Origin of the sequence: Salinisphaera sp. S4-8, assembly GCF_040361235.1 — a bacterium.
Taxonomy (GTDB): domain Bacteria; phylum Pseudomonadota; class Gammaproteobacteria; order Nevskiales; family Salinisphaeraceae; genus Salinisphaera.
This window is the reverse complement of sequence record NZ_APNF01000005.1, coordinates 230687-346029: the sequence shown is the minus strand read 5'-3', so window position 1 is coordinate 346029 and position 115343 is coordinate 230687. Positions and strand designations below refer to the sequence as shown.

The window sequence follows — 115343 nt, the reverse complement described above, 5'->3', positions numbered from 1 at the left end:
GCTGCCCGTCTGGGCCTGGAATGTGTGGTGTTCATGGGCAGCGAGGACATGCGCCGCCAGGCCACCAACGTCTATCGCATGCGGTTGCTGGGCGCGGAAGTCCGGCCCGTCGAGTCGGGCTCCAAAACGCTCAAGGACGCCATGAACGACGCCCTGCGCGACTGGGTGGCGCATGTCGACGATACCTTCTACATCATCGGCACGGTCGCCGGCCCGCACCCGTATCCCGCGATGGTGCGCGATTTCCAGGCCGTGATCGGGCGCGAGTCGCGTCGCCAGATGCTCGAACGCGTCGGCCGGCTGCCGGATGCGCTGGTCGCCTGTGTCGGCGGCGGTTCCAATGCCATCGGTATGTTCTATCCGTTTCTCGACGACGAACAGGTCGAGATCTACGGTGTGGAAGCCGGTGGCGACGGCATCAGCAGCGGGCGGCATGCCGCGCCGCTGTCGGCAGGGCGCTCGGGCGTGCTGCATGGCAATCGCACCTACCTGATGCAGGACGATAACGGCCAGATCAGCGGGACCCATTCGATTTCGGCAGGTCTGGATTACCCCGGTGTCGGCCCGGAACATTCCTGGCTCAAGGATATCGGGCGTGCGCATTATGTCGACATCACCGATTCCGACGCGCTCGACGCCTTTCATGAATGTACCCGTATCGAGGGCATCATGCCGGCGCTGGAATCCGCCCATGCCGTGGCCTATGCCAAGAAGCTGGCTGCGACCATGCGCGACGATCAGATCGTGCTCGTGAACATGTCCGGGCGCGGCGACAAGGATATGGCCAGTGTGGCCGAGGCCGCCGGAGAAACGCTATGAGCCGTCTGGCCAGCCGCCTGAACGACCTGCGCGAGCAGGGCCGAACCGCGCTGATCCCCTATGTGACCGCAGGCGATCCGGCCCCGGACGCCACCGTGGGCTTCATGCATGCGTTGGTCGAGGCCGGCGCTGACGTGCTCGAGGTCGGGGTACCGTTTTCCGACCCCATGGCCGACGGGCCGGTCATCCAGGGCGCCTGCGAGCGCGCGCTGGCGGCGGGCACCAGCCTGTCCGGCGTGCTCGAGATGGTGACCGAATTTCGCGAGCGCGACACCGAAACGCCGATCGTGCTCATGGGCTATCTCAACCCCGTCGATCGCCTGGGTCTGGAGGCCTTCGCCCAGCGGGCCAGTCAGGCCGGGGTGGACGGCGTGCTCATCGTCGACATGACCGCCGAAGAGGCGCCGGATGTCGTGCCTACGCTGGACGCGGCCGGGCTCGATGCCGTGTGTCTCATCGCGCCGACCACGGGCGAGGCACGGATCGAAAAGATCTGTGCCAATGTGGGCGGTTTCATCTACTACGTGTCGTTCAAGGGCGTGACCGGTTCGGCCAGCCTGGATGTCTCCTCGCTGGCGACGAGTATCGAGCGTATTCGTGCAAAAACCGAGCTGCCGGTCGCGGTCGGCTTCGGTGTGAGTACGCCGCAAAACGCTGCCGATGTGTCGCAGGTGGCCGATGCCGTGGTCGTGGGCAGCGCGCTGGTGCGCCAGATCGCCGAACACGGCGCCGATCGTGATGCCACGCAGCGCGCGTTACGCGATACGCTGTCGGCCATGCGTCGAGCGATCGACGAACAGGACACAACCCAAAAGGAGGCACGCCGCGCATGAGCTGGCTGGAAAAACTCATGCCGTCGCAGATGCGCAACGACTCGGCGGCAAAGAAAAGCACGGTGCCGGAGGGGCTCTGGACCAAATGCAGCAACTGTGGCGCGGTGCTTTACAGCGCCGAGATGGAGCGCTCGTTGCAGGTATGCCCGAAGTGCAACGCCCATCAGCGTCTGCGCGCGCGCAAACGCCTCGATCTGTTTCTGGATGCCGACAATCGCGAGGAATTGGCGCTCGGTATCGAGCCGCGCGACCCGCTCAAGTTTCGCGACAGCCGCAAATATCGTGAACGTCTGACCCAGGCACAGAAGGACTCCGGCGAACGCGAGGCCGCGCTGGTCATGGCCGGCAGCCTCAAACAGATGCCGGTGGTCGCAGGCGCACTGGATTTCGGGTTCATGGGCGGTTCGATGGGCAGTGTCGTGGGCGAGGCCTTCGTGCGCGGTGTGCACGCGGCCATCGATCGCAACTGTCCGTTCATCTTCTTTTCCGCCAGCGGCGGGGCGCGCATGCAGGAAGGGTTGTTCTCGCTGCTACAGATGGGCAAGACCAGTACCGCGCTGACCCGCCTGGCCGACCGCGGTCTGCCGTTCGTATCCGTGTTGACCCATCCGACCATGGGCGGCGTGGCGGCAAGCTATGCCATGCTCGGCGATATCAACGTGGCCGAACCCGAAGCACTGATCGGCTTTGCCGGCCCGCGCGTGATCGAGCAGACCGTGAAGCAGACCCTGCCCGAAGGTTTCCAGCGCAGTGAATTCCTGCTCGAGCACGGCGCGATCGACATGATCGTCGAACGCCGGCATCTGCGCGATCGTATTCACAAGGTGGTGTCGGTGTTCATGCACCAGGACGCGGCGTCCGAACAGGCTGCCGATGTAACGTGAGCACGGCCGCGCCGGTACAAGGCAGCGTCGACGACTGGCTGGCATGGCAACTCACCTTGCATGCCAGCGAAATGGAACTGGGTTTGGCCCGGGTGGCCGAGGTCGCCCAACGCCTCGGCGTGCCGGGCGGGCACGCCAAGCGCGTGACCGTGGCCGGCACCAACGGCAAGGGCAGTTGTGCGGCACTCATCGAACGCCTGCTGGCCGATGGCGCGCGCGTGGGCACCTACACCTCGCCGCATCTGTGGCGCTACAACGAGCGCTTTCGTATCGAGGGCGAAGCCGTGTCCGATCGCGCGCTGCTCGATGCATTCCAGGCGGTCGAAGCCGCGCGGGGCGACACCTCGTTGACGTTTTTCGAATACGGCACGCTCGCTGCGCTGTGGCTGTTCGACGAGGCGGCCGTGGATTACGCGGTACTCGAAGTCGGCCTGGGCGGGCGTCTGGATGCGGTGAACATCGTTGATGGCGATATCGCGCTGATCACCAATATCGGCCTCGATCATGTCGACTGGCTGGGCGACGACCGCGAGAGCATCGGCTACGAAAAAGCCGGTGTGATGCGTGCCAGGCGCCCGGTGATCTGTTGCGATCGCCAGCCGCCTGCATCGCTGTCCCAGCATGCTGCACGGGTTGGCGCCGTACTCGAATGCATCGGCCATGAGTTCGATATTCAGGCCGATAGCCAGGGCTGGGTTTTCAGCCGCGGCGCGCATACGCGCAGGTTGACCGGCATGGCGGGTGTGCTGGCCGATAATCTCGCCGGCGCGCTGGCCACGGTCGATGCGCTGACTGCCCGGCTGCCCGAGCCTGCGGCGATCGAGGCCGCCTGTCGTGCCCAGGCCGGGCTGCCCGGCCGACGCGAACGCGTCGACGACACGGTATCGATGATCTACGATGTCGGCCACAATGCCGAGGCCGTGGCCGTGCTCGCCGAAGAGCTGCGCGGCGCGCCGTCGGCCGGGCGTACCCATATCGTTCTGGGCATGCTGGCCGATAAACCGGTGGAAACCGTCGCCGCACACCTTGAAAAGGTGGCGGATCGATTCTATTTCGCAGGCCTGGACAGTTTGGGAAGTCGCGGGCTGGCCGCCGATGATCTGGCGCGCCGCGTCGGCATCGAAGGCGATCGCTTCGATTCGCCGGCCGCTGCTTTGGCGGCGGCGCGTGATGCCAGCGAGGCCGGCGATCGAATCGTCGTGTGTGGTTCCTTTCTTACCGTGGCGCACGCCCGGAGGCCAATGCCGTCATGAAGGATGTGATGAAAAAACGAGTGGTTGGAGCCACGGTTCTGGTGATTCTGGGCATCGCGCTGCCCTTGTTGCTGGCGCGTTGCATGCAGGGCGGCGGCGATGGCGATACCGACGCCATGCGCGTCTACGAAGTCGCACCGGACGGCCAGGCCAAGCCAGCCAGCGCCGAGGGCGACGCCACGCCTGCGCAGGTTGACGCGAAAACCAACAGCGGTGGGCCTGACGAGCCACAGCGACCGGCCCCGACGGCGGCCAGCGAACAGGCTGCGCCGGATATGCCGGAGGCGGTATCGCCGGCGAGTGTCGGCGAATCGCGCCCGTCAGCGGCCAGCGAAGCCGAACCCGAACCCGCGGCCGCCGAGGAGCCTTCCGAGCCGGCTGGCGCGACCGCCGAGGCGGCGGCACCGGCGGCACCGGCATCTTCGAGCGGCTCGCTGCGCCAGAAGGCATCGTTTTCCGGCGGCTATGTGGTTCAGGTCGCCAGCTTTCGCGACGAAGCCAGCGCCGAGAAGGTGGCCCGTGAACTCAACAGCGAATTCAAGGCCTTCTATCGCGCGGGCGATGTCAACGGCACCACGTATTACCGGGTACGTGTCGGGCCGTTCGAAAACGAAGCGGCGGCCAACGCGGCAGCCGCCCAGCTCAAGCGGGCTGGCCGGGCGACGCTGGTCCGGCGCGCGGAATGACCATGACCGGCCGGATACGCCCGCCATTTGCTAGACTAGGCGTATCCGGCCGGCGCGAACGGGTGCAATGATCTGGGTCGACATCGCCATTCTGGCCGTGGTCGCGCTTTCCGCGATCATCGGTTTCTTTCGCGGGTTCCTGCGCGAAGCGATCGGGCTGGCGACCTGGCTTCTGGCGTTCTATCTGGCGTTTACGTTCGTGCGCCACGGCGCGGCGGTGCTCAGCCCATGGATCGACACCCAGCCGGTGCGGCTGGCGGTATCGTTTGCGGTCATCTTTATTGTCGTATTGCTACTGGGCGCCATCATCAATTTTGTCTTGCACCGGCTGGTGAACCAGACCGGATTTGCCGGTACCGATCGGGTACTTGGCGCCGGCTTCGGTGCATTGCGGGGCATCGCGGTATTGGTTGTACTCGTCATGCTCGCCGGCGCGCTGACGGCGCTGCCGCGCGATGCGTGGTGGCAGCAGTCGGTGTTCTTGCCCCATCTGGAAAAAGCCGCGCTGTGGGCGCGTGATTTTCTGCCGCAGGATCTGGGCGGCGCGATTACCTATCCCGGGCCGGCAGCGCCGGCTGAAGATTCTCCATCCTCTATCTGAACTGGTCTGGCTATGTGCGGCATCGTAGGCATCGTTTCCCATACCCCCGTCAATCAAGAGCTGTATGACGCGCTCACGGTGCTCCAGCACCGCGGGCAGGATGCGGCAGGCATCGTCACCACCAGCGGCGGACGACTGTTTCTGCGCAAGGACAACGGACTGGTGCGCGACGTCTTTCGCACCGACCACATGCTGCGCCTGCAGGGCAACGCCGGGGTGGGGCATGTGCGCTATCCCACGGCCGGGGTGGATACCAGCGCCGAGGCGCAGCCGTTCTATGTGAACACGCCCTACGGCATCTGTCTGTCGCACAACGGCAACCTCACCAATGCAGACCAGCTCAAGGAAGAGCTGTATCGCTCGGACCGGCGGCATCTGAATACCGATTCCGATTCCGAGATCCTGCTCAACGTCTTCGCGCATGAGCTCATGCGCAGCGAGCGGCTGCAGCTGGCGCCGTCGGATATCTTCGAGGCAGTCACCGCGTTGCATCGCCGTTGCAGTGGCGGTTATGCCGCGACCGCACTGATTACCGGCTACGGGCTGATCGGCTTTCGCGATCCGCACGGTATTCGTCCGGTGGTCTACGGCAAGCGCGAAACCGAAGCCGGCACCGATTACATGATCGCCTCCGAATCGGTGGCGCTCGATGCGCTGGGCTACGAGCTGATCGACGATATCAACCCGGGCGAATGCGTAGTCATCACCCTCGACGGCGAGATTCACGTACAGCAGTGTGCGGACAACCCCAGCTATGCGCCGTGCATTTTCGAATATGTCTATCTGTCGCGCCCGGACTCGGTGATCGACGATGTCTATGTCTACAAGGCGCGCCTGCGCATGGGCACTTATCTGGCCGAAAAGATTCAGCGCGAATGGCCCGACCACGATATCGACGTGGTCATTCCCATTCCCTCCACCAGCCGCACCGCCGCGGTGGAGCTGGCCAGCCAGCTGGACGTGAAATACCGCGAGGGCTTCATCAAGAATCGTTATATCGGGCGTACGTTCATCATGCCCGGCCAGCAGCAACGGGCGAAATCGGTACGCCAGAAGCTCAACCCCATCGATCTGGAATTCGCCGACAAGAACGTGCTGCTCGTGGACGATTCGATCGTGCGTGGTACTACGTCGCGCCAGATCATCGAAATGGCCCGCGAGGCCGGCGCGCGCAAGGTCTATTTCGCCTCTGCTGCGCCGCCGGTACGCTATCCCAACGTCTACGGCATCGATATGCCCAGTGCCACCGAGCTGGTCGCCCATGGCCATAGCGAAGAAGAGATCGCCAAGGTCATCGGTGCCGACAAGCTCATCTATCAGGATATGGACGATCTGGTGCGCTCGGTGAATGCCGGCAATCCCGATCTGGCCCGCTTCGACGATTCCGTATTCACCGGCGAATACGTGACCGCCGATATCAGTGCCAAATATCTCGAACAGCTGGAGCTGTTTCGTGCCGACGCCGCCCGCGAGGATCGGCGTACCAAGGACAACGCCGTACTCGAACTGCATAACGACGGGTGACGCCGACGCTGGGCAGCATGACGGTTGATCGTGCTGCCCGGTGCTTGCATAATGCAATCGCGCCGATTTGTAACAGCTTGCGGGCGCCCTAAGGCCTGCCAACATTTACGCGTATCGCCGCGTTGCTGCGCAAAATTCGGTCAAGCAAGGCAAGAGGAGCGAAATTGGGTTTGACCCAATGAGCGACGAGCAACGCCGCTTGGCGGGATTTTGAGCGCAACCCTGCGGGCCGTCGGCGATTTTCAGCATTCCGGCGTTGCAGTTCGCTCATGTAGCCACGCTACACGACGCGCACTGCGCCTTGGTCTGCAGAAAATCGCCGGCGGCGCGGCGGATTCGCGTAACTGTTGGCAGGCCTGAAATTCCGCTAAACGGTCGAGGGACGGCAAGCCTGCATCGCAATCGCGAGTGCAGGTTTTTTTATGCCCGAGACCCATTGCCTGGAGATTCTTATGACCGACGAATTCGACGACAGCTGGGGCACGGCCACGCGCGGCGTGCGCGCCGGCACCCATCGCAGCCCCGAAGGCGAACACAGCAACGCGATCTACATGACGTCGAGTTTCGTGTTCGAAACCGCCGAGGAGTGTGCGGCGCGTTTTGCCGGCGAGGCGCCGGGCAATATCTACTCGCGTTTCACCAATCCGACCGTGGATGCCTTCTCGAAGCGCCTGGCCGCGATGGAGGGCGGCGAGTGCTGCGTGGCCACCGCCTCCGGCATGTCGGCGATTCTGGCGACCTGCCTGGCGACACTTGAAGCCGGCGATCATATCGTGGCTGCACATACGTTGTTCGGTTCCACCATCGGCCTGTTCAACAACTATCTGTCCCGCTTCGGCATTACCACCAGCTTTGTCGCGCCCGAGGATGTGGCGGCCTGGAAAGCCGCGATCACGCCGGCCACGCGTATGCTGTTCGTGGAAACGCCGTCCAACCCGTTGACCGAAATCGTGGATATGGCGGCGCTGGCCGAGATCGCCAACGACAACGACGCCCTGCTGGTGGTCGACAACTGTTTCTGTACGCCGGCGTTGCAACGGCCGCTGGATTTCGGCGCCCATGTGGTCACCCACTCGGCCACGAAGTTTCTCGATGGTCAGGGCCGCGCGCTCGGCGGCGCGGTCGTCGGTGATGCCGATATCGTGGGCGACAAGGTCTTTCGCTTTTTGCGCACGGCGGGGCCGACAATGAGCCCCTTCAACGCCTGGTTGTTCTACAAGGCGTTGGAAACACTGGAAGTGCGGATGCAGGCGCATTGCCGTTCCGCCCAGCGGGTGGCGGAATGGCTGGATGCGCAGCCGGGCGTCGAGCATGTCTATTATCCGGGCCTGAAATCGCATGCCCAGCATGAACTGGCCGCGCGCCAGCAGCCAGGCGGCTTCGGCAGCGTGCTGTCGCTGCGCCTGGCGGGCGGCCGCGAGGCCGCATTCGCGCTGATCAACGCCACGAAAATGCTCTCGATTACCGCCAATCTGGGCGATACCCGAACCACCATCGTGCATCCGGCCAGTACCACCCATGCCCGTATTTCCGCTGAGGATCGTGCCCGCGCGGGGATTACCGAAGGCGTGATCCGGATTTCCGTCGGCCTGGAAAACGTCGAAGACATCATCGCCGATCTCGCACGCGGCCTGGGCTGATCGTGCACATCGACGACGTCTACGACGCGTTGATGACGCGCGATCCGGCGGCCAAGTGCGTGGCGGCTCGTGCATTGCACGCCGCCGATAGTTCGGCGCTGGCCAAGGCGGGCGGCACGCCCGAGCCGGTGGTCGTGCCCGGGCGGCCGGACGTGCCCGCACTGGTCCATCCGGCCAAGCTTGCCAAGCGCGGGCTGGGCAAGCCGGCCGGGCGCGCGGCACTTATTCATGCCATCGCCCATATCGAGTTCAATGCGATCAATCTCGGCCTGGATGCGGCCTATCGTTTTCGCGGCATGCCGGCAGCGTTCTATGCCGACTGGCTGAGTCTGGCGGCCGACGAATCACGCCATTTCGAAATGCTCAATAACCGCCTGGCCGATTACGGCTACACCTACGGCGATTTCGATGCGCATAACGGATTATGGGAAATGGCGGTCAAGACCGCCCATGACGTGATGATCCGCATGGCACTGGTGCCACGCGTGCTGGAAGCCCGCGGGCTGGATGTCACCCCGGGCATGATCGAAAAGCTCCGTCAGGCCGGCGATGCCGAGACCGTGGCCATTCTGGAAGTGATTCTCGAAGAAGAAGTGCCGCATGTGGAAATCGGCACCCGCTGGTTTCGCTATTGTGCCGAGCCGCGCGGGCTCGACCCAGACAGCACCTTCACCCAGCTACTGGACGACTACATGAACGGCGGCCCGCCGGGGCCGTACAACTTTCCGGCCCGGCGCAAGGCGAAATTTTCGGAAAACGAGCTCGACTGGCTCGCCCGCCGCCACAGCTGATATCCAGCTCAGCGGTTGATGCGATAGGCGATACGGCGCAGCAGCACGCGCGGCGTGACCTTTCCGCCCCAGACCATGAGCTTGTTGCGCATGCCGGGAATGACGATCGTGTCGTTTTGATGCTTGACACCAAACGCGGCGACGTCGCGGCTGGTCATGGTGCCCATCTTGAACAGCTTGGCCTTGCTGGCTTCCGCGCGCTCGGCAAATTCGGATTCGGTCGGCCCCGGACACAGGGCGCTGACGGACACGCGGCCACGTAATTCCTCGGCCAGACTTTCCGAAAACGACAGCACGAACGCCTTGCTGGCGTAATAGACCGCCATGTTCGGCCCGGCCTGAAAAGCGGCGACCGAGGCAACATTGATGATGAACGGCTGCTGGGCGCGTTCGAGCACCGGCAGCAGGCGGTGGGTGAGGTCTACCAGGGCGGTCACATTTACCTGAATCATCGCCAGCTGTTTTTCGCGCGGTCGCTTGGCGAAGGCGCCGCTGTCGCCAAAGCCGGCATTGTTGACCAGTCCACGCAAAGCCCAGTCGCGCTCGACGATGGTATCGGCCAGTTCGGCCACGCCGTTCGGATCGCCCAGATCGGCACTGATTACCTCGACGGTGCGCCCGTGTTGTTCTCGCAGCTCGCCGGCCAGTTTTTCCAGTCGCTCCGTGCGCCGGGCGGTAAGAATCAGGTCGTGGCCGTTCTCGGCATATTCACGCGCGATGCTTTCGCCGATGCCGGAACTGGCGCCGGTGATCAGGGTGTAGTTACTCATGCGGAAGACTAATTGTGAAATGCGATAATTTCAGATTATCACGGCTGATCAAATCCGCGCAGTGTTGTCGCTACCACGAGGCCACATCCAGGTATTGGAGGGTTCGCTGATCGGCGACGAGGACCTGGGCACGGTCCGGGCGCCAGTCGGGGAGCACGATACGCTCACAGGCATGACCGGCGATCTCGAAGTGGTGGGTGTCCGGCCGGTGGGTATGGCCGTGGATGAGGCGCGTCACATCGTGCGTTTGCATGGCCCGGCATACCGCCTCGGCATTGACGTCCATGATCGCGGCAGGCTTGCGTGTCTTGCCGCGCATGCTGCGCTTGCGTGCGCGTCGGGCGATACGCCGGCGCAGCCACAGCGGGATTTTCATCATCCGTGCGCGCCAGCGCGGGTCGGTATAGCGGGCACGAAATGCCTGGTGGGCGGTATCGTCGGTACAGAAGATATCGCCATGCGAGAGCAGGGTGGGGATGCCGCACAGCTCGACCACGACCGGGTCGTCGAGAATCTGCATATGACTGGCGGCAACGAACGCCTCGCCTACAGCGAAATCGCGGTTGCCGCGCATGAAATACAACGGCACCCCTGTTCGTGCAAGCGCGGCGAAGCGATCAATCACGCCGGCGTGCACCGGCAGAGAGCCATCGTCGCCGACCCATACATCGAACAGGTCGCCCAATACGTAGACGGCCTCGGCCGCGCGGGCCGGGCCGTCCAGATAGCGCATCAGGCGCTCGGCGTTGGGGTCGTCGTCGCCGGTCAGATGGACATCGGCGAGCAGATGAACCGCCACCCCGAGGCTAGTTGTCGACGACCTCGGCCGTCTCGATCACGACCTGATCCTGCGGCGCATCCTGGCGGAACGGGCCGGCCGAGCCGGTGGGCGTGGCTGCGATCTTGTCGACTACATCCATGCCGTCGGTGACCTTGCCGAATACCGCATAACCGGCATTGCCGCGGCTCGGGTTGAGCGGGGCGTTGTCGGTGAGGTTGACGAAGAACTGCGAGGTGGCCGAGTTCGGGTCGCTCGTGCGGGCCATGGACAGGGTGCCGCGGTCGTTCTTCAGGCCGTTATCGGCTTCGTTGACGATCGGGTCGCGGGTCTTTTTCTGGCGATAGTCTTCGGTGAAGCCACCGCCCTGAATCACGAAGCCCGGAATCACGCGATGAAAGATCGTGCCGTCGTAGAAGCCGTCGCGTACGTACTGCAGGAAATTGGCGGCCGATTTCGGGGCCTGGTCTTCGAAAACCTCGATGGTGATATCGCCGAGATTGGTATGCATGACAACCATGGAATCATCCTTGCTGGCGTCGCCGGCGGCGAACGCGAGGGGCGCGCATAGCGCGAGGGAAACAAATACGGTAACGAGCAAAGTGCGTACTGACTTCATCAGGCAACGGCCTCGGTTGGTTCGACGCGTGCGAGTGCCGCGTCGAGTACGTTCAGGTCGGCATCCTTTTTATGACCCTGCTCGGAAAGCACGCGTCGCCAGGCCCGACCGCCCGGCTGGCCATGATACAGACCGAGCATGTGCCGGGTAATATCCTTGAGCGCGCCGCCCGCGGCCAGATGATCGGCGATATAGCCGCGCATGCCGGCCACGATCTCGCCGCGACTCGGCACGCTGGTATCGGCATCGAAGAAACGCCGGTCGACATCGGCCATGAAGTACGGATTCTTGTAGGCCTCGCGGCCGATCATCACGCCGTCGACGTGTTCGAGCTGATCCGCGGCTGTATCCAGATCGACGATGCCGCCGTTGATGCTCATCGCTAGATTTGGGAAATCCTGCTTGAGCGCATGAACCCGTGCGTAGTTCAACGGCGGAACCTCGCGGTTTTCCTTGGGGCTCAGACCCGACAGCCAGGCCTTGCGCGCATGCACGATCAGCGCGTCGGCACCGGCCGCGGCCACCGCGCCGGTAAAGGCATGCAGGAATGCATAGCTGTCCTGGTTATCGATGCCGATACGGGTCTTGACCGTCACCGGGATCGAAACGTGCGCTTTCATGGCGGCCACGCAATCGGCCACGCGCTGCGGATCGCCCATCAGACAGGCGCCGAAGGTGCCGTTCTGGACCCGATCCGACGGACAGCCCACATTGATATTGACCTCGTCGTAGCCATGCGCTTCGGCCATCGCCGCACATTCGGCCATCGCCGTGGCCTCGCTGCCGCCCAGCTGCAAGGCGATCGGATGCTCGTCGGCGTGATAGGCCAGAAACCGCTCGCGATCGCCGTGGATCAGGGCGCCGGTGGTCACCATTTCCGTATAGAGCAGGGCACGCCGGCTGATCTGGCGCATGAAATAGCGCTGCTCGCGCGTGGTCCACGCCATCATCGGCGCGACGCTGATACGCGCGCCGGGGGTGCGCTTGTCTGGCGGCGAGAGTGTATCGCCGTCTGTGCTGATTTGCGTGTGTACTCGCGTCATCGGCACATATTTTACGCGCTTTGCCCCGAGGGTTGGCGTTCGTTGGTCGCGGTCCGAGAAATACGCGTGGCCTCGAGCACGCTCGACAGGTATTCAGGGCGTCGGATCACTCAATAGGCGCGCACGCGCTTGATGCGTTCGCAGGATTCGCACTGCCAGCGTTGCGGGCGGTTGAATAACCGCTGTACCTGGTTGCGACGAATACGAAAGCAGCTGTAGGTGCCGCAATGCGGGCAATGGTTCACGCTTTTCATCAACGAACATCCGGCTGATTTACGGGTGTGTTCGAAATTAATGAAGCGAACCGGCGTACGCATGATCAATATTGTGTAAGCACCAGCGACCTCGAGGAATCTATGGCGCAGTGCGCGTCATTCACCTTGCGTGTTGCCTTGGGCGTCGGCGTGGCGCGGCAAACCGAGACCGAACTCGCGCACGGGCGTGATCGCCGTCACAATGCGCGCCATTGAGGCTTTCTTACCGCTGGATTGGCAGGAGCGTTCATGTACGCCTTCGCTCGTAGTGCGTTGTTCGCGCTCGAACCGGAAACCGCCCACGACGTGACCCTGCGTACGCTGGCGCATAGCGCCGCGATCGCGCGTCGGGTGTATGGACGCAAGGTCGCGCATGTGCCGGTCGATCTCATGGGCCTGCAATTACCCAACCCGATCGGCCTGGCCGCGGGCCTGGACAAGGACGGTCGTTGTATCGACGGTCTGGCCGCGCTCGGATTCGGTTTCGTCGAAGTGGGTACGGTCACGCCCGAGCCGCAGGCCGGCAACGCCCGGCCGCGCCTGTTTCGTCTGCCGGCACAGCGGGCGCTGCTCAATCGCATGGGCTTCAACAATGACGGCGTGGCGGCGCTGGTCGAACGCGCGAAGCGGCGGCGCGGCACGACCGCGCTGGGAATCAATATCGGCAAGAATGCGACGACGCCGGCCGAACGCGCGGTTGACGATTATCTGAAAGCGCTCGACGGCGTGTACGCGATCGCCGACTACATCACGATCAATATCTCGTCGCCGAATACCAAAGGGCTGCGGGACATGCAGTCCCGCGACAGCCTGGACGGGCTACTGGCCGCGGTACGCGAGGCGCGCGATCACCGCGCCGAAGCCGATGGCCGCTATGTGCCGCTGGCGGTCAAGATCGCTCCGGATCTCGATGCCGCGCAGCTCGATGCCATCGCCGAGCGGTTGCTCTATCACCGCATCGACGGGGTGATCGCGACCAATACCACCATCGCCCGTGACGGCGTGGATCTGCGCTGGACGAACGAGGCCGGCGGTTTGAGCGGCGTGCCGCTACGTGCGCGTTCGACCGCCATGATCGCTGCCTTGCATGAACGGCTGGGCTCGGCGATACCGATTATCGGTGTGGGCGGCATCCAGAGCGCACGCGATGCGCGCGACAAACTCGAAGCCGGCGCCACCGCGCTGCAGTGCTATACCGGACTCATTTATCAGGGGCCGCGTCTGATTGCCGACTGTGCCCGTGCGGCCGCGCTGGTCCAGGCCGGCCAGCGCGCACGCACGCTCAAGAATGTGGTGACACGCGACCGAGCGCGCGTTTCAGCTGGGCGTTGAAGACTTCGCCGATGAAGTCGATGGATTCGGCCAGACGATGGCCGTCGGCCACGACATGCAACGCCGCACGGCGCGCCCGGGCGAAGTTGTAGCCGGATGCCAGCGGCACGATATCGTCGTCCCAGCCGTGCACGACGATGGTATCGGCCGGGCAGTGCGCCGGGTCGCCCGGATAGGCGTCGAGATAGAGCGCCGGCGCCATGAGCAACAGCGCGTTGGGCGCGAGTGCTTCGCAGGCCATCGCCGAGACATAGCCGCCCATGCTGGAGCCGACCAGTACCAGTGGCTGGCCGCTCGGTGCGTGTTCGATCAGACGGCGTACGCGTGCGAGCGGGTCCATGAGGGCGCTATAGTCGAGGCTTTCCACGGCGAAGCCGCGTGCCTGGGCGATAGTGGCCAGATGCTGGATCTTGCTGCCCCAGGGGCCGCTTTCCTTGCCGTGGGCGAAGACAACGCGGGGTTCGGTCATGACAACTCTTGCGTGGACGTTGATTGGCGCGCGCGCGTACTATGCCACGGTGCACGGTCTCATCGTGCGCTGACTGACTTTTCGATGCCGGGGACCGACACTGAAACTCCTGTCTTTCATCAACTGGGTGGCACTGGGTATCGGCGCGCTGATGACGCTGCTCTATGCCGTGGTCTGTCTGATGATGTGGCCGTACCCACAGCTGGTGGCCGATGCCGGTGGCGGTTTCGATCAGGTCGTGCAGATCACGCTGGTCACGGCAGGCTTCACCGCCGCGGCGGGCATTTCCACCTGGTTGGTACAAAAACGCCATCCCGCGCTGTGGCTGGGCCAGGGCGTGCTGCTCGCGGCGCTCACCGGCGTGATCGTTTTTGCGCTGGCCCAGCGTTGAGATGACCCAGGCGTGGCGCATGCGCGCACAGCCGCGCTGGCAGGCGGCCGCGCTCATTCCGCTCGCTGTCGGGCTGGGTTGGCTGGCCTTCGGGTGGGCCCATGGGCTGGTTGTCGCGATACTGGCCACCTGTGCCGGTGTGCCACTGCTTGGCTGTGCCACCGCTATCGCCTTATGGCCGGGCGATCGTCAGATCACCCAGTATCTGGCGGTGAGCGCGATTGCGAGCGGCTTGCTCGCCGTACTGCTATGGCCCTGGCTTGGGCTTTTCGTGGGTGGCGGGCTGATCGTGGGCGCGATCGCTTGTTTTCTGGCGGCCGGTTGGGTTGCCACCCGTGAGGCGGCACGGCCGCTGGCGGTTCCCGAACCGCCCCTGTCGCTGGCGGTATGTCGCAAGGTCGCGACCGATGATGCGCTGCTGGGCGTGTTTGTCGCCGGCGCGCGTATTCCGCGCGGCGAGGTGGTCAAACGCGATTGCAACGAGCTGCGGGCGCTCAGCACGCTCGCGGAGCAGGGCTATTGGCACAACGGCGGCAAAGACTGGCACCGAGCGCCGGGCGCGCCGCGCGATTTTCGCCTGGTACCGGCCAGCGCGCAGGGCTTTCGTTTCCAGTGGCTGAATTTCGATAGCGATTTCGAGGCCGATCCAGCCTTGCCCGGCGCGGCGCGCTGGCAGGCGCACCGGCCCAACCAGCGCATGGCTGCACGTATCTTTCGTCACGAAGGCGCGCCGCGGCCGTGGCTGATTTGTATCCATGGCTATCGCATGGGCGTCGACGCGCTCGATCTATCGTTGTTTCGGGCCAAACGGCTGCATTTGAAGTTTGGCATGAATGTGGCGATGCCGATTCTGCCGTTGCACGGTGCGCGCCGGATCGCGCGGGTGACGGGCGGGCATTTTCTGGACGGGCCGATGGCCGATCTGGTGCATGCCCAGGCCCAGGGGCTCTGGGATCTGCGCCGGCTCAAGGCCTGGATCCAAACCCAGCAGCCGGGCCAGTCGATCGGCGCGCTGGGTTATAGCCTGGGCGGTTACCATGCCGCTTTGCTGGCAGCTTTCGAAGCCGATCTGGCCTGTGTGATCGCAGGTATTCCGCTCACCGATATTCCCGCCGCGCTGTGGGCGCATATGCCGACCCTGCATCTACGCTATCTCGAAGCCCAGGGGCTGTCCCAGCCTCGTCTGAGCGAGTTGATGGCCCCGGTGTCGCCGTTGCATCTGGCCCCCGTTGTGCCCCGAGAACGGCGCTATATCTTTGCCGCGACCGCCGATCGTCTGGTCGATCCGGATCAGCCACTGCGCTTGTGGCATCACTGGGACGAGCCGGCGATGCACTGGTATCACGGCTCGCACCTGTCGGTTCGCCGCGAGGCCGAACTGCTGCCGTTTGTCGAAGATGCGCTGGCGCAACACGAGCTGATCGTGAACCCGGGCAAGCGCTGATCGATTCATGCGCCGATCGTGTGTGAGGCAAACCCAGCGCTGGCTCTGAGCGAGGTCGGCGCGCGCCTGCTTGCCATACGCAACCGGGGATTTCAGTGCCGGATGATGTCTGTACACGATGCCAGCGTGCGTGCGGAGTAAGCGATCTTTCGCTGTCTTGAGCCACTGCGCGCGACAAGACACGGTTGTGACAGGCGCGCTCGCGCGCGAGAATGCCGCGCACTGCTTGTTTTGTCGGTCATGGAAGGGGAATACAGGTGAACAACGTCGTTATCTCGGCCTCCGGGCTCTACACGCCGCCGGAGTCGGTTTCCAACGAGGAACTGGTCACCGCCTTCAACGCCTACGTCGAGAACTACAACCGCGATAACGCGCGCGCGATCGAAAACGGTGAACTGGAGGCGCTGTCGCCGTCGAATGCGGATTTCATCTACAAGGCGTCCGGCATCAAGAGTCGCTACGTGGTGGAAAAGAGCGGCATCATCGACCCCGAGGTCATGCATCCGTGGATTCGCACCCGCGGTAACGACGAGCCCTCGCTACAATGCGAGATGGCCATGGCCGCGATCGAACCCTGCCTCGAAAAGGCCGGCAAGCGCGCCGAGGATATCGACGCGGTGATCGTGGCCTGTTCCAATCTGCCGCGGCCGTACCCGGCGCTGGCGGTCGAGGTGCAGAAATATCTCGGCGGCGGGCGCTTTGGTTTCGATATCAACGTGGCCTGCGCGTCGGCGGCGTTCGGTATCCAGACCGCGGCCGACATGATCAAGTCCGGCAGTGCGCGCACGGTGCTGATGGTCAACCCGGAAATCTGTTCCGCGCATCTGAATTTTCGCGATCGCGACAGTCACTTCATCTTCGGCGATGTGTGCACCGCCGCGCTCATCGAGCACGGCGACGATGTGGCCGACGGGCAGGGCTTCGACGTGCTCGGCACCAAGCTCAAGACCGAGTTCTCCAACAACATCCGTAACAACTTCGGCTTTCTCAATCGCACCGAGGAAACGGCGCGTTCGGATGCAGATCGGTTGTTCGTGCAGAACGGCCGGCGCGTGTTCAAGGACGTGGCGCCGATGGTCGCGCAGATGATCGGCGAGCATGTCGACGAGCTGGAACTCGAGGCCGCCGATATCAAGCGGCTGTGGCTGCATCAGGCCAACATCAACATGAACACGCTCATCTGCAAACGCGTGCTCGGCCGGGATGCCACGGAAGCGGAAATGCCGTCGGTGCTGGCCGAATACGGCAACACCAGTTCGGCCTCGCCGGTCATCGTGTTCCACAAGTTCTCGGACGATATGGTCGCCGGCGACGTGGGCGTGTTGTGCGGCTTCGGTGCGGGTTATTCGGCGGGTAGCGTGGTGACACGCAAGCGTTGAGACATCGCACGCCGCGCGCGTGAGCGTTGAAGACAGCGGACCACGTCTGCTGTCTTTTACCGGACCAACAATTCGATTGGACAGGCTGTTATGACGGGCCAGACACAGCGCAAGTATCGCGCCGACTACCAGCCGCCGGGCTATCTGATCGACCATGTCGATATCGCGTTCGGCCTGGAGGCGGACCATACCCACGTACGGGCGACCCACCAGCTGCGGCGCAACCCGCAGGCGAGTGCGACCGGGCCGCTGGTGCTCGATGGCCGGGATATGGCGCTCGAACAGCTCGCGATCGACGGTCGTGAGCTGCACGCCTCGCAATACCGTGTAGACGACACGACGCTCACGATCTTCGATCCGCCCGATCAGTTCGAACTGCTGATCGAGAACACGATCCACCCCGAAAACAATCTTTCGCTGGAAGGGCTGTACCGCTCCGGCGATATTCTGTGTACCCAGTGCGAGGCCAACGGCTTTTCGCGGATCACCTATTTCCCGGACCGCCCCGACGTGATGGCGCGCTACACCACGCGTATCGTGGCCTGGCCCGAGGCGTTTCCGGTGTTGCTGGCCAACGGCAATTGCGTGGAATCCGGGCCGATGCCCTGCGGCCACCACTATGCGGTGTTCGAGGACCCGTTCCCGAAACCCTGTTATCTGTTCGCCATGGTCGCCGGCAATCTGGGCATGATCCGCGATACCTATACCACGGCCTCCGGACGTACGGTCGATCTTCGGCTCTACACCGAGCATGGCAACGAGGATCAGTGCCACCACGCCATGGCCTCGCTCAAGCAGGCCATGGCCTGGGATGAAGACACCTACGGCCTGGAATACGATCTCGACAGCTATGTCACGGTCGCCGTGGGCAGCTTCAACATGGGCGCGATGGAGAACAAGGGCCTGAACGTATTCAATACGGCCTGTATCTTCGCCCGGGCCGATACCGCCACGGATAGCGATTTTGCGCTGGTGCGCGATGTGGTCGCCCACGAGTACTTCCACAACTACACCGGCAACCGCGTGACCTGTCGCGATTGGTTCCAGCTGTCGTTGAAGGAAGGGCTGACCGTCTATCGCGAGCATCAGTTCGCCATCGATCAGGGTTCGCCCGGCGTGACCCGGATTCGCCAGGTGCGCGCCATGCGCGAAATCCAGTTCCCCGAGGACGCCAGCCCGCGTGCGCATCCGGTGCGCCCGGAATCCTATGTGGAAATGAACAATTTCTACACCATCACCGTCTATGAAAAAGGCGGCGAGGTGATCCGCATGATCGCCCAGATGGCCGGGCGCGAGGCCTTCATCGCGGCCGTGCGCCACTATCTGGACAAGCACGACGGCCAGGCCGTGACCATCGAGGAGTTCGTCATCGCGATGGAAGAATCGACCGGCCTGGACCTGGCCCAGTTCCGGCACTGGTATGCCCAGGCCGGCACGCCGCGTGTGCGGGTGGCCACCGAATTCGCGGATGGACGCCTTCAGCTGACGCTGTCGCAGCACACCCCGGCCACGCCCGGCCAGGCCGACAAACCCCTGTTCGACATCCCGGTGGAGATCGCACTGTTCGATGCCAACGGTGCGCCGGTGGGCGCGCCGCAGGTGTTGCGTCTGACCCAGGCCGAACAACACTGGACGTACGATGGCTTCGAGGCCGAACCCACGGTATCCGCGCTGCGCGGCTTCACGGCACCCGTACGCCTGGAGTACGAACAAAGCGATACCGCGCTGGCCCGGCTGATGGCCCACGACAGTGACCCCGTGTGTCGCTGGGACGCGGCCCAGGCGTTGTACCTGAAAACACTGATCGCCGATGTCGAGGCGCGACGCGCGGGCAGCGCGCCGGTCGCGGCGCCCGAGCTGTTGTTCGATGCAATCGCCACGTTGCTCGACAACCCGCCGGACGATCGCGAACTGCTCGCGGAAATGCTCACGCTGCCCAGCGAAGCCATGCTCGGCGAACAGTTCGATACGATCGATATCTTCGCCGTCGATGCCGCGCGGCGCGCGCTCAAACAGGCGATCGCGCGCCGTTTTGATGCCCGCTTCGCGGCACTCTCCGATGCCCATGCGCCCAGGCAAGCCTACGTATTCGATGTGGCCGAGGCGGGGCGGCGACGCGTGTTCGCGCTCGCACTCGACTATCTGGCAGCGATCGAGGCCGACGGCATCGCCGCACGCGCGGCCAGCGTTTACGAATGCGCCGACAACATGACCGACCGCATGGCGGCACTCGACGCGCTGCGCGATATGGATGTGCCCGAACGCGAACGGGTGCTCGCCGATTTCGCCGAGCGCTGGGCCGATTACCCGCTGGTCATGGACAAGTGGCTGCGCCTGCAGGCCAGCACGCGCCGCGACGACAGCGTCGAGCACGTGCGCGAACTGCTCGGCGATAGCCGTTTCGACTTCACCAACCCCAACCGTATCCGTGCGCTGCTGGGTGGGTTCGTGCGCGCCAATCGGGTGGGGTTTCATCGCGCCGATGGCGAAGGTTATCGCCTGGTCGCCGACGAAATCCTGCGTCTGGATCCGCTCAATCCGCAGTTGGCGGCGGCCCTGGCGTCCATGCTCACCGACTGGGCACGCCATGTGCCGGCCCAGGCCGACGGCATGCGCAGCGCGCTCGAGCGTATCGCGGCCGCGCAACTATCCGACAATACGCGCGAAATCGTGACCGTCGGGCTCGAGCGCCGCGATAGCACGGACTGAGGCCGCGGGTGCCCGCTGCCAAATAACTGTCATGTTGCTGTAATATCGAGTGCCTAGCGTTACGGCGTCATAGTCCCCATGAGACCCCACGTAATGCAGCACAAGCATGTTCTGATCGTCGAGGACGAAGCGCCGATTCGCGACATGATCCGATTCGCCCTCGAACGGGCGGATTTTGCCGTCAGTGAAGCCGAGGATGCCCAGAGTGCGCGTCTGGCGATGGCCGAGCGGCGCCCGGATCTGGTGTTGCTCGACTGGATGTTGCCCGGCGTGTCGGGGGCGGAATTCGCGCGCGAGCTGCGCCGCGACGAACTCACCGCCCAGTTACCGGTGATCATGGTCACCGCGCGTGTGGATGCCGACGACCGCGTACGCGGGCTCAATCTCGGCGCGGACGACTACATCACCAAACCGTTTTCGTCCTCCGAACTGGTTGCGCGCGTGCGCGCGGTGCTGCGTCGCAGTTTGCCGGGCGGCGAGGACGAAACCCTCGAACTCGACGGGCTGGTGCTCGATGCGGCCAGCCAGCGGGTCGCCGCTGGCGATTCGCCGGTCAAGCTGGGGCCCACGGAATACCGGCTGCTGCGGTTTTTCATGAGCAACCCGGAGCGCGTGTACTCGCGCGAGCAGATGCTCGATCGTGTCTGGGGACAGAATGTGTTCGTCGAAGAGCGCACTGTGGATGTCCATATCCGGCGTCTGCGCAAGGCGTTGGCGCCGTATGGCTTCGACCATTTCATTCAGACGGTACGCGGCAGCGGCTATCGTTTTTCCAGCAAGGGTGTGTAGGGCCGCGTCCATGGCGTGGCCGGCGGACTCATGAGTATGCCCACGCTTGGTGTGGCGCGCGTATGGCGGCGCGAACTGTTGCTCATCGGGGCGTGGCTCGCTCTGTGCGTATTGCTCGGGCTGTTTACCGGCTATGTGCTCGTGGCCGTGTTGCTGGGTGTGTGCGCCTATCTGGGCATGCACCTGGCCTATGCCTACCAGTTGCATCGATGGCTGGCCTCGGACCGCATCGAGCCATCCGACGGCATCGGTGTCTGGCAGGAAATCTATACCGAGCTGTATCGGCTCAAGCAGCGTAATCGCAAACGCAAGAAACGGCTCAAGAGCATCGTCCACGAATTCCAGGCCTCGACCGCGGCGCTGCCGGATGGGGCCGTGGTGCTCGATTCGCAGGGGCGTATCGTCTGGTTCAATGAAGCCGCGGGCGCGCTCATGGCACTGCGCAGTCCGCAGGATCTGGGGCAGCGTCTGGCCAATCTGTTGCGCCACCCGCGGGTGTCCAGTCATCTGATCAAAGCCGAAGGGGTGGGCGAACTGGAAGTACCGTCGCCCGTCAACGAAGCGGACACATTACTGTTGCGCCTGATTCCCTACGGCAACAATCAACGCCTGCTGATTGCCCGCGATATCAGCGAACAGAAGCGTCTCGAGCATACCCGGCGCGACTTCGTGGCCAATGCCTCGCACGAACTGCGCACGCCGCTTACGGTGCTGCGCGGCTATCTGGAGATGATGGAAGAGGAAGCCGCCAGCGACGGCCCGCTCAAGGGCTGGCAGGCACCGATCCGGGAGATGGGCGAGCAGTCGCGGCGCATGAATCGCATCATCGAAAGCCTGCTCAAGCTCGCGCGCCTGGAAAGCGAAGGTTTGCAACAACGCCAGGAACGTATCGATATCCCCGCCATGCTGCAGTCGCTGGTCGACGATATCCGGCGTGCGAATGCCACAACGCACGAAATCGTCATGGATATCGAGCCGGGGCTGGGGCTCTACGGGCGACCGGGCGAACTGGAAAGCGTGTTTTCCAATCTGTTGTCCAACGCGGTGCGCTATACCACCGGCGACGAAGGCAAGATCACCGTGCGCTGGTGGCGCGAAGAGGACGCTGCCTGTTTTTCGGTCACCGACAATGGCCCCGGTATCGAACCCCAGCACCTGCCACGCCTGACCGAGCGTTTCTATCGGGTCGATGCCGGGCGACAGGCGAGCACGGGCGGCACCGGTCTGGGCCTGGCCATCGTCAAGCACTGTCTCGAGCATCACGAGGCCGAACTGAATATCGACAGCGAACCCGGCCACGGTTCGACTTTTACCTGTCGTTTCCCGGCCCAGCGTGCGCTCGACCGTCAGGCGGCCTGAGTCCGTCATCGAGCGCTTCGACCGGCGTCGAACCGGTCTGACCGATGCGACGTCCCGGTGGCCGTTTCTGCCTTTAATCGACGATCGCCAGGGCGGCCGGCACGGCCGGGCCGCGGCGTGCTTACGTGGCGGCCCGGCGGCGCGTTTGCATGCGTGCGGCGTTGTCACTGGACCGTCACAAAGTCGTTATCTGGCTGTCATACGCCTTAGGTAGTTTCTCCCGCGGCTGCACAAGCCGAGACACAATCCAGGGAGACCTACTGATGAACCGTTTTCAACTGCGCGCCATGGGCGTGCTCGCCGGCGCGGCCGTGACCGCCATGCCCATGCTCGCTTCGGCTGGCATCACCCTTTACGAAGAAGGCAACAAGTCGCTGGAGATCGGCGGCCGTCTGCAACCGCAGTACCGTCTGGTCGACGGTGACAATGGCGACGCCGAGGGCAGCGATTCGGGCGACGACTTCTTTCTGCGTCGTATGCGCTTCTATATCGAAGGCACGCTGACCGAGAACATCTACGGCATCTGGCAAGTGGATTTCGGCGACACCTCGGACGATCCGGAAGTCAAGGACGCCTTCATCAATTATTCCGGCCTGCCGATGGGCAACATCACGGTGGGTAACGCGAACGTGCCGTTTTCGCGTGAACTGCTGACCTCCTCCAAGCGCCAGCAATTCGTCGAGCGCACGGTCGTGGGCGATCACAACTACGGTGTGCCGGATCGTCAGATGGGCGTGACCTACAACCTCGACGACAACGACATGGTTCAGGGCTCGCTGGGCATCTACCAGGCCGGTATCGACCCCAGCTTCTCCAAGGTCGACTTTGAGTCGCGCGTGAGTTCCGATGCCGAGTACTTCGGCAACATGGTCGCTGGTCGCGTCGATTTCACCCCGCTGGGTAAATTCAAGATGGCCCAGGGCGCCTTCGGTGAAGAGACCAAGTTCGGCATGGGCCTGAACGCCTTCAGCTGGAACAACGACGACGACATCAGCGACAGCGATATCCAGAACCAGTACGACACCGTCAACGGTTACGGCGTGGACGCGGGCTTCCGTTCGGGCTATTTCTCGGCGGATGCGGCGGTGCAGTACTTCGATGCCGATACCATCGATGGCGCGGCGACCTCTACAGGTCTGGTCGACGAGAATGGCGATGCCAAGTTCTCGACCTATCTGGTCAAGGCCGGCTACATGATCGTGCCGAGCAAGCTGGAATTCGTGGCCGGTTTCTCCGCGCTCGACCCGGACGACGGCTTCTATGCCGGCGGCGAGAAGTACGACGACATGGACAAGCGTTACTCGACCGGTCTGAACTACTTCTTCAACAAGCACGACGCCAAGATCCAGCTGACCTATGAAATCGGTCGGGACGTGCTCTACACCAACGATGCCAACGGCCAGGTCCAGGCACCGTCGAACATCGGTGGCGATCAGAACACGCTGTTCCTGCAGTTCCAGCAGGTTCTGTAACAACTCCCCTGAAAAACAAGAAGCGGATTGCTCCCTTTGATTATGACCCCGGCTCGTCCGGGGTCTTTTTTTTGCGAAAGATAGACATGAAACATTTAACGATATGCCTCGCCGCGGGGCTCGCCGTCGCCGGGCTGAGCGGTTGTACCGGTGACGATAATTCGTCGGTCGAAACCACCCAGGACGACCCGGCAACGACACTCTCGGTAACCCAGGTGGGGCGCTATCAGGTGCAGGCCAGCGCCGGCGAGTCGTTCCTCGACGATATATTCGACGAAGGCGCCGCCGAGATCGTGACCTACGATGCGACGAGCCAACGTCTGTACGTGGTCAACTCGAACGCGAAAACGGTCGACGTGCTGGCCATCGACAGCAGCGGCAGCCTCATGCGCATGGGCCAGATCGATGCCACCGCTGAAGGCGACTCGGCCAATAGCGTGGCGGTATACGAGGGCACGGTGGCCGTGGCCATCGAAGCCGACGATACGCAGGCGCCCGGCAAGGTGGTGTTCTACTCCGGCACCGGGCTGGAAAAGCTCGGCGAGGCCACGGTCGGGGCGTTGCCGGATATGGTCACCTTCACTCCCGATGGCAGCCGCGTACTGGTGGCCAATGAGGGCGAACCCGACGACGACTACGAAAACGACCCGGAAGGCTCGATCAGCGTGGTCGATGTAACAGGCGGCTTCAATGCGCCGACCGTAACGACCCTGGGTTTCGAGGTGTTCAACGACCAGGCCGATGCGCTGCGCGCGAAGGGCGTGCGTATTTTCGGCCCGAACGCGACCGCCGCACAGGATTTCGAGCCCGAATATATCGCCGTGGCGGCCGACGGTCAGCATGCCTATGCCAGCCTGCAGGAAAACAACGCCATCGCGGTAATCGATCTGGCAGCGATGCAGATCACCGATGTATTACCGCTGGGCTACAAGGACCACAGCGTGGCCGGGCAGGGTATCGACCCGAGCAACGAGGATGGCCTGAACATCCGCACCGTGCCGGTCATGGGCATGTATCAGCCGGATACGATCGCAGCCTTCGAGGACGGCGGCACCACCTACCTGCTGACCGCCAACGAGGGCGACTCGCGCGATTATGACGGCTTCAGCGAAGAGGCCGACGTGAAGGATCTGTCGCTGGACCCCGACGCCTTTGCGAACGCGGCTGCGCTGCAGGAAGACGCCCAGCTGGGCGATCTCAAGGTCACGACGACCCTGGGCCGTACTGGCGAAACCGATGGCGAGGGTGAGCCGATCTACGACGCGCTCTACGCCTTTGGCGCGCGCTCGTTTTCGATCCGACGCGCGGATACCGCCGAACTGGTCTACGACTCCGGCGATGACTTCGAGCGTATTACCGGCGAGCGTTACGGTGACGAGTTCAACAATGACAATAACGAAAACGACGGCGATTCGCGCTCGGACAACAAGGGGCCGGAACCCGAAGCCATCGCCTACGGCGTGATCGACGGTCGGCGTTATGCGTTCATTGGTCTGGAGCGCATGGGCGGTTTCTTCGTCTACGACATCACCGATGTCGATGCCCCCGAATATGTCAGCTATACCAACGCGCGCGATGTCAGCGTCGATATGGACACCGAAAACGGCGCGTTGATGGCTGGTGATCTGGGCCCGGAAAGCATCGTGTTCATCGATGCCGAGCAAAGTCCGGTACCCGGGGTGCCGCTGTTGGCGGTCGGCAACGAGGTCAGCGGCTCGACCACCCTCTATCGACTCGACCTGAAATAGCCGCCATGACAGGGTTTGGCCGCGGATGTCACAAATCTGTCATCAATCGGCAATACCCTGTTCAAAGTCGGCTCCCACACTCACCGCAGGTCAGAAGGGCTGGCCTGACATTTTCATCCGGGAGACATTGATGAAACTTCGTTTGCAACACACGCTGGGCGTGGCGGGCATCGCCGCGGGCCTGCTCGCTGCGGTCGGTACCGCGCAGGCCGCCGAACAGATTCGTATCGTGGGTTCGTCCACGGTGTATCCGTTCTCGTCGTACGTCGCCGAGGAGCTGGGCGCGACCACCGACATCCGTACGCCGGTCGTCGAATCCACCGGTTCCGGTGGTGGCATGAAGCTGTTCTGTGCCGGTGTCGGTGACGATACGCCGGACATCACCAACGCCTCGCGCCGCATGAAGCCGTCCGAATTAGAGATGTGCCAGAAAAACGGTGTCAAGGACATCACCGAAAACGTGGTCGGCTTTGACGGCATCGTGTTCGCACAGAGCAAGTCGGACGACGCAATCGATCTGACCCGCGAGCAGATCACGCTGGCGGTCGCTGCCAAGGTGCCGAAAGACGGCAAGCTGGTCGACAACCCGTACAACAAGTGGAGCGATATCGATTCGTCGCTGCCGGATCGTGAAATCCTGATCTACGGCCCGCCGACCTCCTCGGGCACGCGTGACGCCTTCGAAGAGCTGGTTATGGAGCACGGCTCCGAAAACATCGACGGCTATGACGAGGCCTACACGACGATCCGTCAGGACGGCAAATACGTGCCCTCCGGCGAGAACGACAACCTGATCGTGCAGAAGCTGGCCCAGAACAAGGACGCCTTCGGCATTTTCGGTTTCTCCTATCTGGAAGAAAACCGCGACAAGATCCAGGGCGCCAAGATCGACGGCGTCGAGCCCGAGCGTGATCTGATCTCGTCGGGCGAATACCCGGTGTCGCGTTCGCTGTTCTTCTACACCAAGAACGCGCACCTGGATAAGGTCAAGGGCATGGAAGACTATGTCGACCTGTTCCTGTCCGACCAGATGGTCAGCGACCGTGGCTATCTCAAGAACCTCGGCCTGATTCCGCTGCCGGAAGATCGTCTGAAGAAAGAGCGTAGCGAATGGGAATCCCGTGCCAAGCTCAAGGCATCGGATCTCAAGGGCTAACAGCTCGACCGTACCGGCGCCGGCCGCCGCCGCTTGGCGGCGCGCTGGCGCCATCTTGATTATGATGGCGACCCGCCGCATTCGCATTTCAGCCTAGGAAACGCGTTTTGGAAACCAGCCAGATCCTGCTCATCTTCTTTGGCGGTCTCGTGCCCATGGCCGCAGTGGCGTTTGCCCTCGGTCGGCGCAAGGCGCTGTTGTCGGATGCCGCCGGCAGCCGCATGCATTCGCTGCCGGCGCAGTACGGCGTGTATGTGGCGACCTGGATGGCGCTGCCTGCGTTGGCCATCGGTGTGGTTGCCGCCGGCGCCGCATTGCTGGGCGTACGCGTACCGTCGGCGCCGTTCGTGTTGTCGTTCGCGCTGTTTGGCGCCGCCATTGGTCTGGCGTTGGCGCTGCGCAAGGTCGAACCCTCGCTGCGCGCCCGCAACGCGATCGAAAAATTCGTCTACTGGACGCTGTTCGCGGCGTCGCTGGTGTCGATTCTCACCACGTTCGGCATCATCATTTCGATTCTGTTCGAGGCGCTGAAGTTCTTCAGTCAGGTCAGCGTCTGGGATTTCGTGACCGGTACCAACTGGTCGCCCGTGGCCACATTCCGCCCGGGCCAGGAAGCTGCCAACTCGCAATTCGGTTCGGTGCCGCTGTTCGCCGGCACGTTCATGATCACTCTGATCGCCATGTCGGTGGCGATTCCGGTCGGCCTGCTGGCGGCGATCTACATGTCCGAATACGCCAGCTACCGGGTGCGTACGCTGGCCAAGCCGCTGCTGGAAATCCTGGCCGGCATCCCGACCGTGGTGTATGGCTTTTTCGCCGCGATCACGGTCAGCCCGCTGGTGGTGGAGGTAGCCAATTTCTTCGGTTTGCACGCCTCCTATACCAACGCGCTCGCGCCGGGGCTGGTCATGGGCATCATGATCATTCCCTTTATTTCGTCGTTGTCCGACGACGTGATCAATTCCATCCCCAACAGCCTGCGTGAAGGCGCCTATGCGCTGGGCGCAACCAAGTCGGAAACGATCAAGCAGATCATTCTGCCGGCGGCGTTTCCCGGGATCATGGCGGCCTCGCTGCTGGGTATCTCGCGGGCCCTGGGCGAAACCATGATCGTGGTCATGGCCGCCGGTCTGCGACCGAACCTGACCTGGAACCCGCTCGAGGACATGACCACCGTGACCGTGCGTATCGTCGATGCGCTCACCGGTGATCAGGCCTTCGACAGCCCGGAAACCCTGGCCGCCTTCGCGCTTGGTCTGGTGCTGTTCGTGGTCACCCTCACGCTGAATCTGGTTTCGATCATCATCATTCGCAAGTTCCGCCAGTCCTACGAATAGCGCTGCAAGGGCATTCGATTATGAGTCAAGGCATTACGCTGACGCCGTCGCGTCAGCTCAAGAAACGGTATCGGGCAGAGAAACGCTTCAAGGCCTATTGCATCGGCGCGCTGGTGCTGGCGATGGCGTTTCTCGTGTTGTTTTTCTCGGACATGATCCGCCAAGGGTATTCGGCCTTCGTACAGACCGAAATCAAGGCCGAGGTCACCTACAACGAGGATACGGTCAAGTTCACCAACGAGTCCGTGCCCGAAGAGATCGCGCCGCTGGTTTCGCGGGCGTTCTTTCGCAGCATTCCGCGGCAGGTGGACGCCGATCCGTCGTTGATGGGGACCACCCAGACGCGCTGGCTGACCGCGACCGCGCACGTGGATCAGTTTCGCAAAGGCTATAGCGATCGGCTCGATCCCGATCTGAAGTCGACGCTGGAACGGCTCGAATCCGAGGGCCGTGTGGCCTACGGCTTCAACTCCGGGCTGTTCTTCTCGGGTGATTCCAAGATCCCGTCCAATGCCGGTCTGTGGTCGGCGTTTGTGGGCTCGTTCTATGTGATGCTCGTCGTGCTCATCGTGAGCTTTCCCATTGGCGTGGCCACCGCGATCTATCTGGAAGAGTTTGCCCCGGACAATCGCTTCACCCAGGCCATCGAGATCAATATCAACAATCTCGCGGCGGTGCCCTCGATTCTGTTCGGTCTGCTGGGTCTGGCGATCTTCATCAACTTCTTCGGCGTGCCGCGCTCGTCGGCCCTGGCCGGTGGTCTGACCTTGTCGCTGATGACGCTGCCGGTGATCATCATCAGTACCCGTGCCGCGCTCAAGGCGGTGCCACAGAATATCCGTCAGGGCGCGCAGGCGGTGGGCGCGTCGCGCTGGCAGGCCATACGCGATCACGTGCTGCCGCTATCGCTGCCGGGCATTCTCACCGGCACGATCATTGGCATCGCGCAGGCGATGGGCGAAACCGCGCCGCTGCTGCTGATCGGCATGATCGCCTATATCCCGGATGCGCCAACGAGCATGACCGAGGCCGCCACCGTGTTGCCCGCGCAGATCTATACCTGGTCGGGCATGCCGGAAGGGGCCTATGTGAGCCTGACCGCGGCCGGCATTCTGGTGCTGTTGTCGCTTCTGATTACGCTCAATGCGAGTGCGGTGATTCTGCGTAATCGCTTCGAGCGCCGCTGGTAGTCGGCGCGCGTCGATCTAACGGGTTGAAACATTTTCCATTTTATCGGGCGGAGACTTAGGATGCGTACACGAGATTTGACCGGCGACAGTACCCAGGTGGTGCAAGTGCCGACCACGGAGCGCCCGCAGGTGAAGCAGAAGACAAAAATGAAGATCAACGACCTGGCCGTCTGGTACGGCGAAAAACAGGCGTTGCACGGCGTGTCGATGGAAGTGGCCGAAAACGAGGTCACCGCATTGATCGGGCCCTCCGGCTGCGGCAAGTCGACGTTTCTGCGCTGCTTGAACCGCATGAACGACCTGATCCCGGACGTACGCATCGAGGGCGAGGTCGAGTTCGAGAACCAGAACATCTACGCACCGGAAGTCGATGTGGTGGAACTGCGTTCGCATATCGGCATGGTCTTTCAAAAGCCCAATCCGTTCCCGAAGAGCATCTACGACAACATCGCCTATGCGCCGAAGATCCTCGGCCAGGTGCGCAAGCGCACCGATATGGAGGATCTGGTCGAGCATTCGCTCAAGCGCGCCGGCCTGTGGGAAGAGGTCAAGGACCGTCTCGACATGCCGGGACTGTCGTTGTCGGGTGGTCAGCAACAGCGCCTGTGTATTGCGCGTGCGATCGCGGTCAGCCCGTCGGTTCTGCTTATGGACGAACCCTGTTCGGCGCTCGACCCGGTTGCCACGGCCACGGTCGAACAGCTCATCGACGAGCTCAAGGAGAACTACACCATCGTCATCGTCACCCATAACCTGCAACAGGCAGCACGTGTGGCGGGCTATACGGCGTTCTTCCATCTGGGCAATATCGTTGAATACGCCGATACCGACTCGCTGTTCACGCATCCGCGCGAGAAGAAGACCGAGGACTACATCACCGGCCGCTACGGCTGAACGCGGCGTACGGTCAGGAGAACGCTATGGATAAGGTCGGGCTGGAAAAACACACCTCGAAACAATTCGATGCCGATCTCGAGGATGTGCGTGAACTCGTCCTCTCGATGGGCGGGCTGGTCGAGCAGCAGATTGCCGACGCCGTGCGCGCCCTGATTTCGGGCGAGGGCACACTGGGCGAGGATGTCGTTCAGGGCGATACCGAAGTCAACCGCATGGAAGTCGAGATCGACGAGGAATGCACCCGGATACTCGCGCGGCGCGCGCCCCAGGCGGGCGATTTGCGCCTGATCATCGCCATCGCCAAGACCATTACCGATCTCGAGCGCATCGGCGATGAAGCCGAGAAGATCGGTCGTATGGCCACCCATCTGGCCAGCTACGATCGGCCCAAGAGTGCGTTTCGTCAGATCGAGACCCTGGGCCGGCATGTGCGCGAGATGCTACGCGACGCCCTCGATGCCTTTGCCCGGCTCGATTCCGAAGCGGCCTTGCGGGTCGCCCAGCAGGACGAAGATGTCGACCGCGAATACGAAGGCGTGGTGCGCCAGTGCATCACTTACATGATGGAAGACCCGCGCACCATCCGGCACATGCTCGATGTGCTCTGGGCGGTCAAGGCGCTCGAGCGTATCGGCGATCACTCCACCAACATCGGCGAGTACGTGGTGTACTTCGTCGAGGGCAAGGATGTGCGCCATATCGGCCTCGAGGCGATGGAAAAGGAAATCAACGAAGGGGCCGCCCGCCGGCGTGGTGGCTGAGCCCGGCGCCGGCCGCGACTGCAAAACCCCGGTGCGGCGCACAAAAGCCGCGCCGGGCTTTGATACTATCGGCGTCCCTGATTGGCGCGGATAGCGGAATTGGCCCAGAAAAAGCGACCCTCCAAACCCACCCCCAAACGCCGTACGCGCAGCAGCGCGCGTACCAAGCCCCGGCGCGGTTTCTTTCGGCGTTTACTGCCGTATGTGTTTCTGCTGGCCTGTATCGGCGCGGCCGTACTCGCCGGCTATATGGTCTATCTCGACAGCGCGGTACGGGCCCAGTTCGAGGGCACGCGCTGGACGCTGCCGGCCAAGGTGTATGCCAGCCCGCTCGAGCTCTATGCCGGGCTGGATCTGTCGCGTGGCGAGATCGTGTCGCGTCTGCAACGCCAGGGCTATCGCGCCAGTGGGGAGCTGGCCCGTTCGGGTACCTATCGCAGCAGCGGTAGTCGACTGGATATTCATACCCGTGCCTTTCACTTCTGGGACGGCAAGCAAGACGCGCGCGAAATCCGGCTGAACTTCGATGCCACCGGCGTGAGTTCGTTGAGCGCGCTCGACAAGCAGGGTGATCTCGCCCTGATCCGGCTCGACCCGCTGATGATCGGCAGTATCTACCCCAAACAGGGCGAGGATCGCATTCTGGTCAAGCTGGGCGAGGTGCCGCCGATGTTGCCGGCCGGGCTGATTACGGTCGAAGACCGTGATTTCATGCACCACTGGGGCGTATCGCCCAAGTCGATCTTGCGTGCGGCGATCGCCAACGTACGCGCGGGCGGTGTGGTGCAGGGCGGCTCGACCATTACCCAGCAGCTGGTCAAGAATTTCTATCTCAACAATCAGCAGACGCTGGTGCGCAAGGCCAAGGAAGCGCTGATGGCGATCCTGCTCGATGCGCATTACTCCAAACCGGAAATCCTCGAGGCCTATCTCAACGAGGTCTATCTGGGCCAGGACGGCAGCCGCGCCATTCATGGCTTTGGCCTGGCCAGCTATTTCTATTTTCAGAAACCGCTGGAAGAACTCCAGCCCCAGGAAATCGCCTTGCTCGTGGCCATGGTCAAGGGCCCGAGCTATTACGACCCGCGCCGCAATCCGGAACGCGCCGAGCGGCGTCGTAATCTGGTACTGGACATGTTCCACAATGCCGGTTTTCTGGAAGACGATGCCTGGCGCGAAGCCAAGAAAGCCGATCTGGGCGTGACCGCACGTTCGGTACGCAGTACCAGCCAGTATCCGGCCTTCATCGACCTGGTACGACGCCAGCTGCTGGGCCAGTACAAGGACGAAGATCTCACCGAAGAAGGCCTGCGCATCTTCACCACGCTCGACCCGGCCGTACAGGCCGCTGCCGAGAAACGCGTCGCCGACGGGCTCGACAAGGTGGAAGCCGCCCGCGGTATCGACCGCGACAGCCTGCAGGCCTCGGCCGTGGTGACCAGCGTCGAGGGCGGGCGCGTGCTGGCCCTGGTGGGCGGGCGTAATGCCGGTTTCGCCGGCTTCAATCGTGCGCTCGATGCACGCCGGCCGATCGGCTCGCTGATCAAGCCGGTGGTCTATCTTACCGCGCTCGCCGAACCGTCCAGATACAACGTGATCACGCCGCTGGATGACAGCGCGTTGTCGGTGAAGCTGGCCAACGGCGACACCTGGCGGCCGCAGAATTACTCCAAGCGCACGCATGGCAGCGAAGTGCCGCTGCACTATGCGCTGACCCACAGCTACAACCTGGCCACCGCGCGTCTGGCTCTGGATGTCGGCATTCCCAAGGTGATCGACACACTCAAGGAACTGGGTTACAACGGCGATCCGTTGTCGGTACCGTCGCTGTCGCTGGGTGCGGTGGATATGGCGCCCATGCAGGTCGCCCAGATCTACAACACGCTCGCGGCTGGGGGTTATTACACGCCATTGCTGGCGATTCGTGATGTGACCACGCGCGAAGGCGAGCCCTTGTCGCGCTACCCGCTCAAGATTCGTCGGGCGGTCGACGAGGCGCCGGTCTATCTGACCAACTGGATACTCCAGCGAGTGGCGCGCCACGGCACCGGCGCATCGATGTACAACACCCTCAATCGCTCGCTGAATGTGGCCGGCAAGACCGGTACGACAGACGATCTGCGCGACAGCTGGTTTGCCGGCTTTGCCGCCAATCGTCTGGCTGTGGTGTGGGTCGGGCGCGATGACAACAAGCCCGCCCAGCTGACCGGTGCGACCGGCGCGCTGCAGCTGTGGGCCGGTATCATGGCCGATATCGACCCGCGCGGCCTGATGAACGTGCCGCCCGAAGACGTGGTGGAAGTGCCGCTGCGCCTGCGCTTCGATGCCGACCGTAGTGCCGGCAACGACTACGGTGGCTGCAGCGGTACCACGCCGGTGCCGTTCATACGCGGCTATGTGCCGGACGGGCTTTCCGATTGCGATAGCGATATCATGCGTGAAAATCGCTATCGCCGGCAGCAGCCAAGCGAACCGGACGAGCAGAAGAAAGAGGGCAACTGGCTGCAGCGGCTGTTCGGCTGATGCCGTTAGCGCGTGGCGCGGCCGGTATAACGCCGCAGCCCCGGCAACCGGCGGCGGCCGCGCGCGTATCTGACGAGAGGTTTTCGACGCATGCAACGAATCGCAGTACTGGCGCTGGCCGTGGTATTGGCCGGCTGTGCCACCACCCAGCGCACGAGCTTTCCGCCGCCGCAGGGCCCGGCCGGGCCGAGCACGCCCACGCCGCAACGCCCGTCCGGACCGGAGCGCGAGCCGGTCGCGCCGGCCAAGCCGCAGGTCATGCCGCCGCGTTCGGCCCAGGAGGCCAGCAGTCCCGCGGTCCTGTCGCTACTCGGGCGTGCCGATACGCTCGCACGCAACGGCAATATGGACATGGCTGCGGCCACGCTCGAGCGCGCGCTCGATCTGGAGCCGCGCAATCCCTTCGTCTATCAGCGCCTGGCCGCGGTCAAGCTCGCCCAGGGTCAGGGCGCTCAGGCCGAGGCGATGGCGCGCAAGTCCAATAGCGTGGCCGGCGACAATCCCTTCGTACGCGCCGACAACTGGCGTCTGATCGCCGAAGCGCGCCGTGCCGACGGCGATCGTAGCGGCGCGGACGAAGCCATTCAGCGGGCCAGCAACTATCGCACCGCCAGCCAGCAGCTCATGCGATGAGTGCAGCGGCCGGCGCCGCGCTTTTTGCCGATGACCAGGCGCTCGCCCGCGCGCTGCCGGGTTATGCTGCCCGGGCGGGGCAGGCCGAGATGGCGAGTGCTGTCGCCCGTGCGATCGACGCGGGCGAACGCCTCGTCGTCGAGGCCGGTACCGGCACGGGCAAGACCCTGGCCTATCTGCTGCCGGCGCTGGCCTCGCAGCGCAAGATCATCGTCTCCACGGCCACGCGCTATCTGCAAAGCCAGCTCGACGACAAGGACGTGCCGCTGGCCCAGACCGTGCTGGGCCGCGAGGTACATGCCACCGTGCTCAAGGGGCGGGCGAACTATCTGTGCCTGCACCGGCTCAATCTGACCGAGGCCAGCGGCGATCTTTATCTCGCGCCCAAGATCCGCGCGGTACGCGAATGGGCGGCGCGCACGACCACCGGCGATCTGGGCGAATTCGGCGACCTGGGCGATGGCGACGCGTTATGGCCACGTATCACCTCGACCACGGATAATTGCCTGGGCCAGGAATGCCCGTTGTTCGATCAATGCTGGGTCGTGCATGCACGCCGCGAGGCTCAGGCCGCCGATCTGGTGATCGTCAACCACTATCTGCTGTTCGCCGATCTGACCCTGCGGGAGTCCGGGTTTGGCGAGGTGCTGCCCGGCGCCGATGCCATCGTGCTCGACGAGGCCCATCGCCTGCCCGATATCGCCGGACGTTTTTTCGGCCAGGCCTTGTCCGCACGCCAGCTCAAGGATCTGGTGCGCGATGGCCTGGCCGAGCTGGATACGCTGGGTGGCGATATGCCGGGCCTCAAGGCCAAGCTCAAGGATGTCGGCAATGCCGAGCGCCGCTTTGCCGATGCGCTGGGTGATGCGCCCGGCAATCGCAGCTGGGAAGAACTGGCCACCGATATACGCCGGGCTGCGCGCGACGATCTCGCGGCGGCGCTGGTCGCGCTCAAGACCGGCGTGGAACCGGTCGCCAGCCGTAGCGATCGCATGAAAGCGCTCTCGCGGCGCTGTGGCGAACTGGAAACCGCCTTGACCATGGTCAGCGCCAGCGATGCCGACCGTATCAGCTGGCTGGAAAAACGCGGCAACGCCTGGATCTGGCACAGCACGCCGCTGGATGTGGCCACGCCGTTTTCGCGCGCAATCGAAGCCTATCCGGGCGCCTGGATATTCACCTCGGCCACGCTCGCGGTCAAAAACGACCTGAACTATTTCTGTCGCCGGCTCGGGCTGGCCGATGTCGCCCAGCAGGTCTTGCCGAGCCCGTTCGATTACCAGCGCAATGCCATGCTCTACGCGCCGCAGTCGATGCCGGCGCCGAACACGCCCGATTTCGACGACGCCGTGGTTTCGCAGGCGCTGGCGCTCATCGAAGCCTCGGGCGGCGGTACGTTTTTGCTGTGTACCAGTTATCGCGCGGTCGCCCGTTACGGCGAGGCCCTGGCCGCGGCCGGTATCGAGGTGCTCATGCAGGGCAGTGCGCCGCGCACCACGCTACTGGCCGATTTTCGTAACGACGACAATGCCGTACTCGTGGCCACCAGCAGCTTCTGGGAAGGCGTGGACGTACGCGGGCAGGCGCTGCGACTGGTGATTATCGACCGGCTGCCGTTTGCCTCGCCGGCCGACCCGGTACTGGCCGCACGCTTTACCGCGATGAAGGAGGCCGGTGAGAATCCATTCATGGATTATCAGCTGCCGCAGGCGATCATCACGCTCAAACAGGGCGTCGGACGACTCATTCGCGATGCGGCCGACCAGGGCGTGCTCGCGATCTGCGACCCCCGTTTGTTCACGGCCCGCTACGGGGGTGCCATTCGTGCCAGCCTGCCGCCCATGCCGATCACCCGCGATCAGGCGGTGGCCTGCGAATTCCTCGACAGCCTGGCGCCCGCATGAAGCTGCTTGCACTCGATGCCTCGACCGAGGCGTTATCCGTGGCGGTCGTCGACAGCGAGCGCGACTACGAGATCGAACATTTCGAGATCGCGCCCCAGGCGCACGCGCGCCGTTTGTTGCCGCTCGCCCACGAACTGCTGGAACGCGCCGAACTCGCACTCGCCGATCTCGATGGCTTTGCCTTCGGGCGGGGGCCGGGTGCGTTCACCGGCCTGCGGATCGCCGCCGGGCTCGTGCAAGGCCTGGCGGCCGGGGTGGATCGGCCGGTGGTGCCGGTTTCGACACTCGCCGCACTCGCCGCGCGTTGTTTTCATCACGACGAAAAAATCCGGCACGTGCGCGTAGTTCAGGATGCCCGCATGGGCGAGATCTATACTGCGGATTACCAGCGCGGCGAGACGGCCGCGCCGATTGTGATTGAAGAGGAACGGGTGATACGGCCCGAAGCGCTGGACACCGATGACGCCTGGGTACGGGCCGGCAACGGCTGGGGCGTGGTCGCCAGCGCGCGTGGCGTGGCGGCCGATACGCTAGTTGCCCTCGAGCAATGGCCGCACGCGCTGGATATCGCCCGTCTTGCCTGGCCGGTGTTGGCACGCGGCGACGGCGTAGCCGCGGCCCGGGCTCTGCCGGTCTACGTGCGCGACGATGTGACCCGCAAGCCGAGCGGGGCGCGCTGAGATCGCACCGGCCGCGCCAGGCCGGGCGAAAACACAAAACGGAGGAAGACATGCTGTATCGATTGGACGACATCAGCCCGCAAACGCCGGGCGAGGGCCAGTTCTTCGTGGCCGAGAATGCCACGGTGCTGGGCAACGTGACGCTCGAAGTCGATGCCAGTATCTGGTTCAACGCCGTGCTGCGCGGCGACCAGGAACTGATCACCATCGGCCGCGGCAGCAACATCCAGGATGGCTGTGTGCTGCATACCGACCCCGGTTTTCCCTTGACGGTGGGCGCGGACTGCACGGTGGGCCATCAGGCCATGCTGCACGGTTGTACGATTGGCGATAACAGCCTGATCGGGATCAAGGCGACCGTGCTCAACGGCGCGAAGATCGGACGCAACTGTCTGATCGGCGCGGGCGCGCTGGTGCCCGAAGGCAAGGAGATCCCGGACAACAGCATGGTGATCGGCGTGCCCGGGCGGGTGAAACGCGAGCTCAGCGAGGACGACGCCAAGAAGCTCAAGCGCGGCGCCGCCCACTATGTCGAAAACTACAAGCGCTTTCTGGCCGGTCTGGTACCGGTGTCGTCAGCTTAGATAGATATCGAAGCGGATCGCCTTGCCTTCGACCTGGCGATCCGGTTTGGCCAGCGGCGCGGCCCGTGCATGCTGCTTGACCACCACCTGGCGCGTGGCGCGCGTGCGCGCGCTGGCCAGCAACTCGGCTGCGTCGCCATCGGTGCCGATCAATTCGTGCATCCAGGCCAGGGCTTTCTGGGGCCGGGCCTTGCGACGCGGTGTATCGAACATGGGGTCGATATAGATCACATCGAATGGCGCCGCGTCGGCCACGGTTAGCCAGGCGCGCGCGTCGGCATGAATCAACGAGGGCCAGTTGGCCAGCCATGCCGGGGCGGCCAGTCGTGCGCGTTCGCGCGCATCCGCCACGAGCGCGAACAACACGGGATGGCGCTCGATAGCAACGACCTGACAGCCCAGCGCGGCCAGCGTGGCGCTATCGCGGCCGAGCCCGCAGGTGGTATCGAGCACGTGCGCACCCGGATGCCGGCGCAACCCGAGCGCGCCGGCCAGCGGCGAGCGGCGCCCACCCGCGGCGCGTTTGTCCACGCTCGCATCGAGCAGATCGATACGCAGGCCGCGATCGGTCGCAGGCGCCTGCGCATGGTAGAGGGTGAGCCCGTCGGGCTGCTGGCATAGATAAAAACCAGCCTCGGGCGGGGCGTCGCGCATGACAAAGCCACGCACGGCCTCGCTTGCGCCTGCCGTACAGCCGGGTTCGACGATCAGGGGCGGCAGGGTGGTGTGGATCATGATTCATGAACAAGGCGCCGGCCGGCGCTTTCGCGGCCCGGGTTTGGCCGCCGATTGGCCGGGTGTTTTATAGTGACGCCTTTGTTCGCTACGAGTCACGTCATGTCCGAATCCTTCGCCCGCGCCGCGGCGCCGAATGCGCTCGAAGCCCTGCGCGCCCGTACCACGGTGGTTGCCGATAGCGGCGATTTCGAAACCATTCGGGCCTATCGGCCGACCGATGCCACGACGAACCCGAGCCTGGTCCTGCAGGCCGCCGGCGATAGCCGCTATCGGCATCTCGTGGACGAGGCCATGGGTGCTACGCCCGCTGGCGGGCTCACGCGCGTGGAACGACTGATGACGCTGTTCGGGCGCGAACTCACGCAGGTCGTGCCGCGCTATGTGTCCACCGAAGTGGACGCCCGCCTGTCGTTCGATACCGATGCCACCATCCGCAAGGCGCGCGCGCTGATTGCTGACTATGCCGAGCTGGGGGTGGGCGCCGATCGTATCCTGATCAAGATCGCCAGCACCTGGGCCGGTATTCGCGCGGCCAGCGTGCTCGAGGCCGAGGGCATTGCCTGCAACATGACGCTGATCTTTTCGCTGGCCCAGGCCCAGGCCTGTTTCGAGGCGGGGGTGACGCTGATTTCGCCGTTCGTCGGTCGTATTACCGACTGGTACAAGAAAGCCGACGGCGTCGACCATTACGCGCCGGAAGACGATCCGGGCGTAGCCAGTGTGCGCCGTATCAATGCCTATGCAAAAACCCATGGTTATCCGACCCAGGTGATGGCCGCGAGCTTTCGTAACCGCGAACAGATTCTCGCACTGGCCGGGGCCGATCTGATGACCATTTCGCCGGCGCTGCTCGAAGAGCTGGCCGGTCTGGGGCAAAGCGATACGCCGGGCATCACCACGACCGAATCCGATGTGCCGCGGCTGATGCTCGACCGGCGTGCGTTCGATTGGGCCATGAACGCCGATGCCATGGCCACCGAGAAACTCGCCGAGGGTATTCGCCGTTTTGCCGACGATCAGCGCGCGCTGGAAACACAGCTGGGCGGCTGAGCGCGTGCGCGCCGCCGGGGCACGCGTTAGCCGTCGAGGTAATCGAGTACGGCGCTGTAGCCGCCTTCGGTCAGCAGAATGGCGTTGACCGTGCTTTCGTAGATACGCCCGGCCTGGCGCAGCTGCTCGATCTCGCGCGCATCCTGGCTTGCGCTCAGGTAATAGTAGTCGCGGCCCTCGTCGAAACTGTCCTTGAGCTGTTTGAATGCCAGGAACGCCGTGCCTTTCTTGTCACCGCGCTGCTGATCGATTTCCTTCAGGCTCCAGGTCTTTTCGGTCTTGGCCATGCGTTGCTCTCGGGTTGAGTTGGCGCCAAGCTAGCAGGCGCTTAGAAACGGGTCAACGCGACTTTCAAACGCCCGCGTGACGTTGTTCGAACGGCGATGACTCTCGTAATCTATAGGCGCATAGACGCGCATCGATTCTTCACACTGCAGGTACCCGGATGAAAGTCAACGAACTGGTCGCACAATGGCAAGCCAATGCTGGCGAAACGCGCACCGACGAAAGCTACGAGATTCGTCTGCCCCTCTACGACGCGGCCAAGGTGGCAGCCCTGTGCGATCTGTTTCCCGGCCTGACCCAGGAACGTATTCTCACCGATCTGCTGGCGGCCGCCCTGGACGAACTGGCCAGCTCGTTTTCCTACGAACCGGGCACCGAAATCGCGGCCTACGACGAAGAAGGCGACCCGATGTATGCCGATGCCGGGCTGACGCCGCGCTTCCAGGCGCTGGCCAAGGAATATGCCGAGAAGCTGCAGGCGGGCGAGCGTATCGACCAATCCGCCGCGTCGCGCGGTTGATGTCTTGACGCGCGCCACCTCGTCGGGCGCCTGGCGGGCGCGCCTGGAACAGGCGCTGTCGGTCACGATGCCGGTGGGACATCGCGACCCGGGGGACAACCGCCCGATCGCCGCCCACGGGCGGGCGGCGCGCCGTGCGGGCGTGCTCATCCCCGTGGTCGCTGCTGCCGAGCCCTATGTCTATTTCACCCAGCGCAGTGCGGCCCTGCGGCATCATCCAGGCCAGATCAGTTTTCCCGGTGGCAGCATGGAAGCCAGCGATCGCAATGTGGAACACGCCGCGTTGCGCGAAGCCGAGGAAGAAATCGAGCTGCACCCGCGCCATGTCGAAGTGCTTGGCGAGCTACCCGAATACCCGACCGTCACGGGCTTCGTGATCAGCCCCTTCGTCGGCTGGGTGGACCCGAACGCCCAGGTCTACCCGGACGATGCCGAGGTCGCACGGCTGTTCGCCGTGCCGCTGGCGCATGTGCTGGATCTGGACAACTATCGACGCTACCCGTACGAGCGTAACGGCCAGACCTATCAGGTCTACGGCATCGATTACGGCGACGATCATATCTGGGGCGCGACCGCGGGTATTCTGCTCGGCCTCGTACAACGTCTGGCCCATGCCGAACGGCGGCCGCTGGATATGCCGCGCCCGGCCGAAGAGGAGACCGTGCGCCGTGGCCGCTGACAAGTCGGCGCGCGACGAACTCAAGGCGCTGCAGGCGCAGCTGCTGCGTATTCAGCATGTCTTTGCCGCGGGCGGCCACACGGGGGTGATCGTGCTCGAAGGCTGGGATGCAGCCGGCAAGGGCGGGCTGATCCGGCGTATCGCCTGGACGCTCGATCCGCGTTATCTCGATGTGTGGCCGATCAAGGCCCCGGATGCACGCGAACGCCGCGAGCTGTGGCTACAACGCTTCTGGGAGCGCTTGCCCACGGCCAGCGAAATCGCGATCTTCGACCGGAGCTGGTACGGGCGGGTTCTGGTCGAGCCGATCGAGGGCTTCATCACCGAGGCCGAGTGCGAGCGCGCCTACGACGAAATCAATGCCTTCGAGCGCACGCTGGTCGACAACGGTGTACGGCTGGTGAAGCTGTTTCTGGATATCGATGCCGATACCCAGCTCGCGCGTTTTCGTGCCCGCTACGAGAATCCGGCCAAGCGCTGGAAACTCACCGAAGACGATATCCGCAACCGCGCCCGCTGGCAGGATTACGAACAGGCCTATGCGCGCATGTTCGAGCGCTGTTCGACGTCTGCTGCGCCGTGGATCCGTATCGATGCCAACCACAAGTCGCGCGCCCGTGTGGCGGCGTTGCAGCGTATCGTGGCGGTGCTCGGCGCGGGGCTCGATCTGTCCGCCGAGCCCCAGGTCGACCCGATCGTGGAACGGTTCATGTTGGCGAGTTCCTAGGCGTCGTTGTCGCTCTTCGGCGCCCGGTCGTCTATTTTCCGCGCCACGTCCATGAGCGGCTCGATCAGATCCATCGGCAGCGGAAAGACGATGGTGGAGTTGTTGTCGCCGGCGATATCCACGAGCGTTTGCAGATAGCGCAGCTGCAGTGCCTGGGGTTCCTTGGCGAGCTGATTGGCGGCTTCGCGCAGATTTTCTGCGGCCTGCATTTCGCCCTCGGCGTTGATGACCTTGGCCCGACGCGCGCGCTCGGCCTCGGCCTGACGGGCGATCGCGCGGGTCATGCTTTCGTCGAGATCGACCTGCTTGATCTCGACATTGGCCACTTTCAGGCCCCAGGCATCGGTATGCCGGTCGAGAATTTCCTGGATATCGGCATTGAGCTTGTCGCGCTCGGCGAGCATTTCGTCGAGTTCGTGCTTGCCGAGCACGCTGCGCAGGGTGGTCTGGGCGAGTTGGCTGACCGCATCGTAGAAATGCTCGACTTCCACGATCGCCTTGTCGGCATCGATCACGCGGAAATACACCACGGCGTTGACCCGCACCGACACGTTATCGCGCGAGATCACGTCCTGGGGCGGCACATCGAGCACCACCACGCGCATATCGACCTTGACCATCTTCTGGATCACCGGAATGACCAGAAACAGGCCGGGGCCTTTTACCCCGGTCATGCGCCCGAGAGTGAACATCACGCCGCGTTCGTATTCGGGCAGGATCTTGATCGAGGCGAAGATCAGCAGGGCGAGCAGAATGACGATGGCAAAACCGAAATTGATCAGCATGGCTTAGCTCCGCGGTTTGGGCCGACGCGCTGAGGCGTTGCCCGTATGAATGGGGGTATCCGCCGGCCCGGCAGGGCGTACGAATACTTTCAGGCCTTCGGCATCGGTGACGATGAGTTGGTCGTCGCGTGCAACCGGCGTGGGGCTTTGCGCCAGCCAGGATTCGCCGTGCAGCCGCACGCGGCCTTCGTGCTCGAAGTCGGCGAGGGCTACACAACGGCTGCCGATGAGCCCGGCATGGCCGGTCTGTATTTTCTCGCGTCGCGAGCGCAGGAATATATACACGATCCCGAAAAGCAGCAGGGCGCTGGCCACGGCGAGCCCGCCGATCAGGCCGAACGGGATTTCGAAACCGGGTACGTCGGTATCCATAAGCATGATCGAGCCGAACACGAAGGCGGCAACGCCGCCCAGACCCAGAATACCGAAGCTGGGCGCGAACATCTCGGCGATCATCAAACCCGCGCCGAGCGCGATCAGCGCCAGGCCGGCATAGTTGACCGGCAACACCTGAAAAGCGAACAACGCGCACAGCAGGCTGATCGCGCCGACCACGCCCGGCACCGCGGTACCCGGGTTCAGGCCTTCCAGAATCAGGCCATAGATGCCGATCATGAACAGCAGATAGGCAACGGTGGGATTGGTGACCACCGACAGCAGTTCCGTCTGCCAGCCCGGTTCGCGCTGTTCGATCGTCGCGCCGGCGACGTTGAGCTGCTCTGGCCCGGCCACGGTATCGACCTGCCGGCCGTCGAGCGCGGCGAGCAGTTCGGTGGTGTTCGCGGCGATCAGTTCGATGACATTGGCCTCGAGCGCGGCCTTGGCCGACAGGCTCACGCCTTCACGGACCGCTTTTTCGGCCCAGTCGGCATTGCGCCCGCGCTGTTCGGCCAGGCTGCGGATATAGGCCACGGCATCGTTGACCGCCTTGCGGCGTTTGGCGGTGGCATCGTCGGCCGGCGCCTCGCGAGCTTCCGCTTCGTTATCCGGGGAATCGGATGGCGCAGGCGAGGCCGGCTTGCTGTCGCCACCGATCGATACGGGCGTGGCCGCGCCGAGATTGGTGGCTGGCGCCATGGCCGCGATATGACTGGCGTAGAGGATATAAGTGCCGGCACTGGCGGCGCGTGCGCCGCTGGGCGCGACATAGGCGGCGACCGGCACGGATGACGCCAGTATCGCCTTGACGATATCGCGCATCGCGCCGTCGAGCCCGCCGGGCGTATCCAGGCGCAGTATGACCAACGCCGCGTTTGCCTGGGCGGCGGCCGCCAGTTCGTCGTGCACGAAGGCGCTGGTGGCAGGGCCGATGGGCCCGACGATCGGCACTTCGCGCACGCCGGACGCGTCGCTCGCCGAGGGTTGGGCCGAAATCGCGCCGGTGCCCGCCATCAGGACGAACAAGAGCAATCCGATCAACCCTGTGCGTACAAAAGCCATGGGTCGATATTACGCGATCGCGGCGTTTTACGATGCCCGTGCGCCAGCCTGTGTGCGTGCTTTTCCCGAGTGGGCTAGTCGAGGCGTTCGTAGAGCGCGATCAACTGCTGCGTGACCTTGTGACTGGGCGCGTAGTGGATCAGCGGGATCGAGGCGTCGTGGGATTCGCGCACCTTGATCGAAGAGGTGATACGCGTTTCGATCAGCGGATGACCTTCGGCCTTGAGCTCGGCGAGCATGCGCTCGGGCAGTTTCGCCCGCGCCTGAAATTGATTGACCACGATGCCGTCGATCACGAGGTCGGGGTTGTGGTCGTCCTGGATCTCGTGGATGTTGTCGAACAGCGAATACAGCGCCTGGCGGGCGAAATCGTCGCAATCGAAAGGCACGAGACAGCGCTCGGCGGCGATCAGCGCCGATTGCGAATAGAAATTCAGCGCCGGTGGCGTATCGATGAAGATCGCATCGTAATCGTGAAGGCGCGCCAGCGATTGCTTGAGCTTGTAGATCTTGTGCTTGGCCTCGAGCTTGATGCGCAGTTCTTCCAGGTCCGGATGCGCGGCCATCACCGATAGATTTTCGAACGGCGAGGGCGTGATGTAGTCGGCCAGATTACTGCCCGTGCGCGCCCGCGACAGGGTGGATTCGAAGAAATCCGCGCTGCCGGCCTCTGCCTGGCGGTTGTCCGACGACAACAGATACTGGCTGGCATTGCACTGGGCATCCAGATCGATCACCAGCGTGCGCTTGCCGCGCGCGGCAGCGATCGCGGCCAGATTGCACAACAGCGTGGTCTTGCCGACCCCGCCTTTTTGATTGAACACCACGCGACGCGTCATCGATAACCCCCGGTCTGCCCTGGCTATGGCCGGCGTGCTGTAAACGCGCGCCAGCGTAAAACCCGTTTTCTTCCGAATAAGTGAGCTTAGCGGGCTGTCCGCATAGCGTCGAGCCTGTCGACCAGCGCCGGCAGGGCCATGCTCGCGGCCTCGGCGATATGCACATCCACGCAGGGCGATACGGCGGTGGCCTGCGGGTTGACCTCGATGACGGGCGTGGGCCCGTCCACGGCCATTTCCACCAATGCGGCGGCGGGATAGACCTGATTGGAAGTGCCCACGACCAGCACGCAGTCACAGCGATCCAGTTCGGCCCGGGCGCGTTCGAGCGCGGCCATGGGCAGCATCTCGCCAAACCAGACCACGCCCGGGCGCATGCCTGCGCCGCAGGACTGGCACGTTGGGATGGGGGCCTGCTCGTCGGCTTCGGCGACGGCCTGGCGGCGTTCGTCGCCGCATTCACTACAGCGATCGATCCAGATATTGCCGTGCAGTTCGGATACGTCGCGACTGCCGGCCGTACTTTGCAGGCCATCGACATTCTGGGTGGCGATGACCACGTCCATATGCCGTTCCAGCGCCGCGATCGCGCGATGCCCGGCATTGACGCCGCCGCGGGCAATCAGCGTGCGCCGCCAGCGATACCACGCCCAGACCCGTTCCGGGTTGGCGGCAAAGGCCTCCGGCGTGGCCAGATCCTGGGGTGAGAACTGCGCCCAGAGCCCGGTCTGGGCTTCGCGAAAAGTCGGAATACCGGACTCGGCGGACAGCCCCGCGCCCGACAGTACGAGCAGGCGCTGGCTGACGGCGAGTGCGCGGGCCGCGCTATCGATCGTCGGTGTCGAAGGCATGGCTGACGGTCGGCCTGTACGCCGAGTTCATGAAAAGACAGCCCGTCACTCTAACCGGGTGACGGGCGTTCGTCAGCCGTGGCCCAATGTCTAAACGCCTAGCGGCGGCTGCGCGGTGCCTTGACCGCACGCCGACGCGGCATCCATTGCACGTGATAGAGATCGTGGCGACGGTCGAGCATGTTCTGCACGGAGCCGGTGGTACGGGCGTCCAGCAGGACGTCCAGGCGCACATCGGCGATCGCCACCATTTCCACGTTGGGCGTGGTGTCCGCGGCGATGCCGTCGCGGGCGAAGGCGAAATCGCAGGGCGTGATGATCGCGCTCTGGCCATAGTGCAGGTCCATGGCATGCACCCGCGGCAGGTTGCCGACATTGCCGGCGGTGGCCACATAGATCTGGTTTTCAACCGCACGCGCATGGGCCGAGTAGCGCACCCGCAGATGGCCGTTGCGATCTTCGGTGGAATAGGGCACGAACAGCATGTTGATGCCCTGGTCGGCCAGATGTCGACACAGCTCGGGGAATTCGCTGTCGTAGCACACCAGTACGCCAATCGGCCCGCAGTCGGTTTCGATCGCATTGAGCGAATCGCCGCCGACGATATTCCAGTAATGGCGCTCGCCCGGGGTGGGGTGGATCTTGGGCTGCTGGTATTCCGAACCGTCGCGCAGATAGATATAGCCGATATTCTGCAGATCCTCGCCGACCCGGGTCGGATGCGAACCGGCAATGATGTTGATATTGAACTTCACCGCCAGCGAGGCCATCAGCTCACGGAACTCGTCGACGAAATCGGCCAGCCGCTGAATCGCCGCGCGATGACGCAATTCCTCGTTCTTGATCGACAGCAGCTGGACCGTGAACAGTTCCGGAAACACCACGAAATCGGCCTTGGCATCGGCTGTTTCCTGGACGAAATAGGTCACGATCTGGGCGAACTCGTCGAAGGAGTTGATCGCGCGCTGGCCATACTGGATGGTGGCGATACGTACCGTGGCCGGGCGCTGCAGATGCACATGCGAGTCGCCGGCGACGTCCTCACGGTATTTGTACTCCGGATTGCGCCAGAGCAGGTGGGCGCCGTAGCCCATGGATTCTTCATCCGGCGGCAGGTAGTTGGGCATCACGCCCAGCAGTTCGTAGCCCTGGTTGAGCTGAAAGCTCAGTACCGAATCGCGGATTTCCTTGTTCTGGACCGCCTCGACATAGGCCTCTGCGCTGCCGTACTTCTTGAAGCGGCGCTTGAGGCCGGGCAGGCGCCCGGAGAAGACGATGCCCTTGAGCCCGAGCTTGATGCACAGTGCTTCACGTTCGCGATAGAGGCGCTGGCCGATACGCAGACCGCGGGCCTCCGGGTCCACGCAGATTTCATAGCCGTAGAGATAATCGCCGTCGATATCGTGGGTGGAGCCGTAGCCGTTGCCGGTGATGCGGGCCCAGGTATGCGGACGCATGACCTGCTCTTCGGGCAGGCACAGGGTCGCGCAGTAGCCGACCACGACGTCCTCGTAGACTGCGACCAGTTGGCCTTCGGGGAAGTTGTTGATCTGGCCGCGCAGCTCGTCGAAGGTGTAATCGTCGAGGTTGGGATAGGTACGTTGTACCACCCGATTGATCGCCGGAATATCCGACAGATTGGCGGTACGAACGATCAGACGTGAACGGCTTTGGCTGGGCATGAACGATCCCTCGTTGGCGATGACGAGGCGATACGCAACGCATGCTGGCGCGCGTATCGCCTCGATCGATGATTACGGCATGAATACCGAACCGCGCGCCGGCATCAACCGCCGCGGCTGGCTTTCTTGCGCTCGTGTTCCTTGAGCCAGCGTTTGCGCACGCGCACGTTGGCAGGGGTGATTTCGACGAGTTCGTCGTCGTTGATGAATTCCAGCGCCTGTTCCAGGGTCATGCGAATGGGCGGGGTGAGCACGATATTCTCGTCCGAGCCGGCCGCGCGCACGTTGGTGAGCTGCTTGGCCTTGAGCACGTTCACGGTGAGATCGTTCTCGCGCGAATGAATACCCACGACCATGCCTTCATAGACCTCATCGCCGGGCGAGACCATCATCTTGCCGCGATCCTGCAGATTGAACAGGGCAAAGCCCACGGCCTTGCCGGCGGCATTTGAAATGAGCACGCCGGAATGGCGCTGGCCGATGGCATCCGCGCCTTTCGGCCCGTAGTGATCGAACACATGGGTGACGATGCCGGTGCCCGAGGTCAGGCTCATGAACTCGGTCTGAAAACCGATCAAGCCGCGCGAGGGGATCATGAATTCCAGGCGCGTACGGCCGTTGCCGTCGGGCTGCATGTTCTGCAGCTGGCCACGGCGCTGGTTGAGGTTGTCGATGACCGCGCCCTGGTGTTCGTCCTCGATATCGCAGATCAGCAGTTCGTAGGGCTCGTGGATTTCGCCGTCGACTTCACGGGTGACCACTTCCGGCCGCGAGACCGAAAGCTCGTAGCCTTCGCGGCGCATGGTTTCCAGCAGCACCGACAGATGCAGCAGGCCACGCCCGGACACCTTGAAGCGATCCGGATCGCTGGTCAGATCCACGCGCATGGCGACGTTGGACTTGAGTTCGCGATAGAGGCGCTCGCGAATCTGGCGCGAGGTGAGGTAGTCGCCGTCCTTGCCGGCCAGCGGCGACTTGTTGACCTCGAAGGTCATGCTCATGGTCGGCTCGTCGACGGTCAGCGCGGGCAACGCCTCGGGCGCGCTGGTATCGCAGAGCGTGTCGGAAATATCGAGTCCGTCCATGCCGGTCAGCGCAACGATATCGCCGGCCTGGGCCTGATCGACTTCCACCCGGTTGAGGCCGAGAAAGCCGAATACGCCCGCGATCTTGGCGTTGCGCTTGTTGCCTTCGCGATCGACGATGGTGATCTGGGTGGCCGGTTTGATCGCGCCGCGCGCGATACGGCCGATACCGATCTGGCCGACGAAGCTGTTGTAGTCCAGCGTGGTGATCTGCATCTGGAACGGGCCGTCGGTCTTGACCGGGGGCGAGGGCACGCGTTCGGTGATGGTACGGAACAGCGGCTTCATGTCGCCTTCGCGCACGTCGTCTTCCAGTCCGGCATAGCCGCCCAGCGCCGAGGTGTAGACGGTGGGGAAATCCAGCTGTTCGTCGGTGGCACCGAGCGAGTCGAACAGATCGAAGGTCTGGGTGAGCACCCAGTCCGGGCGTGCGCCGTCGCGGTCGATCTTGTTGATCACCACGATCGGCTTCAGGCCCAGCTCGAAGGCCTTTTCGGTTACGAACCGCGTCTGCGGCATGGGGCCGTCGACGGCATCGACGAGCAGCAGCACCGAGTCCACCATCGACAGCACGCGCTCGACTTCGCCGCCGAAGTCGGCATGGCCGGGGGTGTCGACGATGTTAATGCGATAGTTTTCGTTGCTGTCCGGGTCGCGCCATTCGATGGCGGTATTCTTGGACGTAATCGTGATGCCGCGCTCTTTTTCCAGATCGTTGGAATCCATGATCCGATCGGCGACTTCCTCGCGCGCTTCGAAGGTGCCGGACTGGCGCAGCAGGCAGTCCACGAGCGTGGTCTTGCCATGGTCCACGTGGGCGATAATCGCGATATTGCGCAGGTTGTCGATCATAGAGGCCGTGGCCGGTAGAAAATAAAGCGCGCCATTATCCGTGAAGCAGCCGCTCCCCGGCTAGGCCCCGCGCCGCGACGCCCGCGGATTTTCTTGCACTGCAGCGCGCAATGGCAGCCGCTATCAGCGTTACCGGCGGTTGCCCGTTTTAAAAACATCCGGGCACATGAGCGCGTCAGGCGCGCCCGACCCCATATCAGGGCTGATATTGCGCAGCTGCGGCATGCGAAGCGGGCGCCGCCGCACGCACACATGCCTACTTTTGCCGGCCGCAGATAGCTGCATGCGACAATAAGTCGATGAACAATGCCCCGCCCGCGCGCGAGACGCGCTATCTGCAACGCGGCAGCCGGATGTACTGGCGTGCGAATCTGGCGCTGTTCGCAGCCGGCTTCGCAACGTTTTCCTCCATGTACGCGGTGCAGCCGCTCATGCCCGCATTCGCGCGCGAATTCGATGTCAGCGCGGCGGCGAGCAGTCTGTCGTTGTCGGTGACCACGGGCGTGCTCGCCTTCACGCTATTGCTGGCCGGGCTGATGTCCGAGGCGATCGAGCGCAAGCCGGTGATGATCGCGTCGCTGATCGGCTCGGCCGTGTTGTCGATCGCGGCCGCGCTCGCGCCGGGCTGGTGGTCGCTGCTGGCCGCGCGGGCGCTCGAAGGCGTGGCCCTGGGTGGCGTGCCGGCGTTGGCGATTGCTTATCTATCCGAAGAGATCGCGCCTTCCGATCTGGGTACCGCCACCGGTTTGTATATCGGCGGTACCGCTACTGGTGGCATGGGCGGACGCGTGATCACCGGTTTCATTTCCGAATACGCGGACTGGCGCGTGGCGCTCGCCACGATCGGCGTAATCGGTCTGGTTGCGACCGTGCTGTTCTTCTGGCTGCTGCCGCGCTCGCAGAACTTCACCGCCAAGCGCGGCATGTCGCTGGCCCAGCACGCCGGGCCGATCGGTGAACATCTACGCCACAAGGCGTTGCCCTGGGTGTTCGTCTGTGGCTTTTTGTTCATGGGCGCGTTCGTGTCCGTGTACAACTACATCGGCTTTCGCTTGAGCGAAGCACCGTTTTCGCTCGGCCAGGGCGCGATCGGATCGGTCTTCGTGATCTATATTCTCGGCATTCTCACGTCGCCTATTGCCGGGCGGGTGGCCGATAGCGCCGGCCGTCCGCCGGTGTTGCTGTTCGCGATCGTGTGCATGGCCGCCGGGCTGGCCGTCATGTGGCCGGACAACCTCATTGCCGTCGTGCCGGGCATGGCACTGCTGACCATCGGTTTCTTTGCCGGGCATTCCACTGCCAGCGGTTTTGTCGGCCTGCTCGCCGAACGCGGCAAGGGCCATGCTGCCGGGCTGTATCTGCTGGGCTACTACCTTGGCTCGAGCGTGGTTGGCTCGCTGGGCGGGCTGTTCTGGAGCGCGGCCGGCTGGGCCGGGGTGACGCTGATGGTCGCGGTGGTCCTGCTCGCCGGGCTGGCGGTCACGCTGTGGCTGATGCGCTGGCGCCGACGTGAAGCCGGCAGCGCCTGACGCCGTTCGAAACGGTGGCTTAAAACCCGCCGCGAAAGGTTTCGTAAAGCAGAAACACATTCAGCGCGATTACCACACAGGCGATCGCCCAGGCGGCGATGGTCGTGGCGCGGTGGTTGACCAGATCGCCCATGATCTCGCGGTTGGAGCAGAACAGCAGCAACGGAATCAACGCGAACGGAATACCGAAGGACAACACCACCTGGCTCATTACCAGGGCCGTGGTGGCATCCACGCCCATGCCCAGAATGACCAATGGCGGGGCCATGGTGATCATGCGGCGTGCGAACAACGGAATCTGGCGGGCGATAAAGCCCTGCATGACCACCTGGCCGCTCATCGTGCCTACCGAGGAACTGGAAAAGCCGCTTGCCAGCAGGCCGAGGCCGAACAAGCCGGCCGCGGCCGGCCCGGCGTATTCGCCGAGCTGGGCGAAGGCACCTTCCAGGGTGGTTACGGGCGTCGTTGCGCCGAAGAACAGCCCCGCGGCCATGACCAGCATGGCGGCATTGATCAGGCCGGCCACGCCCATGGCGATAAGGATATCGATGAACTCGAAGCGAAAGATGCGCCGGCGTTCGCTGGCACTGCGCCCGACCACACGCCGCTGGGTGAGCGCCGAATGCAGATAGATGACATGCGGCATGACGGTCGCGCCCAGAATACCGGCAGCGAGCATCACGCTATGGCTGCCTTCGAAGCCGGGGATCAGACCCAGGGCCAGGTCGTCCATCGCCGGGTCGGCGACATAGACTTCGTAGGCAAAGGACACGATCACCACGCCCACCAGCGCGGTAATGCCGGCTTCGAGCGGGCGAAAACCGCGCCGCTGAAGCTCCAGCAGGCCGAAGGAAAACACGCCAGTGATCAGGGCCGCCGGAAACAGCGGAATGCCGAATAGCAGGTACAGCCCCAACGCGCCGCCGATGAACTCGGCCAGATCGGTGGCGATGGCGATGATTTCTGCCTGAATCCACAGCGCAATGGTGACCGGCCGCGGAAAACGCGCGCGACAGACTTCCGGCACGTTCTTGCCGGTGGCAATACCCAGCTTGGCCGACATGCTCTGGATGACGATGGCCATGACATTGGCCACCACCACGACCCACAACAGCAGATAACCGAAGGTGGAGCCGGCCTGGATATTGGTCGCGAAATTGCCGGGGTCGATATATGCCACGGCGGCGATGAAGGCCGGCCCGAGAAACGGCCACAGTCCGCGCAGCCCGCGATGATGGCCGTCCAGCGCGGCCTGGGCAGCACGAATGGTGGCCCCTTCGCCGGGCAGCATATCGGCGGATTGGCTGTGGGGATCGGCGCTCACGCGCTTGCGGTCCAGGCGCGTGTAATTGGTGGCATCAATCGAGTATGACTCGAGACTATAAAACTTAGCATGGGCTGAATTTAGCGATCGCAATCGATGCGGTCAATAGGGAAATGGCTGGCGCCCAGCGGCGGGCACCGTACAATTGCCGTATGCCGCACAATGCCTTATCGCCGTCGCCCGTTTCAGACACCGTGCTCGCCGGGCCCATCCTGCGCCAGGCGCGCCCGCAGCGGCTGGTGCTATGGCTGGCCGTATCGCAGCCGGTGGACTTGGCGCTGGCGTTGTACCGTGACGACGACGGCCGGCGTCAGATCGCCGACGACACGATCGCCCTCGATCGCTACCGGCGCGATCTGCGTATCGGCGAGCACGCCTGGCTTGTATTCATCGATATCGATCTGGCCGCCGCCGGGGTCGATGCGCTGGCCGAAGATACGCCGATCGGCTACGACCTGTTGCTCGAAGAGGCGCGGCATTCGCTGGCCGTACTCGATCCAGGCCTGTGTTATCCGGGCGAGGCGCGCCCACGCTTTGTCATCAAGACCCGGCTCGACAGCCTGCTGCATGGCTCCTGCCGGCGCCCCCATCATCCGTCGGGCGACGGCATGGCGCGTGCGGATCGCTGGCTGGGCGAGCGCCGCGACGATAGCCGAACCTGGCCGGTGGCGGTGTTGCTGACCGGCGATCAGATCTATGCCGACGACGTCGCCGGGCCCATGCTGCGCGCGATTCATGCGCTCATTGCCCGGCTTGGGGTATGGCCGGAAACGCTCGAAGGCGCCGTGCTCGACGACAGCGATGCGCTGTATGCCTGTAGTGCCTGCTATTACCGGCGCGACGAATTGCTGCCGCAGGAAAAGGTCAACCGCGATCTGCGCGACCGCTTTTTCGGCGGTACGCGCAAACCGGTGTTTACTTCGGCTTCCTCCGGCAACCACCTGATTACGCTTGCCGAAGTGTTGGCGATGTATTTGCTGTGCTGGTCGGACGCGGCCTGGCGCGGGCTCGAATACACGCCGCCCGCCCTCGACGAGCAGGAGCGCGAACGCTACGACGCAGAGGCGGCGATCATCGAGCGCTTCGTGGCCGAACTGCCGGGCGTGCGCCGGCTCATGGCCAACAGCGTGACCGCCATGATCTTCGACGATCACGATGTTACGGACGACTGGAACCTCACCGGCGAATGGATGGATACCGCCTACGGTCATCCGTTTTCACGCCGTATCATCGGCAATGCCCTGGTTGCGTATCTGTTATGCCAGGGCTGGGGCAACCGGCCGGAGGTGTTCGAGGACAGCGTCTGGCCCAGCGTCGAAACGTATTACGCCAGCCGCGACAATACCGCCCACGACGCGCTCATCGACACGCTGCTGGCCTTTCATCGCTGGGATTTCATGCTCGACACCGAACCGGGCGTGTTGGTGCTGGATACACGCACCCGGCGCTGGCGGCGCGGGCGCGCGCCGGCCAAGCCCTCGGGGCTGATGGACTGGGAAGCGCTCAGCGACATGCAGACCCAGCTCATGCATCGCGAGAGCGTGGTGATGGTGTCGGCCGCGCCGATTTTCGGCGTCAAGCTCATCGAGAACATCCAGCGCGTATTCACCTGGTTCGGCAAGCCGTTGATGGTGGACGCCGAAAACTGGATGGCGCACCCGGGCGCGGCCCATACGCTGCTCAACATATTCCGCCACGGCAATACGCCGAAGAACTTCACCATCCTGTCGGGCGATGTGCATTACTCGTTCGTCTACGATGTGACCCTGCGTTTTTCGGCCGCCCGCCAGAAGATCTGGCAGATCACCAGCTCCGGGGTGAAAAACGAGTTCCCCCGCAAACTGCTCGACTGGTTCGATCGTCTCAACCGCTGGTTGTATGCGCCGTACTCGCCGCTGAACTGGTTCACCAAGCGTCGGCGTATGCGTATCTATCCGCGTCGGCCGGTGCCGGCCGATCACGGCGAACGGCTGGTGAACGGCGCGGGCATGGGCTATGTACGCTTCAACGACGCCGGCCAGCCCAGCGATATTCGGGAACTGTGTGCCGACGATTCCGATGTGCGCTTCGAAGCCAGCGATCACGAACAGGTATGAGTATTGAACCTCGCGCGTCGTGCGTTGCCGAAGGCCGGGTAATGTCCTGGAAACGAACCACGCGATGAGCCGATCGGTATGGCCGCTATGTGCGGTATTCATTCTCGGCGCGCTGCCCGCCAGCGTCTGGGCCCAGAACGCACTCTCGGCACTGGATGCCAACGATGACGGCGCCATTGGCCGTCAGGAGGCCATCGACGGGCAGCGCAAGACTTTCGAACAGCTCGATCGCAACAGCGATGGCCAGCTCGACAAGGACGAACTCGCCGCCAGCCGGGTGCCCGACGACGACCACGCATCGGCCGACGTGAGACGCGCGCGCCGCAAAGCCATCGCGCGCACCTTCGCCAATCTCGATCGCGATGCCAGCGGCGGTGTCTCACTGGCCGAATACCAGGCCGCGATGACGCCGTATTTCGATGCCCTGGACAGCAACGACGACGGCGTACTCGACGGCGCGGAACTGCGTCGGGCCATCGAAGACGACGATACGCCGGCGAACTAGGCTTTGTGCGTATTGTCCGCGAGCGCGGCCCGCAAGGCCTGCGCGCCTTCGCTAAGCGCGGCATCGGCGCCGGCAACCCCGCCCGCGAAGTTCACGAAGCCGTGGATCATCGATGGATGACGCGCGATCCGGGCCTGCACACCCGCGGCCTGGAGTGCCTTGGCATAGTCCTCGCCTTCGTCGCGTAGCGGGTCGAAACCGCCCGTAATCACGATGGCGGGGGCCAGGCCTTCGAGATCGCCGTAGATTGGCGATACCCGCGGGTCGCGGTTGTCGAAGCCGTCCCGGATATAGTGTCCACGAAACCAGTCCATGGACGATTTTTCCAGCAGGAAACCGTCGGCAAAGGTATGGACCGACGCGCGCTCGCGGGCGAAATCGATGGCCGGATAGAACAGCAGCTGAAAACAGGGCGAATGGCGGTCGTCGCGGGTGATCTGGGCGACGACCGCCGATAGATTGCCGCCCGCGCTGTCACCGCCGACCGCCAGGCGATCGGCATCGATGTCCAGTTCCTGCGCACGGCGGGCAATATCGCGAAACGCGGCCACTGCGTCATCGACGCCGGCGGGCGCCGGATGCTCGGGAGCGAGACGGTAGTCGACCGCGATCACCACGCAGTTGGCGCGTTCGGCGAGCGCGCGGCATACGCCGTCGTGCGAGGCCAGTGAACCGATTACGAACCCGCCGCCGTGATAGAACACCAGGGCGCCGCCTTTGTGTTCCCCGCGTGCGGGGCGATAAACGCGTGCCGCGCAGGGGGTGTCTGCACCGGCCACGTGAATGTCCTCGCAGGCGATACGTGTGCGCGTCCGTGGTTCGAGCAGACGCGATTGGGCATCGATGAGCGCGCGCTCGCGATCAATCGCACGTCCGCCCAGCGTGGCATCGCCGCGCAGGCGTTGCAGGCGCAGCAGCATTTGCGTCTGCACATCCAGGGTCTGGCCGTCGCGCACGACCGGCGCGCCGGCGAGAATACGCAGTACCGCGGCAGGCAGTCTGAGCGTGCCGCGGGCGATCGCGCTTTCGATACGCGCCGCCGGAGATCGTCGGGTCATGCTATTCACTCGCAAGCTGATGAGGTCGATACGCTACCGGCACGAAAACTGACCACCGGCGTTGTCAGAATAAGGCATTCTAGCCCAGTACGTGGCGCCATTTCATATGCCCGCATTTGCCTGCCTGCACCGACATGCGCGCTCAGTGCCCACGCGTTTGATGCGCTGTGCACCGAATCTGTGTACGCTTTCCCGCTGAATTTGGGATAGATAACCCATACGGCACCTCGTATCGGCGTAGGCGGGCGTGTTTAGGTTGGCGATAAACAGGGGCGCCCAACCTCCGTAGTGTCCGTTATTCAATTGCGCCTTAAATATTGATTCACTGTCTTATTGCTCTGTGGACTTCAAACGGCCCATGATCGATCTTGAGCTCTTGCAGCATGCCGTGATGGACTCGCGCGACGGCATCACCATCGCCGATGCGCGCGCCGACGACCTGCCGCTGATCTTCGTCAATCCCGCCTTCGAGCGCATGACCGGCTACAGTCATGATGAAGTGGTGGGCCGCAATTGCCGCTTTCTGCAGCGCGGACGGACCGAAGCGGCACGTAGCGAGCAAATGCGCGCGGCGCTGGCCAAGGGGCAGGGCTTTTCCCAGGTCATTACCAATTACCGCAAGGATGACACACCGTTCTGGAACGAGTTGAGCGTATCGCCGATTCATAACGAGCACGGCACGGTGACGCATTTCATTGGTTTTCAGAAGGATGTCACCCAGCGCATGTTGCTCGACGAAGAGCTGCGCGCGCGTAACCGCGATCTCGAATCGGCCAAGGAGGCGCTCGAGGAACTGGTCACGCTCGATGCCCTGACCGGAGTCTACAACCGGCGCCACTTCGACGATCGCATGGAGTCGCTGTTCAAGATCTGCCGACGCACGGGTGAATCGCTGGCGGTATTCTTCATCGATATCGATCATTTCAAGGCATTCAACGATCGTTTCGGCCACCAGGCCGGCGACAATGCACTCATCGAGGTCGCCCAGACGCTGGCCGAGAGTTTTCAACGCGGCTCCGATTTTCTGGCGCGCTATGGCGGTGAGGAGTTCGTGGTGGTGGCCTGTGGCATGGAAGCACAACCCGCCCGCGATTTCGCCGATCGATTGTGCGCGCGCGTGCGCGAGCTGGGCCTCGAAAACCCGGACGCGCCGGGGGACGGACTCACCATCAGTGTCGGTTATACCGTCGTCGTGCCGCATGCGGGCCTCGATGCCCAGGCGGTGGTCGCCGAGGCCGACGAAGCCCTGTTCGCCGCCAAGCATGCCGGCCGGGACCAGGCCTGCGAGGCGACTGCCCGGACACGTCGTCGGGCATCGTCGCCCCGGCATGCGCGACGTGGGCGCAGCCGATAGACGCGTAAGACGGCAATAATCCGCGAATAAACGCGAAGACACACGAATAGGGCGAAAGATGGGCCGCTCGAAGGCGGGGTGGCCTGCTGTGGCCCATGCGCGCGATACGACCGCAATTGCTTATCGTTGATCTGTGTCATCTGCGTCGATCTGCGGACTTTTCCGGTCGGCACGGCCAGCCGAGCCAAGCCGTCAATGCAGTCGATCGCCCACCAGGGCCACCTCAATCAATCGGCGTAATCGGCGTAATCTGCGGATAGATGACTTCTTGCGTATGCATGAAACCCCGCAGTTTTTTCTCAAGCCAGCAGGTTGTCCGCCAATGAACGCAAAGACACGCGAATAAGGCGAAAGATAAGCTTCGCGAAGGCTGGCTGGCCTGTTGTGGCCCATGCGCCATACGACCGCAATTGCTTGGCGTTGATCTGTGTAAGCTGTGTCGATCTGCGGACTTTTCCGGTCGGCAGGGCCAGCAAAGCCGTCGATGATGTCGATCGCCCACGCGGGCCACCTCAATCAATCTGCGTAATCGGCGTAATCTGCGGATAAATGGCTTCTTACGTAGATTTCCGCAAATGAACGCGAAGACACGCGAATAAGACAAAAGACGGATCGCTCGAAACACACTTGGTTTGCTGTTTGCGCCGCATGTCTAGCTGTTTTCTCAACCCATAGCTGCCTTGCGTTCGCGTTTATTAGCGTGCATTCGCGGACTGTTTTTTCAGGTGGAAGACGAAAAACCGCAGATGTCGCCGTACCTGGGCCGACGTCGGCCTGCCGGGTCGTCGACGCCGCGGGCCGCGCTCATTTCGCCTGCGCGAGCGCAGCCGGCGCGAACGTCGGCGCAGCGATTGAAAACAGCCGACCTTGTCAGCGGTTCTCATGCTGCACTAATGATTGTGGCGGAAGGCGTCGGTCGCCTCGAGCAGGGCATGGCGGTTGCCGGGCTCGAAAGCCGAATGGCCGGCATCGGGGGTGATGCGCAGGTCGGCCTCGGGCCAGGCGCGATGCAGGTCCCAGGCGTTGGCCAACGGACAGACGACATCGTAGCGGCCGTGTACGATCGTGCAGGGAATATCGCGAATACGTTCGATACCCCGCAGCAACTGATCATCGTGCTCGAAAAAACCGCCGTGCACGAAGTAATGGCATTCGATACGTGCGAAGGCCAGCGCGAAGTGGCCCGCGCTCTTGCTGTCGATTTCGGCGGCGCTGGGCCTGAGATAGCTTGTTGCCCCTTCCCAGGCCGACCAGCGGCGGGCCGCTTCGAGCCGGGTGTGTTCGTCGTCGCTGGTCAGGCGTCGGTAATACGCACTGATCAGATCGCCGCGTTCGCCCACGGGAATATGGTCGCGATACGCTTCAAAGGCGTCGGGAAACAAGGCGCTGGCACCATGTTGGTAAAACCACAGCATTTCGGCGCGGCGCAGCATGAAGATGCCGCGTAGCACCATTTCGCTCACCCGCTCGGGATGGGTCTGGGCATAGGTGAGTGCCAGCGTGGAGCCCCAGGAGCCGCCGAATACCTGCCAGCGATCGATCGCCAGATGTTCGCGCAGGCGTTCGATATCGGCGACCAGATGCCAGGTGGTGTTGTCGACGAGGTCGGCATGCGGGGTGGAACGCCCGCAGCCGCGCTGATCGAACAGCACGATGCGGTAATGCGCCGGATCGAAAAAACGACGGCTGCTCGGCCCGGCGCCGCCACCGGGCCCGCCATGCAGGAACACCACCGGTTTGCCCTGCGGGTTGCCGCACTGCTCATAGTAGAGCGTATGCCGGTCGTCCACGGCCAGCATGCCGCTGTCGTAGGGCGCGATTTCGGGATAGAGCGGGCGATAGTCGCTCGGATCGGTTATGGCGGGCATGAGTACGGCGCAATGAAATCCAGCCCACAGGCTATCATCGGCCCCCGCGCCGCGAACCCGATCAGGGCATGAGCACCAGCGTGGTCGTCGCCGCCAGGCTCGACGCCACGGCCAATGCGAGCAGGGAGAGCGCCAGGCTCCAGCCGATGGTGGCCTGCCAGTTATCGTAACCGGTCAGGCGCTGTACGAGCAGCGCGTTGGCCGAATAGGGCGTGCCGGCGATGGTCAGCCCCCAACCGGAAACCATCGCGATGGCCAGCCCCAGCCCCGCGGCCTCCGGCCAGAGCCGGCTCGACAGCCCGCCCGCGAGGGTTACCAGAATCAGCGGATTCATCCCGATCAAGCCGCCGGCAAACAACACCCAGGGCAGGCCGAAGGCGATGGCGGGGAATGCCCAGTCGGGCAGGTCGAAATCGGTATCCAGCCCGGCGGCGACGAAGGCGCTCAGGGTCGCGCCGAGAAACGCCGAACCACAGATGATGGCCAGTTCGTTGCTGATGTTGTCCATGCGTGGCAGACGTCGCTCGCCGGGGCTGGCAAGCAGGCCGATCGCGACAACCAGCAGACAACTACAGGTCACAGCCTGCGCATAGGCCAACCCGAAAAGTGCCCGCGATGCGAAGGTACACACACAGATCAGGCCGATACAGGCGGCAAAGAACAGCCACGACGGCACGACGTGCGGCGGGCGCTGGCGGGCCTGGCCGGGCACCGGCGCGTTCTCGGGTTCACGAAAGAGGGTGCCGGTAATCAAGTAACCCGCGGCCAGCGGAAAGGTCAGGCTCAACAGCTGCCAGCCGTGCAGGCCGGGCACCAGGGTGAGGGTGAGTACCACCGCGATCGACAACGGTGAACACACCGATGCCGAGCCAAAGCCGCGCAGCACCGCGCGCGCGGCATTGCGGGCGCCGCCGGAATCGCCGTAGTTGTAGATTTCGCGCCCGATGAGAGTCGAAACCACGCTCACCGAGCCAAAGTTCAACGGCATGGCAAGAAACAGCGTACCGAAGGTAATACTCAGATAGCGGGTGAGCGCGCGCCCGGCAAACAGGTGTTCCGAGATGATCGACAGATGCCGCGAACGCCCGAGCGCGTGCGATAGCAGCATGACCGCAACGACCAGGGCTGCCAGGCGTGTAATGGTCATCAGCCCGGCGCTGAGCAGCCCCGGCTCGACGAGCAGGGCGCCAACGATCGCCACCAGCACCGCGGACACGATCACCCGCGGTATCCGGTTGAGGCCTGGCCAGGCGAGCACGATCGCCAGTATCAGCGCGGGTGCGCCGACGAACCAGGCCAGCCGGGGCAGGCCGAGCACGCCGGCGACCAGGGTGAGATAGACCAGCGCGCTGCGCAGGTTGTCGATGCGGCGAGCGTTCATCGTGGCCGTCGGCGCCCCGTGTTCACGCCGCGGGCAACAGCCGCGTGCCGGTCAAGGCCTGCACGTCTTCGAAGCTGTTGTCGCCGAACAGTTCCACCACCCGCGGGCCGTCTTCGGTGATTTCGATCACCGCCAGATCGGTGTAGATACGGCTGACCACGCCCGTGCCGGTCAACGGATAGGTACAGGCATCCAGGATCTTGGGCGCGCCGTCCTTCGTGGTGTGGCGCATGAGCACGTAGACGGTTTTTGCACCCACCGACAGATCCATCGCACCGCCCACGGCCGGTGGATATTTTTCGTTGTCGGTGGCCCAGTTGGCGAGGTTGCCGTCCGCCGAGACCTGAAAGCCGCCCAGGACCGCGATATCCAGATGGCCGCCACGCATCATGGCGAACGAATCCGCGGTATCGAAATAACAGCCGCCCTTGATCAGGGTGACGTACTGTTTGGCCGCGTTGATCAGGTCCGGGTCTTCGGTGCCGGGCGCCGGCGTGGGGCCCACGCCGAGAATGCCGTTTTCGCTGTGATAGATCACCTCGCGGCCTTCCGGCACGTAGTTGGCGACCATCACCGGCATGCCGATGCCCAGATTCACATAGCTGCCATCGGGGATGTCCTGGGCCAGGCGCTCGGCCATTTGTGCGGGTTCGAGACGGGTCATACGATGCCCTCCTGTGCGGCGACGCGATCAACGAAGATGCCGGGCGTAGCCACGCTCTCCGGATCGAGTTCGCCGAGTTCGACGATATGTTCGACTTCGGCGACAGTCAGATCGGCGGCCATCGCCATGACCGGATTGAAGTTGCGACCGGCCGTGTTGTAGGCGAGGTTGCCCCACTTGTCGCCCTTGTGGGCCTTGATCAAGGCCACGTCGGCCTTGAGCGGCGGCTCCAGCACATAGCCCACGCCGTCGATCTCGCGGGTTTCCTTGCCCTCGGCGAGCTTGGTGCCATAGCCGGTGGGGGTGAAGAAACCACCCAGGCCAGCGCCGGCAGCGCGCATGCGCTCGGCAAATGTGCCCTGGGGCATCAGTTCGAGTTCGATCGCGCCTTCTTCATAGAGTTTTTCGAACCAGACCGAACCCTGCGAGCGCGGATAGGTGCAAACCACCTTGCGCACCAACCGGTCGCGCAGCAGTGTCGCGATACCGATTTCATGCGAACCGGCATTGTTGGAAATGATGGTGAGCTCGCTGGCACCGTGCAGGCGCAACGCCTCGATGAGTTCGAAGGGAATGCCCGAGCTGCCGAAACCGCCGATCATCACGGCATCGCCGCTCTTGATACCGGCGATCGCTTCGCGCACGGACGCGACTCGCTTGTCTATCATGTTCTTATACCTTTCAGGAGGAAGCTTTCGCTTGTTGCGCGGCCTGTTCGGCTTGTTTGGCACGGGCCAGGCGTTGCGCATCCTTGGAACCCAGTCGCCCGCCGAGCACCGCATCGGCGATATAAACGCAGACGATGATCGCGATGCCCACCACATCCGACACCCGTTCCGGATAGATCAGGCCGGCGCCGGCCACCAGCACGACCAGCCGCATGACCGGATTGATCGCACCAACCCGGTAGAGATAGCCCTCGAGCGCGGCCGCGACCAGCCAGATGGCGGCCACCGCGGTCACCGTCGACAGCAGGATATGCACCAGATCGCCCTGCAGGATCAGCGCTGGATTGGTGACGAACAGGAAGGGCAACACAAACAGAATGCTGCCCAGGCGCATGGCATAGACGCCGGTACGTCCGGCGTTGGAGCCGGCCACGCCCGCGGCGGTGATCGCGGCCAGGGCGACCGGCGGGGTGATATAGGACAGCATGCCCCAGTAGAGAATGAACAGATGGCTGGCCAGCGGGTTCAGGCCCGCTTCCACCAGCGCCGGCGCCAGCAGAATCGACAGGAAAATATAGCAGGCGCTTACGGTCATGCCCATGCCCAGCACGAAGCTGGTAATCGCACCCGCGGCCAGCATCAACGGGATACTGCCGTCGGCATAGAGCAGCAGCTCGCGCGAGAAGGCACCGGCCACGCCGGTATACGACAGCCCGCCCACGACCAGGCCGATGCCGGCCAGAATCGAGACCAGACTGGCCACGCTGCTGGTGAGATTGAGCAGCAGGTATTGCATGCGTGCCCAGTTCAGGCGATGGCTGCGTTTGAATACCGCAATCACCAGCAAGATGATGGTCGCGTAGTAGGGCGCATAGGCGTCCAGACGCATGACCAGCAGCATGTAAATGAGCATCGCGAGGCTGAACAGGTAGGGCCAGCCCTGCTTGAGCGTATCGACCACGCGTGGGATTTCGGATTCCGGCATGCCGATGAGCCCGCGCCGGGCGGCGTAGGCATCGACCTGGAACAGCAGCGCCAGATAGAACAGCAGCGCGGGCAAAAAGGCCGCAACCATCACATCGGCATATGGCACGTTCAAAAACGACGCCATGATGAATGCCACCGCGCCCATGACGGGTGGCATGAGGGTACCGCCGGTCGACGCACAGGCTTCGATCGCGCCGGCGTAATGGGCCGGATAGCCCGACTTCTTCATGGTCGGAATCGTGATCGGGCCCGTAGTGAGGATATTCGAGATCACACTGCCCGACAGACTGCCCATGATGCCGCTCGAGAGCACCGCGACCTTGGCCGGGCCGCCGCGGCTGCGCCCCATCAGCGCCATGGCGAAATCCATGAAGAAATCGCCGCCGCCGGTCACCGTCAATGCCGCGCCGAAGACCACGAAGCCGATGATCAGATTGGCAACCACCTGCATGGGAATGCCGATCACCGATTCCACGCCCAGCACGTGAGCGCGCAGGGTTTCGCCAAAGCCGTACTGGGTACCCCAGAGAAAGCCGGGCATGTGATCGGCGAATAGCGGGTAACAGCCGAACAGCAGCGCTACGAGCACCAGAATCAGGCCGCCGCATCGACGCGTGCCTTCGAGAATGAGTGCCAGCATCACACCGGAGGCCACCGTGGCCTCGATCGGGGCGCTGAAATCCCAGCCCTGCTGGATGATCTCGAGGCCGTGCAGGCCCAGATAGACCGCGGGCACGATGGCGATCACCGCCAGCGCCCAGTCATACAACGGCACGCCGCTTTTCGCGCCGGACCAGGCCGGGAAGTAGAGGAAGGTCGCGGCCAGAAACAGGCCGATCAGGTAATAGAGAAACGAGTTGCCCAACGGCTGAAAGCCGAACAGACCCAGGGTGAAGGTCTGGTTGATGGTGAGCAGCAGACCGAGGGTGCCCAGCGCCATGACGGTCCAGTAGGAGACACCGCGCAGGCGGCTGGCTTCCTTGTCCGTTTCCAGGCTGATCTCGGTGGCCGACGGCGTATTTGTGGCCATGGCGACCTCTTCGGAGTTCGGTGAACGTGAAACGAAAAACCGGCCGGCAAAAAGGCCGGCCGGTCGTGCTGCGGCGGCTATCGACTAGAGCGAGTCGATTGCCTGCTGCCGATAGTTGTCCCAGATTTTGGCAAAGGCTTCGTCGCTCTTGCCTTCGCCCTCGGCCACGGCCTTCTTCCAGGCGGCCTGCAGCGCTTCCAGACGGGCCAGGCGCTTGTCGTTCCAGGCCTGCATTTCGTCGGTCCAGATGCCTTTTTCCTTCAGGTACTTGATCGCACCCGGATGAAACGGCACATCGATCGGCGGGGTGCCGGCCTTGTCCAGCTTCCAGCGGTTCATGACCGCCGTGCCGTCCTTGTACATCGGATAGGTTTCGTCGAACGCCTTGAGATAGTTGTAGACGAAATCTTCATCCTGATCGGCGCGCACGGTGAGCACCGGATAGCGATAGGCGAAGATATTGACCGGGTTGTCTTCGCTCAGGCCGGCGCCGACCGTCTCGGTGTAGGGCTGGAGAAACGGTGCGATCTGGCGCAGACGGTCCCAGGCTTTCTTGTCGTCCGGGTCGACTTCCAGCCAGTGAATGCCGCGCGGCGATTCGGCCAGTTCATAGAGCTGGCTCGGCGTGGTGGTGGTGCAGGACGCGTCGGCCTTGCCCTGAGCCAGCGAGCTCATGGTGGCGTTATAGGTCGGGAACATGCGTGCATCGACATCGTCGCGCGTCAGCCCGGCCGCGCCCAGCAGGGCGTCGCACTTGAGGTTGATCGACGGGTTGCCGGCGACATAGGCAAAGCGCTTGCCCTTGAGGTCCTGCATCGTGCGGATATTGGCGTCCGCCGCGGTGAAGATACCGAACGAGGAGGGCCGGCCGGCCAGCGCACGCAGATCCTGCGGACCCCAGCGGCGATCGGCGAAATCCGCCACGCCTTCCGAGGCAAAGAAGGCTTCCGTGGCCAGATAGGCGACTTCGGCGCGCTTGGTCAGCAGCGGCTGCAGCCGGCCGATAGCCGAACCGGAGGGCTGGATACGAATACGGGTGCCGTACTTGCGTCCGAACGCATCGGCGATGGCGGAAGCTTCGGCATAGCCGGCAGAACCGACGTCGTAGGACGACCAGGTCATCGAACGCGGCAGATCGGGCTGGCTATCGTCGGCGGCGAGCGCACCGCTTGCATGGCTCAGACCGAGCGCGGCGCTCAGTAGCAGGGGCGAGAACGCGCGAAGCGTGGGTTTCAGGCGCATGGGTTTCTCCTTATTGTGCTGTTCGTGCGACGGATCGCGGCAAACTCACCGTCGTGCGTGCTCGATGCGACTGCATAGCGAACATCTGGTCGCAAAGCGTATGCGCACGCTATCGCGTGGTCAACGCGACGCCCTGGGGGCGACGTACGCGCGGTTCGCCGAGAATGGGGAAAGGCCGTCGCTGAACGCGAGTACCCGCGCTGGCACAGCTGCGCAGCTGTTATCGCGACGAAAAATACGCACTAGCGGAAAAACCACCGACGTGACGTCACAGCGATTGCGGCCGGTAGCGCCGCAATCGTGCAACATAAATCGTATCTCGCGCGCGGGCCGGGGCAATTGCAACCGCGAACCGATATTTTATCGAAACACCGTTTCGCCGAGATTAACGAAATCGCTGTTCGGTCGCCGTTTTAAGCGCGTTGTCGCTACGACCGCGGCGTATTCCGGATTAACTTATCGACCTTTCGGCATCTGACCGGTTATACCTTCGTATGATGCGTTACGGAGTTGTCGATAATGCCGACGGTGCGCGGCGTCGCGCACCGTGGCCACGCATGGCGGGTTACTTGGGCTGCATGCGAATGGCGCCATCCAGACGAATGGTGCTGCCATTGAGCATGGTGTTTTCGATGATGTCGCGGGCTAGGCGCGCATATTCATCAGGACGGCCCAGGCGGGGCGGGAATGGCACCATGCGGCCCAGCGATTCGCGCACCTCCTCGGGCAGTTCGGCCATCATCGGCGTATCGAATATGCCGGGCGCGATCGTCATTACGCGAATACCGTGGCGGGCGAGCTCGCGGGCGATTGGCAGGGTCATGCTCACGATGCCGCCTTTCGACGCCGAATAGGAGGCCTGGCCGATCTGGCCTTCATAAGCGGCCACGGAGGCCGTATTGATGATCACGCCGCGTTCGTCGTCGTCCTGGGCGTCGCCGGCGGCCATCGCCTCGCTGGCCAGACGAATCATGTTGAAACTGCCGATCAGGTTGATCTGGATCACCTTGGAAAAGGTGGCGAGATCGTGCGGGCCGTTCTTGCCGAGCACCTTCGAAGGAATGCCGATACCCGCACAGTTGAGCAGGCCGTGCAGGCCGCCGCCATGGGCGCGTGCCGCGGCGACCGCGGCCTTGCCATCCTCTTCGCGGGTGACATCGCAGTTGACGAAGCGGGCAGCTGCGCCAAGTGCTTCGGCACACTGCTGACCGGCATCGGCATTGACGTCGGCCAGCACGACCCGCGCGCCAGCGTCGACGAGCATGCGCGCGCTCGCAGCACCCAGCCCGGAGCCGCCCCCGGTAATCAGAAAACAACGATCGGCGATTTGCATGGCATCTCCTTCCTGAATTGTTCTATTCGCCGGAAAAATTACGGGATTTGCGCGCCGGCTCGCGAATGCACCAGCCAGCCTACCACTGCGCTGAGCAGCCCCTATTCGTGGTCATCCGGCCAGCCAAAGCGGGCAAGGTCGACCCTGCCGCCGATGAGCACGACACCTTCTTCTTCGAGGCGGCGTCGTTGGGTCATGCCCGCCGTGCTGTCGGCCGGCAGCGAAATACGGCCCTGGGCATTGATCACGCGATGCCAGGGCAGGCCGGGCGGGCAGCGATGCATGGCATAGCCGACCACCCGTGCCGCGCCGGGGCGTCCGACCAGACGTGCGACGGTGCCATAGGTGCATACGCGCCCCGGGGGGATACGGCGCACCATATCGAAAACCGCCGTATAGGCGGATTCACAGCGGCGGTTCGGGGCTTGGTCTTGGGACATCAGCAGACTGCGGTTGCAGGCTTTACAGCGGCTATCCAGGGTGGCACAAAGACGGTCCCGCCTCATCGGATAACTGCGAGCCGTTTTCATGACACAAGCCTATATCGTATCTGCACTACGTACGGCCGGCGCACGCCGCGGCGGCCGTCTGGCCGGCTGGCATCCGGTGGATCTGGCAGCGACCTTGATCGACGGTCTGGTCGCACGTACCCAGATCGCGCCGGATACGATCGACGATGTCATTCTGGGCTGTGTCGGCCAGGTGGGCGAGCAGGCCGCCAATGTGGCACGCAATGCGGTGCTGGCATCGAGCCTGCCCGAGGCGGTGCCCGGTACCAGCGTGGACCGGCAATGCGGCTCGTCGCAGCAGGCCTTGCATTTCGCCGCCCAGGCGGTGATGTCCGGGACCATGGATGTCGTGATCGCCGGCGGCGTCGAGAGCATGACCCGGGTGCCCATGGGCGCGCCGCTGACGCTGGCGAAGAAAGCCGATATGGGCATTTATATGAGCCCAGCCATTCAGGCGCGTTATCCGGATACGGCGTTGTTCAGCCAGTTCGAGGGGGCGGAAATGGTAGCCGCCAAATACGGTATCGAACGGGCGGCGCTCGACGAATTCGCCCTGGAGAGCCATCAGCGCGCGATTCGCGCGACCCAGACGGGGGCCTTCGACGACGAAATCCTGCCAGTGTCGGTGCTCGACCCCGAATCCGGCGAGCAAATCGAGCACCGCGTGGATGAAGGCATCCGTTTCGATGCCACACTGGATGCCATCGGCGGGGTGAAAACGCTGGCCGAGGGCGGGCGTATCTCGGCGGCCACGGCCAGCCAGATCTGTGACGGCGCCAGTGGCGTGATGGTGGTCAGCGAAGCCGGGCTCAAGCGGTTGGGCGTCGAGCCGCTGGCACGCATCCATCATATGAGTGTGATGGGGCACGATCCGGTCATCATGCTGGAAGCGCCATTGCCGGCGACCCAGCGCGCGCTCGACCGGGCGGGCATGGCCATCGACGATATCGATCTGTTCGAGGTCAACGAAGCCTTCGCGTCCATTCCGCTGGCCTGGTTGCAATCCACCGGGGCCGATCCCGAGCGAATGAACGTCAATGGCGGCGCCATCGCCCTGGGCCATCCGCTGGGTGCATCGGGCACCAAGCTGATGACCACACTCGTGCACGCGCTGATTGCACGCGGCGGCCGTTACGGCTTGCAGACCATGTGTGAAGGGGGTGGCATGGCCAATGTCACCATTATCGAGCGGCTCTAGATTCGGCTGAGCCGATCCGATCGGCCGCGAGCTGAGTGCTGCACGTGCTGCGGCAGTGTGGTTTGATTTCTATCAATGTTCGCCCTGCCTGCGCGCGGCATAGTCGGCCGATATTTGGTCTGCAATCGGGGGCAGGATGCCGGGTTCGGTATTCGAAGCCATGGGGTGTCTGATCCGGGCACCGCATCGGCTGTTTTTCTGGGGTGGCCTCTGGGCGCTGGTGTTGGGCATGCTCTGGTGGGCGCCGGTTCTGGGGCTGCGTTGGGCGGGCATCGACGTGGCTTATCCGGTTGCACCGGTCTGGCTGCATGCCTGGTTGATGACACTGGGCGTGTTCCCCTTCTTCGTGTTCGGTTTCGCGCTCACGGCGCTGCCGCGCTGGGTGGGCGTGGCCCCGGTGCGTCCCGCGGCATATCGGAGCATGGCCGGTCTGCTATATGGCGGCTATGCGTTGACCGTGGCGGGGGCCCTTGGCGCGCCGTACTGCCTGGAAGCAGGGTTGGCGCTCACGGGTATTGCGTGGTCGTTCGGCCTGGCGGTATTGATTGGCTGTGTATTGCGCGCGCGCGCGGCGTCCGTCATGCATGCGCGCTGGTCGGTAATTGTCATTGCGATTGGCTGTATTGGCGCGCTGCTGGGTCTGGGCGCGGTGGCCGACGATCAATGGTCGTTGTTCGCGGCCATGCCCGCGCTTGCGCTCTGGGGGTTCGTCGCACCCATCGTGTTCGTCGTGGCCCATCGCATGTTGCCGTTTTTTTCCGAGCCGATGATTGCCGGCTATGAACGCTATCAGCCCGCCTGGAGCCCACCGCTGGTGGTGGCGCTGTTGCTTGCGCATGGTGTGCTGCTATTCAACGACCATCAGGCCTGGCTATTCCTGCTCGATCTACCGTTGGCCGCTATTACCGGCTGGCATGCGCTGCGCTGGCGTGGCTGGGCGGCGCCGCACGTGCCCTTGCTCTGGTCGTTGCATATGGCCTTCGCCTGGCTGCCGATTGCGGCCGCGCTGTCGGCCATTCAGAGCCTGGCACTGGCCACGGGCCATGGTGCGATCCTCGGGCTTGCGCCGACGCATGCGCTGGGTATGGGCCTGGCCACCAGCATGGTGTTCGCCATGGTCACGCGCGTCAGCCTCGGCCATTCGGGCCGCCGGCTGGAAATGGATGATCTGAGCGTGCTGTGTTTTCTCATCCTGCAGCTGGCGGTACTGGCGCGCCTGCTCGCGGCCGTGACGGTTGGCGACGTGCGGTGGTTGTTCATATTGGTGGCGATCGGCGCCTGGTTCGAGGCGATCGTGCCCTGGGCCATTCGCTATGGTCGGATCTACTGCCAACCACGGGTCGACGGCCAGCCGGGCTGATCCGCTCGCATTGGCCCCATGACGATGTGGTATGTCGGCTTGAAAAGCGTGCACGTGACCTGTGTCGCGCTCACGCTGGTTCTGTTCGTAGTACGTGCGAACTGGATGCTGTTTGCCCCGGAGCGGCTCGAACGCCGCTGGGTGCGCATACTGCCGCATTGTGTCGATACCATGCTGTTACTCAGCGCGCTGGGCCTGGTGCTTTTGCTGGGCCAGTATCCGGGCGTCCAGCCCTGGCTGACGGCCAAGGTGGTCGCCTTGGTGGCGTATATCCTACTCGGCACGATCGGGCTCAAACGCGGCGCAACCAGGACCATACGTGTCACGGCCTGTCTGGCGGCATTGCTGGTGTTTGCCTATATCGTGAGTGTGGCGCTCACGCACAGCCCTTACGGACTCTTCGCGTAGACGTCGCGGGCTGCCGGCCGGTTTGCGTTGCCGTCGCCCCAAGGGTCCAAACGCACTAGATTTTTTTCCAAGCACCGTGCCTTGATCGACATCAAAGCCGGTCGGTATGTGCCTGCCTATCCTGCGCGCTATCGATAACGCCTAATCAGGGAAGGCAGGGATGAAACGAAGGTACTGGATTGGTCTATTGGGGCTATTGCTGTTGTGCGGCGGCGTGTCCGTGGCCGGCGCATCACAAACGAATATCGCCGACGGCGTGGGCTTGAAACCGGATGTCTCGATCACGCTGAAAACGGGCATCGGCAAAGAGGGTATGTATTTTCAGGGCGTGGGCGGCAAGATCGACGGCCGTATCAATCCCGACATCACGGTACCCCAAGGCGCGGTCGTGCAGCTCACGCTGATAAACGGCGACGGCGCAATGCACGATATCGCCATTCCCGAGCTGAGTGCGAAGTCCGATCCCGTCGTGGGTCAGGATTCGAGCTCGGTATTCGTGTTTCGTGCCAATGAAGCGGGCCAATTCGACTACTTCTGTACCGTGCCCGGCCATCGCGCGGCGGGCATGGAAGGCAAGCTGATCGTCGGCGACAGCCAAGCCAGCGATGAAAACGACACGCTCGCCGATATCAGCCGCGACCCGGCCGATGTGCCTGCCCCGATCGGCGAACGCGAACCCAAGACCGTGCGCGTCGAGATGCAGACCGTCGAAAAACAGGCCCGGCTGGCCGACGGCACGAGCTATCGCTACTGGACATTCGACGGTCAGGTGCCGGGGCCGCTACTGCGTGTGCGTGAAGGCGATACCGTTGATCTGACGCTCAGTAATGCCGAGGACAGCACGATGATCCACTCGGTGGACTTTCATGCCGTCACCGGCCCGGGGGGTGGCGCTGCCGTGCTCCAGGTGCCGCCGGGATCGAAGAAAAGCCTGTCGTTCAAGGCGATCAAGCCGGGGCTTTATGTCTATCACTGTGCCACGCCAATGGTCGCGCACCATATTGCCAACGGCATGTACGGCATGATTCTGGTCGAACCGGAAGGCGGGCTGCCGCCAGTCGACCACGAGTTCTATGTGATGCAGGGCGAAATCTATACCACGCAGCGCTATGGCCAGCACGGCGAGCAGTCCTTCGACGTGCGCAAGCTACTCGACGAAAAGCCCGAATACTACGTATTCAATGGTGCCGTCGGTGCGCTGACCGACAAGCATCCGCTGACCGCAAAGGTTGGTGAAACCGTGCGCATCTATTTCGGTGTAGGCGGCCCGAATGCAACCTCGTCGTTCCACGTCATTGGCGAGATGTTCGACAAGGCCTATGCCTGGGGCGGCACCACCAGCGCGCCGGCCGAGCACATCCAGACCATCAGCGTACCGCCGGGCGGTGCGACGATTGTCGATTTCGAACTGGAAGTGCCTGGCAAGTATGTGCTTGTCGACCATGCGCTGAGCCGCATGGAGCGCGGGTTGGCTGGCTTTCTGAAAGTCGAAGGCGACGATGTACCGGAAATCTACAATCCGGGCGGTGGTTGAGCACAGGTTTTCGCTAAGCAACCAAGCCGGCGCTTACCGCGCCGGCTTTTTTGTTTAAAAGGCGCGTTCAGATGAGTCGGTACGCGCGAATATGCCCACGCAGCGTTGCAAGCGCCTGCACACGGAACGCGAGCGCCGGCGGTATGGCGGTATTTGTGCCCGGGCCGAGCGGTTGTTCGAGGCCAAGCGCCGCGATGTGCAGCAGGGCGGAGCCGGCCTCGATTTCGATTTCGCGCCAGAGGCCGTGCGGTGAGCCGTCATAGGCAAGCATGCCGTTGTGGGCGTCGTCCGCTGTGAGCGCGAACGCGCGGTCCGGCGGGCGATGTTCGAGTATCCGGACGGGCCATTCCAGACGGTCGCAGCGCAGGCAATCGAACGACCGACCCAGCCAGGCGGCGCGCCCGGCTGCGTGTACGACCCAGGGGCGGTTGATCAACGGCGGGCGGTGGCGAACGTGTCGGTTATGGCCGCAGGCCAGATGGGCAGTCCAGTCGCCTTCGTCGTCGCGGCCAAAACCGAGAATATTGCGCTGCATTCGATTTCCATAAAAAAGGCCACGCGACAATCGCCGCGTGGCCCCAATGCGATGACCGCCGGTCGCTTACTTGACGATCAGCTTGCCGTGCATCATCGAGCTGTGGCCCGGGAAGGTGCAGTAGTAGCTGTAGTCCCCACCGGCTTTGAGATCCGCAGTGCTGAACGTAACGCTCGACGATTCACCGCCGCCGATCAGATCGGTATGGGCGATGACCTTGTCGTCGTCGGGCAGATATTCGTTGTCCAGGCCGGCCTGCATGCCTTCGGAGGTGATGGCCTGCTTGTCGGCTTCCTTGGACAGCACCCAGTTGTGGCCCATCTGGGCGACCGGCATCTTGCCGGTATGCTCGAGGGTGACGGTTACTTCATCACAATCGGCCGGTACGACCAGTTCGGACTTGTTGTATTGCATCTGATCGTTGCCGGTGATCGACAGCTCGCAGCTATCGGCCGCAGCCGCGGGGCCTGCCATGAATACGGCGCCGACCGCCGTGATTGCACTTGCTGCCAGAAATTTCTTCATCATCATCGTTTCCTTATTACAGGTTGGGTGACAGGTTCAGCCCGCGTCGGCCATATCGAAACGCCAGGCTAGAGAGAGGTCGCGCCCGGGCCGCATAGACCGAGCAGATTCAGATAACCGCCAGCCGGGGCATGCTGCATCAGCCAGGGCATGGCCGCGGTCGTGAGTCCCAGCAGCACCACGAACGCGCCGCCCGCGCGCCGGAACGATGGCTTGCGCGTGAGCCGCTGTAGTCGCGATGCGGCAGTGCCGGTGGCAATCAGCGCGGGTGCCGTGCCCAGGCCGAACGCCAGCATCAAAGCGGCGCCTTGCAAGCTGCCGCCGCTGAAGGTCGCCGCCACCAGCATCGAATAGACCAGCCCGCAGGGCAGCCAGCCCCACAAGCCGCCCAGCGCCAGGGCAGGCAGGGCGCCACGACGCCCGACCAGGGCGCGTGCGGCGGGTGAAACCTTTTGCCAAAGCCGAAAACCGATATTCTCGATCGGGCGCAACAGGCGCCAGTTCAGCGCGATCTGCAAACCGATAGCGATGAGCATGGCGCCGGCCAGCGCGCGCAGAATCACGATCAGCAGTTGCGGTTCGAGCAGCTGACCCAGGCCGACCCCGAGACCACCGGCCAGCGCACCGGCGATGCAATAACTGGTAATACGCCCGCTGTTGTAGAGCAGCGCGGAAACAATCGGCCGGCGACGGCTCTGCGCGCCGAACGCGATGGCAATGCCGCCACACATGGCCACGCAGTGTGAACTGCCGACCAGGCCGGCGATCAGCGCCGCAGCAAACGTCAACCCGTCCGCGCTCATTGGCGCGGCTCGCGTGGGGGCGCACCCGCCGGCGTATCGTCGCCCGCTGATTGCTTTTCGGGTGGGTGCTCGTGTTGAGTGGTTTTGTTTTGGTCGGCGGGCGTGGACCAATCATCATCGTCGTCGAGCAGGATGCGATAGGCGGGGCTGTCCATGTCGTCGAACTGGCCGTCCCCCACCGCCCAGAAAAACGCCCACACCGCGATGCCGACGAGCACCAGCGTCAGCGGCAGCAATACGAGCACGATCATCATGTCGACACCGCCGGCGTCGGCTGCATGGGCAGCGGCGTAGCGCCGACGCCTGCTGCCTGAGAGGACGCGCGCGCCAGCCGGGCCGCGTTGGCGACTACCAGCAGGGAACTGGCCGACATGCCCAGGGCCGCCATCCACGGCTCGACCAGGCCGCAGGCCGCCAGCGGCAGGGCGACGAGGTTGTAGCAGGCCGCCCAGGCCAGGTTCTGGTGGATGACGCGCATCGTGCGCCGGGCCATGCGTACGCCATCGGCGAGATCGGCCAGCTGCGCGCGGGTCAGCAGCATGTCGGCCTTGGATTGGGCGAGCACCGAGCCACTGCCCATGGCCACGGACACATCCGCGCCGCCGAGTACCGGGGCATCGTTGATGCCGTCGCCGACCATGACCACCCGTCGGCCCTGGCTCTGGAGGCTGCGCAGGCGTGCGAGTTTGTCTTCCGGCGTCATACGTGCACGCCATTCGTCGATGCCCATACGCTGGGCGAGGCTCTGTACCGCGCCCGGGCTGTCGCCGCTGGCGATTTCCAGGGTGAAGCCGAGTTCACGCAATGCCGCCAGCGACGCCTCGGCCTGGGGTCGTGGCGTGTCCTGCAGCAGAAATCGGGCCACGGCCTGGCCGTCGACTTCCAGCACCACCGGCGTGGCGCCCTCGGGGCTGTGTTCGTCCAGCCCCAGCCAGGCCGGTTGGCCCAGCCGTAGATGCCGGCCGGCGACATCGCCTTCGATACCGTGGCCGGCCTGTTCGCGTATATCGCTGGCGCGCAGCGTGTCGTCGAAATCCGGCGCAAAGGCCTGGGCGATCGGGTGGGTGGAGTGGGCCTGCAACGCGGCAGCCAGCCGCCGGCAGTGATCGGCATCGTAGTCCGGGGTGAGACAGTCCACCCGCTCGATACGCAGGCGCGCCTCGGTGAGCGTGCCGGTCTTGTCGAGAATCAGGTGATCGGCACTGGCCAGCGTCTGCAATGCGCCCGCGCGGGCCACGAGCAGGCCACGTCGGGCCAGCGACGCGGTACCGGCGACGAAGGCGGTGGGCGTGGCCAGCGAGAGGGCACAGGGGCAGGTCACCACCAGCACGGCGAGTACGATCGGCAAAGTCAGATCGGGGGCGACCTGCCACCAGTACAGACCGGTCGCACAGGCGAGCACCAGCACGGCGGATACGAACACGCCGGCGATCCGGTCGGCCAGCAGTGCCAGGCGCGGGCGTTCGCTCTGGGCGCGTTCGAGCAGACGCACGATGCCGGCCACCAGTGTGTTCTGACCAATGCGTTCGATCTCGATATCGACGCTCGCGGTGAGGTTGAGGCTGCCGGCGATCGCGGCTTCGTTCTCGCCATGGGCAGCCGGCATGAATTCGCCGGAGAGCAGGGATTCGTCGAAGGTACTCTGGCCGGCGACGATGCGTCCGTCGCCGGGCACGATCGCGCCGGCCGGGACGCGCACGCGATCACCGGTGCGCAGCTCGGCCAGTGGCACGGTTTGCGTATCGCCGTTCGTGGCGATGCGCCGCGCTGTCGCCGGCAGGGCACGCGCGGTGTCGCCGGTGGCGATCGCTGCACGGTGGCGTGCGCTCATCTCCAGAAAACGTGCCGTGGTCAGAAAGAACACGAACATTGTCACCGAGTCGAAATAGATCTCGCCGCCGGTGAAAAAGTGGTAGACGCTAGCGATGTAGGCACCGCCGATGGCCAGACTCACCGGCACATCCATGCCGGGGCGTCGCGCGCGTAGATCGCGCCAGGCGCCGCGCAGAAACGGCGTACCGGAATACAGCAGCACCGGGGTGGCGACCAGCAGGCTCACGCCGCGCAGAAACAGGGCGATATCGGCATCCATATCGTCATAGATGGCGCCGGCATAGAGGGCCACGGCATACATCATCACCTGCATCATGCCCAGCCCGGCGACGATCAGGCGCTTGAGCGCGGCGCGGCGCTCGCGCGTGAACAGCGGCACGGCCTGGTCGGCGCTGAGCAGATGCGGGCGATAACCCAGATGCGCGATACGCCGCAGCAACGTTGACAGCGCCGTGATATCCGCATGCCAGCGCAGAATGGCCCGGCCGGTGGCGGGGTTGACTTGGATGCGGATGACCGCTTCGTCGTCGGCGAGCACCCGCTCGATCAGCCAGCTGCAGGCGGCACAGGTAATGTTTTCGAGCAGCAGTACGGCTTCGCTGGCGCCGCCTTCGAGGGTGCGGACGTAGCTGTCGCGCACGCTGTCGCGATCGTAGGCATTCCATTCGTCGTCCGCACCGGCGAGCTCCGCCGCGGGCGTGGGCGCAAAGTCGCTACGAAAACGATAGAACTCACCCAGACCGCCTTCATCGATCAGGCGGGCGACGGCTTCGCAGCCGGCACAGCACATCGGTTGCTCGACACCAGCGATTGCAACGCGGCGTGCCGGCCCTTTCGGCAAGGGCTCCCCGCAGTGATAGCACTGGCCGGGCGCGTCGCTCACGACCTGTCGTTACGCGCGTGCGGCGCGAGCCGCACGCTTGTCTGCGGGCCCGTGATATGGCCGGTGACGGTCCAGGCGCCATCAATGGGTGCCAGGCGCAGTTCGCGCGCGCCGATGATCGCGGCGTGGGTACTGCCGTGATAGATACCGGCGCTGTTGCGTTTGAGTTCGATGACGTGATCGGCGCTCGCCTTCGTGGCATGCACCAGCGCCAGGCGCAGGGTGGCCGGGGCTTCGTCGAAGCCGTCCACACGCAGACTCACGGCACCGCTGGCGCGATCGACCTGGGCATTGGCTTCCAGGCCCATGCGCGCGGCGACCTGGCGCGCGCTTTGATCCTGGGTGTAGGTCAGCCCGACCTTGGCATAGTCTTCCACCACCAGATCCGGGGGGCCGGCCATAGTGGTGATAATGACCACCCAGAACACCACGGATGCGGCCGGCGGCACCATGAGCGCCCACGGCCATACGTGGCGATACCAGGGACGAACGGTCTGTGTCATCGACATGGTGCTCACCGGTTGATCGGCATGTGAAAACGCGTTGTCTCGCTTACCGACGTGCTGCCATCCACGCTATAGGCACGAAGCACGATATCGTGGCCGCCGCCCTCTACACGCCGACTGTCGACACGAACCCGCGCCGGCAGGTTGCGCACTTCGCCCGGGGCGACACGCACCCGCTCGGGATCGGTGTCGACCGAATAGGCATCGTTGCCCACGACTTCGATGCGGTACAGACGCGGTTCCTGGCTCATGTTCATGAGCTTGATCGTATAGACATTCTCGACGTGGTTGTCGTCGATCACGCGATACAACGCATTGCGATCGGGCAGGATATCCATACGCAGCGGCGTGCGCATCCCGATACCCACAACGAACAGGCTAGCGAGTACCAGCAGCAGGGCGGCATAGATGAGTACGCGCGGACGCAGCAGCGACGAGCGCTTGCCTTCGAGGGCGTTTTCGCTGGTGTAGCGAATCAGCCCGCGCGGATAATTCATCCGGTCCATGACCGTATCGCAGGCGTCCGCACAGGCGCCGCAGTTGATGCATTCGTATTGCAGGCCTTCGCGGATATCGATACCCGTGGGGCAGACCTGGACACACATGGTGCAGTCGATACAGTCGCCCATGCCCAGCGTGTTCGGGTCGGCGCCGCGTTTGCGCGGCCCGCGCGGCTCGCCGCGGTTGGGATCGTAGGCCACGGTATAGGTGTCGCGGTCGAACATCGCGCTCTGAAAGCGCGCGTAGGGGCACATGTACAGGCATACGTTTTCACGCATGAAGCCCGCATTGCCCCAGGTCGCGAAGCCGTAGAACAGCGTCCAGAACAACTCCCAGCCGCCAACGTCCAGGGTGAGAAAACGTGCACCCAGGTCGGTAATCGGCGTGAAGAAGCCCACGAAGGTGAAGCCGGTCCATAGTCCAAGTACCACCCACACGGTGTGCTTGGCCGTCTTGCGCCAGATCTTGTTGGCATTCCAGGGCCCGCGATCGAGCTTGATGCGATGCATGCGATCGCCTTCGATCTTGGCCTCGACCCAGAGGAAGACCTCGGTCCAGACTGTCTGCGGGCAGGCATAGCCGCACCAGACACGCCCGACCACGGCGGTCACGAAGAACAGACCCAGCGCGCAGATGACCAGCAGCAGGGTCAGATAGATGAAATCCTGGGGCCAGAAAGTCAGGCCGAGGATATGAAACTGACGGGCCGGCAGATCGAACAGCACTGCCTGGTGGCCGTTCCATGAAATCCAGGGCAGCAGATAGAACAGGCCGAGCAGAACGAACACCGCCAGTGTGCGCAGGCGCTGATAGAAGCCGTTGATCTCGCGCGGATAGGTCTTGGCCCGCGACTGGTACATGCTGATGGGCTGTACCGGCGCGGCCTCGCTCGACGTGCCCTTGCGGCGGCTACGATGTGTCTGCTGGCGAGTCGTCATTTTGTATCACGTGGGGTCGGGTCGGGCCGTGGTGTCCTCGGCCGACGCAGCAATAGAACGGTCAGGGCGCTCGAGGCCGCGCCGATGGCCCAGAACATGAGAAAACCGATGGCATAGCCGGCTTCGCGGTTGAGCGCGATATCCGGCAACGTCTGCATGCGCAGCGTTGCCGGATCGATATTGGCGAAGAACACGATCGAACCGATGCCGGCGACCAGGAACGCCGGCCACAGGGTTGCACCCCAGACGTGGATACGACGGCGGGTGTCACGCTTGTAGTAGGTCGTGTTCTTCATGGCAGTCCTATGGGCTTTCGCTGTCCTTGGGCGTGGCGGCCGCGCCATCCGGATGCGACAGGCTGTAGACATAGGCCGCCAGTACATGGACGCGGTCTTCGCCGAGCAGATCCGCATGGGCCGGCATCTCGTTGCTGCGACCGTTGGCCACGATATCGCGAATCTGTTCGATGGAACCGCCGTGCAGCCAGGTATCGTCGGTCAGATTGGGCGCGCCGATCGCCTGGTTGCCGGTACCGTCCACACCGTGACAGCCCACGCAGGTGGCTGCGAAGCGCTCTTTGCCGGCTGCAACGAGATCCGGGTTTTGCGGTTTACGCCCGTTGAGCTGATAGACATAGGCGGCCACTTCCTTGACCCCGTCTTCGCCCAGCACGGGTTTCCACCCCGGCATCATGCCGTTGCGTCCGCCCAGGATGGTGCGCTCGATGGTTTCCGGCGCGCCGCCGTAAAGCCAGTCGTTGTCGGTCAGGTTCGGGTAGCCGGTCGCCCCGCGCGCATCCGAGCCGTGGCATACGGCGCAGTTGTTGGCGAACAGACGGCGGCCGGTGTCCATGGCGTCGCTGTTCTGGGCGAGCTCCGGAATCGGCGTGGCCGCATATTCCTCGAACAGGGGCGCGACGCGTTTTTCTGCGGCTGCGACCTGTTGTTCGTAGGCATCGTACTGGCTCCAGCCCAGCAGGCCCGTGAACTTGCCCAGCCCCGGATAGAGCACGAGATAGCCCAGCGCGAAGACGATGGTGATGTAGAACAGCCACAGCCACCAGCGCGGCATGGGCTTGTTGTACTCCATCAGATCGCCGTCCCAAACATGGCCGGTCGTCTGATCGGCCGATGCTTCGCCCGGCCGCGGCTTGGCGGTCCAGCGAATCAGCAGCCAGCAGCCGGCGATATTGGCCAGCGCCAGAACGATGATGAATACACTCCAGAAATTATTCATGACCGACGCTCCCCATGCTGGCGGTCATCGCCATTGTCGTTAAGCGGTAGACGCGAGGCTTCGTCGAAGTCCGCACGGCGGCGGCTGCTATAAGCCCACGCAACGATCCCCAGGAACAGAACCAGAAAGATCGCGGTGACGATCCCCATCAATGTGCCGACGCTCATGCTATTTCTCCTGCGCCGAGAAATCGGTGCCCAGGTGCTGCAGATAGGCGATCACGGCCTGCATTTCGGTCTTGCCTTCGAGCTCGGCGGCAGCTTCGTCGATCTGGGCGTCCGTGTAGGGCACGTTCAGCCAGTTCTTCTGTACCCGCATGCGGGTGGCCACCGTTTCCGGGTCGACCTCGTTGTCGGCAAGCCAGGGGAAGGCCGGCATATTCGACTGCGGAACCACGTCACGCGGGTTCATCAGATGCGCGCGGTGCCATTCGTCGCTATAGCGTCCGCCAATACGGGCCAGATCCGGACCGGTGCGCTTGGAGCCCCACTGGAACGGACGGTCGTAGACGAATTCGCCGGCGACCGAGTAGTGGCCGTAGCGCTCGGTCTCGGCCCGGAAGGGGCGAATCATCTGCGAGTGGCAGTTGTAGCAGCCCTCCCGCACATAGATATCGCGGCCTGCCAGTTCGAGCGGGCCGTAGGGCTCGATGCCCTCGGCCGGTTCGGTGGTGGATACGGAAAAGAACAGCGGCACGATTTCCACCAGCCCGCCGATACTCACGACGATGACGATGAGAATGGCCATCAGACCGATGTTCTTCTCGACTACTTCATGCGATGCCATCAACGGATCTCCCTGAATTAAGCCGTGGCCGGCGCGGTTTGTGCGACTTCGCGCGGGCCCGCAATCGTGCGCCAGGTGTTCCAGGCCATGATGAACATGCCGGCCAGGAACAGGATGCCGCCCAGCAGACGGACTGCGTAGTAGGGGTAGGTCGCCTGCAAGGCCTGGACGAAGCTGTAGGTCAGCGTTCCGTCCGGGTTGCTCGCACGCCACATCAGGCCCTGCATCACGCCCGAGATCCACATCGCGGCGATATAGAGCACCACGCCGATCGTGGCCACCCAGAAGTGCAGGCTGATTGCCTTGACGCTATACATCTGGGTCTTGCCGTACAGGCGCGGGATCAGCGCATAAAGCGAACCGATCGTGATGAAGGCCACCCAGCCCAACGCGCCGGCGTGTACGTGGCCAATGGTCCAGTCGGTGTAGTGCGACAGGGCATTGACGGTCTTGATCGACATCATCGGCCCCTCGAAGGTCGACATGCCGTAGAACGACAGCGATACGATCAAGAAGCGGATGATCGGGTCGTCACGCAGTTTGTGCCAGGCACCCGACAGGGTCATGATCCCGTTGATCATGCCGCCCCAGGAGGGAGCCAGCAGGATCAGCGAAAACGCCATGCCCAGCGACTGCGCCCATTCCGGCAGCGAGGTGTAGTGCAGGTGATGCGGGCCGGCCCACATATAGATCGAGATCAGCGCCCAGAAGTGAACCACCGACAGGCGGTAGGAATAGATCGGGCGACCGGCCTGCTTGGGCACGAAGTAGTACATCATCCCCAGAAAGCCTGCGGTCAGGAAGAAGCCCACCGCGTTATGGCCGTACCACCACTGCACCATGGCATCGACCGCGCCGGCATAGACCGGGTAGGAATGCGTCCACGAGGTCGGAATCTGGATGCTGTTGACGATATGCAGCAGCGCCACGGTCAGCACATAGGCGCCGAAGAACCAGTTGGCCACGTAGATATGCTTGGCCTTGCGCTGGACGATCGTGCCGAAGAACACGATGGCGTAAACCACCCAGACCACGGCGATCAGGATATCCAGCGGCCAGATCAGCTCGGCGTATTCCTTGCTCTGGGTCAGGCCGAACGGCAGGGTGACGACCGCACCGACGATCACCGCCTGCCAACCCCAGAAGGTGAAGGCTGCGAGCTTGAACTTATCGCCGAACAGGCCGGTCTGACAGGTGCGTTGCACCACGTAATAGGAGGTTGCGAACAGGCCCGAACCACCAAACGCGAAAATCACCGCGTTCGTATGCAGTGGTCGCAGGCGACTGTAGGTCAACCAGGGAATATCAAAATTCAGGGACGGGAACAGCAGCTGGGCGGCAATGAGCACCCCCACAGCCATCCCGATAATCCCCCAAAATACGGTGACCAGCGTGAACTGGCGCACCACCTTCTCGTTATAGCGCGGGCTAGCGTCCATCGATCGTTCCAGCGGTTGCAAGATAGACAACCCCCGGTTTTCGCTGTGATTTCGAATGCTTTTCTCAGCGAGCCGGGGTACGGCGACGCGCAGATGCTAGCCCCCGTGCTTCGCAAGCGAATTGATCTAAATCAAATACCCGGAAACATAAGAATAATCGGCGCTTGGCCGCGGCCAGCGCCGCAATTTGGCGCGCCTGCATATATGAGGTGTGAAAGCGCGACGCGGCAGCGGGCTGGACGCCGATGTGATGCCCAGGCGATGCCCAGGCGCCCTCGCGGGGGCGGTGCGCAGGACGCAGGCAGGAGGGCGGGCGCGCGACAGAAATAGCGCGCACAAAAAAGCCGGCATACGCCGGCCTGCTTCGAATATTCCGAAAAATCCTTGGGATGGCTCCCCGGGACGGGCTCGAACCGCCGACCTAGTGATTAACAGTCACCCGCTCTACCAACTGAGCTACCGGGGAATCGAAATATCCGTTTGTGTTCGCCCTGTGGCGAAGGCCGCGTATGCTAGGCGACTGATAGGCATTTGGCAAGCACGAATCGCGTTTTTTCTCGTGTTCGCGAATAACGGCCGATCGCGGCGGGGCTGCGTCGGTCTGGCGCGGCCGTGCGTAGGCGTGATCGGTAAACATACGTAATCAGCAGGTGCGAGGCTTGTTTTCACAGGCGAGCGCGCCAATCGTGGATGGCATGAGCGAAAGCAGTTTCAAACTCAAGGCAGACTGGGCGCCCGCCGGGGATCAGCCAGCGGCGATCGCCGGGCTGGTGGAAGGCCTGGAAGACGGACTGGCGCATCAGGTGCTGCTGGGCGTAACCGGTTCGGGCAAGACCTTCACCATGGCGAATGTCGCCATGCAGGCGGGGCGGCCCATGCTGGTGATGGCGCCCAACAAGACCCTGGCCGCCCAGTTGTACGGCGAAATGCGCGAGTTCTTCCCCGATAACGCGGTCGAGTATTTCGTGTCGTACTACGACTATTATCAGCCGGAAGCCTATGTGCCGGCCTCGGATACGTTTATCGAGAAGGACTCGTCGGTCAACGAGCATATCGAGCAGATGCGCCTGTCGGCGACCAAGGCGCTCATGGAGCGGCGCGACACCATCATCGTCGCTTCGGTGTCTGCCATTTACGGCCTGGGCGATCCGAAGGCCTATTTCTCGATGGTGCTGCATCTGGACCAGGGCGATCGCATCGGCCAGCGCGATATCGTCAAGCGCCTGACCGAGCTGCAGTACAAGCGCAACGACGTGGCGTTGGAACGCGGTTGCTATCGCGTGCGCGGCGAGATCATCGACGTGTTTCCGGCCGAGGCAGACGACGAGGCCGTGCGTATCGAGCTGTTCGATGACGAGGTCGAACGGTTGTCCTATTTCGACCCGCTCACCGGCACCGTCAACCGCAAGGTGCCGCGCCTGACCATCTATCCCAAGACCCATTACGTCACCCCGCGCGAACGTATGGTCGGGGCAATGGACTCGATCAAGGCCGAGATGAAGGAGCGGGTCAAGCAGTTCGAATCCCAGGGCAAACTGCTCGAAGCCCAGCGTATCGAGCAGCGCACGCTCTTCGATCTGGAGATGATCAACGAAATCGGCTTCTGTTCGGGCATCGAGAACTACTCGCGCTATCTGTCCGGCCGTGCGCCGGGCGAGCCGCCGCCCTGTCTGCTCGATTACCTGCCCGACGACGCTATCATGGTGCTCGACGAGTCGCATGTGACCGTTCCGCAGATCGGCGGCATGTACAAGGGCGATCGCGCGCGCAAGGAAACGCTAGTCGAATACGGCTTCCGGCTGCCCTCGGCGCTGGATAACCGGCCGCTCAAGTTCGAGGAATTCGAGCGCGTGGCGCCGCAGATGATTTATGTGTCGGCTACGCCGGGCAACTATGAAACCGAGCACGCCGACAACACGGTGGAGCAGGTCGTGCGCCCGACGGGTCTGGTCGACCCGGCAGTGGAAATCCGCCCAGCGGAAAGCCAGGTCGACGACCTGCTCTCCGAAATCAAGGAGGTCACCGCGAAGAACCAGCGCGTACTGGTCACCACGCTTACCAAGCGCATGGCCGAGGATCTCACCGAATATCTGCACGAGGCGGGTGTCGCGGTGCGTTATCTGCACTCGGATATCGATACCGTCGAACGCAGCGAGATCATTCGCGACCTGCGCCTGGGCGAGTTCGATGTGCTTGTCGGCATCAACCTGCTGCGCGAGGGGCTGGATATTCCCGAAGTCGCGCTGGTGGGAATTCTGGATGCGGACAAGGAAGGCTTTCTACGCGCCGAGCGCTCGCTCATTCAAACGATCGGCCGCGCCGCACGTAACGTCGATGGGCGCGCCATTCTCTACGCCGACCAGATCACCGGCTCGATGCGCCGGGCGATCGACGAAACCGAACGGCGTCGTGCCAAGCAGGTCGCCTTCAACGAAGAACATGGCATTACGCCGAAAACCATCCAGAAGGCAGTGGCCGACGTCATGCGCCATGGCTACGAGGAATACAGCGAGGTCAAGGAGCGCAAGAAGGTGGCGGAAGTCGGCGCCGACTATGCCCGCATGACCCCGAGCCAGCTCGCCAAGGAAATCGAGAAGCTCGAAAAACAGATGTTCAAGCACGCCGAAAACCTGGAATTCGAGCAGGCCGGCGAAATCCGCGATCGTATCGGCAAGCTGCGCGAGCATGCCTTCGAGCTGCCGGCCAAAGCCGGCTGAGCGAGCACTGCGGCGGGCGAGGCATTCGTGGCTGCCGAAGCCAGGCAAGGGCATGTGCTCGTCACCGGCGGTCCGGGCTCAGGTACCAGTACGCTCGTCGAGGCACTCGCCGGGCATCTGGCGGCGGCCTGGGTCGAGGCAGACGATTATTACTGGCAGCCCAGTGATCCGCCGTTCCAGTACAAATACGGCGCATCAGAGCGCGCCGAGCGTTTGCTCAAGACGCTGGGCAAGACAGAGCGTGCCGTGGTGGCAGGCTCGGTGATGGGGCGACGCCGTGGAAATGGCCTTTGATCGCATCATCTTCATTCATACCGACCCGACCACGCGCATGGCCCGTCTGCAAGCGCGCGAACGCCAGCGCTACGGCGCAGCCAGGCCGGTTTTTCTCGCATGGGCCGCCGGTTACGATGCGGGCCAGCGCCCGGGACGCTCGCCAGGGAAGCCCTGCACAACCTCTCGCGGCTCGCGTTCGAGTCCTCACAGACGTTGCGACAAGACGTCCGAGCGCAGCGCCTGCCTCATTGGCAGGTCAAGCTCGGCAACGCAGCCGCGGCGTCTGTGAGGCCGAACCCCTTCGGGGCCGGGGCTTTGCGCGCGCTTGATCGGCGTCAGTGTTTGCTACCGTGCAACGAGCACGCCACGCTCTCACTTCCTAGCCAATCGCGCGCAAAGCACGCCGGCGCGACTGTGACAGGTTGTGCAGAGCTTCCCTAGCCCGGCATGAGGCATGGCTGGCAGAGCGCGCCGTGCCCGTGCTGCGCCGGGACGGCGGGTGTGAACTCGGCGCGCTTACGGCTGACGCGGTGTCGTTCTGCGAGGGTAGTCGGACGTAAGCGATCGTCCCGGGGCACAAAAATGTTTCGGTAAAGGGTTGCCTCGGCCCGCTGGCGCCGGTATTGTTTCGCACCTCGACAGGCGCGTAGCTCAGTTGGTTAGAGCGCTACCTTGACATGGTAGAGGTCGGTGGTTCGAATCCACTCGCGCCTACCAGTTTGTTGATATCTGGTTGTCGTGCCGTGGTTCGATATCACGGCGGACGAGTAGGACGATTGAAGAAGCCGCAGCCGGGTTTTCCCGCCCGCGGCTTTTTTGTTTCGCGCATTCGCTGTCCGGCGAATGACATGCACGCGGCCTCTGGTATGGGCCGCCACTGACAAAAGGAATGCCATGCCCGCTATCTCTTTGCCCGACGGTTCCGTCAAGCACTTCGATCATCCGGTGACCGGCATGCAGGTCGCCGAGTCCATTGGTGCGGGTCTGGCCAAGGCCACGCTCGCCGCCCGAATCGACGGCCGCCTCGCCGACGCCTGTGTCGAAATCGATCACGACGCCGAGGTCGCGCTGATCACTGCGCGCGATCGCGAAGGGCTCGATATCATCCGTCACTCCTGTGCGCATCTGCTCGGGCAGGCGCTCAAGACCCTGTATCCGAACGTGCAGATGGCGATCGGCCCGGTCATCGAAGACGGTTTTTATTACGATATCGCCATCGACCGCACCCTCACGCCGGAAGATCTGGAAAAGATCGAGGCGCGGATGCATGAGCTGGCCGAACGCGATCACGACGTGATCCGCGAAGTGGTCACCCGCGAACAGGCCTTGGCCACGTTTGCCGCCCGCAACGAGCCCTATAAACAGGAGATCGTGCACGGCATCCCCGAGGGCGAAACCATTGCCTTGTACCACCATGAAGACTACACCGACATGTGTGTCGGCCCGCATGTGCCGAATTCGCGGCATTTGCGTGCGTTCAAGCTGACCAGTCTGGCCGGCGCCTACTGGCGTGGCGATGCCGACAACGAGATGCTGACCCGTATCTACGGTACCGCCTGGGCGAACAAGAAGGATCTCAAGGCCTATCTCGCCCATATCGAGGAGGCCAAGAAGCGCGATCATCGCCTGATCGGCCGGCGCCAGGATCTGTTCCATATCCAGGAAGAAGCCCCGGGTATGGTGTTCTGGCACGATCGTGGCTGGCAGATTTATCTGCAGATCACCGATTACATCCGTGCCCGGCTGAGCCGCCAGGGCTATCGCGAGGTGCATACGCCCTCGCTTATCGATCTGTCGCTGTGGGAAAAATCCGGCCACGCGGAAAAGTTCATCGAGGACATGTTCATTACCGGTTCCGAGGAGCGGCAGTTCGCGGTCAAGCCGATGAACTGTCCCGCCCATGTGCAGATCTACAATCGCGGGTTGAAGAGCTATCGCGATTTGCCGCTGCGCCTGGCGGAATTTGGCTCCTGTCATCGCAACGAGCCCTCGGGCACGCTGCACGGCCTGATGCGTGTACGCGGGTTTACCCAGGACGATGCGCATATCTTCTGTACCGAAGCCCAGATTGGCGCCGAGGTCGGTACGTTCATCGACCTGTTGTACGCGGTCTATCGCGACTTCGGCTTCGAAGAGGTGCTCATCAAGCTCTCGACCCGGCCGGAAAAACGCGTCGGTTCCGATGCCGTCTGGGACAAGTCCGAAGCCGCCTTGCAAAAGTGTCTGGAAGACAAGGGTCTCGACTTCGAGCTGCAACCGGGCGAGGGCGCCTTCTACGGACCCAAGATCGAGTTTTCCCTGCGCGACTGTCTAAATCGCGTCTGGCAGCTGGGGACCGCGCAGCTGGATTTCTCCATGCCCGAGCGCCTGGGTGCCGAATACGTCGACGAAAACGGCGATCGTCAGGTGCCGGTGATGATTCACCGCGCCATCCTGGGCTCGCTGGAGCGCTTCATCGGCATTCTGATCGAGCACTATGCGGGTTCCATGCCGTTGTGGCTGTCGCCTTCGCAGGCGGTATTGCTCAATATTACCGACGCCCAGGCCGGGTTTGTCGAAGACACGGCCACGCAGCTTCGTGACGCGGGGCTACGTGTGGATACGGACTTGCGCAACGAAAAGATCGGCTACAAGATTCGTGAACACACAATGCAACGCGTGCCGTATCTTCTGGTGGTTGGCGATCGCGAAGTCGAGTCGAACGCCGTCGCGGTTCGAACCCGTGAAGGCGAGGATCTCGGCAGTATGAGCGTCGATGCGTTCCTGGCCCTGGCCAATGAACGCATCAAGGCCAGAAATTAGCCTTATGAGGCTGGTGTGCGCGTTATCATCTGCTATACTCGCGCGCTTCGCGCAATTCGTGCGTGGCAAAAGCAGTACGAATATGCCGGTAATGCAAGGAGGACGCTGAAATCGCTTCTGGACAAAAGGATCGTCGCAACGATGCGATAACCGCGCGGGAGGTCCGCGTGATCGACCCCGACGGGGAACAAGTCGGCATCATGCGAATCGAGGATGCGCTCGAAAAGGCAGCTGAGTATTCACTCGACCTGGTCGAGGTTTCGCCCAATGCCAATCCGCCGGTTACCCGGATCATGGATTATGGCAAGCACATCTTCGAAAAGAAGAAAACGCAGCAGGCCGGTAAGCAGAAACAGAAGCAGACGCAGCTCAAGGAAGTGAAGTTCCGCCCGGGTACAGACAAGGGCGACTACAACATCAAGCTGCGTAAGCTTAAAGAGTTTCTCGAAGACGGCGACAAGATCAAGGTCACGCTGCGTTTTCGTGGCCGCGAAATGGCCCATCAGGAACTCGGCATGGAGTTGATGGACCGCGTTCGCGACGACCTCGAAGAAATGGCCAGTGTCGAACAGCATCCGGAGATGCAGGGCCGTCTGATGACCATGGTCATGGCACCGCTCAAGGGCGTGCCCAAGAACAGCAAAAAGTAACCAGACCCGGCCGGGCCGGGACATGTTCGATTTAGAGAGAAGTTATGCCCAAGCTCAAGACGAACCGCGGCGCCGCGAAACGTTTCAAGCGTACCGGCAGCGGCAAGCTGCGTCGCCGTCGCGCTTTCGACAACCATATCCTGACCAAGAAGGCGCCCAAGCGTAAGCGTCGTCTGGCCCAGGGTGCGCTGGTGGCGCATTGCGATCAGCCCGCCATGGATCGCCTGATTCCCTACAAATAGGGAAGGGCGCTGCGCGCGCAGCGGGTCTGAAAGATATTCGGCTCGCCGACCTGCCCGTTTGGCACGTCGGCGGATAGTTTTTAAACAGTTATAAACAGGAAACGCGAAAATGGCACGAGTCAGTCGCGGCGTGACGGCCAAGGCCCGTCACAAAAAAGTGCTCAAACAGGCCAAGGGTTATTACGGTGCGCGCAGTCGTACCTATCGCGTTGCCCGCCAGGCCGTGTTCAAGGCCGGTCAGTACGCCTATCGTGACCGTCGCAACCGCAAGCGCGATTTCCGCGCGCTGTGGATCACGCGGATCAGCGCGGGCGCGAAGGAACTGGGCACCTCGTACAGCAAATTGATGAACGGCCTGAAGAAGTCCGGCATCGAGCTGGATCGCAAGATCCTCGCGGACCTGGCCGTGCGCGACAAGGCAACGTTTGCGGCGATCGTCGAGCAGGCGAAATCCGCCCAGGCCTGACTCTTTGGCCCGGTTCCTTCGAATCGGGCATTCTCCGGCTGGCCGATATCGTATAACCGATATTGGCAAGCGCGTGAGCATTCTCGATAAAGGGAAAGGCGGTCGCCTTTCCCTTTTCGTGTTTGTGAGTGCGTGCCTGTGTCGGCCGGGGGGCTTTCATAGATTTCCGGTTGCAGGAGTTGCGGCGCATGACTAGCGAACTCGAGCGTCTGCGCAAGCAGGCGATCGCCGATATCGAGGCGTCGGACAGCCTTCAGGCCCTGGATGCGCAGCGCGTATCGTTGCTGGGTAAAAAGGGCGCGGTGACCGCGCAGCTCAAGCAATTGGGCGCCTTGCCGCCCGACCAGCGCCGCGACGAAGGCGCACGCATCAATCACGTCAAGGCCCAGTTGGCGGATGCGATCAATACCCGACGCGAAGCCCTCGAGGCCGAGGCGCGGGCGCGCCGCATGGCGCAGGAGAGCGTCGATGTGACGCTGCCCGGCCGAGGGCGGCGCCCCGGGGCAGGTCATCCGATCACGTTAACGCGCGAACGTATCGAGCGTTTATTCGTGCATAACGGTTTCGAGGTCGTCCAGGGCCCGGAAATCGAAGACGATTACCATAATTTCGAAGCGCTGAACGTGCCGCCGGATCACCCCGCGCGGGCCATGCAGGACACGTTCTATGTCGACGGCGCGCGTCTTTTGTTGCGCACGCATACCTCGCCGGTGCAGGTACGCACCATGGAATCGCGCCAGCCGCCGATTCGCGTGATCGCACCGGGGCGCGTTTATCGCTGCGATTCCGATCGCACGCATAGCCCCATGTTCCATCAGGTCGAAGCCCTGTATGTGGCCGAGGGCGTAAGTTTTGCCCAGCTGCGTTCGGAGTTGCAGGCGTTTCTCGAGGGCTTTTTCGCAACCGAATTGAAGCTGCGTTTTCGGCCGTCTTATTTCCCGTTCACCGAGCCTTCCGCGGAAGTCGATATCGATGGCCGGAGTCTGGGCACGGGTTCAGGCTGGATGGAAGTGCTCGGCTGCGGCATGGTGCATCCGCGTGTGCTCGAGGCTGCCGGTATCGACAGCCAGCGTTATACCGGCTATGCCGTCGGCATGGGCGTTGAGCGGCTGGCGATGCTGCGTTACGGCGTGACCGATCTCCGGCAATTCTACGACAACGATCTGCGCTTTCTCGAGCAGTTCGCCTAGCGGGTACACACGGCGCTGGCGCGCGGTGTGCGACCGTTCTTTCGATATTGGCTGATGTATGAAGATTAGCGAACAGTGGTTGCGCGAGTGGGTCGATACCGACGCATCGGTCGATGTGCTCACCCAAGAGCTGACCATGGCCGGGCTCGAAGTGGACGACGTGCTCGATGGCGCGCCGGTGCTCGATGCCGTCGTGGTCGGCCGTATTACCGACTGCAAGCCGCACCCACAGGCGGATCGGCTCAAGCTTTGCCAGGTCGATGTCGGCAGCGATACGCCGCTCGCGATCGTCTGCGGCGCGCCCAATGCCGCGACCGACCTTATGGTGCCGGTCGCGCTGGTGGGTGCCACGCTGCCGAACGGGCTGACCATCGAAGCGACGGAAATTCGCGGCGAGGCCTCGGCCGGCATGCTCTGTAGTGCCAGCGAGCTCGGCTTGAGTCAGGATTCGGCCGGCTTGTTCGCGCTCGCACCCGATGCGCCGGTGGGCATGCCCCTGAGCGACTATCTGGGGCTGCCGGATCGCGTCCTGGATATAGATCTCACCCCCAACCGGGGCGATTGCTTGAGCCTGCGTGGTGTGGCCCGCGAAATTGCAGTCGCGCAGGACCTGCCGGTACACGCGCCCGCGATTTCGGCACCGCCGGCAAGCATCGACGCCCGGTGCGCGGTGCGTATCGATGCCCCCGATCGCTGTGCGGCCTATGCGGCACGCACGATCGAGAACATACAGGCAAACGCCGCGACGCCGGTCTGGATGAGCGAACGACTGCGCCGCGCTGGCGTGCGCCGGATCAGCCTGCCGGTGGATATCGGCAATTACGTAATGCTCGAGTTCGGCCAGCCCATGCATGCCTTCGACGCTGACAAGCTCGAGGGCACGATCTGTGTAAGGCTGGCGAGTGAGGGCGAACATATCGTCACCCTCGACGGCGAAGATGTCGCCCTGGATGCCAGCACGCTGGTCATCACCGATGACAGCGGGCCGGTGGCGATCGCCGGCATGATTGGCGGCCAGCGTACGGCCGTGGACGAACACACGCGCAATGTCGTGTTCGAATCCGCCTGTTTCACGCCGGCGGCCGTGGCCGGGCAGGGGCGGCGCTACAAGATTCATACCGATTCGTTGCACCGCTTCGAGCGCGGCGTTGATCCGGCCCTGTACTCGCTCGCCCTCGATCGCGCGGCCGAATTATTGGTTGGCCACGGGGGCGGCTCGGCCGGGCCCGTCGTCGTAACCGAAGGTGCGCCGGTATGGCCGCAGCCCCGACGTATCGCGCTCGATACGCACCATATTTCGCGCCTGCTGGGCCAGAGCGTCGATGATGCTTGGGTCGAGAAGGCTTTGCCCGCGCTGGGTATCACGCTGGAAGCCGAGGGCGAAGGCCAGTGGATCGCGTGTCCGCCGAGCTGGCGCTACGATCTGGAAATCGAAGCGGATCTGATCGAGGAAGTCGCGCGGGTGTATGGCTACGACCATCTGCAGACGCGCGATTCCAGCGTAACCCTGCCGCCGGTGCCGGCGGACGGGGGTCTGGATACGGCGGCCCATGCAGGTATTACCCTGCGCGAACGCGGCTATAACGAAGCGATTACCTACAGCTTTGTCGAGCCGGGGCTACATGCGCAGCTCACGGGTGGCGAGCCCGCGGTGGTACTGGACAACCCGATCTCCGATCAGCTTGTGGAAATGCGGCGTACCCTGTGGGCCGGGCTGCTGCCGAGTTGGCATCACAACGTACGCCGCCAGCAGGCCACGATTCGGCTCTACGAGCGGGGCCTGCGTTTCATTCCGGACGGCCAGTCCGAACATGGTATCGGCCAGCACGATACGCTGGCGGGCCTGGCCAGTGGTCTCGCGGAAGATACGCACTGGGACCGGCCTGCCCGCGCACTGGATTTCTTCGACATCAAGGGCGATGTCGAGGCGTTGTTCGCCGGCGTGCCCGGCCGCCTGACCTTTGAAGCTGCGGCCCATCCGGCCCTGCACCCCGGCCGTAGCGCACAGATCGTGCTGGACGGCAAACCTGTCGGTTGGCTCGGTCAGCTATCGCCCGATTTTTCGAAACGCTATAAAAACATAGAATTACCGTATGTTTTTGAAGTGGATTATGAATCGTTGGGCAAGCCCGGCGATATCCGTTTCGAAGCATTGTCCGAGCAGCCGACCGTACGCCGCGACCTGGCGTTGGTCGTCGCCGAGGGGGTACCGGTCGCTGCCCTGGTCGATGCGATCGAAAGCGTCGATGTGCCCGAATTGCGCTCGGTTCAGATTTTCGATGTGTTTCGCGGTGAAGGGCTTGAGACTGGTTTCAAGAGCGTAGCTTTAGGCTTGATTTTCCAAGATAAAGCGAGCACGCTTACCGACGAACGGGTGGAGAAAATAATCGATCGCGTCCTGACTGCTCTGCACGAGCGCTGCGACGCGCGTATCAGGGGTGAATAATCGTGGCATTGACCAAAGCGGATCTGACCGAAAGTCTTTTCGACCAGTTGGGCTTTAACAAGCGCGAGTCGAAAGAATTTGTCGATTGCTTCTTTGAAGAAGTACGTCAAACCCTTGAAGAAGGGGAATACGTCAAACTCTCCGGGTTCGGCAATTTCGAGCTGCGTGACAAGAACCAGCGTCCTGGCCGGAACCCCAAGACCGGTGAGGAAATCCCGATCTCCGCGCGGCGTGTGGTGAGTTTCAAGCCAGGCCAGAAAATGCGCGCCCGCGTCGAGTCGAGCATTGACGCAAACAGCTGAAGAACTGCCGCGGATCCCCGACAAACGCTACTTCACGATCGGTGAAGTCAGCGAGCTTTGTCGGGTCAAGCCGCATGTGCTGCGCTACTGGGAGCAGGAGTTCTCCCAGCTCAAACCGGTAAAGCGGCGCGGTAACCGTCGCTACTACCAGCAGCACGATGTCATCATTGCGCGCGATATCCGTATGTTGCTCTACGAGCAGGGTTTTACCATTCAGGGCGCGCGTCTGCAGTTGCGTGACAAGGGCCGCGTACTCGCGGCGCTTCCGGTGGCCAGCGCCGCCGATTCGCTCGCTTCGATCCGCCAGGAACTCGAAGCCATCGCCCAAAATCTGGACTGATCGCAGGCAAGTCGATCGACGTTGCGATTATCGCTCGACGTACGGCATATCTCTGATACCATACGCATCTTCTCGGGGTATGGCGCAGCTTGGTAGCGCGTCTGCATGGGGTGCAGAAGGTCGCAGGTTCAAATCCTGCTACCCCGACCAATCTTTCTCTCCGCGCATGTCGCAGCATTCGTTGCTTTCCGTTAACGATAGTGCGAATTTCCCAGCGCAGGTGAAAGGCGTAAATCACGCGCCGAGTCGCCATTTCTCATCTCTCCATTACACGAGTGGTCTATCGTGACCTCTGCCGTGGTCGGACGCTTCGCGCCGTCGCCCAGCGGCGCATTGCATATGGGATCGCTGGTAGCCGCGCTCGGCAGTTTTTTGCAGGCGCGGGCGCAAGGCGGCGCATGGTTGTTGCGTATCGACGACCTGGACACGCCGCGGGTTCAGCCGGGGGCGATCACGCGTATTATCGACGCGCTCGAATTCTTCGGTTTGCGCTGGGACGGGCCGATCGTCTATCAGGATGAGCGGCGTACGGCCTATGCCCGGGCGATTGACCATCTCAAACGCAGCGGCCGGGCGTTCGACTGCGGCTGTACGCGCCGCGAGGCCCGCTCGGGCACCGTGGGTATCGAAGGCCCGATCTACCCCGGAACCTGTCGCAACGGTTTGCCGGCCGGACGCTCGCCGCGATCTGTGCGCCTGCGCGTCGACGCTTGCCCGATTAAGGTTTGCGATGCGGTGCAGGGCGTGTATACACAACAGCTGGACCGGGACATCGGCGATTTCGTTATCCGACGTGCCGACGGGATTGTGGCGTATCAGTTGGCGACCGTAGTGGACGACGCCTACCAAGGGGTGACCGAGGTCGTGCGCGGGGCCGATCTGTTGTCGTCGACACCACGCCAGATCGCATTGCAGCAGGCGCTCGGGCTCGATACGCCGCGTTATGCGCACTTGCCGGTGATTACCGATACACATGGTGAAAAGCTCGGCAAAAGCACGGGCGCCATTGCGCTACGGCCGACGCGGCCGGCCGCCCAGTTATGCGAGTGTTTGCAATGGCTCGGGCAAGCCCCGCCCAACGCCCTCTATGACAGCGATGTGGCTCGGGTGCTGCGTTGGGCCTGCGATAACTGGGCATTGGCACAGGTGCCGCGCGTGGCTGAAATAACGCGCCACTGAGCTACCAGCGATCACGATCCCAGCGCTCGGGGTTGGCCCAGTAGCGGGAATTCAGCCAGTCGGGCGTGGTTTTGTAATCGTGAATATCGTAGCGATAGATCGCGATCGGCGTGTCAAGACCACGACTGTCCGCGCTACGCCTGAAACCCAGGCCGATAAAACGGGCGATCGTCCAGTCGGCGGACTGGGCGTCGCGGGTATCGACACAGGCGATAACGGTGTCGGCGAGTTGGTCGCGCAGCCGGCTCAACAGCTGTTGCGCGCGATCGGTGGCAAGCGTTGAGAACGCGTGAGCGAACACGATGGCAGCGTCATAGCGGGATGGAGCGGTTGGGCCCGGCGTCGACAGGGCGTCGGCGGCGCTGAGTCGTTCGGCGGTTACGGTGCCAGCTTCGGTCGCGGCGTCGGCGAGCTGGCTATGAGCAGAATCGCTGGCCTCGATCAACAGTAGGCGTTCGGGCTTACGCTCGCGCACGCGTTGCGCGATATACGCGAGTGCTATGTCGTCGGGCGTTTCCATCGCTGTCTGCACCGCCTTGCATGCGTATCGTCGGCGTAGGTCCGACGATTGCACGGATATCGAACAAAAAAAAGCCCGGCCTCCGAAGAGGCCGGGCCCGACTTCTACCAGTCGGTCTAACCGATTGTTACTGTTCGGTAACGTTCAGTTCGACGCGACGGTTCTGAGCGCGGCCAGCGGCCGTCTCGTTGGTCGCCACCGGGTTGGACTCGCCATGACCCTCGGTGCCGGTGATACGGCTCGAGCTGATGCCGTGGTCGATCAGGTACTGACGCACCGAGTCGACACGACGCTGGGACAGACCCATGTTGTACTGCTCGGTACCGATGCTATCGGTGTAGCCGTCGATACGGAACTGCACTTCCTGGCTGGCCTGCAGCGCGTCAACGACGTTGTCGAGACGGTTCTCGGCCTGCATCGTCAGCTTGGACGAATCGAACTCGAAGGTCACGCCCTTGAGTACGATCGGGGCCTGCTTCTCGATCGGGCAGCCACGGGCATCGACTTCGGTGCCACGCGGGGTGCCGGGGCACTGGTCGTTGGCATCGATGACGCCGTCGCCATCGCTATCCATCGGCTGGGCCGGAGCGGGGGCCGGAGCCGGCTCGGCGGCAGTCGGGGGCGCACCCAGCGGGATCTGCAGACCCAGCGACAGGATGTGGTCGTCGAAGCGCTGATCTTCGTAACCGGCACCATAGATGTCCGCGGAATCCACGGTGGTGTAGCGGTAACGATACTCAGCACGCACGGCCAGACCGTAGTCGTTGAGCTGGTACATATAACCCAGACCGGCATCCAGGAAGTCGGCGTCGGCATCGTCGCCAACGTCTACACCGTTGACTTCGCTGTAACCCGGATCCATCTTGCCCCAGGACGCACCCAGGATGCCGTAGACCGGCAGGGTGTCACGGGCCGGGAAGAACAGCGCGTCCAGACCAAAGCCGTACAGGTCGGCGTCGTTGGCGTCAGCGCCGTTGATCGACTGGTCGGGGTTGAAGTAGAAACCGAACAGTTCCAGGTTCAACCAGCTGTTGATCGGCTTGCCGATCGCCAGCGTCGCGCCGATGCTGTCGTCGTTATCGGTGTTCAGGTTACCGAGCGGTGCCGGGCCGCCGACGGCATCGTTATCGAAGAAGCCGTAGCTGACCATCGGCGCCACGTAGAAGCGCTTGTCCTGCGGGGCGTCCATCTGGGCCATGGCGCTCGTCGCGAAGGCGAGCCCCAGCGCGCCAGCAACACCTGCGGTAAGCGGTTGCTTGAATTTCATAGTTCAAAACTCCCTTGAACGGGTTTAGGTTTGTTGTGCGGTCCCATTCACCGAACTGGCGAACAAGCGTTCCCAAACCGGTGACGTGCAAACGGATTATGGGGGTTATCGCTGGAATTAGCAATTAATTCTCACGCTTGTACTGGCTGTGCGAAGCTGCAATGATCCGCGCCCCAAAAGCACCCTCGACCTTTAGGAATGTCAATGGATACCAACGCTGTGAATAGCCGTATGCAGGAACTGCGCGCGCGTCTGGGCGACCTCAGGGGGTATCTTTGACTACGCTGAGAAAAAAGACCGGCTAGACGAGATCGACACGGAGCTCGCGCAGGGCGATATCTGGGCGAACGATCCCGACAAGGCGCAAGCGTTCGGCCAGGAAAAAGCGCGCCTGGAAGAGGTCGTGCGGCCGATGGAAAAGTCGTTGGCCATTCTCGATGACAGCGCCGAGCTGGTGGAGCTGGCCGCGGCCGAAGACGATGAGTCGGTAATCGAGGATATCGTTGCCGAGCTGGACACGGTGGAGGCGCATCTCAAGAGCCTCGAATTTCAGCGCATGTTCTCCGGCGAAGCGGATGCCAGTAATGCCTTCGTCGATATTCAGTCCGGCTCGGGTGGCACCGAAGCCCAGGACTGGGCCGAGATGCTGCTGCGCATGTATCTGCGCTGGTGCGAGCGACGCGGCTTTGCCACCGAGGTCACCGAACTTTCGCCGGGCGAGGTCGCCGGTATTAAAAGCGCCACGGTCGCGGTGACCGGCAGCTATGCCTATGGCTGGCTGCGTACCGAAACCGGCGTACACCGCTTGGTGCGCAAGTCGCCCTTCGACTCGGGCGCGCGCCGGCATACCTCTTTTGCGGCAGTGTTCGTGTCGCCCGAGATCGACGACGAGATTTCGATCGATATCGATCCGTCGGATTTGCGCGTGGACGTATATCGGGCCAGTGGCGCGGGCGGACAGCATGTCAACCGGACCGAATCGGCGGTGCGTATCACGCATAACCCGACCGGTATCGTGGTGCAGTGCCAGAACGACCGCTCGCAGCACAAGAATCGCGCCACCGCAATGAAGCAGCTGCAATCCAAGCTCTATGAACGCGAACTGGCCGCGCGCCGGGCCGAGGCCGAAGCGACCGAGGCCGACAAGTCCGATATCGGCTGGGGCAGCCAGATTCGTTCGTACGTGCTCGATCAATCGCGTATCAAGGATCTGCGCACCGGCGTGGAAGTGGGCAATACCCAGGCGGTGCTCGACGGCGATCTGGATACATTCGTCGAGGAAAGCCTCAAGCAGGGGCTGTAAGCGCCGCGCCAGGCATTGTGTAAGTCACTCTTAAGTTATATGGACGCAAAGACATGACGGATACCGGTTCGAGCGAAACCGAAACCCACCGGCTGGTCGCGCAGCGCAAAGACAAGCTTCAGGCCTGGCGCGATCAGGGCACGGCCTTTCCCAACGACTTCCGTCCCGACGCGCTGGCCGGTGAGCTGCAGCGTGATCACGCCGACGACGACGCGGCGACGCTGGATGAACAGGCCCGCGAGGTCGCGGTGGCCGGCCGCCTGCTAGCCAAACGGGTCATGGGCAAGCTCAGTTTTGCCACGCTTCAGGACCGCTCGGGGCGTATTCAGCTGTTCGTTCAGCGCGACCTGCTGGGCGAGGACGCCTACAAGGCGTTCAAGCAGCTCGATATCGGGGATATCGTTGGTGTGCGTGGCGCGTTATCGCGTACCAACAAGGGCGAACTTTCGGTGCGCGCCACGCAATTGCGCCTGCTGACCAAGTCGCTGCGTCCGCTACCGGAAAAATGGCACGGCCTGTCGGATACGGAAGCGCGTTACCGGCAGCGCTATGTCGATCTGATCATGCATCCCGACTCGCGTGCCGTGTTCATGGCACGCAGTGCGATCGTGCGTGGCGTACGCGACTTCTTCGAGTCACGCGATTTCCTCGAAGTGGAAACGCCCATGCTGCAGGCGATTCCCGGCGGCGCGGCGGCACGTCCGTTCATTACCCACTACAACGCGCTCGATCACGATTTCTATCTGCGCGTGGCGCCCGAGCTCTATCTCAAGCGGCTCGTGGTCGGCGGTCTGGAGAAGGTGTTCGAGCTCAACCGCAATTTCCGTAACGAGGGCGTGTCCACCCGACACAACCCCGAATTCACCATGCTCGAGTTCTATCAGGCCTATGCCGACTACCATGACCTGATGGACCTGATCGAGGCGCTGCTGCGCGAGCTCAGCGCCCGCGTGGCCGAACGGCATGCCGCCGCCTGCAACGACGAGGCGGTTCGTTTCGACGGCGCGTTCGAGCGACTGTCCATGCGCGATGCCGTGCTCAAGTATAACGGCAATATAAGCGCGCAAGATGTTGATAACGTTGATTCGCTATCGACAATCGCGACTGGTTTAGGGGTGAAGGGTGAAGCCGGCTGGGGGCATGGCAAGTGGCTCACGGAGCTGTTCGAACACACGGTCGAACACCAGTTGCATGAGCCGACGTTTATCGTCGATTATCCGGCCGAGGTTTCGCCGCTGGCCCGGCGGCGTGATGACAATCCCGATGTGACTGAGCGCTTCGAGCTGTTCGTGGCCGGGCGCGAGATCGCCAACGGCTTTTCCGAGCTCAACGACGCCGAGGATCAGGCCGAGCGCTTCGCCGCCCAGGCCGATGCCAAGGCCGCCGGCGATGATGAAGCGATGTACTACGACGCCGACTACGTCAACGCGCTCGAATATGGCCTGCCGCCGACCGCGGGCGCAGGTATCGGCATTGATCGGCTGGTCATGCTGCTCACCGGCCGCAGCGCGATCCGCGACGTGCTGCTATTCCCGCAGCTGCGTCCGCAGTCGCAATAGGGGCTAGCGCCGCCGCGCCCGCGCGGCGCGGCGGTATGCGCAGCTATTCCGGTGTGGGGTAAGGCAGTTCGCCCGGTTCGAGCGTTGCCTGTGCGGTGGCTAGGCTGGCGTTGGCGGCGCTCGTCTTGAGTACGGCCAGCAATACGCCTTGCCCGCTGTGTGGACCTTCTGTGCCGTAGAGTACGGTGCCCGCCCGGGCGCCGTCGGCGTCCAGCACATCGCTGCCTGGGGCGGGGAGTTCGCCATGCCAGAACAGTCGGAACATGCGTCGCGTGAGCGTGCCGCGATAATGCAGCCGCGCGATGACTTCCTGCCCTGGATAACAGCCCTTGTCGAAATCGATCGCCTCGAGCCAATGCAGGTTGAGCATCTGTGGCACGAACAATCCCTGTGTCGCGGCCACGAGGTTGGGCAGGCCGGCATCGACTTCTTCGCGCAGCCAGCGCGGGTCGTTCGTGGCCATGGCATCAGCCGGGGCGGGATGCGCTGCAGGGGCGATTTCGAGTGCGCGCGCGCCACCGTCAACGGCGGGCGCCAATCCCAGCTGCACGACGTCATTCTGCCAGTGGGCCGCACCCGCAGCGGGCAGGTCAGCAGCATGGCGGGCACTGATGCGCAGCGTGTCGCGACAGTCGCGCAGTTCGACCGCGGCGCGCAGTACGAACATCTGCAAGCGTTTGAGCAACCCGTCGATGAGTTCTTCGGGCACAATCAGCAGATAGCCGTCGTCGGTTTCGCATACGCGTGCGATCATCTGTGCACGGCCCTTGGCATCACACCAGGCAGCCAGCAGATGTCGATCGCGGCCGAGGCGCAGTACATCGTTGGTCAACTGAGCACGCAAAAACTCGGCTGCATCAGCGCCGGTCACGGCGATGGCGCCGAGTGCCGAGAGCTGCAGCGAAGCGGAATCGGTCATGAAGTGCATCCAAGTCGTGTCTGATGCGTATTCTAGCTTCTACGTAAAGCTGCTGTTATATGCAGTTGAAGCCGTCGGTTCAGCCGATGTTCACATTGCCAGAAACCCAACACAGGTTTAGAGTATCGCCATGTCAGACGAACGTTTGTCCGCTTCGGACGAGTCCCAGGCAGGTGCCCCCGCCAACTACACCGAGCGTGAAACCGCGCCAGAGTCCGCCGATTCCAACCCGCCTGCCAAGCCGAATGCGCTTGATCTGCCGCCCGAATACGGTGGTCGCAAGGGCCCCGAGCCCGTGCGCTACGGCGATTGGGAGAAAAACGGGCGCTGCATCGATTTCTGACCCCTTATTTCCAGTTCGTTCCATTGCCACTCGGGGACCCTCATGAGTCAACAGGCTAACCGCCCGCTATCGCCGCATATCCAGATATACCGCTGGCAGATCGCCATGGCGACATCGATCGCCCATCGCGCCTCCGGCATTCTGCTGTCGCTGGGTAGTGTCTTTCTGGCGATCTGGCTGATTGCGGCGGCCAGCGGGCCCGATGCCTTTGCCAGCGTCAACGGTTTTGCCGGCTCTTGGTTCGGCCAGCTGCTGATGTTCGGTTGGTCGTTCGCGCTGTTCTATCACCTGTGCAACGGCATCCGTCATCTGATTTGGGATGTCGGCATCGGCCTGGATCTGGAGACCGCCCGCGTGACCGGCTATGCGGCCTTCGGCGTGGCGGCAGCGCTGACCCTGTTTGTCTGGATCTGGGCGTTCATCGCCTGATCGACTCGATTTTGTGTTCCGGGAGACTTAAATGAGCAGTATTCGTTCATCGCTCGCGAGCGCGCGCGGGCTGGGCAGTGCCAAGACGGGCGTGGCCCATTGGTGGTTCCAGCGCGTGAGCGCGGTCGCACTCGTGCCGCTGACGCTGTGGTTCGTTGCCTGTCTGGCCTCGCAGCTGGGCGCCGATTACTCGAGCGTTACCGACTGGTTGTCGTCGCCGCTCCAGGCGTCGCTGCTGGCGATTTACCTCGCCGCAATCTTTTTCCATTCGCAGCTCGGTCTGCAGACGATTATTGAGGATTACGTGCATCACGATGGCGCGAAGATGGCGCTTCTCATCGGGTTGCAGCTGCTCAATATCCTGCTGGCCGTGGCCGCTATCTTTTCCGTTATCATGATTCTAGTAGGAGCCGCCTGATGAGCGAGAGCTACGACATCATCGACCACCAGCACGACGTGGTGGTGGTGGGTGCCGGTGGTTCCGGCCTGCGCGCGACGCGTGGCCTGGCAGACGCCGGCCTTTCGACTGCTTGTATTACCAAGGTCTTTCCCACCCGTAGCCACACCGTGGCTGCCCAGGGCGGTATCGCCTCCGCGCTTGGCAACATGGGTGAAGACGACTGGCGCTGGCACGCCTACGACACCATCAAGGGTGGTGACTGGCTGGGTGACCAGGACGCCATCGAATATCTCACCAAGGAAGCCATTCCGGCGATCATCGAGCTCGAGCACGACGGCGTGCCGTTCTCGCGTACCGAAGACGGCCGTATCTACCAGCGTCCGTTCGGCGGCATGACCACCCATTTCGGCGAAGGCACCGCACAGCGTACCTGTGCCGCGGCCGACCGTACCGGCCATGCGCTGCTGCATACGCTCTATCAGCAGTCGCTCAAGGCCCGGGCCGAATTCTTCATCGAATACTTCGCCATCGATCTGCTGATGACCGAAGACGGCGAATGTCGTGGTGTGCTCGCCTGGGATCTGCAGGGCGGTCAGCTGCATCGCTTCCGTGCCCACCAGGTCATTCTGGCCACTGGCGGTTATGGCCGCGCCTACTTCTCCTGCACCTCCGCGCATACCTGCACGGGCGACGGCATGGGCATGGCCCTGCGTGCCGGCCTGCCGCTGCAGGATCCGGAGTTCGTACAGTTCCACCCGACCGGTATCTACGGCGCGGGCTGTCTGATCACCGAAGGTGCACGCGGTGAGGGTGGTTACCTGACCAACTCCGAAGGCGAGCGTTTCATGGAGCGCTATGCCCCGAACGCCAAGGACCTGGCCTCGCGCGACGTGGTCAGCCGTGCGGAAACGGTCGAGATCAACGAAGGCCGCGGTGTGGGCGAGAACAAGGACCATACGCTGCTGCATCTCGAGCATCTCGGCCCGGAAGTGCTGCACGAACGCCTGCCGGGTATTACCGAAACCGCGATGATCTTCTCCGGCGTGGATGCCACCAAGGAGCCGATCCCGGTGCTGCCCACGGTGCACTACAACATGGGCGGCGTGCCCACCAATGCCTTTGGCGAAGTGGTCACGCTCAAGGACGGCGATCCGGATTCGGTCGTACCGGGCCTGATGGCGGTCGGCGAGGCCGGCTGTGTGTCGGTGCACGGTGCCAACCGTCTTGGCTCCAACTCGCTGCTTGATCTGGTCGTGTTCGGCCGTGCGGCCGCACACCGCTGCACCGAAGTCGTGCGCAAGGGCGCGCCGCACCGGGGTGATATCGATGCCTCCGAGAAGAAGGCGCTGGAGCGCTTCGACCGGCTGCGTCATGCCAAGGGCGATACGCCCACGGCCGAGCTGCGCGCCAGCCTGCAGAACTCGATGCAGAAGTACGCCGCGGTGTTTCGCAACACCGAGAGCCTGGAAACCGGCGCCAAGCAGATCAGCGAGGAAGTCGAAGCCTTCGCCAACGTCGGCGTAACCGACCGTTCCATGACCTGGAACAGCGATCTGGTGGAAACCCTGGAGCTTGAGAACCTGCTCGGCTGTGCGATCACCACGATGCACGCCGCCGCCAACCGCAAGGAAAGCCGCGGCGCGCACGCGCATGAGGAATACACCGAGCGCGACGACGAGAACTGGATGAAGCACACGCTCATCTGGCATCACGGCGGCCCGGATACGCAGATCGACTATCGGCCGGTGCACATGAACCCCATGACCGACGATATGGAACACGTGCCGCCGAAGAAGCGCACCTACTAATGCATAACATCGTCGCCGGCCCTTCGGGGTCGGCGGCCTGCCACTGAGTAATGGAGGCCTGTCATGGCTGAATTCCGACTGCCGAAGAACTCGCGTGTCGCCAAGGGCAAGAAGTTCGAGGCGCCCAAGGGTGCGAAGAACGTCAAGACGTTCCGTATTTACCGCTGGGAACCCGAATCGGGCGAGAACCCGCGCGTGGACAGTTTCGCCATCGATCTCGACAAGTGCGGGCCAATGGTTCTCGATGCGGTCATCAAGATCAAGAACGAGATCGACCCCACGCTGACCTTCCGGCGTTCCTGTCGTGAAGGCATTTGTGGGTCCTGCGCATTCAATATCGACGGCAAGAACACGCTTGCCTGTACGACGCGTATCACCGATATCGATGGCGACGTGCGCATCTACCCGCTGCCGCATATGCCGGTAGTGAAGGATCTCGTACCCGATCTGACCCATTTCTATGCCCAGCTCGAATCCATCGAGCCCTGGATCAAGACCGATACGCCCAAACCCACGCGTGAGCGCCTGCAAACGCCCGAGGATCGCGCCAAGCTCGACGGTTATTACGAGTGCATTCTGTGCGCCTGTTGTTCCACGGCATGCCCGAGCTACTGGTGGAACCCGGAACGTTATCTCGGTCCAGCCGTTCTGCTGCAGGCCTATCGCTGGATCGTGGATTCCCGCGACGAAGCCACCGGCGACCGCCTCGACGACCTGGAAGATCCGTTCAAGCTGTATCGGTGCCACACGATCATGAACTGCACGAACACCTGCCCGAAGGGCCTGAATCCGGCCAAGGCCATTCAGGAAACCAAGAAGCTGCTGCTCGAACGCCGCGGCTGAATGATCCGCTGGCCCGCCGTTGTCGGCGGGCCACGCCCCTCGGCCGACGCCAGTCGGCCCCTCCATCACCGAGCGAATCATGAGCGAAAAATCGCGCATACGCTGGCTGTGTCGACGAGGAATGAAGGAGCTCGATGTGCTCCTCGAACGCTTCGTGAGCCAGGAGTACGACGATCTCGACGAGCGCGAGCAGGCCGGCCTGCGTGAACTCGTGGAAATGGAAGATCCCGATCTCTATGCGCTCGTCATGGGGCGCATGCAACCCGAAACCGACGTACAGGCCGACCTTCTGGGCCGTATTCGCCAGTTCCAGCGCCCGCAGGGGACGGCTGGCTAGGGATGTCGAACCCGTTTGCCGATACGTTGCATCTGCGGGTGCGCGCATCGGCGGCGTATCGCGGCTTCAACGCTTCGCTGTATGGCGTTGCGATGATTGTCATAGCGATCCTGGCCTTGGGCCGTCCCGTGTTCGTGCTGCTTTTACCCGTTGTCGGCGTATTCGGCTGGTATGCCGATCGCGACGCCCGCCTGGCTCGGCGCGACAGTATTGTGCGTCTGCGCTGGCAGGCAGAGGGCGTATGGCGTTGGCAAACGCGTGATGGCATGTGGCACCGAGGCCAATTGGCCGGCAGTTTTACCGCGGGCAGCTGGCTGGTCGTGCTGCGTCTGCGCGCGGATCATCACCGCCTGCTTACCCGCAGCTGCGTGCTATTTCGCGATGCCTTGCCGGGCCCGACTCACCGCCGGCTGCGAGCACGGTTGACCATCGCACCCACCCCGGGCCTGGCCGATCGTTCGTGAACCGCTCGCTCGTCGTTTTTGTCGCTGCGCTGGCCATCGGCACGATACTCATTGTCTCGATCCTGTGGCCGACTGTAGCCAGGGCGCAGTCCATCGAATGGGATGCCTGCCCGACGCGGTTGGCAACGCCTAGTGCGGCCCAGACCGACTGCGGTTGGCTCGATACCGGTGAGCGCCTGCAGGGCCAGCCCGTACGCCTGCGGTTCGCGATCCTACGGGCACGCCCCGATCGAAAGGATGCGTATCCAGTCGTTTATGTGCCGGGCGGGCCGGGCGAGAGTGCCGGTCTGGATGCGCCCGCCCTGACGCGGTGGCAGCGCTGGCAGCAACAGGCCGGCTGGCCGCGCGATATCGTGCTGTTCGATCCGCGTGGCACGGGCGAGAGCCAGCCGCGCCCGCGCTGTGCGCCCGATACAAGCCTGCCGTGGCGCGCACCGGCTTCGGCGGGGTCCGATAACGCCTTTGCCCGCGAGGCGCTCATTACCCGACAGTGTCTGGCGCGGCTGGGCAAATCCGGCATGCAGGCGCTCGGTCCAGCGGCGCAATTGCGAGATATCGCGGCGTTGCTGGCGGGGTTGGGTGTGACACGGGCGAGTCTGTGGGGCGTGTCCTACGGAACGCGTATCGCCCGGCTTTTCGCGCGACGTTATCCGGCGCAGGTCGATACGCTGGTGCTCGATTCGATCGTGCCCTTCGATCAGAATGAACTGGCCGCGCTGCCGCTCCAGATCGATAGCGCGATTACCCAGCTCGATCGTACATGCCGGGCGGCCGGGGCCTGTCCGATGGCCAATCCGCGTGCCGCGGTGGGTGCACTGTTGAAGCGGTTCGACGCCCAGCCCGCAGTGGTGGCCTTGGTCGGCTACGACAACCTGCCGCTGTTGTTCGAGATCACCCCGTATCGGCTGTTGCTGATGCTGCTGTTTGCCGCCTACGACAGCGACCAGACGACGGATACGCGTATTCGTCTGGAACGTGCGTTGCGCGGGCAAACGGCTGCGCTGATGCCGCTGGCCGCACGGGTGGCCGCCCAGGCCAGCAGTCGCGGGCACAGCACGCCGGTGTTCTGGGCTACGCGCTGTGCTCTGTACGTTGACGGCCCCGAGGCCGCCAGGGCGTGGCAAAAAGCGCTTTCCCAGGCGCCGATGATCGCGCCCTATATCGAACAGGCCCCACAGGCTTCGGTGTGCGAAGACTGGCCATTGCCGCGTTATCAGGCTGACCCCCGGGCGCTGCCCGATCGGCCGATACTGGTGGTCGCGGGAACGGACGATGTCCTCACCCCGGCGCGGGCGAGCCAGGCGTTCGCCCGGGCCCGGCCGTCGGCGCGCTGGGCGCCGATTGCGGGCGCCGGGCATGCGCCTACGTTATCGCAGCCGCAAGCGCAGGGCGTGGTGGCCGAGTTTCTGCGCGAGCGCAGTCGCCAGGACTGATACCGCGCGGCGTCGTCTATAGCGGCCGGTAACTCACGCCGGGCCCGACCCCGCGCGGATGCTCGGGCGAGAGCACGGTGTGCATCGCCCGCGGCAGGGTATGCGGGAAATCGCTGATGAAGTGCAGACCCCGGCTTTCGCGCCGATCCAGGGCGCTGCGGATGATCAGCTCGGCGACCTGGGCGAGGTTGCGCAACTCCAACAGGCCGGGGGTGACCCGGAAACTGCCATAGTAATCGTGAATTTCCCGGCGCAGCAGTTCGATCCGGTGCAGGGCGCGTTCCAGGCGCTTGGTGGTACGCACGATGCCGACGTAGTCCCACATGAAACGACGCAGCTCCTGCCAGTTATGCGCGACCACGACTTCCTCGTCGGAATCGGTGACCCGTGATTCGTCCCAGGCGGGCAGGGCGACCGGTTCGCTACGCTCGTCGCGGGTTTCGATATCGGCGGCCGCGGCGCTGGCATAGACGATGCACTCCAGCAACGAATTGCTGGCCATACGATTGGCGCCGTGCAGGCCGGTAAACGCGCATTCGCCGATGGCGTAGACGCCGGGGATATCGGTCCGCCCGGCCAGATCGGTAATCACGCCACCACAGGTGTAGTGGGCGGCCGGCACCACCGGCAGCGGTTCGGCGCTCATATCCAGACCCAGTTCGAGACAACGCGCGTTGATCGCCGGGAAATGTTTTTCGATGAACGGCTTGCCCGCGTGGGTAATATCCAGCCAGACGTGGGGCTGGCCGGTGCGCTTCATCTCTGCGTCGATGGCGCGGGCCACCACGTCGCGCGGCGCAAGTTCGGCGCGTTCGTCGTGACGGGGCATGAAGCGGCTGCCATCCGCCAGACGCAACACCGCGCCTTCGCCGCGCAGCGCTTCGCTGATCAAGAACGAACGCGCCTTGGGGTGGTACAAACAGGTCGGATGGAACTGCATGAATTCCATGTTCGCCACCCGCGCGCCGGCACGCCAGGCCATGGCAATGCCATCGCCGCTGGCGGCATGCGGATTGCTGCTGTAGAGATAGACCAGATTCGCGCCGCCCGTGGCCAGTACGACCTGGTCGGCAGCGAAGGTGCGCACCGTATCGGCTTCGATATCGAGCACGTAGACGCCGCGGCAACGCCCACCGGGCTCGTCGGCATCGGCGGTCACGATCAGCTCCACCGCCATATGCTGTTCGAACACGGTGATGTGCTCGCTGGCACGGGTCAGGCCTTCCAGCGTGGTTTCCACTGCGCGGCCCGTGGCATCGTCGGCGTGGATGATACGACGGTGGCTATGCCCGCCTTCGCGGTTGAGATGATAGGCATAGCCGGATTCGGCCTCGTTTGCCTCGGCGCGCGTGAAAGGCACGCCGCGCTCGATGAGCCATTCGATGGCCTCGCGCGAGCGCGACACGGTATGGCGTACCGCGGCTTCGTCGCACAGCCCGGCACCGGCGGCCAGGGTATCGGCGACATGGGCATCCACGCTGTCCTCGGCGTCGAGCACCGCGGAGATGCCGCCTTGCGCATAGAGCGTGCTGCCCTCGGCCAGCGCGCCCTTGGAAATCACCGCGATACGCCGACCGCTGTGAGACAGGCGTAACGCCAGTGTGAGGCCGGCCGCGCCGCTGCCGACCACGACCACATCGAAGCGTTGACTGACCTGAGAATGGCTCGATTGCATGACGAAAGCACATTGCGTCGCTACACTGAGCACCTCGACGCGTGTGCGTCTCATTCGGTTGTGTAGCAAAAAGATGACGGCTGGCAGCATAGCGCAAAATCAGTGCGAACTTATTTGCGAATCCGTGGTCTACGTGGATGACGGCGTCTTGGTACGCAACAACGAAGAGGTTTATTCGCGCAACGATTGCTCTGGCTGTCCAGATGTCCGGCGCTGCAGATAGATGACTGAAGATGTCAGCGACGAGCAACTGGTAGCCCGTGCCCAGTCCGGTGACGATCGTGCTTTCGACTTGCTCATCCGCAAGTATCAGCACAAGGTCGTGAAGCTGGTGGCGCGCTACGTAAGCCCGGCGGATGCGCCGGACGTGGCACAGGAGGCCTTTATCAAGGCCTACCGAGCGCTCAACGGGTTCAAGGGCAATAGCGCGTTCTATACATGGCTCTACCGCATATCCATCAATACGGCGAAGAATTTTCTGGTGGCGCGCTCGCGGCGTCCTGCCAGCCAGGATATCGACGTCGCCGACGCGGAAGCATTCGGGCATACCGACCGGTTTTCGGAGCAGGACACGCCCGAGGCGCTGCTGGAAAGCGAAGAGATCCGCGATGCGGTGATTGGCGCCATCCGCGAATTACCCGAGGATCTTCGCACCGCGATCATGCTCCGCGAACTGGATGGCATGAGCTACGAAGAGATTGCACAATCAATGGATTGCCCGGTGGGCACGGTACGTTCGCGTATCTTTCGTGCCCGTGCGGCAATCGAGCAGAAACTGGTGTCCCTGTCGGACAAGTGAGGTCAGCATGAACGAGCAGTTTTCCGCATTTCTCGACGGCGAGGCCACACGCGACGAAACGGACGCGGTCATCAGCGCATTGCTGCGCGACGAACAACTGCGCGAAAGCTGGGGACGCCAGCACTGGTTGCGCACCACCTTGCGCGCCCACAACGGCGAAATGGCCGTACCCTTGGACTGTGGCTTTTCCGACCGGGTGATGGCGGCGATCGCCGAGGACCGCCCGGAAACCTCGGCCGCACGGCCCATCGCGGTGCCAATGCGCGTAGCCGCGCGCCGGCGCTGGCGCAGCATGGCCGGTCTGGCAGCAGTTGCCTCGGCGGCCGGCATCGTGTTGCTGGTGAGCAATCCCTTGCAGCGCGACGGTTTGCCCGGCGAAAGTCTGGCCAATGCCTCGGACGGTTCGGTGCCCACGACCACGACGGTCGCTGCGCAGGGCAATACCGCCAACGCAGGCGGTGCCAGTGCCATGGTGGCCTCGAACGAGCTGTCCAGTGACATGCTGCGTCAGGCCGGGCCCAGTCAGGCTGCAGTCCAGCGCGGGCCGGCGGATCACTGGTCGGTGTCCGACCCGGCGCTGGAAGACGAGCTCAACGGCTATCTCGTCGAGCACAATGGTCTGGCCCGCGGCTATGGCATGTCCGGCACCACGCCCGGCTTTGTGCGGGTCGCCACCTATGGGCAGGACACGCCGCAGTGACGAGAGCGCTTTCCGCGTTTCTCCTGCTGTTCGTTGTTACGGCGCTGCCCGGGGTCGCACAGGCCGCCGACGCCAAGTCACCGGCCAGCGCCGACAAGGCTTCTATCAACACGCTGCTTGCGCGTGCGTCAGAAGCCGTACGCCGCGAAACCTACCGCGGCATTCTCGTTTATCTGCGTGAAGGCCAGCTCGATACACTGCGGGTGATTCACCGCACGCAAAACGGGCTGGAACAGGAACGCCTGGTTTCGCTCACCGGCCAGCCACGCGAAGTGATTCGCAAGGGCGGGGTGGTGACCTCGATTCTGCCCAACAGCAAGGTCGTGCTCATTTCGCGGCGCAAGCATGAAGGGCTGCTGGGCAGCGTTGCCCAGTTTTCGGCCGAGCGTATGCGCGAGCATTACCGTGTGCGCGATCTGGGCCAGCGACGATTGTCCGACCGGGTGGGCCAGCTGGTGAGTATCGAGCCGCTCGATGGCTATCGCTACGGCTATCGTATGCTCATCGACGAACAAACCCGTCTGCCGCTCAAGCTCGATCTGGTCAGCGGTAGCGATGTGCTCGAACAGCTCATGTTCACCCAGATCGAATTCCCGAAAAAGATCGCCGACAGCGAATTCGAGCCCGGTTACGATATCCAGGGCTTTCGCGTAATCAAGCACGAGGCCGTTCAGGTCGAAGACAAGCCCGTGCCCGAAGACGCCTGGAAACCCACTGATCTGCCGCCGGGTTTCGAACTGGCGGAAGACGGCGTGCGGCGGGTCACCGAAACCGGTTTCGTGCGTCAGATGCTGTTTACCGACGGCGTGGCCACGGTATCGGCCTTCATCGCGCCGGCCGGCCTGCGCAAGCCGCTGGAAGGGGCCACGACCATGGGCGCGGTGAATGCCTATGGCCATGTCGTCGACGATACCCAGATTACCGTCGTGGGCGAGGTTCCGGCGTTGACGGTCAAGCAGATCGCCGAGAATCTGGTACGTGAAACCCGCTCGGCGAGCGATAACGCCTCGCCCTGACGCGTGCGCTGTTGCTGCGCTAACCTTGCCCGGAAGTCGACGCGCAGGCAGCGCTGGCGCGTCGCGATGTTTCGGCCCACCCGATGCCTGATCGAAAGCGAGTCGCCATGAATGCCAGAAACCGTGCTACGCAGGTACTGCTGCTTGTCCTGTTGAGCCTCGTGCTGCTCGCCGGCTGTGGCGACGACGAGCCCGCGCCGGCGACCGCGCCCCCGGCGCCGGGCGTACAACTGCCGGATTTCACCGGGCTGGTTAAGCAGGTTTCGCCGGCCGTGGTCAATATCAGTGCGGTGCCACCGGAGGATACCCAGGCCGAGGGCGAAGCCGGCGGCGACAACCCGCTCGAAGGCTGGCTACGCCGTTTCTTCGAAGAAGGGCCGCAGGGCCCGGGCGGGCAGGCACCGATGCCGCCGCCGGGTGGCTCGCCGCATGCTTCGCTGGGTTCCGGCTTCGTGATTTCCCCGGATGGTTATATTCTGACCAACCGCCATGTGGTGGCCAATGCCGGCCAGATCGTGGTGAAGCTCAACGATCGGCGCCAGCTCATCGCCGACGTGGTCGGTCAGGACAGCTATAGCGACCTAGCGGTGCTCAAGGTGGACGCGACCGACCTGCCGACCGTCAAGATCGGCGATCCGGACAAATTGCCGGTCGGTTCCTGGGTGGTCGCGATCGGTTCGCCGTTCGGATTCGAAACCTCGGTGACCGCCGGTATCGTATCCGCCAAGCAGCGCAGTCTGGCCAGCGATCAGTATGTACCGTTCTTGCAGACCGACGTCGCCATCAATCCGGGCAATTCCGGCGGGCCGTTGTTCAATCTCGCCGGCGAAGTCGTGGGCATCAATTCGCAGATCTATAGCCAGACCGGCGGCTATCAGGGAGTGTCGTTCGCGATTCCGATCGATATCGCCATGGATGTGGCCAAGCAATTGCGTGATACCGGGAGCGTCACTCGCGGCTGGTTGGGTGTACAGATCCAGGATGTGGATCGCGAACTGGCGGAATCCTTCAAGCTCAAACGCCCGGAAGGCGCGCTGGTTGCACGCGTCATGCCCGACAGTCCGGCCGAAGCCGCTGGCCTCGAGGCGGGCGATGTCATCCTTTCGTTCAACGATCAGCCGGTCGATTCGGCCGCGTCATTGCCGCCGCTGGTGGGCACGGTCGCGCCGGGCAAGAGCGCGAGCGTGACCGTGCTGCGCGACGGCGAGCGCGAAAATATCGATGTCACGATCGAGAAACTGCCCAAGGATCTGGCCGCGGCCACACAAGCGCCAGAGGCCGAAAAACCGGCCGAGCAGCCGTATGGCCTGACGCTGGAATCGCTGGATACGGCCGCCCGGCGCGAGCTGGGGCTCGAACAGGGCGGTGTGCGCGTTACCGAGGTCGCCGATGGTCCGGGCGCGCGTGCAGGTATCGAGCCCGGCGATATCGTGCTCGCGGTCGGGTCGCGTCATGTCGAAGACGCAGCCTCGCTGCGCAAGGCGCTCGACAAGGCCGACGGCGCGGTCGCGCTGCTGGTCTGGCGCGATGGCACCCGGCTTTATCTGGCCATGCGGCCGAAAAACGAATGACCCGAGGGCCGGCCGGCTGAAACGCGCGCCGTTGAGCGCGTATACTCTAGTCTGATCGCATCGCCCCGGTTTGTGCCGGGGCGATTGTTTTATGTCGCCATCGCGCGCCGCAGCGAAGTCCTGATGCAATCACGCATACGTAACTTTTCCATCATCGCCCATATCGACCACGGCAAATCCACGCTCGCGGATCGTTTCATCCAGGCGTGCCGCGGGCTCACCGAGCGCGAAATGGCCGAGCAGGTGCTTGACTCGATGGATCTCGAGCGCGAGCGCGGGATCACCATCAAGGCCCAGGCGGTCACGCTCGATTATGAAGCGGCCGACGGCGAAACCTACACGCTGAATTTCATCGACACGCCCGGGCATGTCGATTTCTCCTACGAGGTGTCGCGGTCGTTATTCGCCTGCGAAGGCGCGCTGCTGGTGGTCGACGCCTCCCAGGGCGTGGAAGCCCAGAGCGTGGCCAATACCTATACCGCGATCGAGCAGGATCTCGAAGTCCTGCCGGTGCTCAACAAGATCGATCTGCCCGCGGCCGATCCCGACCGCGTGGCCCAGCAGATCGAAGACGTCATCGGTATCGATGCCACCGATCGGCTGCTGTGTTCGGCCAAGTCCGGCGAAGGCATCACCGAGGTGCTGGAAGCGATTATCCGTCGGATTCCGCCGCCGGAAGGCGATCCGGAGGCGCCGCTGCAGGCGCTGATCGTGGATTCGTGGTTCGACAACTATCTGGGCGTGGTATCGCTGGTGCGGATTCGCAATGGCCGGCTGGCCAAGGGCGATCGTATGAAGGTGATGTCCACCGGGCGCGAATATCAGGTCGACGATGTCGGCATCTTCACGCCCAAGAAGAAAGCCCTGGACGCGCTCGAAGTCGGCGAAGTCGGCTATGTGATTGCCGGCATCAAGGATATCGACGGTGCGCCGGTGGGCGATACGCTCACCCATGCGCATGCCCCCTGTGCCGAGCGCGTGCCCGGTTTCAAGCAGGTGCAGCCGCGGGTGTTCGCGGGCGTTTTTACCGTTAATTCAGACGATTACGAGGATTTTCGCGATGCGCTGTCCAAGCTGCGCCTGAACGATTCCTCGCTCAACTACGAACCGGAGACCTCGGCGGCGCTGGGGTTCGGCTTCCGGATCGGCTTTCTGGGCATGCTGCACATGGAAATCGTGCAGGAGCGCCTGGAGCGCGAGTATGGCCTGGACCTGATCACCACTGCGCCGACGGTGGTCTACGAGGTACTCACCACCTCGGGCGAGGTGCAGGCGATCAGCAACCCGCAATCGCTGCCGAGCGTAGGCGAGATCGAGGAAATACGCGAGCCGATCATCCATGCCAGCATTCTCATGCCGCAGGAGTATGTCGGCCCGGTGTTGCAGCTGTGCATGGAAAAGCGCGGCGTGCAGAAAGACATGAACTACATGGGCAATTCCGTGGCCATGAACTTCGATCTGCCGCTGTCGGAAGTCGTGCTCGACTTCTTCGACCGGCTGAAGTCGGTATCGCGTGGCTTTGCTTCATTCGAGTACGATTTCGCCCGGTTCCAGGCCGCACAGCTGGTGCGTCTGGATGTATTGATCAACGGCGAAGCGGTGGATGCGCTCGCGCACATCGTGCATCGCGACAAGGCCTACGAGCGCGGCAAGATTCTGGTCGAAAAGCTCAAGAAGATCGTGCCGCGGCAGATGTTCGATGTGGCCATTCAGGCCGCGATCGGCACGCGCATCGTCGCGCGCTCGACGGTCAAGGCCATGCGCAAGAACGTCACCGCCAAATGCTACGGCGGCGACGTATCGCGCAAGCGCAAGCTGCTCGAAAAGCAGAAAGAAGGCAAGAAGCGCATGAAGCAGGTCGGTAGCGTGGAAATTCCGCAGGAAGCGTTTCTTGCCGTGCTGTCGACCGACGATTCGGACTAGTCGACCATGAACAACGTGCATATGGACTTCGAAGCCTGGCTCGCGATCGCCACCATCGCGACGGGCATCATCTGGCTCATCGATCGGCTGGTGCTCGCGCCCAAGCGCAACGAGCACCAGGAGCCCAATGGCTTCATCGAGTTCGCACGGTCGTTTTTTCCGGTGCTGCTGGCGGTATTGCTGCTGCGCGCGTTCGTGTTCGAGCCGTTCCGGATTCCCTCCAAGTCCATGGTGCCCACACTGCTGGTGGGCGATTTCGTGCTCGTCAACAAATTCAGCTACGGCCTGCGCGCGCCGGTGTTTCATACCAAGTTTCTCGACCTGGGCGAACCCGAACGCGGGGATGTGGTGGTGTTTCGCTATCCGCCCGATCCCACCAAGGACTACATCAAACGCGTGATCGGCATGCCCGGCGATCAGATCACCTATGCCGATGAGCATCTGTTCATCAACGGTGAGCCGGTCGAACTCGAGCAGATGGGCGTCTATGACGGGCCCGACGCCGATGCGCTGTCGACGATGCACGAGTTCATGGAAACGCTGCCTGAAGGCATGAAACATCCGGTCCTGCAGGTGGACGGGCGGCGCGGGCCGGATATCAGTGTCACGGTGCCGCAGAACAAGTATTTTGTGATGGGCGACAATCGCGACAACAGCGCCGATTCACGTGTCTGGGGGTTCGTGCCGGAGCAGAATCTCGTCGGCAAGGCCTTCATGATCTGGATGAGCGTGGATTTCTCGGAATTCGACGTGCGCTTTTCGCGGATCGGTCATATTCTCCACTGAAGGGCCGATAACGGATAAAACCCAGTCGAGCGCGATATGTTGCAAGCCACCGCAAAACCTCGTTCCAATGCCTTGACCGCCGTTAACCGTCAATACGGGCTGACGATGTGGTCGCTGATCTATGTGCTGTTCACCCTCGGTCTGCTGTTGCTGGTCGCGATCAAGAGCGTACCGGTCTATCTGACCGCCTACGATATTCGCGAAACCATCGAATGGGCCGCCGAGCAGCCCAAGCTCAAGACCGCGCCGGCCGCCGCGATCCAGCAGGCGATCCAGCGGCGCTTCGATGCCGGCTATGTCGACAACCTCACCGGCCGCGACGTGGCGGTCAGTCGCGTGGCCGGCGGTGGGCGCGAGATTTCGGTGGCCTATGAAGTGCGCCGCCCGCTGCTGTTCAATGTGTCCATGGTCTATTCATTCGAGGAAAAAGCGCTGTTGACCGGTAACAATGGGGCCGAGTGATACCAATCGCGAACAGGCGCGCGCCGCGCTCGAGCAACATCTGGACTACGCGTTTCGCGATCGGTCACTGCTCAATCGCGCGCTGACCCATCGCAGCGCCGACGCCGACCACAACGAGCGCCTCGAGTTTCTGGGCGATGGCGTGCTCAATTTCACCATCGCAGCCGCGCTGTTCGAACAATGCGCGGATGCCCCGGAAGGCGATCTGTCGCGTCTGCGCGCTTCGCTGGTTAGAGAAAACACATTGGCGGCGATTGCCGGCGAGATCGAACTCGGTGCGGCGATCGTGCTCGGGCCGGGCGAAATGCGCAACGGCAGCCGTCGGCGTGCCTCGATTCTGGCCGACGGCGTGGAAGCCCTTTTGGGCGCAATCTATTGCGAAGCCGGGTTCGCGGCCGTGCAGAAGGTCATCCTGCATCTATATGCAAAACGCCTCGCCAATCTGCCCAGTGCGGCGAGTCTCAAGGACGCCAAGACCCGTTTGCAGGAGTGGCTGCAGGCGCGTGCACGCAGCCGCCCCGAATACGAACTGGTGGAGGTCAGCGGCGCCGATCATTGCCAGCATTTCGTTTCGCGTTGCCGACTGACCGATAGCGGCGACAGCGTCGACGGCGAGGGCGGTGGCCGGCGCAAGGCGGAACAGGACGCCGCCCGGCGCATGCTGGCAAAACTCGGCGCCGACTCATGACAGCAAAGGACAAGAATTGATGAGCGATACCTCCACGACCCGCAGCGGCATGGTCGCCCTGGTGGGTCGGCCCAACGTCGGCAAATCGACGCTGGTCAATGCGCTGGTGGGCGAGAAGGTGAGCATCGTCACCCCCAAGCCGCAGACCACGCGCCACCGCATTATCGGTGTGCTCACCCAGCCGGGTTTGCAGATCGCGCTGGTGGACACACCCGGGCTGCATACCGGCCAGCGCAGCGCGCTCAACCGCGTACTCAACGAAACCGCGATGTCGAGCCTGGCCGGGATCGATGTGGTGCTGTTCGTGGTCGAGGCGGGCCAATGGCGCGCCGAAGACGCAGCCGCGCTCGAACGCCTGGCCTCGATTCGTACGCCCGTGGGCCTGGTCATCAACAAGGTGGATCGGGTGGCCGACAAGGCCGAACTGCTGCCGTTCATCGAGCAGATGAACGCACGCCGCGAATTCGCTTTTATCGCGCCCGTATCCGCACAAAAGCACAAGAATCTGGATTCCGTGGTCGCCGAGTGCGCACAGCGCATGCCGGAAGGCCCGTTCCTGTTTCCCGAGGACGAATACACCGACCGCAATCTACGCTTCATTGCCGCGGAGACAGTGCGCGAAAAACTCACGATGTACATGCAGCAGGAGCTGCCGTACTCGGCCGCGGTG

110 protein-coding genes and 3 tRNA genes (2 of these 113 running past the window's edge) are annotated in these 115343 nt (G+C 63.3%); 72 read left to right on the top strand and 41 right to left on the bottom strand.

Annotated elements, in window-relative coordinates:
- The 9 genes from trpB to S4A8_RS10140 all read left to right on the top strand — a co-directional run.
- Window positions 1–819 carry the 3' portion of a tryptophan synthase subunit beta gene (gene trpB / locus S4A8_RS10180; RefSeq protein ID WP_353178671.1) on the top strand. 366 nt of this gene lie to the left of the window's left edge, so only the last 819 of its 1185 coding nucleotides appear in the window; its start codon lies off the left edge, out of view; the stop codon is at window positions 817–819.
- Complete coding sequence (gene trpA / locus S4A8_RS10175) at window positions 816–1652, top strand: tryptophan synthase subunit alpha (protein ID WP_353220054.1); 837 nt, start codon at window positions 816–818, stop codon at window positions 1650–1652. The genes trpB and trpA overlap by 4 nt, the downstream gene beginning before the upstream one ends.
- Window positions 1649–2536, top strand: coding sequence for an acetyl-CoA carboxylase, carboxyltransferase subunit beta (gene accD, locus S4A8_RS10170; RefSeq protein ID WP_353178532.1), 888 nt, complete (start codon window positions 1649–1651; stop codon window positions 2534–2536). The genes trpA and accD overlap by 4 nt, the downstream gene beginning before the upstream one ends.
- Window positions 2533–3789: a bifunctional tetrahydrofolate synthase/dihydrofolate synthase gene (folC, locus tag S4A8_RS10165; RefSeq protein ID WP_353220053.1), complete on the top strand. Its 1257-nt coding sequence runs from the start codon at window positions 2533–2535 to the stop codon at window positions 3787–3789. The genes accD and folC overlap by 4 nt, the downstream gene beginning before the upstream one ends.
- Window positions 3786–4475 (top strand): SPOR domain-containing protein, encoded by a 690-nt coding sequence (locus tag S4A8_RS10160; RefSeq protein WP_353220052.1) that lies wholly within the window; start codon window positions 3786–3788, stop codon window positions 4473–4475. Before folC ends, S4A8_RS10160 begins: the two co-directional genes overlap by 4 nt.
- Window positions 4476–4542: 67 nt before the next feature.
- Window positions 4543–5076 carry a CvpA family protein gene (locus tag S4A8_RS10155; RefSeq protein WP_353220051.1) on the top strand — a complete coding sequence of 178 codons (534 nt, stop codon included), beginning with the start codon at window positions 4543–4545 and terminating at the stop codon, window positions 5074–5076.
- A 12-nt stretch (window positions 5077–5088) separates the two neighbouring features.
- Window positions 5089–6600, top strand: a complete 1512-nt coding sequence (gene purF, locus S4A8_RS10150) for an amidophosphoribosyltransferase (protein WP_353220050.1) — start codon at window positions 5089–5091, stop codon at window positions 6598–6600.
- Window positions 6601–7052: 452 nt separating this feature from the next.
- The gene (locus S4A8_RS10145) at window positions 7053–8240 is read left to right on the top strand and encodes an O-succinylhomoserine sulfhydrylase (protein ID WP_353178673.1); all 1188 of its coding nucleotides are present in this window, start codon (window positions 7053–7055) and stop codon (window positions 8238–8240) included.
- Between the two features lie 32 nt (window positions 8241–8272).
- A complete protein-coding gene (locus tag S4A8_RS10140) occupies window positions 8273–9031 on the top strand; it encodes a ferritin-like domain-containing protein (protein ID WP_502950730.1) in 759 nt (252 codons plus the stop codon).
- Between the two features lie 8 nt (window positions 9032–9039).
- Here S4A8_RS10140 and S4A8_RS10135 read toward each other — a convergent pair whose 3' ends face one another.
- From S4A8_RS10135 to S4A8_RS10115, 5 genes are all read right to left on the bottom strand, one after another.
- Complete coding sequence (locus tag S4A8_RS10135) at window positions 9040–9801, bottom strand: SDR family NAD(P)-dependent oxidoreductase (RefSeq protein ID WP_353178540.1); 762 nt, start codon at window positions 9799–9801, stop codon at window positions 9040–9042.
- Between the two features lie 70 nt (window positions 9802–9871).
- Window positions 9872–10600, bottom strand: a complete 729-nt coding sequence (locus tag S4A8_RS10130) for a UDP-2,3-diacylglucosamine diphosphatase (RefSeq protein ID WP_353220049.1) — start codon at window positions 10598–10600, stop codon at window positions 9872–9874.
- 7 nt (window positions 10601–10607) lie between these two features.
- Window positions 10608–11198 (bottom strand): peptidylprolyl isomerase, encoded by a 591-nt coding sequence (locus tag S4A8_RS10125; protein ID WP_502950725.1) that lies wholly within the window; start codon window positions 11196–11198, stop codon window positions 10608–10610.
- A complete protein-coding gene (gene dusA / locus S4A8_RS10120; protein ID WP_353220047.1) occupies window positions 11198–12241 on the bottom strand; it encodes a tRNA dihydrouridine(20/20a) synthase DusA in 1044 nt (347 codons plus the stop codon). The genes S4A8_RS10125 and dusA overlap by 1 nt, the downstream gene beginning before the upstream one ends.
- A gap of 110 nt (window positions 12242–12351) precedes the next feature.
- On the bottom strand, window positions 12352–12495 hold the full coding sequence (locus S4A8_RS10115; protein ID WP_353220046.1) for a hypothetical protein: 144 nt from the start codon (window positions 12493–12495) through the stop codon (window positions 12352–12354).
- Between the two features lie 249 nt (window positions 12496–12744).
- Between S4A8_RS10115 and S4A8_RS10110 the strand changes: the two genes are divergently transcribed.
- Window positions 12745–13827, top strand: coding sequence for a quinone-dependent dihydroorotate dehydrogenase (locus S4A8_RS10110; RefSeq protein WP_353220045.1), 1083 nt, complete (start codon window positions 12745–12747; stop codon window positions 13825–13827).
- Here the strand turns inward: S4A8_RS10110 and S4A8_RS10105 are convergent.
- Complete coding sequence (locus S4A8_RS10105; RefSeq protein ID WP_353220044.1) at window positions 13778–14296, bottom strand: YqiA/YcfP family alpha/beta fold hydrolase; 519 nt, start codon at window positions 14294–14296, stop codon at window positions 13778–13780. The genes S4A8_RS10110 and S4A8_RS10105 overlap by 50 nt on opposite strands.
- A 151-nt stretch (window positions 14297–14447) precedes the next feature.
- On the opposite strand from S4A8_RS10105, the gene S4A8_RS10100 reads away from it, so the two are divergent.
- The 18 genes from S4A8_RS10100 (at window position 14448) to S4A8_RS10015 (ending at window position 37252) form a co-directional block, all read left to right on the top strand.
- Window positions 14448–14687 carry a hypothetical protein gene (locus S4A8_RS10100; protein ID WP_353220043.1) on the top strand — a complete coding sequence of 80 codons (240 nt, stop codon included), beginning with the start codon at window positions 14448–14450 and terminating at the stop codon, window positions 14685–14687.
- Between the two features lie 19 nt (window positions 14688–14706).
- The gene (locus tag S4A8_RS10095; protein WP_353220042.1) at window positions 14707–16131 is read left to right on the top strand and encodes an alpha/beta hydrolase family protein; all 1425 of its coding nucleotides are present in this window, start codon (window positions 14707–14709) and stop codon (window positions 16129–16131) included.
- Window positions 16132–16388: 257 nt separating this feature from the next.
- Window positions 16389–17510: a beta-ketoacyl-ACP synthase III gene (locus tag S4A8_RS10090; RefSeq protein WP_353220041.1), complete on the top strand. Its 1122-nt coding sequence runs from the start codon at window positions 16389–16391 to the stop codon at window positions 17508–17510.
- A 90-nt stretch (window positions 17511–17600) separates the two neighbouring features.
- A complete protein-coding gene (gene pepN, locus S4A8_RS10085; RefSeq protein WP_353220040.1) occupies window positions 17601–20219 on the top strand; it encodes an aminopeptidase N in 2619 nt (872 codons plus the stop codon).
- A gap of 93 nt (window positions 20220–20312) precedes the next feature.
- A complete protein-coding gene (gene phoB, locus S4A8_RS10080) occupies window positions 20313–21008 on the top strand; it encodes a phosphate regulon transcriptional regulator PhoB (RefSeq protein ID WP_353178677.1) in 696 nt (231 codons plus the stop codon).
- A gap of 30 nt (window positions 21009–21038) precedes the next feature.
- Window positions 21039–22367, top strand: a complete 1329-nt coding sequence (phoR, locus tag S4A8_RS10075; RefSeq protein WP_353178558.1) for a phosphate regulon sensor histidine kinase PhoR — start codon at window positions 21039–21041, stop codon at window positions 22365–22367.
- A gap of 263 nt (window positions 22368–22630) precedes the next feature.
- On the top strand, window positions 22631–23839 hold the full coding sequence (locus S4A8_RS10070; protein WP_353220039.1) for a porin: 1209 nt from the start codon (window positions 22631–22633) through the stop codon (window positions 23837–23839).
- Between the two features lie 86 nt (window positions 23840–23925).
- On the top strand, window positions 23926–25587 hold the full coding sequence (locus S4A8_RS10065) for a choice-of-anchor I family protein (RefSeq protein ID WP_353220038.1): 1662 nt from the start codon (window positions 23926–23928) through the stop codon (window positions 25585–25587).
- Window positions 25588–25717: 130 nt separating this feature from the next.
- Window positions 25718–26743, top strand: coding sequence for a PstS family phosphate ABC transporter substrate-binding protein (locus tag S4A8_RS10060; protein ID WP_353220037.1), 1026 nt, complete (start codon window positions 25718–25720; stop codon window positions 26741–26743).
- A gap of 107 nt (window positions 26744–26850) precedes the next feature.
- Window positions 26851–28080 carry a phosphate ABC transporter permease subunit PstC gene (gene pstC, locus S4A8_RS10055; RefSeq protein ID WP_353220036.1) on the top strand — a complete coding sequence of 410 codons (1230 nt, stop codon included), beginning with the start codon at window positions 26851–26853 and terminating at the stop codon, window positions 28078–28080.
- A 20-nt stretch (window positions 28081–28100) separates the two neighbouring features.
- Window positions 28101–29270: a phosphate ABC transporter permease PstA gene (gene pstA, locus S4A8_RS10050; RefSeq protein ID WP_353220035.1), complete on the top strand. Its 1170-nt coding sequence runs from the start codon at window positions 28101–28103 to the stop codon at window positions 29268–29270.
- Window positions 29271–29330: 60 nt separating this feature from the next.
- Window positions 29331–30164, top strand: a complete 834-nt coding sequence (gene pstB / locus S4A8_RS10045; protein WP_502950724.1) for a phosphate ABC transporter ATP-binding protein PstB — start codon at window positions 29331–29333, stop codon at window positions 30162–30164.
- Between the two features lie 26 nt (window positions 30165–30190).
- A complete protein-coding gene (gene phoU / locus S4A8_RS10040; RefSeq protein ID WP_353178568.1) occupies window positions 30191–30928 on the top strand; it encodes a phosphate signaling complex protein PhoU in 738 nt (245 codons plus the stop codon).
- A 99-nt stretch (window positions 30929–31027) separates the two neighbouring features.
- Window positions 31028–33451 carry a penicillin-binding protein 1B gene (mrcB, locus tag S4A8_RS10035; RefSeq protein ID WP_353220034.1) on the top strand — a complete coding sequence of 808 codons (2424 nt, stop codon included), beginning with the start codon at window positions 31028–31030 and terminating at the stop codon, window positions 33449–33451.
- A 90-nt stretch (window positions 33452–33541) separates the two neighbouring features.
- Window positions 33542–34084 carry a tetratricopeptide repeat protein gene (locus S4A8_RS10030; RefSeq protein WP_353178572.1) on the top strand — a complete coding sequence of 181 codons (543 nt, stop codon included), beginning with the start codon at window positions 33542–33544 and terminating at the stop codon, window positions 34082–34084.
- Window positions 34081–35988 carry a DNA repair helicase YoaA gene (gene yoaA / locus S4A8_RS10025; RefSeq protein WP_353220033.1) on the top strand — a complete coding sequence of 636 codons (1908 nt, stop codon included), beginning with the start codon at window positions 34081–34083 and terminating at the stop codon, window positions 35986–35988. The genes S4A8_RS10030 and yoaA overlap by 4 nt, the downstream gene beginning before the upstream one ends.
- Complete coding sequence (gene tsaB, locus S4A8_RS10020) at window positions 35985–36668, top strand: tRNA (adenosine(37)-N6)-threonylcarbamoyltransferase complex dimerization subunit type 1 TsaB (RefSeq protein ID WP_353220032.1); 684 nt, start codon at window positions 35985–35987, stop codon at window positions 36666–36668. Before yoaA ends, tsaB begins: the two co-directional genes overlap by 4 nt.
- A 50-nt stretch (window positions 36669–36718) precedes the next feature.
- On the top strand, window positions 36719–37252 hold the full coding sequence (locus tag S4A8_RS10015) for a gamma carbonic anhydrase family protein (RefSeq protein WP_353220031.1): 534 nt from the start codon (window positions 36719–36721) through the stop codon (window positions 37250–37252).
- Here S4A8_RS10015 and S4A8_RS10010 read toward each other — a convergent pair.
- Window positions 37244–37987 (bottom strand): class I SAM-dependent methyltransferase, encoded by a 744-nt coding sequence (locus S4A8_RS10010; RefSeq protein WP_353220030.1) that lies wholly within the window; start codon window positions 37985–37987, stop codon window positions 37244–37246. The two genes, S4A8_RS10015 and S4A8_RS10010, sit on opposite strands and share 9 nt — an antisense overlap.
- Before the next feature lie 102 nt (window positions 37988–38089).
- Here S4A8_RS10010 and S4A8_RS10005 point away from each other — a divergent pair, with 102 nt between their 5' ends.
- Window positions 38090–39040: a transaldolase gene (locus S4A8_RS10005; RefSeq protein WP_353220029.1), complete on the top strand. Its 951-nt coding sequence runs from the start codon at window positions 38090–38092 to the stop codon at window positions 39038–39040.
- 26 nt (window positions 39041–39066) lie between these two features.
- On the opposite strand, the gene S4A8_RS10000 is transcribed toward S4A8_RS10005, so the two are convergent.
- Entirely contained in the window at window positions 39067–39327 is a 261-nt protein-coding gene (locus S4A8_RS10000) for a hypothetical protein (protein WP_353178581.1), read from the bottom strand.
- 158 nt (window positions 39328–39485) lie between these two features.
- On the opposite strand from S4A8_RS10000, the gene S4A8_RS09995 reads away from it, so the two are divergent.
- The 3 genes from S4A8_RS09995 to S4A8_RS09985 are packed head-to-tail and all read left to right on the top strand — an operon-like array spanning window position 39486 to window position 41251.
- Window positions 39486–39845, top strand: coding sequence for a type 1 pili tip component (locus S4A8_RS09995; RefSeq protein ID WP_353178583.1), 360 nt, complete (start codon window positions 39486–39488; stop codon window positions 39843–39845).
- A gap of 4 nt (window positions 39846–39849) precedes the next feature.
- Window positions 39850–40524: a CoA pyrophosphatase gene (locus S4A8_RS09990; protein ID WP_353220028.1), complete on the top strand. Its 675-nt coding sequence runs from the start codon at window positions 39850–39852 to the stop codon at window positions 40522–40524.
- Window positions 40514–41251, top strand: a complete 738-nt coding sequence (locus S4A8_RS09985; RefSeq protein ID WP_353220027.1) for a polyphosphate kinase 2 family protein — start codon at window positions 40514–40516, stop codon at window positions 41249–41251. Before S4A8_RS09990 ends, S4A8_RS09985 begins: the two co-directional genes overlap by 11 nt.
- Here the strand turns inward: S4A8_RS09985 and S4A8_RS09980 are convergent.
- From S4A8_RS09980 to typA, 6 genes are all read right to left on the bottom strand, one after another.
- Window positions 41248–42036, bottom strand: coding sequence for a slipin family protein (locus S4A8_RS09980; RefSeq protein WP_353220026.1), 789 nt, complete (start codon window positions 42034–42036; stop codon window positions 41248–41250). The two genes, S4A8_RS09985 and S4A8_RS09980, sit on opposite strands and share 4 nt — an antisense overlap.
- Before the next feature lie 3 nt (window positions 42037–42039).
- The gene (locus S4A8_RS09975; RefSeq protein WP_353220025.1) at window positions 42040–43476 is read right to left on the bottom strand and encodes an NfeD family protein; all 1437 of its coding nucleotides are present in this window, start codon (window positions 43474–43476) and stop codon (window positions 42040–42042) included.
- A gap of 74 nt (window positions 43477–43550) precedes the next feature.
- Window positions 43551–44315, bottom strand: coding sequence for a ParA family protein (locus tag S4A8_RS09970; protein ID WP_353220024.1), 765 nt, complete (start codon window positions 44313–44315; stop codon window positions 43551–43553).
- 86 nt (window positions 44316–44401) lie between these two features.
- A complete protein-coding gene (locus tag S4A8_RS09965; protein ID WP_353220023.1) occupies window positions 44402–45166 on the bottom strand; it encodes an SIR2 family NAD-dependent protein deacylase in 765 nt (254 codons plus the stop codon).
- 98 nt (window positions 45167–45264) lie between these two features.
- Complete coding sequence (locus S4A8_RS09960) at window positions 45265–46848, bottom strand: GNAT family N-acetyltransferase (RefSeq protein ID WP_353220022.1); 1584 nt, start codon at window positions 46846–46848, stop codon at window positions 45265–45267.
- 104 nt (window positions 46849–46952) lie between these two features.
- Window positions 46953–48785, bottom strand: coding sequence for a translational GTPase TypA (gene typA, locus S4A8_RS09955; protein ID WP_353178597.1), 1833 nt, complete (start codon window positions 48783–48785; stop codon window positions 46953–46955).
- Window positions 48786–49084: 299 nt separating this feature from the next.
- Between typA and S4A8_RS09950 the strand changes: the two genes are divergently transcribed.
- Window positions 49085–50314, top strand: a complete 1230-nt coding sequence (locus S4A8_RS09950) for an MFS transporter (protein ID WP_353220021.1) — start codon at window positions 49085–49087, stop codon at window positions 50312–50314.
- Between the two features lie 19 nt (window positions 50315–50333).
- Here the strand turns inward: S4A8_RS09950 and S4A8_RS09945 are convergent, their stop codons facing one another.
- Window positions 50334–51605, bottom strand: coding sequence for an Nramp family divalent metal transporter (locus tag S4A8_RS09945; RefSeq protein WP_353220072.1), 1272 nt, complete (start codon window positions 51603–51605; stop codon window positions 50334–50336).
- Window positions 51606–51832: 227 nt separating this feature from the next.
- On the opposite strand from S4A8_RS09945, the gene S4A8_RS09940 reads away from it, so the two are divergent.
- A complete protein-coding gene (locus tag S4A8_RS09940; protein WP_353220020.1) occupies window positions 51833–53734 on the top strand; it encodes a metallophosphoesterase family protein in 1902 nt (633 codons plus the stop codon).
- Window positions 53735–53798: 64 nt separating this feature from the next.
- Entirely contained in the window at window positions 53799–54239 is a 441-nt protein-coding gene (locus S4A8_RS09935) for an EF-hand domain-containing protein (protein ID WP_353220019.1), read from the top strand.
- On the opposite strand, the gene S4A8_RS09930 is transcribed toward S4A8_RS09935, so the two are convergent.
- A complete protein-coding gene (locus S4A8_RS09930) occupies window positions 54236–55297 on the bottom strand; it encodes an alpha/beta hydrolase (protein ID WP_353220018.1) in 1062 nt (353 codons plus the stop codon). The genes S4A8_RS09935 and S4A8_RS09930 overlap by 4 nt on opposite strands.
- A gap of 358 nt (window positions 55298–55655) precedes the next feature.
- Between S4A8_RS09930 and S4A8_RS09925 the strand changes: the two genes are divergently transcribed.
- Window positions 55656–56651: a diguanylate cyclase gene (locus tag S4A8_RS09925; protein WP_353178605.1), complete on the top strand. Its 996-nt coding sequence runs from the start codon at window positions 55656–55658 to the stop codon at window positions 56649–56651.
- A gap of 890 nt (window positions 56652–57541) precedes the next feature.
- Here S4A8_RS09925 and pip read toward each other — a convergent pair.
- From pip to S4A8_RS09885, 8 genes are all read right to left on the bottom strand, one after another.
- The gene (gene pip / locus S4A8_RS09920) at window positions 57542–58519 is read right to left on the bottom strand and encodes a prolyl aminopeptidase (protein WP_353220017.1); all 978 of its coding nucleotides are present in this window, start codon (window positions 58517–58519) and stop codon (window positions 57542–57544) included.
- Window positions 58520–58580: 61 nt separating this feature from the next.
- A complete protein-coding gene (locus tag S4A8_RS09915; RefSeq protein WP_353220016.1) occupies window positions 58581–59900 on the bottom strand; it encodes a hypothetical protein in 1320 nt (439 codons plus the stop codon).
- Between the two features lie 22 nt (window positions 59901–59922).
- Entirely contained in the window at window positions 59923–60564 is a 642-nt protein-coding gene (locus S4A8_RS09910; RefSeq protein WP_353220015.1) for a 3-oxoacid CoA-transferase subunit B, read from the bottom strand.
- Entirely contained in the window at window positions 60561–61232 is a 672-nt protein-coding gene (locus S4A8_RS09905) for a 3-oxoacid CoA-transferase subunit A (protein WP_353220014.1), read from the bottom strand. Before S4A8_RS09905 ends, S4A8_RS09910 begins: the two co-directional genes overlap by 4 nt.
- Before the next feature lie 13 nt (window positions 61233–61245).
- A complete protein-coding gene (locus S4A8_RS09900; RefSeq protein ID WP_353220013.1) occupies window positions 61246–63249 on the bottom strand; it encodes a TRAP transporter permease in 2004 nt (667 codons plus the stop codon).
- Window positions 63250–63333: 84 nt separating this feature from the next.
- Window positions 63334–64491 (bottom strand): TAXI family TRAP transporter solute-binding subunit, encoded by a 1158-nt coding sequence (locus tag S4A8_RS09895; protein WP_353220012.1) that lies wholly within the window; start codon window positions 64489–64491, stop codon window positions 63334–63336.
- 565 nt (window positions 64492–65056) lie between these two features.
- Complete coding sequence (locus tag S4A8_RS09890; protein ID WP_353220011.1) at window positions 65057–65824, bottom strand: SDR family NAD(P)-dependent oxidoreductase; 768 nt, start codon at window positions 65822–65824, stop codon at window positions 65057–65059.
- 101 nt (window positions 65825–65925) lie between these two features.
- Entirely contained in the window at window positions 65926–66264 is a 339-nt protein-coding gene (locus tag S4A8_RS09885) for an MGMT family protein (protein WP_353220010.1), read from the bottom strand.
- A gap of 88 nt (window positions 66265–66352) precedes the next feature.
- Between S4A8_RS09885 and S4A8_RS09880 the strand changes: the two genes are divergently transcribed.
- The 4 genes from S4A8_RS09880 to nirK all read left to right on the top strand — a co-directional run bounded on the left by S4A8_RS09880 (window position 66353) and on the right by nirK (window position 70833).
- Window positions 66353–67531 (top strand): acetyl-CoA C-acetyltransferase, encoded by a 1179-nt coding sequence (locus tag S4A8_RS09880; RefSeq protein ID WP_353220009.1) that lies wholly within the window; start codon window positions 66353–66355, stop codon window positions 67529–67531.
- 136 nt (window positions 67532–67667) lie between these two features.
- On the top strand, window positions 67668–68891 hold the full coding sequence (locus S4A8_RS09875) for an NnrS family protein (RefSeq protein WP_353220008.1): 1224 nt from the start codon (window positions 67668–67670) through the stop codon (window positions 68889–68891).
- Window positions 68892–68909: 18 nt separating this feature from the next.
- Window positions 68910–69299: a SirB2 family protein gene (locus S4A8_RS09870; protein ID WP_353220007.1), complete on the top strand. Its 390-nt coding sequence runs from the start codon at window positions 68910–68912 to the stop codon at window positions 69297–69299.
- Window positions 69300–69459: 160 nt separating this feature from the next.
- Window positions 69460–70833 (top strand): copper-containing nitrite reductase, encoded by a 1374-nt coding sequence (gene nirK, locus S4A8_RS09865; RefSeq protein WP_353220006.1) that lies wholly within the window; start codon window positions 69460–69462, stop codon window positions 70831–70833.
- A gap of 67 nt (window positions 70834–70900) precedes the next feature.
- Here the strand turns inward: nirK and S4A8_RS09860 are convergent, their stop codons facing one another.
- From S4A8_RS09860 to S4A8_RS09800, 13 genes are all read right to left on the bottom strand, one after another.
- Window positions 70901–71368 carry a DUF3565 domain-containing protein gene (locus S4A8_RS09860; RefSeq protein ID WP_353220005.1) on the bottom strand — a complete coding sequence of 156 codons (468 nt, stop codon included), beginning with the start codon at window positions 71366–71368 and terminating at the stop codon, window positions 70901–70903.
- A gap of 66 nt (window positions 71369–71434) precedes the next feature.
- Window positions 71435–71896 carry an azurin gene (gene azu, locus S4A8_RS09855; RefSeq protein ID WP_353220004.1) on the bottom strand — a complete coding sequence of 154 codons (462 nt, stop codon included), beginning with the start codon at window positions 71894–71896 and terminating at the stop codon, window positions 71435–71437.
- A gap of 65 nt (window positions 71897–71961) precedes the next feature.
- Window positions 71962–72696 (bottom strand): sulfite exporter TauE/SafE family protein, encoded by a 735-nt coding sequence (locus S4A8_RS09850; RefSeq protein ID WP_353220003.1) that lies wholly within the window; start codon window positions 72694–72696, stop codon window positions 71962–71964.
- The gene (ccoS, locus tag S4A8_RS09845) at window positions 72693–72950 is read right to left on the bottom strand and encodes a cbb3-type cytochrome oxidase assembly protein CcoS (RefSeq protein WP_353220002.1); all 258 of its coding nucleotides are present in this window, start codon (window positions 72948–72950) and stop codon (window positions 72693–72695) included. Before ccoS ends, S4A8_RS09850 begins: the two co-directional genes overlap by 4 nt.
- The gene (locus S4A8_RS09840; protein ID WP_353220001.1) at window positions 72947–75412 is read right to left on the bottom strand and encodes a heavy metal translocating P-type ATPase; all 2466 of its coding nucleotides are present in this window, start codon (window positions 75410–75412) and stop codon (window positions 72947–72949) included. Before S4A8_RS09840 ends, ccoS begins: the two co-directional genes overlap by 4 nt.
- Window positions 75409–75921: a FixH family protein gene (locus tag S4A8_RS09835; RefSeq protein ID WP_353220000.1), complete on the bottom strand. Its 513-nt coding sequence runs from the start codon at window positions 75919–75921 to the stop codon at window positions 75409–75411. The genes S4A8_RS09840 and S4A8_RS09835 overlap by 4 nt, the downstream gene beginning before the upstream one ends.
- 5 nt (window positions 75922–75926) lie before the next feature.
- The gene (gene ccoG, locus S4A8_RS09830; RefSeq protein ID WP_353219999.1) at window positions 75927–77357 is read right to left on the bottom strand and encodes a cytochrome c oxidase accessory protein CcoG; all 1431 of its coding nucleotides are present in this window, start codon (window positions 77355–77357) and stop codon (window positions 75927–75929) included.
- Window positions 77354–77653: a hypothetical protein gene (locus S4A8_RS09825; protein ID WP_353219998.1), complete on the bottom strand. Its 300-nt coding sequence runs from the start codon at window positions 77651–77653 to the stop codon at window positions 77354–77356. The genes ccoG and S4A8_RS09825 overlap by 4 nt, the downstream gene beginning before the upstream one ends.
- Window positions 77654–77660: 7 nt before the next feature.
- Entirely contained in the window at window positions 77661–78593 is a 933-nt protein-coding gene (gene ccoP / locus S4A8_RS09820; protein WP_353219997.1) for a cytochrome-c oxidase, cbb3-type subunit III, read from the bottom strand.
- Window positions 78590–78760 (bottom strand): cbb3-type cytochrome oxidase subunit 3, encoded by a 171-nt coding sequence (locus S4A8_RS09815; RefSeq protein ID WP_353219996.1) that lies wholly within the window; start codon window positions 78758–78760, stop codon window positions 78590–78592. Before S4A8_RS09815 ends, ccoP begins: the two co-directional genes overlap by 4 nt.
- A 1-nt stretch (window position 78761) precedes the next feature.
- A complete protein-coding gene (ccoO, locus tag S4A8_RS09810; RefSeq protein WP_502950723.1) occupies window positions 78762–79379 on the bottom strand; it encodes a cytochrome-c oxidase, cbb3-type subunit II in 618 nt (205 codons plus the stop codon).
- A gap of 17 nt (window positions 79380–79396) precedes the next feature.
- Entirely contained in the window at window positions 79397–80818 is a 1422-nt protein-coding gene (gene ccoN, locus S4A8_RS09805; RefSeq protein WP_353219994.1) for a cytochrome-c oxidase, cbb3-type subunit I, read from the bottom strand.
- 390 nt (window positions 80819–81208) lie between these two features.
- Window positions 81209–81284 (bottom strand) — tRNA-Asn (locus S4A8_RS09800).
- 229 nt (window positions 81285–81513) lie between these two features.
- Between S4A8_RS09800 and uvrB the strand changes: the two genes are divergently transcribed.
- From uvrB to gluQRS, 13 genes are all read left to right on the top strand, one after another.
- Entirely contained in the window at window positions 81514–83535 is a 2022-nt protein-coding gene (gene uvrB / locus S4A8_RS09795) for an excinuclease ABC subunit UvrB (protein WP_353219993.1), read from the top strand.
- A 27-nt stretch (window positions 83536–83562) separates the two neighbouring features.
- Complete coding sequence (locus S4A8_RS09790) at window positions 83563–83829, top strand: P-loop NTPase family protein (RefSeq protein WP_353219992.1); 267 nt, start codon at window positions 83563–83565, stop codon at window positions 83827–83829.
- Window positions 83830–84451: 622 nt separating this feature from the next.
- A tRNA-Val gene (locus S4A8_RS09785) sits at window positions 84452–84528 on the top strand.
- 177 nt (window positions 84529–84705) lie between these two features.
- Entirely contained in the window at window positions 84706–86613 is a 1908-nt protein-coding gene (gene thrS / locus S4A8_RS09780) for a threonine--tRNA ligase (RefSeq protein ID WP_353178658.1), read from the top strand.
- A gap of 110 nt (window positions 86614–86723) precedes the next feature.
- On the top strand, window positions 86724–87263 hold the full coding sequence (gene infC, locus S4A8_RS09775; protein WP_353220071.1) for a translation initiation factor IF-3: 540 nt from the start codon (window positions 86724–86726) through the stop codon (window positions 87261–87263).
- 44 nt (window positions 87264–87307) lie between these two features.
- The gene (gene rpmI / locus S4A8_RS09770; RefSeq protein ID WP_293623633.1) at window positions 87308–87505 is read left to right on the top strand and encodes a 50S ribosomal protein L35; all 198 of its coding nucleotides are present in this window, start codon (window positions 87308–87310) and stop codon (window positions 87503–87505) included.
- 109 nt (window positions 87506–87614) lie between these two features.
- Complete coding sequence (rplT, locus tag S4A8_RS09765; RefSeq protein WP_353178660.1) at window positions 87615–87971, top strand: 50S ribosomal protein L20; 357 nt, start codon at window positions 87615–87617, stop codon at window positions 87969–87971.
- 188 nt (window positions 87972–88159) lie between these two features.
- Window positions 88160–89161, top strand: coding sequence for a phenylalanine--tRNA ligase subunit alpha (gene pheS / locus S4A8_RS09760; protein ID WP_353219991.1), 1002 nt, complete (start codon window positions 88160–88162; stop codon window positions 89159–89161).
- 58 nt (window positions 89162–89219) lie between these two features.
- Entirely contained in the window at window positions 89220–91607 is a 2388-nt protein-coding gene (gene pheT, locus S4A8_RS09755; RefSeq protein WP_353219990.1) for a phenylalanine--tRNA ligase subunit beta, read from the top strand.
- Window positions 91608–91609: 2 nt separating this feature from the next.
- Complete coding sequence (locus S4A8_RS09750) at window positions 91610–91909, top strand: integration host factor subunit alpha (RefSeq protein ID WP_353178665.1); 300 nt, start codon at window positions 91610–91612, stop codon at window positions 91907–91909.
- Window positions 91893–92249, top strand: coding sequence for a MerR family transcriptional regulator (locus S4A8_RS09745; protein ID WP_353178667.1), 357 nt, complete (start codon window positions 91893–91895; stop codon window positions 92247–92249). Before S4A8_RS09750 ends, S4A8_RS09745 begins: the two co-directional genes overlap by 17 nt.
- Before the next feature lie 73 nt (window positions 92250–92322).
- Window positions 92323–92399: transfer RNA gene (locus S4A8_RS09740), tRNA-Pro, on the top strand.
- A gap of 135 nt (window positions 92400–92534) precedes the next feature.
- The gene (gluQRS, locus tag S4A8_RS09735) at window positions 92535–93428 is read left to right on the top strand and encodes a tRNA glutamyl-Q(34) synthetase GluQRS (RefSeq protein WP_353219989.1); all 894 of its coding nucleotides are present in this window, start codon (window positions 92535–92537) and stop codon (window positions 93426–93428) included.
- A gap of 1 nt (window position 93429) precedes the next feature.
- Here gluQRS and S4A8_RS09730 read toward each other — a convergent pair whose 3' ends face one another.
- Both S4A8_RS09730 and S4A8_RS09725 read right to left on the bottom strand, forming a co-directional pair.
- Entirely contained in the window at window positions 93430–93948 is a 519-nt protein-coding gene (locus S4A8_RS09730) for a DUF6231 family protein (RefSeq protein ID WP_353219988.1), read from the bottom strand.
- 127 nt (window positions 93949–94075) lie between these two features.
- Window positions 94076–95215 (bottom strand): OmpA family protein, encoded by a 1140-nt coding sequence (locus S4A8_RS09725; protein ID WP_353219987.1) that lies wholly within the window; start codon window positions 95213–95215, stop codon window positions 94076–94078.
- Between the two features lie 204 nt (window positions 95216–95419).
- On the opposite strand from S4A8_RS09725, the gene prfB reads away from it, so the two are divergent.
- Window positions 95420–96518 (top strand): peptide chain release factor 2 gene (gene prfB / locus S4A8_RS09720; RefSeq protein WP_353219986.1). Its coding sequence is split into 2 segments (ribosomal slippage): window positions 95420–95491 and window positions 95493–96518, totalling 1098 coding nucleotides; the frame shifts between segments, so codons are not numbered across the junction.
- Window positions 96519–96571: 53 nt separating this feature from the next.
- The gene (lysS, locus tag S4A8_RS09715) at window positions 96572–98077 is read left to right on the top strand and encodes a lysine--tRNA ligase (protein WP_353219985.1); all 1506 of its coding nucleotides are present in this window, start codon (window positions 96572–96574) and stop codon (window positions 98075–98077) included.
- Between the two features lie 43 nt (window positions 98078–98120).
- Here lysS and ygfZ read toward each other — a convergent pair whose 3' ends face one another.
- Window positions 98121–98996, bottom strand: a complete 876-nt coding sequence (gene ygfZ / locus S4A8_RS09710) for a CAF17-like 4Fe-4S cluster assembly/insertion protein YgfZ (protein WP_353219984.1) — start codon at window positions 98994–98996, stop codon at window positions 98121–98123.
- Window positions 98997–99126: 130 nt separating this feature from the next.
- Here ygfZ and S4A8_RS09705 point away from each other — a divergent pair, with 130 nt between their 5' ends.
- From S4A8_RS09705 to S4A8_RS09670, 8 genes are all read left to right on the top strand, one after another.
- Window positions 99127–99339 carry a DUF1674 domain-containing protein gene (locus tag S4A8_RS09705; RefSeq protein WP_353219983.1) on the top strand — a complete coding sequence of 71 codons (213 nt, stop codon included), beginning with the start codon at window positions 99127–99129 and terminating at the stop codon, window positions 99337–99339.
- A gap of 42 nt (window positions 99340–99381) precedes the next feature.
- Window positions 99382–99768, top strand: coding sequence for a succinate dehydrogenase, cytochrome b556 subunit (gene sdhC / locus S4A8_RS09700; protein ID WP_353179938.1), 387 nt, complete (start codon window positions 99382–99384; stop codon window positions 99766–99768).
- A 31-nt stretch (window positions 99769–99799) separates the two neighbouring features.
- Complete coding sequence (gene sdhD / locus S4A8_RS09695) at window positions 99800–100186, top strand: succinate dehydrogenase, hydrophobic membrane anchor protein (RefSeq protein ID WP_353219982.1); 387 nt, start codon at window positions 99800–99802, stop codon at window positions 100184–100186.
- Window positions 100186–101976, top strand: coding sequence for a succinate dehydrogenase flavoprotein subunit (gene sdhA, locus S4A8_RS09690; RefSeq protein ID WP_353179940.1), 1791 nt, complete (start codon window positions 100186–100188; stop codon window positions 101974–101976). Before sdhD ends, sdhA begins: the two co-directional genes overlap by 1 nt.
- A 63-nt stretch (window positions 101977–102039) precedes the next feature.
- Complete coding sequence (locus S4A8_RS09685) at window positions 102040–102819, top strand: succinate dehydrogenase iron-sulfur subunit (protein ID WP_353219981.1); 780 nt, start codon at window positions 102040–102042, stop codon at window positions 102817–102819.
- A gap of 79 nt (window positions 102820–102898) precedes the next feature.
- A complete protein-coding gene (locus S4A8_RS09680; protein ID WP_353179944.1) occupies window positions 102899–103156 on the top strand; it encodes an FAD assembly factor SdhE in 258 nt (85 codons plus the stop codon).
- A 2-nt stretch (window positions 103157–103158) separates the two neighbouring features.
- A complete protein-coding gene (locus S4A8_RS09675) occupies window positions 103159–103620 on the top strand; it encodes a protein YgfX (protein WP_353219980.1) in 462 nt (153 codons plus the stop codon).
- On the top strand, window positions 103617–105053 hold the full coding sequence (locus S4A8_RS09670; RefSeq protein WP_353219979.1) for an alpha/beta fold hydrolase: 1437 nt from the start codon (window positions 103617–103619) through the stop codon (window positions 105051–105053). Before S4A8_RS09675 ends, S4A8_RS09670 begins: the two co-directional genes overlap by 4 nt.
- 16 nt (window positions 105054–105069) lie before the next feature.
- Here S4A8_RS09670 and nadB read toward each other — a convergent pair whose 3' ends face one another.
- Window positions 105070–106728 carry an L-aspartate oxidase gene (gene nadB / locus S4A8_RS09665; protein ID WP_353179950.1) on the bottom strand — a complete coding sequence of 553 codons (1659 nt, stop codon included), beginning with the start codon at window positions 106726–106728 and terminating at the stop codon, window positions 105070–105072.
- A gap of 223 nt (window positions 106729–106951) precedes the next feature.
- On the opposite strand from nadB, the gene rpoE reads away from it, so the two are divergent.
- From rpoE to era, 9 genes are all read left to right on the top strand, one after another.
- Window positions 106952–107527, top strand: a complete 576-nt coding sequence (gene rpoE / locus S4A8_RS09660) for an RNA polymerase sigma factor RpoE (protein WP_353179952.1) — start codon at window positions 106952–106954, stop codon at window positions 107525–107527.
- Window positions 107528–107534: 7 nt separating this feature from the next.
- Complete coding sequence (locus S4A8_RS09655) at window positions 107535–108227, top strand: sigma-E factor negative regulatory protein (RefSeq protein WP_353219978.1); 693 nt, start codon at window positions 107535–107537, stop codon at window positions 108225–108227.
- On the top strand, window positions 108224–109243 hold the full coding sequence (locus S4A8_RS09650; protein ID WP_353219977.1) for a MucB/RseB C-terminal domain-containing protein: 1020 nt from the start codon (window positions 108224–108226) through the stop codon (window positions 109241–109243). The genes S4A8_RS09655 and S4A8_RS09650 overlap by 4 nt, the downstream gene beginning before the upstream one ends.
- 107 nt (window positions 109244–109350) lie before the next feature.
- Window positions 109351–110814 (top strand): DegQ family serine endoprotease, encoded by a 1464-nt coding sequence (locus S4A8_RS09645; RefSeq protein WP_353179958.1) that lies wholly within the window; start codon window positions 109351–109353, stop codon window positions 110812–110814.
- Window positions 110815–110937: 123 nt separating this feature from the next.
- Window positions 110938–112737 carry a translation elongation factor 4 gene (gene lepA / locus S4A8_RS09640; protein ID WP_353219976.1) on the top strand — a complete coding sequence of 600 codons (1800 nt, stop codon included), beginning with the start codon at window positions 110938–110940 and terminating at the stop codon, window positions 112735–112737.
- 6 nt (window positions 112738–112743) lie between these two features.
- Window positions 112744–113523 carry a signal peptidase I gene (gene lepB / locus S4A8_RS09635; RefSeq protein WP_353179962.1) on the top strand — a complete coding sequence of 260 codons (780 nt, stop codon included), beginning with the start codon at window positions 112744–112746 and terminating at the stop codon, window positions 113521–113523.
- A 72-nt stretch (window positions 113524–113595) separates the two neighbouring features.
- Window positions 113596–113985 (top strand): DUF4845 domain-containing protein, encoded by a 390-nt coding sequence (locus tag S4A8_RS09630; RefSeq protein WP_353219975.1) that lies wholly within the window; start codon window positions 113596–113598, stop codon window positions 113983–113985.
- On the top strand, window positions 113972–114673 hold the full coding sequence (rnc, locus tag S4A8_RS09625) for a ribonuclease III (protein ID WP_353219974.1): 702 nt from the start codon (window positions 113972–113974) through the stop codon (window positions 114671–114673). Before S4A8_RS09630 ends, rnc begins: the two co-directional genes overlap by 14 nt.
- A gap of 19 nt (window positions 114674–114692) precedes the next feature.
- Window positions 114693–115343, top strand: partial view of a GTPase Era gene (gene era / locus S4A8_RS09620; protein ID WP_353179968.1) — the 5' portion only. 243 nt of this gene lie beyond the right edge of the window; only the first 651 of its 894 coding nucleotides appear in the window; its start codon is at window positions 114693–114695; its stop codon lies beyond the right edge, outside the window.

Excerpts from the sequence above, each read along its gene's own strand:
- trpA (WP_353220054.1), top strand. The coding sequence starts at position 816 with ATGAGCCGTCTGGCCAGCCGCCTGAACGACCTGCGCGAGCAGGGCCGA.
- accD (WP_353178532.1), top strand. The coding sequence starts at position 1,649 with ATGAGCTGGCTGGAAAAACTCATGCCGTCGCAGATGCGCAACGACTCG.
- S4A8_RS10160 (WP_353220052.1), top strand. The coding sequence starts at position 3,786 with ATGAAGGATGTGATGAAAAAACGAGTGGTTGGAGCCACGGTTCTGGTG.
- S4A8_RS10155 (WP_353220051.1), top strand. The coding sequence starts at position 4,543 with ATGATCTGGGTCGACATCGCCATTCTGGCCGTGGTCGCGCTTTCCGCG.
- purF (WP_353220050.1), top strand. The coding sequence starts at position 5,089 with ATGTGCGGCATCGTAGGCATCGTTTCCCATACCCCCGTCAATCAAGAG.
- S4A8_RS10145 (WP_353178673.1), top strand. The coding sequence starts at position 7,053 with ATGACCGACGAATTCGACGACAGCTGGGGCACGGCCACGCGCGGCGTG.
- S4A8_RS10140 (WP_502950730.1), top strand. The coding sequence starts at position 8,273 with ATGACGCGCGATCCGGCGGCCAAGTGCGTGGCGGCTCGTGCATTGCAC.
- S4A8_RS10135 (WP_353178540.1), bottom strand. The coding sequence starts at position 9,801 with ATGAGTAACTACACCCTGATCACCGGCGCCAGTTCCGGCATCGGCGAA.
- S4A8_RS10125 (WP_502950725.1), bottom strand. The coding sequence starts at position 11,198 with ATGAAGTCAGTACGCACTTTGCTCGTTACCGTATTTGTTTCCCTCGCG.
- dusA (WP_353220047.1), bottom strand. The coding sequence starts at position 12,241 with ATGACGCGAGTACACACGCAAATCAGCACAGACGGCGATACACTCTCG.
- S4A8_RS10115 (WP_353220046.1), bottom strand. The coding sequence starts at position 12,495 with ATGAAAAGCGTGAACCATTGCCCGCATTGCGGCACCTACAGCTGCTTT.
- S4A8_RS10110 (WP_353220045.1), top strand. The coding sequence starts at position 12,745 with ATGTACGCCTTCGCTCGTAGTGCGTTGTTCGCGCTCGAACCGGAAACC.
- S4A8_RS10105 (WP_353220044.1), bottom strand. The coding sequence starts at position 14,296 with ATGACCGAACCCCGCGTTGTCTTCGCCCACGGCAAGGAAAGCGGCCCC.
- S4A8_RS10100 (WP_353220043.1), top strand. The coding sequence starts at position 14,448 with ATGACGCTGCTCTATGCCGTGGTCTGTCTGATGATGTGGCCGTACCCA.
- S4A8_RS10095 (WP_353220042.1), top strand. The coding sequence starts at position 14,707 with ATGCGCGCACAGCCGCGCTGGCAGGCGGCCGCGCTCATTCCGCTCGCT.
- pepN (WP_353220040.1), top strand. The coding sequence starts at position 17,601 with ATGACGGGCCAGACACAGCGCAAGTATCGCGCCGACTACCAGCCGCCG.
- phoB (WP_353178677.1), top strand. The coding sequence starts at position 20,313 with ATGCAGCACAAGCATGTTCTGATCGTCGAGGACGAAGCGCCGATTCGC.
- phoR (WP_353178558.1), top strand. The coding sequence starts at position 21,039 with ATGAGTATGCCCACGCTTGGTGTGGCGCGCGTATGGCGGCGCGAACTG.
- S4A8_RS10070 (WP_353220039.1), top strand. The coding sequence starts at position 22,631 with ATGAACCGTTTTCAACTGCGCGCCATGGGCGTGCTCGCCGGCGCGGCC.
- S4A8_RS10065 (WP_353220038.1), top strand. The coding sequence starts at position 23,926 with ATGAAACATTTAACGATATGCCTCGCCGCGGGGCTCGCCGTCGCCGGG.
- S4A8_RS10060 (WP_353220037.1), top strand. The coding sequence starts at position 25,718 with ATGAAACTTCGTTTGCAACACACGCTGGGCGTGGCGGGCATCGCCGCG.
- pstA (WP_353220035.1), top strand. The coding sequence starts at position 28,101 with ATGAGTCAAGGCATTACGCTGACGCCGTCGCGTCAGCTCAAGAAACGG.
- pstB (WP_502950724.1), top strand. The coding sequence starts at position 29,331 with ATGCGTACACGAGATTTGACCGGCGACAGTACCCAGGTGGTGCAAGTG.
- phoU (WP_353178568.1), top strand. The coding sequence starts at position 30,191 with ATGGATAAGGTCGGGCTGGAAAAACACACCTCGAAACAATTCGATGCC.
- S4A8_RS10030 (WP_353178572.1), top strand. The coding sequence starts at position 33,542 with ATGCAACGAATCGCAGTACTGGCGCTGGCCGTGGTATTGGCCGGCTGT.
- yoaA (WP_353220033.1), top strand. The coding sequence starts at position 34,081 with ATGAGTGCAGCGGCCGGCGCCGCGCTTTTTGCCGATGACCAGGCGCTC.
- tsaB (WP_353220032.1), top strand. The coding sequence starts at position 35,985 with ATGAAGCTGCTTGCACTCGATGCCTCGACCGAGGCGTTATCCGTGGCG.
- S4A8_RS10015 (WP_353220031.1), top strand. The coding sequence starts at position 36,719 with ATGCTGTATCGATTGGACGACATCAGCCCGCAAACGCCGGGCGAGGGC.
- S4A8_RS10010 (WP_353220030.1), bottom strand. The coding sequence starts at position 37,987 with ATGATCCACACCACCCTGCCGCCCCTGATCGTCGAACCCGGCTGTACG.
- S4A8_RS10005 (WP_353220029.1), top strand. The coding sequence starts at position 38,090 with ATGTCCGAATCCTTCGCCCGCGCCGCGGCGCCGAATGCGCTCGAAGCC.
- S4A8_RS10000 (WP_353178581.1), bottom strand. The coding sequence starts at position 39,327 with ATGGCCAAGACCGAAAAGACCTGGAGCCTGAAGGAAATCGATCAGCAG.
- S4A8_RS09995 (WP_353178583.1), top strand. The coding sequence starts at position 39,486 with ATGAAAGTCAACGAACTGGTCGCACAATGGCAAGCCAATGCTGGCGAA.
- S4A8_RS09980 (WP_353220026.1), bottom strand. The coding sequence starts at position 42,036 with ATGCTGATCAATTTCGGTTTTGCCATCGTCATTCTGCTCGCCCTGCTG.
- S4A8_RS09975 (WP_353220025.1), bottom strand. The coding sequence starts at position 43,476 with ATGGCTTTTGTACGCACAGGGTTGATCGGATTGCTCTTGTTCGTCCTG.
- S4A8_RS09970 (WP_353220024.1), bottom strand. The coding sequence starts at position 44,315 with ATGACGCGTCGCGTGGTGTTCAATCAAAAAGGCGGGGTCGGCAAGACC.
- S4A8_RS09965 (WP_353220023.1), bottom strand. The coding sequence starts at position 45,166 with ATGCCTTCGACACCGACGATCGATAGCGCGGCCCGCGCACTCGCCGTC.
- S4A8_RS09960 (WP_353220022.1), bottom strand. The coding sequence starts at position 46,848 with ATGCCCAGCCAAAGCCGTTCACGTCTGATCGTTCGTACCGCCAATCTG.
- typA (WP_353178597.1), bottom strand. The coding sequence starts at position 48,785 with ATGATCGACAACCTGCGCAATATCGCGATTATCGCCCACGTGGACCAT.
- S4A8_RS09950 (WP_353220021.1), top strand. The coding sequence starts at position 49,085 with ATGAACAATGCCCCGCCCGCGCGCGAGACGCGCTATCTGCAACGCGGC.
- S4A8_RS09945 (WP_353220072.1), bottom strand. The coding sequence starts at position 51,605 with ATGCTGCCCGGCGAAGGGGCCACCATTCGTGCTGCCCAGGCCGCGCTG.
- S4A8_RS09935 (WP_353220019.1), top strand. The coding sequence starts at position 53,799 with ATGAGCCGATCGGTATGGCCGCTATGTGCGGTATTCATTCTCGGCGCG.
- S4A8_RS09930 (WP_353220018.1), bottom strand. The coding sequence starts at position 55,297 with ATGACCCGACGATCTCCGGCGGCGCGTATCGAAAGCGCGATCGCCCGC.
- S4A8_RS09925 (WP_353178605.1), top strand. The coding sequence starts at position 55,656 with ATGATCGATCTTGAGCTCTTGCAGCATGCCGTGATGGACTCGCGCGAC.
- pip (WP_353220017.1), bottom strand. The coding sequence starts at position 58,519 with ATGCCCGCCATAACCGATCCGAGCGACTATCGCCCGCTCTATCCCGAA.
- S4A8_RS09915 (WP_353220016.1), bottom strand. The coding sequence starts at position 59,900 with ATGAACGCTCGCCGCATCGACAACCTGCGCAGCGCGCTGGTCTATCTC.
- S4A8_RS09910 (WP_353220015.1), bottom strand. The coding sequence starts at position 60,564 with ATGACCCGTCTCGAACCCGCACAAATGGCCGAGCGCCTGGCCCAGGAC.
- S4A8_RS09905 (WP_353220014.1), bottom strand. The coding sequence starts at position 61,232 with ATGATAGACAAGCGAGTCGCGTCCGTGCGCGAAGCGATCGCCGGTATC.
- S4A8_RS09900 (WP_353220013.1), bottom strand. The coding sequence starts at position 63,249 with ATGGCCACAAATACGCCGTCGGCCACCGAGATCAGCCTGGAAACGGAC.
- S4A8_RS09895 (WP_353220012.1), bottom strand. The coding sequence starts at position 64,491 with ATGCGCCTGAAACCCACGCTTCGCGCGTTCTCGCCCCTGCTACTGAGC.
- S4A8_RS09890 (WP_353220011.1), bottom strand. The coding sequence starts at position 65,824 with ATGCAAATCGCCGATCGTTGTTTTCTGATTACCGGGGGCGGCTCCGGG.
- S4A8_RS09885 (WP_353220010.1), bottom strand. The coding sequence starts at position 66,264 with ATGTCCCAAGACCAAGCCCCGAACCGCCGCTGTGAATCCGCCTATACG.
- S4A8_RS09880 (WP_353220009.1), top strand. The coding sequence starts at position 66,353 with ATGACACAAGCCTATATCGTATCTGCACTACGTACGGCCGGCGCACGC.
- S4A8_RS09875 (WP_353220008.1), top strand. The coding sequence starts at position 67,668 with ATGCCGGGTTCGGTATTCGAAGCCATGGGGTGTCTGATCCGGGCACCG.
- S4A8_RS09870 (WP_353220007.1), top strand. The coding sequence starts at position 68,910 with ATGACGATGTGGTATGTCGGCTTGAAAAGCGTGCACGTGACCTGTGTC.
- nirK (WP_353220006.1), top strand. The coding sequence starts at position 69,460 with ATGAAACGAAGGTACTGGATTGGTCTATTGGGGCTATTGCTGTTGTGC.
- S4A8_RS09860 (WP_353220005.1), bottom strand. The coding sequence starts at position 71,368 with ATGCAGCGCAATATTCTCGGTTTTGGCCGCGACGACGAAGGCGACTGG.
- azu (WP_353220004.1), bottom strand. The coding sequence starts at position 71,896 with ATGATGAAGAAATTTCTGGCAGCAAGTGCAATCACGGCGGTCGGCGCC.
- S4A8_RS09850 (WP_353220003.1), bottom strand. The coding sequence starts at position 72,696 with ATGAGCGCGGACGGGTTGACGTTTGCTGCGGCGCTGATCGCCGGCCTG.
- ccoS (WP_353220002.1), bottom strand. The coding sequence starts at position 72,950 with ATGATGATCGTGCTCGTATTGCTGCCGCTGACGCTGGTGCTCGTCGGC.
- S4A8_RS09835 (WP_353220000.1), bottom strand. The coding sequence starts at position 75,921 with ATGTCGATGACACAGACCGTTCGTCCCTGGTATCGCCACGTATGGCCG.
- ccoG (WP_353219999.1), bottom strand. The coding sequence starts at position 77,357 with ATGACGACTCGCCAGCAGACACATCGTAGCCGCCGCAAGGGCACGTCG.
- S4A8_RS09825 (WP_353219998.1), bottom strand. The coding sequence starts at position 77,653 with ATGAAGAACACGACCTACTACAAGCGTGACACCCGCCGTCGTATCCAC.
- ccoP (WP_353219997.1), bottom strand. The coding sequence starts at position 78,593 with ATGAATAATTTCTGGAGTGTATTCATCATCGTTCTGGCGCTGGCCAAT.
- S4A8_RS09815 (WP_353219996.1), bottom strand. The coding sequence starts at position 78,760 with ATGAGCGTCGGCACATTGATGGGGATCGTCACCGCGATCTTTCTGGTT.
- ccoO (WP_502950723.1), bottom strand. The coding sequence starts at position 79,379 with ATGGCATCGCATGAAGTAGTCGAGAAGAACATCGGTCTGATGGCCATT.
- ccoN (WP_353219994.1), bottom strand. The coding sequence starts at position 80,818 with ATGGACGCTAGCCCGCGCTATAACGAGAAGGTGGTGCGCCAGTTCACG.
- uvrB (WP_353219993.1), top strand. The coding sequence starts at position 81,514 with ATGAGCGAAAGCAGTTTCAAACTCAAGGCAGACTGGGCGCCCGCCGGG.
- thrS (WP_353178658.1), top strand. The coding sequence starts at position 84,706 with ATGCCCGCTATCTCTTTGCCCGACGGTTCCGTCAAGCACTTCGATCAT.
- rpmI (WP_293623633.1), top strand. The coding sequence starts at position 87,308 with ATGCCCAAGCTCAAGACGAACCGCGGCGCCGCGAAACGTTTCAAGCGT.
- rplT (WP_353178660.1), top strand. The coding sequence starts at position 87,615 with ATGGCACGAGTCAGTCGCGGCGTGACGGCCAAGGCCCGTCACAAAAAA.
- pheS (WP_353219991.1), top strand. The coding sequence starts at position 88,160 with ATGACTAGCGAACTCGAGCGTCTGCGCAAGCAGGCGATCGCCGATATC.
- pheT (WP_353219990.1), top strand. The coding sequence starts at position 89,220 with ATGAAGATTAGCGAACAGTGGTTGCGCGAGTGGGTCGATACCGACGCA.
- S4A8_RS09730 (WP_353219988.1), bottom strand. The coding sequence starts at position 93,948 with ATGGAAACGCCCGACGACATAGCACTCGCGTATATCGCGCAACGCGTG.
- S4A8_RS09725 (WP_353219987.1), bottom strand. The coding sequence starts at position 95,215 with ATGAAATTCAAGCAACCGCTTACCGCAGGTGTTGCTGGCGCGCTGGGG.
- lysS (WP_353219985.1), top strand. The coding sequence starts at position 96,572 with ATGACGGATACCGGTTCGAGCGAAACCGAAACCCACCGGCTGGTCGCG.
- ygfZ (WP_353219984.1), bottom strand. The coding sequence starts at position 98,996 with ATGACCGATTCCGCTTCGCTGCAGCTCTCGGCACTCGGCGCCATCGCC.
- S4A8_RS09705 (WP_353219983.1), top strand. The coding sequence starts at position 99,127 with ATGTCAGACGAACGTTTGTCCGCTTCGGACGAGTCCCAGGCAGGTGCC.
- sdhC (WP_353179938.1), top strand. The coding sequence starts at position 99,382 with ATGAGTCAACAGGCTAACCGCCCGCTATCGCCGCATATCCAGATATAC.
- sdhD (WP_353219982.1), top strand. The coding sequence starts at position 99,800 with ATGAGCAGTATTCGTTCATCGCTCGCGAGCGCGCGCGGGCTGGGCAGT.
- sdhA (WP_353179940.1), top strand. The coding sequence starts at position 100,186 with ATGAGCGAGAGCTACGACATCATCGACCACCAGCACGACGTGGTGGTG.
- S4A8_RS09685 (WP_353219981.1), top strand. The coding sequence starts at position 102,040 with ATGGCTGAATTCCGACTGCCGAAGAACTCGCGTGTCGCCAAGGGCAAG.
- S4A8_RS09680 (WP_353179944.1), top strand. The coding sequence starts at position 102,899 with ATGAGCGAAAAATCGCGCATACGCTGGCTGTGTCGACGAGGAATGAAG.
- S4A8_RS09675 (WP_353219980.1), top strand. The coding sequence starts at position 103,159 with ATGTCGAACCCGTTTGCCGATACGTTGCATCTGCGGGTGCGCGCATCG.
- nadB (WP_353179950.1), bottom strand. The coding sequence starts at position 106,728 with ATGCAATCGAGCCATTCTCAGGTCAGTCAACGCTTCGATGTGGTCGTG.
- rpoE (WP_353179952.1), top strand. The coding sequence starts at position 106,952 with ATGACTGAAGATGTCAGCGACGAGCAACTGGTAGCCCGTGCCCAGTCC.
- S4A8_RS09655 (WP_353219978.1), top strand. The coding sequence starts at position 107,535 with ATGAACGAGCAGTTTTCCGCATTTCTCGACGGCGAGGCCACACGCGAC.
- S4A8_RS09645 (WP_353179958.1), top strand. The coding sequence starts at position 109,351 with ATGAATGCCAGAAACCGTGCTACGCAGGTACTGCTGCTTGTCCTGTTG.
- lepA (WP_353219976.1), top strand. The coding sequence starts at position 110,938 with ATGCAATCACGCATACGTAACTTTTCCATCATCGCCCATATCGACCAC.
- lepB (WP_353179962.1), top strand. The coding sequence starts at position 112,744 with ATGAACAACGTGCATATGGACTTCGAAGCCTGGCTCGCGATCGCCACC.
- rnc (WP_353219974.1), top strand. The coding sequence starts at position 113,972 with ATGGGGCCGAGTGATACCAATCGCGAACAGGCGCGCGCCGCGCTCGAG.